Origin of the sequence: Parabacteroides sp. AF48-14 (genome assembly GCF_003477465.1) — a bacterium.
GTDB classification, from domain to species: Bacteria; Bacteroidota; Bacteroidia; order Bacteroidales; family Tannerellaceae; genus Parabacteroides; species Parabacteroides acidifaciens.
Map to the genome: position 1 here is coordinate 1 of NZ_QUDI01000021.1, position 93,580 is coordinate 93,580.

70 protein-coding genes, 2 tRNA genes and 6 pseudogenes are annotated in these 93,580 nt (G+C 44.8%); 20 read left to right on the top strand and 58 right to left on the bottom strand.

The annotated features are described in order from the left end of the window. The coding region (locus tag DW083_RS22800; RefSeq protein WP_233552164.1) for a hypothetical protein at window positions 1–331 on the top strand (331 nt) is incomplete at its 5' end. A gap of 368 nt (window positions 332–699) precedes the next feature. Here DW083_RS22800 and DW083_RS11185 read toward each other — a convergent pair. Together DW083_RS11185 and DW083_RS11190 are read right to left on the bottom strand one after the other, a co-directional pair. Further along, window positions 700–1,263, bottom strand: coding sequence for a Crp/Fnr family transcriptional regulator (locus tag DW083_RS11185; RefSeq protein WP_122332413.1), 564 nt, complete (start codon window positions 1,261–1,263; stop codon window positions 700–702). Window positions 1,264–1,293: 30 nt separating this feature from the next. Then, the gene (locus DW083_RS11190) at window positions 1,294–1,857 is read right to left on the bottom strand and encodes an RNA polymerase sigma-70 factor (RefSeq protein ID WP_122332456.1); all 564 of its coding nucleotides are present in this window, start codon (window positions 1,855–1,857) and stop codon (window positions 1,294–1,296) included. 153 nt (window positions 1,858–2,010) lie between these two features. On the opposite strand from DW083_RS11190, the gene DW083_RS11195 reads away from it, so the two are divergent. The 6 genes and pseudogenes from DW083_RS11195 (at window position 2,011) to DW083_RS11220 (ending at window position 7,740) form a co-directional block, all read left to right on the top strand. Beyond that, complete coding sequence (locus DW083_RS11195) at window positions 2,011–3,279, top strand: carboxypeptidase-like regulatory domain-containing protein (protein ID WP_115499115.1); 1,269 nt, start codon at window positions 2,011–2,013, stop codon at window positions 3,277–3,279. Window positions 3,280–3,403: 124 nt separating this feature from the next. Beyond that, complete coding sequence (locus tag DW083_RS11200; protein WP_167451650.1) at window positions 3,404–3,958, top strand: RNA polymerase sigma-70 factor; 555 nt, start codon at window positions 3,404–3,406, stop codon at window positions 3,956–3,958. Then, the gene (locus DW083_RS11205; RefSeq protein WP_122332414.1) at window positions 3,951–4,796 is read left to right on the top strand and encodes a FecR family protein; all 846 of its coding nucleotides are present in this window, start codon (window positions 3,951–3,953) and stop codon (window positions 4,794–4,796) included. The genes DW083_RS11200 and DW083_RS11205 overlap by 8 nt, the downstream gene beginning before the upstream one ends. A gap of 28 nt (window positions 4,797–4,824) precedes the next feature. Further along, complete coding sequence (locus tag DW083_RS11210) at window positions 4,825–6,390, top strand: STN and carboxypeptidase regulatory-like domain-containing protein (RefSeq protein ID WP_122332415.1); 1,566 nt, start codon at window positions 4,825–4,827, stop codon at window positions 6,388–6,390. A 489-nt stretch (window positions 6,391–6,879) separates the two neighbouring features. Further along, window positions 6,880–7,211, top strand: a pseudogene (gene queD, locus DW083_RS11215) (6-carboxytetrahydropterin synthase QueD). Continuing rightward, window positions 7,198–7,740, top strand: a complete 543-nt coding sequence (locus DW083_RS11220) for a radical SAM protein (protein WP_122332416.1) — start codon at window positions 7,198–7,200, stop codon at window positions 7,738–7,740. Before queD ends, DW083_RS11220 begins: the two are co-directional and overlap by 14 nt. On the opposite strand, the pseudogene DW083_RS11225 reads toward DW083_RS11220, so the two are convergent. From DW083_RS11225 to DW083_RS11295, 16 genes and pseudogenes are all read right to left on the bottom strand, one after another. Further along, a pseudogene (locus DW083_RS11225) lies at window positions 7,733–9,075 on the bottom strand (dihydroorotase). The gene DW083_RS11220 and the pseudogene DW083_RS11225 sit on opposite strands and share 8 nt — an antisense overlap. Before the next feature lie 40 nt (window positions 9,076–9,115). Next, on the bottom strand, window positions 9,116–9,415 hold the full coding sequence (locus DW083_RS23610; protein ID WP_370039030.1) for a hypothetical protein: 300 nt from the start codon (window positions 9,413–9,415) through the stop codon (window positions 9,116–9,118). A 440-nt stretch (window positions 9,416–9,855) separates the two neighbouring features. Further along, a pseudogene (locus DW083_RS11230) lies at window positions 9,856–11,885 on the bottom strand (polysaccharide lyase 8 family protein); the annotation flags it as partial. A gap of 9 nt (window positions 11,886–11,894) precedes the next feature. Further along, window positions 11,895–12,632: an MIP/aquaporin family protein gene (locus DW083_RS11235; RefSeq protein ID WP_115499122.1), complete on the bottom strand. Its 738-nt coding sequence runs from the start codon at window positions 12,630–12,632 to the stop codon at window positions 11,895–11,897. Window positions 12,633–12,650: 18 nt separating this feature from the next. After that, window positions 12,651–14,150, bottom strand: coding sequence for a glycerol kinase GlpK (gene glpK / locus DW083_RS11240; protein ID WP_115499123.1), 1,500 nt, complete (start codon window positions 14,148–14,150; stop codon window positions 12,651–12,653). 21 nt (window positions 14,151–14,171) lie between these two features. Continuing rightward, window positions 14,172–15,737: a glycerol-3-phosphate dehydrogenase/oxidase gene (locus DW083_RS11245; protein ID WP_122332457.1), complete on the bottom strand. Its 1,566-nt coding sequence runs from the start codon at window positions 15,735–15,737 to the stop codon at window positions 14,172–14,174. A gap of 182 nt (window positions 15,738–15,919) precedes the next feature. Then, a complete protein-coding gene (locus tag DW083_RS11250) occupies window positions 15,920–18,265 on the bottom strand; it encodes a transglycosylase domain-containing protein (RefSeq protein ID WP_122332417.1) in 2,346 nt (781 codons plus the stop codon). Between the two features lie 152 nt (window positions 18,266–18,417). Next, window positions 18,418–19,458 (bottom strand): YeiH family protein, encoded by a 1,041-nt coding sequence (locus tag DW083_RS11255; protein ID WP_122332418.1) that lies wholly within the window; start codon window positions 19,456–19,458, stop codon window positions 18,418–18,420. A 106-nt stretch (window positions 19,459–19,564) separates the two neighbouring features. Next, window positions 19,565–20,449: a LysR family transcriptional regulator gene (locus DW083_RS11260; protein ID WP_115499126.1), complete on the bottom strand. Its 885-nt coding sequence runs from the start codon at window positions 20,447–20,449 to the stop codon at window positions 19,565–19,567. 95 nt (window positions 20,450–20,544) lie between these two features. Then, on the bottom strand, window positions 20,545–22,032 hold the full coding sequence (locus DW083_RS11265; protein ID WP_147382130.1) for a hypothetical protein: 1,488 nt from the start codon (window positions 22,030–22,032) through the stop codon (window positions 20,545–20,547). A gap of 6 nt (window positions 22,033–22,038) precedes the next feature. Next, complete coding sequence (locus tag DW083_RS11270; RefSeq protein ID WP_147382131.1) at window positions 22,039–22,446, bottom strand: hypothetical protein; 408 nt, start codon at window positions 22,444–22,446, stop codon at window positions 22,039–22,041. A gap of 68 nt (window positions 22,447–22,514) precedes the next feature. Continuing rightward, window positions 22,515–23,789 (bottom strand): PEGA domain-containing protein, encoded by a 1,275-nt coding sequence (locus DW083_RS11275; RefSeq protein WP_122332421.1) that lies wholly within the window; start codon window positions 23,787–23,789, stop codon window positions 22,515–22,517. A gap of 10 nt (window positions 23,790–23,799) precedes the next feature. Next, complete coding sequence (locus tag DW083_RS11280; RefSeq protein WP_158582109.1) at window positions 23,800–25,641, bottom strand: LPP20 family lipoprotein; 1,842 nt, start codon at window positions 25,639–25,641, stop codon at window positions 23,800–23,802. A 62-nt stretch (window positions 25,642–25,703) separates the two neighbouring features. Next, window positions 25,704–26,318 (bottom strand): hypothetical protein, encoded by a 615-nt coding sequence (locus DW083_RS11285; protein WP_122332423.1) that lies wholly within the window; start codon window positions 26,316–26,318, stop codon window positions 25,704–25,706. Between the two features lie 294 nt (window positions 26,319–26,612). Beyond that, a complete protein-coding gene (locus DW083_RS11290; RefSeq protein ID WP_122332424.1) occupies window positions 26,613–28,163 on the bottom strand; it encodes an ATP-binding protein in 1,551 nt (516 codons plus the stop codon). Between the two features lie 51 nt (window positions 28,164–28,214). Next, window positions 28,215–29,760: pseudogene (locus tag DW083_RS11295) on the bottom strand (ATP-binding protein). 795 nt (window positions 29,761–30,555) lie between these two features. Here DW083_RS11295 and DW083_RS11300 point away from each other — a divergent pair. Continuing rightward, the gene (locus tag DW083_RS11300) at window positions 30,556–33,882 is read left to right on the top strand and encodes an AsmA-like C-terminal region-containing protein (RefSeq protein WP_122332425.1); all 3,327 of its coding nucleotides are present in this window, start codon (window positions 30,556–30,558) and stop codon (window positions 33,880–33,882) included. A 4-nt stretch (window positions 33,883–33,886) separates the two neighbouring features. Here the strand turns inward: DW083_RS11300 and rfbB are convergent, their stop codons facing one another. Both rfbB and rfbC read right to left on the bottom strand, forming a co-directional pair. Next, window positions 33,887–35,026 carry a dTDP-glucose 4,6-dehydratase gene (gene rfbB, locus DW083_RS11305; protein ID WP_122332458.1) on the bottom strand — a complete coding sequence of 380 codons (1,140 nt, stop codon included), beginning with the start codon at window positions 35,024–35,026 and terminating at the stop codon, window positions 33,887–33,889. A 22-nt stretch (window positions 35,027–35,048) separates the two neighbouring features. Next, on the bottom strand, window positions 35,049–35,606 hold the full coding sequence (rfbC, locus tag DW083_RS11310) for a dTDP-4-dehydrorhamnose 3,5-epimerase (RefSeq protein ID WP_122332459.1): 558 nt from the start codon (window positions 35,604–35,606) through the stop codon (window positions 35,049–35,051). A 159-nt stretch (window positions 35,607–35,765) separates the two neighbouring features. Here rfbC and DW083_RS11315 point away from each other — a divergent pair. After that, a tRNA-Cys gene (locus DW083_RS11315) sits at window positions 35,766–35,837 on the top strand. A gap of 25 nt (window positions 35,838–35,862) precedes the next feature. After that, a tRNA-Cys gene (locus DW083_RS11320) sits at window positions 35,863–35,934 on the top strand. 120 nt (window positions 35,935–36,054) lie between these two features. On the opposite strand, the gene DW083_RS11325 is transcribed toward DW083_RS11320, so the two are convergent. Genes DW083_RS11325 through DW083_RS11335 form a run of 3 tightly spaced genes read right to left on the bottom strand, consistent with a single transcriptional unit; the run spans window position 36,055 to window position 38,700 of the window. After that, on the bottom strand, window positions 36,055–36,357 hold the full coding sequence (locus DW083_RS11325; protein ID WP_122332426.1) for a helix-turn-helix domain-containing protein: 303 nt from the start codon (window positions 36,355–36,357) through the stop codon (window positions 36,055–36,057). Next, window positions 36,329–36,670: a type II toxin-antitoxin system RelE/ParE family toxin gene (locus DW083_RS11330; RefSeq protein ID WP_122332427.1), complete on the bottom strand. Its 342-nt coding sequence runs from the start codon at window positions 36,668–36,670 to the stop codon at window positions 36,329–36,331. Before DW083_RS11330 ends, DW083_RS11325 begins: the two co-directional genes overlap by 29 nt. A 41-nt stretch (window positions 36,671–36,711) precedes the next feature. Beyond that, window positions 36,712–38,700 (bottom strand): glycoside hydrolase family 97 protein, encoded by a 1,989-nt coding sequence (locus DW083_RS11335; RefSeq protein WP_122332428.1) that lies wholly within the window; start codon window positions 38,698–38,700, stop codon window positions 36,712–36,714. Between the two features lie 120 nt (window positions 38,701–38,820). On the opposite strand from DW083_RS11335, the gene DW083_RS11340 reads away from it, so the two are divergent. After that, window positions 38,821–40,557, top strand: a complete 1,737-nt coding sequence (locus DW083_RS11340) for an SGNH/GDSL hydrolase family protein (protein ID WP_122332460.1) — start codon at window positions 38,821–38,823, stop codon at window positions 40,555–40,557. Between the two features lie 158 nt (window positions 40,558–40,715). Here DW083_RS11340 and DW083_RS11345 read toward each other — a convergent pair whose 3' ends face one another. Next, on the bottom strand, window positions 40,716–41,471 hold the full coding sequence (locus DW083_RS11345; protein WP_122332429.1) for an MBL fold metallo-hydrolase: 756 nt from the start codon (window positions 41,469–41,471) through the stop codon (window positions 40,716–40,718). Further along, window positions 41,472–42,509: a UDP-N-acetylmuramate dehydrogenase gene (gene murB, locus DW083_RS11350; RefSeq protein WP_255419815.1), complete on the bottom strand. Its 1,038-nt coding sequence runs from the start codon at window positions 42,507–42,509 to the stop codon at window positions 41,472–41,474. 229 nt (window positions 42,510–42,738) lie between these two features. Between murB and DW083_RS11355 the strand changes: the two genes are divergently transcribed. Further along, window positions 42,739–43,029 (top strand): HU family DNA-binding protein, encoded by a 291-nt coding sequence (locus DW083_RS11355; protein WP_115499143.1) that lies wholly within the window; start codon window positions 42,739–42,741, stop codon window positions 43,027–43,029. 109 nt (window positions 43,030–43,138) lie between these two features. Further along, window positions 43,139–43,792: a uracil phosphoribosyltransferase gene (gene upp, locus DW083_RS11360; protein ID WP_115499144.1), complete on the top strand. Its 654-nt coding sequence runs from the start codon at window positions 43,139–43,141 to the stop codon at window positions 43,790–43,792. A gap of 9 nt (window positions 43,793–43,801) precedes the next feature. Here upp and DW083_RS11365 read toward each other — a convergent pair whose 3' ends face one another. From DW083_RS11365 to DW083_RS11470, 22 genes and pseudogenes are all read right to left on the bottom strand, one after another. Continuing rightward, window positions 43,802–46,198 carry an ATP-binding protein gene (locus DW083_RS11365; protein WP_233552165.1) on the bottom strand — a complete coding sequence of 799 codons (2,397 nt, stop codon included), beginning with the start codon at window positions 46,196–46,198 and terminating at the stop codon, window positions 43,802–43,804. Between the two features lie 141 nt (window positions 46,199–46,339). Beyond that, complete coding sequence (locus tag DW083_RS11370) at window positions 46,340–49,840, bottom strand: DUF1080 domain-containing protein (protein ID WP_122332430.1); 3,501 nt, start codon at window positions 49,838–49,840, stop codon at window positions 46,340–46,342. A gap of 22 nt (window positions 49,841–49,862) precedes the next feature. Further along, window positions 49,863–51,119, bottom strand: a complete 1,257-nt coding sequence (locus DW083_RS11375) for a Gfo/Idh/MocA family oxidoreductase (protein ID WP_115499146.1) — start codon at window positions 51,117–51,119, stop codon at window positions 49,863–49,865. Window positions 51,120–51,187: 68 nt separating this feature from the next. Then, the gene (locus DW083_RS11380) at window positions 51,188–52,078 is read right to left on the bottom strand and encodes a sugar phosphate isomerase/epimerase (RefSeq protein ID WP_122332463.1); all 891 of its coding nucleotides are present in this window, start codon (window positions 52,076–52,078) and stop codon (window positions 51,188–51,190) included. 107 nt (window positions 52,079–52,185) lie between these two features. Further along, on the bottom strand, window positions 52,186–53,979 hold the full coding sequence (locus DW083_RS11385; protein ID WP_122332431.1) for a RagB/SusD family nutrient uptake outer membrane protein: 1,794 nt from the start codon (window positions 53,977–53,979) through the stop codon (window positions 52,186–52,188). 18 nt (window positions 53,980–53,997) lie between these two features. Then, on the bottom strand, window positions 53,998–57,525 hold the full coding sequence (locus DW083_RS11390) for a TonB-dependent receptor (protein ID WP_199659169.1): 3,528 nt from the start codon (window positions 57,523–57,525) through the stop codon (window positions 53,998–54,000). A 110-nt stretch (window positions 57,526–57,635) separates the two neighbouring features. Continuing rightward, window positions 57,636–58,601, bottom strand: a complete 966-nt coding sequence (locus tag DW083_RS11395; RefSeq protein WP_122332432.1) for a FecR family protein — start codon at window positions 58,599–58,601, stop codon at window positions 57,636–57,638. A gap of 67 nt (window positions 58,602–58,668) precedes the next feature. Beyond that, on the bottom strand, window positions 58,669–59,829 hold the full coding sequence (locus DW083_RS11400) for a 6-bladed beta-propeller (protein WP_158582110.1): 1,161 nt from the start codon (window positions 59,827–59,829) through the stop codon (window positions 58,669–58,671). 13 nt (window positions 59,830–59,842) lie between these two features. After that, a complete protein-coding gene (locus DW083_RS22110) occupies window positions 59,843–60,157 on the bottom strand; it encodes a hypothetical protein (RefSeq protein WP_147382393.1) in 315 nt (104 codons plus the stop codon). A gap of 88 nt (window positions 60,158–60,245) precedes the next feature. Further along, window positions 60,246–60,947: a glycosyltransferase gene (locus tag DW083_RS11405; protein WP_122332434.1), complete on the bottom strand. Its 702-nt coding sequence runs from the start codon at window positions 60,945–60,947 to the stop codon at window positions 60,246–60,248. Next, entirely contained in the window at window positions 60,947–61,468 is a 522-nt protein-coding gene (gene lepB / locus DW083_RS11410) for a signal peptidase I (protein ID WP_122332435.1), read from the bottom strand. Before lepB ends, DW083_RS11405 begins: the two co-directional genes overlap by 1 nt. Continuing rightward, window positions 61,452–62,078: a hypothetical protein gene (locus DW083_RS11415; RefSeq protein ID WP_122332436.1), complete on the bottom strand. Its 627-nt coding sequence runs from the start codon at window positions 62,076–62,078 to the stop codon at window positions 61,452–61,454. Before DW083_RS11415 ends, lepB begins: the two co-directional genes overlap by 17 nt. Before the next feature lie 52 nt (window positions 62,079–62,130). Further along, the gene (locus tag DW083_RS11420; RefSeq protein ID WP_122332437.1) at window positions 62,131–63,267 is read right to left on the bottom strand and encodes a 6-bladed beta-propeller; all 1,137 of its coding nucleotides are present in this window, start codon (window positions 63,265–63,267) and stop codon (window positions 62,131–62,133) included. Between the two features lie 81 nt (window positions 63,268–63,348). Next, on the bottom strand, window positions 63,349–63,705 hold the full coding sequence (locus DW083_RS11425) for a hypothetical protein (RefSeq protein ID WP_122332438.1): 357 nt from the start codon (window positions 63,703–63,705) through the stop codon (window positions 63,349–63,351). 688 nt (window positions 63,706–64,393) lie between these two features. Next, window positions 64,394–65,041 carry a hypothetical protein gene (locus tag DW083_RS11435; RefSeq protein WP_147382132.1) on the bottom strand — a complete coding sequence of 216 codons (648 nt, stop codon included), beginning with the start codon at window positions 65,039–65,041 and terminating at the stop codon, window positions 64,394–64,396. A gap of 690 nt (window positions 65,042–65,731) precedes the next feature. Further along, window positions 65,732–66,907 (bottom strand): FN3 domain-containing metallophosphoesterase family protein, encoded by a 1,176-nt coding sequence (locus tag DW083_RS11440; RefSeq protein WP_122332441.1) that lies wholly within the window; start codon window positions 66,905–66,907, stop codon window positions 65,732–65,734. Window positions 66,908–66,930: 23 nt separating this feature from the next. Next, window positions 66,931–68,625: a RagB/SusD family nutrient uptake outer membrane protein gene (locus DW083_RS11445; RefSeq protein ID WP_122332442.1), complete on the bottom strand. Its 1,695-nt coding sequence runs from the start codon at window positions 68,623–68,625 to the stop codon at window positions 66,931–66,933. An 11-nt stretch (window positions 68,626–68,636) separates the two neighbouring features. Then, window positions 68,637–71,981 (bottom strand): TonB-dependent receptor, encoded by a 3,345-nt coding sequence (locus DW083_RS11450; protein ID WP_122332443.1) that lies wholly within the window; start codon window positions 71,979–71,981, stop codon window positions 68,637–68,639. A gap of 141 nt (window positions 71,982–72,122) precedes the next feature. Further along, window positions 72,123–73,103, bottom strand: coding sequence for a FecR family protein (locus DW083_RS11455; protein WP_122332444.1), 981 nt, complete (start codon window positions 73,101–73,103; stop codon window positions 72,123–72,125). A 75-nt stretch (window positions 73,104–73,178) separates the two neighbouring features. Further along, the gene (locus DW083_RS11460) at window positions 73,179–73,778 is read right to left on the bottom strand and encodes an RNA polymerase sigma-70 factor (protein ID WP_122332445.1); all 600 of its coding nucleotides are present in this window, start codon (window positions 73,776–73,778) and stop codon (window positions 73,179–73,181) included. A 137-nt stretch (window positions 73,779–73,915) separates the two neighbouring features. Further along, window positions 73,916–75,165 (bottom strand): annotated as a pseudogene (locus DW083_RS11465) (hypothetical protein). Window positions 75,166–75,273: 108 nt separating this feature from the next. Continuing rightward, window positions 75,274–75,519 carry an RNA-binding protein gene (locus tag DW083_RS11470; RefSeq protein WP_115499160.1) on the bottom strand — a complete coding sequence of 82 codons (246 nt, stop codon included), beginning with the start codon at window positions 75,517–75,519 and terminating at the stop codon, window positions 75,274–75,276. Window positions 75,520–75,892: 373 nt separating this feature from the next. On the opposite strand from DW083_RS11470, the gene DW083_RS11475 reads away from it, so the two are divergent. From DW083_RS11475 to DW083_RS11505, 7 genes and pseudogenes are all read left to right on the top strand, one after another. Next, complete coding sequence (locus DW083_RS11475; RefSeq protein ID WP_115499161.1) at window positions 75,893–77,185, top strand: inositol-3-phosphate synthase; 1,293 nt, start codon at window positions 75,893–75,895, stop codon at window positions 77,183–77,185. A gap of 180 nt (window positions 77,186–77,365) precedes the next feature. Beyond that, window positions 77,366–77,839 (top strand): phosphatidylglycerophosphatase A, encoded by a 474-nt coding sequence (locus tag DW083_RS11480; protein ID WP_122332446.1) that lies wholly within the window; start codon window positions 77,366–77,368, stop codon window positions 77,837–77,839. Continuing rightward, entirely contained in the window at window positions 77,824–78,330 is a 507-nt protein-coding gene (locus tag DW083_RS11485) for a GtrA family protein (RefSeq protein ID WP_122332447.1), read from the top strand. Before DW083_RS11480 ends, DW083_RS11485 begins: the two co-directional genes overlap by 16 nt. A gap of 18 nt (window positions 78,331–78,348) precedes the next feature. After that, window positions 78,349–79,030 (top strand): annotated as a pseudogene (locus DW083_RS11490) (CDP-alcohol phosphatidyltransferase family protein). Beyond that, window positions 79,027–79,962: a phosphatase PAP2 family protein gene (locus tag DW083_RS11495; RefSeq protein ID WP_122332448.1), complete on the top strand. Its 936-nt coding sequence runs from the start codon at window positions 79,027–79,029 to the stop codon at window positions 79,960–79,962. The pseudogene DW083_RS11490 and the gene DW083_RS11495 overlap by 4 nt, the downstream one beginning before the upstream one ends. 131 nt (window positions 79,963–80,093) lie before the next feature. Next, window positions 80,094–80,900, top strand: a complete 807-nt coding sequence (locus DW083_RS11500; protein WP_115499189.1) for a metallophosphoesterase — start codon at window positions 80,094–80,096, stop codon at window positions 80,898–80,900. Continuing rightward, complete coding sequence (locus DW083_RS11505) at window positions 80,881–81,522, top strand: hypothetical protein (RefSeq protein ID WP_199659170.1); 642 nt, start codon at window positions 80,881–80,883, stop codon at window positions 81,520–81,522. The genes DW083_RS11500 and DW083_RS11505 overlap by 20 nt, the downstream gene beginning before the upstream one ends. An 84-nt stretch (window positions 81,523–81,606) precedes the next feature. Here DW083_RS11505 and DW083_RS11510 read toward each other — a convergent pair whose 3' ends face one another. The 11 genes from DW083_RS11510 to clpB form a co-directional block, all read right to left on the bottom strand. Further along, the gene (locus DW083_RS11510) at window positions 81,607–82,236 is read right to left on the bottom strand and encodes an outer membrane beta-barrel protein (protein WP_115499166.1); all 630 of its coding nucleotides are present in this window, start codon (window positions 82,234–82,236) and stop codon (window positions 81,607–81,609) included. A 32-nt stretch (window positions 82,237–82,268) separates the two neighbouring features. Beyond that, a complete protein-coding gene (locus DW083_RS11515) occupies window positions 82,269–82,922 on the bottom strand; it encodes a DUF4136 domain-containing protein (protein ID WP_115499167.1) in 654 nt (217 codons plus the stop codon). 240 nt (window positions 82,923–83,162) lie between these two features. After that, entirely contained in the window at window positions 83,163–83,846 is a 684-nt protein-coding gene (locus tag DW083_RS11520; RefSeq protein WP_115499175.1) for an OmpA family protein, read from the bottom strand. A 45-nt stretch (window positions 83,847–83,891) separates the two neighbouring features. Next, window positions 83,892–84,218, bottom strand: coding sequence for a hypothetical protein (locus DW083_RS11525; protein ID WP_122332449.1), 327 nt, complete (start codon window positions 84,216–84,218; stop codon window positions 83,892–83,894). A gap of 96 nt (window positions 84,219–84,314) precedes the next feature. Continuing rightward, a complete protein-coding gene (locus tag DW083_RS11530) occupies window positions 84,315–86,021 on the bottom strand; it encodes an ATP-dependent DNA helicase RecQ (protein ID WP_122332450.1) in 1,707 nt (568 codons plus the stop codon). A gap of 46 nt (window positions 86,022–86,067) precedes the next feature. Beyond that, window positions 86,068–88,164: a retropepsin-like aspartic protease gene (locus tag DW083_RS11535; protein WP_122332451.1), complete on the bottom strand. Its 2,097-nt coding sequence runs from the start codon at window positions 88,162–88,164 to the stop codon at window positions 86,068–86,070. An 86-nt stretch (window positions 88,165–88,250) separates the two neighbouring features. Next, the gene (locus DW083_RS23615; protein ID WP_122332466.1) at window positions 88,251–88,415 is read right to left on the bottom strand and encodes a hypothetical protein; all 165 of its coding nucleotides are present in this window, start codon (window positions 88,413–88,415) and stop codon (window positions 88,251–88,253) included. Then, complete coding sequence (locus DW083_RS11545) at window positions 88,357–88,836, bottom strand: hypothetical protein (protein ID WP_122332452.1); 480 nt, start codon at window positions 88,834–88,836, stop codon at window positions 88,357–88,359. The genes DW083_RS23615 and DW083_RS11545 overlap by 59 nt, the downstream gene beginning before the upstream one ends. Before the next feature lie 11 nt (window positions 88,837–88,847). Beyond that, a complete protein-coding gene (locus tag DW083_RS11550) occupies window positions 88,848–89,399 on the bottom strand; it encodes a hypothetical protein (RefSeq protein WP_122332453.1) in 552 nt (183 codons plus the stop codon). 19 nt (window positions 89,400–89,418) lie between these two features. Continuing rightward, complete coding sequence (locus DW083_RS11555; protein ID WP_122332454.1) at window positions 89,419–90,468, bottom strand: hypothetical protein; 1,050 nt, start codon at window positions 90,466–90,468, stop codon at window positions 89,419–89,421. 157 nt (window positions 90,469–90,625) lie between these two features. Beyond that, window positions 90,626–93,214 carry an ATP-dependent chaperone ClpB gene (gene clpB, locus DW083_RS11560; RefSeq protein WP_122332455.1) on the bottom strand — a complete coding sequence of 863 codons (2,589 nt, stop codon included), beginning with the start codon at window positions 93,212–93,214 and terminating at the stop codon, window positions 90,626–90,628. Window positions 93,215–93,580: the final 366 nt, after the last annotated feature.

Genomic DNA, 93,580 nt, shown 5'->3' on the forward strand with positions numbered 1-93,580 from the left:
CCCCTTTCAAATATCTACAAGTAATCCTATTAAAGGGACTCAAGTCCACAGAGGAAGAGGCTCTGCCTCTAAGCTCCAAAACCGTTCGTTGAAACGAAACGGCAAAAGAAAGCCTACGGCAGGGGGCTTATTGTATAAAACGTGTTTTTCAGTCTCAAAAGACACCTCGAATAAAATAAATGTCAACCCACTTTTCAGCCGTCAAAAAGGAGCTTTTTTCTATGATCTGGCACCTTATCGCCATGAAGAGGGACTTTATCGCTCTGATCCGGAACTTTGTTGCTCTGAAGTCGGACTTCATATAGCACGAAGTCAACCTTCAGAGCGATGAAGCGTTACTTCACGGCTATTTTCTGCGCACCTCACGGCAACAAGCCTTTAAAATTTCCTTGGGATATTTGGAACGCCGTCCGCCTTCGTCCGCAAATATTCGATTCTCCGGGAGTTAAGGTTTATCACTTTGCTGTTGTTTCCGGTTTTCAGCAATCAAATTGTATGCTTTTCGATATGGGCTCGGCACCTCATTTTCTCTGTTGTCATCCGAATGGGCTAAAATCGTGAAAAGAGTCAATCCAAAACCGATCAAGATTTCGGACGAAATAGAAAAATAGCCGAAACAGGGGGTTATTGTCTATTTTGTTATTTTCAGGAGGCTTAAAACTTAAGAAATAGTGAACCTGTAAATGATGATTTATAAGTTCATTTTACCGATGACCGTATCCGGCTAAGCGATTGGGGAGTGATCTGCAGAAAAGAGGCGATATGTTTGAGGGGCACCCGCTGAAAAAGGTCCGGACGTGTCCGGAGGAGGTTTTCGTATTGCTCGCGGGCATCGCTCCAACTGTCGTTTATAAAATAGTTTTCATATTCCCGAAGATAATAATCGAGCAATTTACGCATCCAGTTGGCCAGTTCGAGCGTCTGCTCGCAAAGCTCCTCCAGCCGCCGCGCCGGAATACGCAACAGGACGGTGTCTTCCACCATCTCCAGATTGTAGGCGGCAATTTCACGGTAAGACATATTCACGATTTCACCGGACGAAGCAAACCACAAAGTTACGTCGCGCATATCCCGTTCCACGAACGAGCGCGTCAGCCCGTCCTTCACAAACCAGACATACGGGTCGCGGTCTCCTTCGTAAACCGAAAAACCGCCTTTCGGGATAAAGACTTCCTCCATCTCGTCCGTCAGTTTCCGTATCGCCTCATCCGACAGCGGATAGATCAAACGTTGTTGCGCGATAAAATGATCCAGATCTTTCATACCATACTATTATATCCGGTACAAAGATATTCAAATTTCTGTCCCGTCGATATAACGGCCCAACATCTCCCGCAGGCGGCCGACGGCTTTCTGAAGTTGTACATCGACGGTATTGACGCTTATACCCAAATCTGCCGCCACCTGTGCATACGGTTGCTTTTCTTCACGTACGCGGATAAAGATCTCCCGGCAACGCTCCGGCAGGCGGTCAAGCGCCCTGACATAATGGGCGAAAAGTTCCTCGCTGACTAATATATCTTCCGGTGATTCACCCGTATCGGCAGTGCCGGCACAAGCTTCCGCCGCCTGGTCTTTCCGGCGCTGTTCTTTTTCGAGATAATTCAAAGAGGCATTTTTTACGGTGACAAAGAAATAATCTTCCAGGTCGGCAATCCGGTGCAAAGAATCCCGGCGTTCCCATATTTTCAGAAAGACATCCAGGACGACTTCCTGCGCCCACTCTTCCGTATGCAGATAGTAGTAGGCGATGCGGAAGAAACGGTCGAAACACAGGTCGTAAAAATCGCGCAGAGCCGCTTGGGAACTCTCTTCTTCGATCTGTCTCAAATATCTTCTTACCGCCTGCTCCGTCATCTTCTTATCTTCTATAACCGGGGCAAAAATAGTCAAATTTTCATATTATGTCCACCATCCGAAAAAAATACAGCGTAAAAGTGTAGGGTATTTTCCGGCTGAACCATCTTAGTTATACAAACAAGAGTATTAACTTATTAAACAATATGGAGTATGAAAGCGATGCATAAACAATTATGGGGATATTTGCTTATTACACTGTTGCTGGCGGGATTCACACCTTTACAGGCACAGACCGATTCGGCAGACGAAAGTGATTACATCACGGTCAGCGGCGTAGTGAAAGACAAGAAAAGCAAAAAGAGCCTGGAATATGTGAACATCTCGATTCCGGGTACGACAACCGGTACCGTTACGAATGCCGACGGTGAATTTTCCTTCAAGGTCAAGGACTCGATACAGGCCAAGGAAGTGGAGATATCTTACCTCGGATACTACAATGCGAAAATTCCTCTGAACGGAGAAAATATAGAAAAAGAGACTGTATGGCTGACACCTTACACGAATATGCTCGAAGAGGTAATCATCCATGCCCGCGACCCGCGCTACCTGGTGGAAGAGGCCATCAAAAAGATTCCGGCCAACTATAATCCCAAACACAGCCTCCTGACCGGATTCTACAGGGAAACGGCCCAGAAGGGACGCCGGTATATCAACATCTCGGAAGCGGTGATCGACATCTATAAGACACCCTACAACGAGACGGCAGACCGCGACCGCGTACAGATTTTCAAAGGCCGCAAGCTGCTCAGCCAGAAGGCGAGCGACACGTTGGCAGTCAAGCTGCTGGGCGGACCGAATATGTCTATCTATGTGGATGTGGTGAAAAACCCGGATGTCATACTCGAGCTGGAAAGCCTGCCTTACTACAAGTTCCGTATGGAAGAATCGACGACGATCAACGACCGTCCGCAGTATGTAATCAATTTCGAACCGCAGGCCATCCTGCCGTATGCGCTCTATTACGGTAAACTATATATAGATAAGGAACGGCTATCCTTTACCCGTGCCGAGTTCTTCCTCGACATGAACGACCGCAACAAGGCGACACAGGCAATCCTCCGGAAGAAACCGTTCGGACTGCGTTTCAAGCCGGTCGAAGTGTCGTTCCTCGTCAACTATCAGGATCGCGACGGTGTGACCTATCTGAGCTACATCCGCAACGGCGTCCGCTTCAAATGTGACTGGAAACGCAAATTGTTCTCCACCAACTACACCATTCTTTCGGAAATGGTCGTGACAGACGGGAAAGAAAGTACGACGAACGCGATCCCATACAAAATGGCATTCAAGCAGAACCAGTCCTTATCGGACAAGGTCGCCGACTTTGCCGACGCGAATTTCTGGGGTTCCTATAACATCATCGAACCGACAGAATCGTTGGAACATGCAGTCGACAGACTGAAGAAACAACATAAATAATATGCCGATTAATCAATGTGCCGATTTGCCAATGAATAGATTAATGTATAAATTAGCATTCTCTTAAATTGGCACATTGGCAAATTATCACATTGGCACATTATTATATTGAAACATTATTCCTATGCTGAACGACCTGCTTATACTGACAAAGATCAAAGATGGAGACGTCAAAGCTTTTGAACAAGTTTTCCGTCAATACTATATGCCTCTTTGTCTGTATGCTGCGAGCATCACAGGAAGAATGGATATAGCAGAAGAGATTGTACAGGAATTATTTTTAGTGTTCTGGAGAGAAAGAGAGAGGTTGCAACTGTTCCATACGATTAAAAGTTATCTGTATGGAGCCGTTCGCAACCAATCCCTTCAGTATTGGGAACATCAGGACGTACGCAACCGCTACCGGGATGCCGTCCTCTCCCGCCCGGAAAAAGACGATATGCCGGACGACCCGCAGGAACAGATAGAATACAAGGAACTGGAAGCCCTGATAGAGCGTACGCTCCGGAAGCTGCCCGAACGCCGCCTCCGCATATTCCGGATGCATCGCTTCGAAGGAAAGAAATATGCAGAGATCGCTTCCACTCTCTCCCTATCGGTTAAAACAGTGGAGGCCGAAATGACAAAAGCACTTCGCACATTACGCAATGAATTAGAGATTTATTTGAAATATGATTGAAACAGAAAGAAATAAGAAAAAAACAGACCAGGCATGGAATGCACTCTATCAACGCCTGGATGAAGAAGGCTTGCTTTCGGGCCGGCCGGCTTCGCCATTCAGAAGCATTCTATGGAAAGGGGGCATGGCTGCCGCCGTCGCCCTGCTTTGCCTGCTCGTATCCGTCGTTTATCTGAACAGAACGGAACGGGAGGCCGACCGGAACCTGCTCACCCGCCAGAACAGCGAGACAACGACTACGTTGGTGACGACACTCGAAGACGGCTCCGTCGTTTATCTGGCGGAAAACACCTCGTTGCAATATCCCCAACATTTCTCTTCCGACCGGCGGGAAGTGAGCTTACAGGGAAATGCCTTGTTCGACGTGGCGGGCAACCGCGCACGCCCCTTCGTAATCGAAACGGAAGATACCCGCATCGAGGTCTTAGGCACGGCTTTCAATGTGAAAAGCAGCGGCAGTTCTCCTTTCGAACTGTCCGTACAGCGGGGAGAAGTGAAAGTGACACTGAAGAAAAGCGGCCAGGATATACACGTGAAAGCAGGAGAAACCGTAACCCTTCTTTCCCGGAAACTGCAACTGAGCGCGACACCCGACCCCGGACAGTTTGCCCGCTACACCGAACGGATCCGGTTCAAAGACGAGATGCTCGGTAATATCCTCCGGGTTATCAATTCACAAAATCCGGGTATCCGGTTGGAGACAACGCCTGAGTTGCAAAACCGGACGCTTACCGTTACGTTCTCCAACGACACGCCCGAAGATATGGCTGAACTGATCTGCTTGGCGCTCAATCTGAAAAAGACGGAAAAGAATAATACGATAACACTGTCCGAATAAAACCGGATAATTGTTATACCTTTATATCATGACACATACGACCACTACATACCGCCTGCTCCTGCTGTTCTGGATGCTTTTGCTTCCGGCAGGTTTCCTGCGAAGCCAGGACGGCGATGATGTGCTGGGCCGTATGATCCATTTATCCAAAGAAAAAAACACGGTTTACCGGCTGCTCGACAAAGTATCCGATCAAACCGGCCTGCTCTTTATCTACGACAGTAAACTGATCGATAACGAGAAAACGGTACGCATTCCGGACGGCGACTATACCATACGACAGGCCATCTACCGGATCACGGGGGACGAGCAATTGAACCTGCGTGTCATCGGCAACCATATCCTGATTTCACCACCGCAGAACAAAATACCGGTAGCCGCACCGGACACTATTCCCGGGGAAGAAACAAACGTTCATTTTGTCGTGAAAGGCATCCTGCTCGACAGGCAGACGAACGATCCGATCGAGGCCGGTACAGTCGGTGTACTGAATACTTCCATCGGCAGCATCACCAACGCCAACGGAGAGTTCCGGCTCACACTCCCCGACTCGCTCCGGACATCCACGCTCTATTTCTCCCACCTGGGCTACGAACCGCGTGAGGTAGCGGCATCCCTTCTTACGGAACAAAACAGCACGATCGCCCTCGAAGCCAAGGTGATCCCGATACAGGAAGTCGTCGTACGCATCGTCAACCCGCTCCGCCTGCTTCGGGATATGCAGGAAAACATCCGGAAGAACTACCCGCAGTCGCCGGCCTACCTGACCACGTTCTACCGGGAAGGAATCGAGCGTAAAAGTCAATTCGTAGGTCTTACGGAAGCAGTCTTCAAAGTGTACAAGTCCGGATACAAGCAAAACCCGTCACCGGACCAGATCAAGCTTCTCAAGATGCGCCGCATCATCAGCCAACGGGAAAAAGATACGCTCATCGCCCGGATGAAATCGGGCATCGGGGCCAGCCTGCATCTTGACTTGATAAAAGAGATGCCTGACTTCCTGTTGGCGAATGAAAACATAGAAGAATATACGTATGCCTCGACCGACATCACGGTGATCGACAACCGGCTGGCCAACGTGGTCTATTTCGAGCAGAAAGAAAACGTCCGTTCGCCCCTGTACCGGGGAGAGCTGTATATCGATTCCGAAAACAATGCCTTACTCCGCGCCCGTTTCGAGATCAATCCGAAATATATCAAACAAACAGTCGGGATGCTGGTGGAGAAGAAAAGCCGCAACTTGAAAATCACTCCGCAAAGGGTGACCTACACCGTTACCTATAAGCCGTATAACGGCCAGTACTATATCAACCATGTCCGGGGCGACCTGTATTTTAAGATAAAGAGAAGAAAGCAACTGTTCGGGACATTCCCGCTCCACACCTGGTTCGAGATGGTAACCTGCAAGGTTGATACCGACCAGGTAAGCCGCTTCACCCGCAACGAAGCGCTACCGACACGAACGGTGTTTGCCGAAACCGAATTTACGTACGATGAAAAATTTTGGGGGAACTTCAATGTCATCCCACCGGAAGAACGGCTGAACGATGCGATCGGAAAAATATCGTCAAAGATAGAAGAGACGGAAGAGTAACCCTCTAAAAACATAAAGAGGACCTTTTCTCAAAGGTCCTCTTTAAGGTTTTAATAGGTATTAGTCTTTAAGGCAAAAAGATTGTTTAGGTTATCTGCATGCAAAGATGAGGCATTTTAAATTACTGAACAAATAAAAAAAGATATTATAAAACACATTTTTAAGATTATCGAAACTTATTTGCAGCTTCTTCTATTTTTTAACAATATGGTCTTGCTGCCGGAAAACCGGTTCAGAGCGTTCAAAACCACCTCATATCTTTGATTCTGAATCAAATTAACGCATATATTTTTTATTTTGCAACAAAAAGGCTTGTTTTTCGAAAAAATTTCTTTGACATACAGTTTTAATGACATACAAACGGAACATATATATTTTAAGATTTCAATACACTAAGTACAGCTCTCCAACAGGATTTTTTGAGTAAATTTGCAGCCTGCGCCGAGGTGACATTAGGGGCTGACATAAATTCTAAAACAGTTTTATCGTATGTATACCGTTATCAAACGAATGGAGATTTCGGCAGCACATAGTCTGTCGCTTTCCTATCCGAGCAAATGTGAGAATCTGCATGGTCACAACTGGATTATCACTGTATATTGCCGTTCCGAAGAATTGAACCCGAACGGCATGGTGGTCGACTTCAGCCATATCAAACGCATCGTAAAAGACCAGCTGGACCACCGGAACCTCAACGAGGTACTCCCTTTCAACCCGACAGCGAGAATATCGCCAGGTGGATATGCGACCAGCTCCCCACCTGTTATAAAGTAGAAGTTCAGGAATCAGAAGGAAACACGGCTATCTATGAGAAAGATTAACGAGATATTCTACAGCCTCCAGGGTGAAGGCTTCCATACGGGGACACCTGCCGTATTCATCCGTTTCTCCGGATGTAACCTGAAATGCAGTTTCTGTGATACCCGCCATGAAGACGGGACGCTGATGTCTGACGAAGAAATCCTGCAAGCCGTCTCGGCCTATCCTTCCAACGTTGTCATACTGACAGGCGGCGAGCCTTCCTTATGGATCGACCAGGCCTTTATCGACCTGTTGCACCAGGCGGGGAAATATATATGTATCGAAACAAACGGTACGAATCCGCTACCCGAAGGCATCGACTGGGTGACCTGCTCCCCGAAAGGCGCACCGTTGCGGCTGACGTATATCGACGAAATAAAAGTGGTCTATACGGGACAAGACCTGACAGCCTATGCCAACCTGGAAGCCTCCTGGCATTTCCTTCAACCCTGTTCCTGCCAAAACACAAAAGAGGTGGTAGAGTACATCCTCCACCACCCCCTTTGGCGTCTCAGCTTGCAAACACACAAACTGATTGATATCAACTGATATACTTCACTTCCATCCCGCGGACCGCGTCATCCACCCGGCCATCGGTATAAGCCAGTTGTCCGTTGACGAATGTCTTCCAAACGGCATGATGGAAGGTATAGCCTTCAAAAGGAGACCAGCCGCATTTGTATAAGATATTGTCTTTGGCAACCGTCCAGGTTTCTTTCGGGTCGACCAGGACAAGGTCGGCATAGTAGCCGGGGCGGATATATCCTCGACGATCGACGTGGAACAGTTCGGCAGGCATATGCGCCATCTTTTCCACCACCTTCTCGTAGGTGAAACGTCCTTCCATCGCCAATTCCAGCATCACGATCAGCGAGTGTTGGATAAGCGGTCCGCCGGAAGCGGCTTTCAGGCAACTCCCCTCCTTCTCCGAAAGCAGATGGGGAGCATGGTCGGTCGCCACAATATCGATCGTGTTATTATTGACGGCTTCGCGCAATGCGGTACGGTCTGCCAGTGTTTTGATAGACGGATTCCATTTGATACGGTTACCGAACAATTCATAATCGCCGTCATGGAACCAAAGGTGATGCACACAGACTTCCCCTGTAATCTTCTTTTCGCTCAGCGGAAGCTTATTGCTTAACAAAGTAAGCTCTTTTGCCGTCGAGAGATGCAGGATATGCAGGCGGGAATTCAATCGGGTCGCCAGCTCCACCGCTTCGGACGAAGAGGCATAGCAGGCTTCTTCGCTGCGGATTTTACTGTGGAAAGATATATCCAGATCCTCCCCGTACAGGCCGGTATAATGGGCTATGTTCCGTTTGATCACCTCCTCCTTTTCGGCATGGATGGCGATCAACATACCGGCTTCACCGAAGATACGTTCGAGGCTTTCCTTCTTATCGACCAGCATATTGCCGGTTGAAGAGCCCAGGAAAAGCTTCAGCCCAGGAACACGGCTCCGGTCCAGCTTGCGGATCTCGTCCATATTATCGTTGGTCCCGCCAAAGAAGAAAGAATAGTTGGCTGCCGAAGCCTCCGCTCCCCGCCGGAATTTCCATTCCAAGTCGGCAAGGGTGGTTGTCTGCGGCTTCGTGTTCGGCATATCCATGAAGGTAGTCACTCCACCGGCTACGGCGGCACGGCTTTCGCTGGCGATATCGCCTTTATGTGTCAGTCCGGGATCACGGAAATGCACCTGGTCGTCGATGGCACCCGGAAGCAGAAGCTTACCCGTCGCATCGATCACCTGACCATCTTCGGCTGAAGCCGGAACAGTTCCTCGTAAACAGCGGCAATCTTATCATCCTCGATCAGCACCGAACCGGTAAAGGTGCGGCCTTCATTGATGATAGTGGCGTTTTTTATCAGTGTCTTATTCATATCTTTTTTATTTTAGTCACGACAAAGGTACGGAAATCTTCTATTCTAACCTCAATATGCCCAAGGAAGACGGGATATGGAAATCCGGTTCGGTCGCTTCGGGCACAATCCAGGAAGACCAGATTACCTGGTCATCCTTATTTCCGAAATAATCCGCCCGGTAAACGCCCATGCGAATCTCGCCTTCCGGAGAAACCAGCCCTAAATCTTTTAATGATTTCAATGAAAGGGAACCTTCCACACGGTAAGAATCCTTACCGATATAAGTAGCCACTTTCAAATCTTTAAAGTTCGAACTGCCATCAAACTTCCGGTAGTGATGCGCTTCATAGTCCATCACCTTGCCTGCGGGTCGATTTCTGCACAATAGTAGGTTTTCATTTCCGGATCTTTGCTAAAGAAAAATTCAACGCGGTCGCTGCTTCCGACGGAAGCCTCCGTCTTTTCGTTATTATATACCAAAGTCGTATCGGATACTTCATACAGGAAATACAGGTTCTTTTTATCATGGCAGACATAAAAAGCCGTGCTGTCTTTCACCGCTCCGTCCCAGGGAGCGATAAGCCCGCGTACGGCAGATGGGATATTCCAGTCGTCGCTCTTTCCATCGACTTTTATGCCTTTGACAAACGGAGCACGGATAAACGGATGAACGGAAATGCTCTTTCCCAGCGGATGACTGGAAGGGAATACGATTTTCACATCCCGGCCGTTGATGTTAAGTGATAAGCTAATTTGTTTATGCGTCGGATCGGCAGCCTCAATCTGCCAGTCGCCACGATCCCGGCGGAACATATAAATGCCCGGTGTCAGGATATCCACTTGCAGGTCATGCCGCAAGTCCAGCTTTTGCGGTTCATACGCCGTCACATAGAAACAACCGCCGAGGCCGACAGCCTGAACCGACCGGTCGTTGCGGATCACCTCTATATCCTGTGTGGAGAAAGCCGCCGTCTTTTCAGCAGAAGAGGCAGGAAGGATCAGATATTGGTAGCCGGCATTATCCGCCCTTCCATGCTCGATATGCAAACCGACGATCTCACCCTCCACGGTAGCAGGTGCATACGAGCCCATAAAATCGCACCAACGACCGGAGCGCTTTTCCGAAACAGCCACACAGGTGGCCGGCTGCAACACGATATAGCCTGTATTGTCATGGAAGAACCGCTGCTTTTCCTGGGAAGAGGTGTAAGTCCCGTTTACCGGAACCCAGCCTTTATGCTCATAACGAAGCAAATCGCCATGCTTGACACGTTGGTCAATGGAGGTTGTAACAGCCAATGTACTGTCCGAGTGGATACCGGCACCGAGACAAAGAACATAATCATCGGTAAAGATCCACGACTTGCGGGCTTGCAATCCGTCACGGTCCAGGACCATGGCCGTCATCCCCGTATGCCCGTCCGTCACGCCTCCGACAAAAGCCGTCTTATTCCGCACATGCTCCCCATAACGGAAAAAGGCGGGAACGGGAGCATCGCTCTCATAGGAGGTGATACCCGGTATCTTGCGCCAATCCCAGAACGGGAAAATATTCAGATACTCATCACCCCGGCAATAGGTATAGAGCGCACCGTCCGCCATATAGAAACCTTTCAGGTTATCTTCATTAATAAGTTCCGTCCCGATCACCCGCCAGGAGGCCATCTTGACGGAAGCCATCCAGGCCGGGGAGCGATGGATGGTCTGGTCCGAATCCCAGAAATGCTTATGTCCGGTGAAGCGGCTCCCCTCCTTTTCGGGAGCATAGTTGTCTTGAAGGAAATCGTTCATCCGGCTGATATCTTCCGCTCCACTTCCCCGCATCAGGCATTTGTCGCAAACGCCAGGCTGAATGCCTTATGAATCTGTCCGCTATGGAAAAGTTGGCGGTCAAGCGCATTGATATCCATGTAGCCTCGCCAGACAATCCAGCGATAGCCGTTCAGCAGGAAAGAATTCAGGATATCCTGCTGTTCCTTGTTCAAGGCAAAAACCGTTCCGGCAAACAGACCGGAGAAGGAACTCATCTCGGTCAGGAAGGCCAAGCCGTAATTGCCGAACTGCTGCTGTGGCCCGTGCTGATGGAAACTCCAGTCACTTCTGATCCCTTCCTGCGTCCCGATCGTAATCTCGGAAACAATCGTATCGCGGGCAGCCTTCACCAATTCAAAATCGTCCTGCAGCAGACCGCGTATCAGTACGTTTCCGGCCAACCACACTTTGTTTTGCCCCGTCATTCCGAACTTGGCATTCTCCATCACTTCGATAGCTGCCGCCTTTTCCTTCGCATCCAATTCGTTTTTCATCAAGAGGAAAGCCGGACCCAATGTTTTGGGAATCCCGATTTCGTTGTACCACCAGTTCTTGCAAACCGGCTTCTCACGAAACCAATAACCGAAGGCCTGATGAATGACTGCTTGGAGTTTAGGCCCCCAATGGCAATCGCCATCTTCCGCCTTGTAGAGTTTGGCAAGTTCCAATACCCTGTCGGCATGTGCCTTGACTGACCAGCCCGACCGCTTCTGATCGTTATAATCGATATCCGGCCAGGAACCGTCCTCCCGGATCGTTTCCATATAGGCTGTTATCTTTTCTATGTTAAATGGATAACGCTGGTGGAGCTCGACTACTACCTGGTCCGCGATCTCTGTTTCCGGTTGGATGCCGGACAGGAGCTCAACCAAAGAGGCCGTCCCGTCATCGTTCGAGACCAAAGACTGGATATAGTTTTGTTGAAGCCGCTCCAACTCCTGTTGCGGTGTTTGTGCGAACAAAGGGATCGCTACAAGAGAGAACAAAAAGACGGAAACTTTATTTCGTACATTCATGGTATATAATTATAGAATATAGTATAACATAGCTGCTACGGCCGCCCCGGCAATCGGTCCCAACACCGGAATCCAGGCATACCCCCATTGGCTGCCGCCTTTCCCTTTTATCGGCAGAAGGGCATGCATGCAACGGGGAGCCAAATCGCGGGCCGGATTAATCGCATAACCTGTCGGGCCACCCAGCGACAACCCGATCACCCAGACCGTAAACGCCACCGGCAACGCCCCTACGGACCCCAAACCGATCGGCAACGTACTGTTGCTATCCTTCAACGCTAATTCGCCGCCCGTGATATAGAACACGACAAACATCAGGGCAAAAGTCCCGACCGCTTCCGTCAGGAAATTAATCGCCGGATGGCGAATGGCCGGACTGGTACAGAACACGCCCAATATGGCATCCGGATCGTCCGTCGCCTCAAAATGGTCTTTATAAACAAGCCAGACTAAAAGCGCACCTAAAGCCGCCCCCAACATCTGGGCAATCACATACTGGCAAACGTCGCACCAGGGAAACGTCCCACCGATAGCCAACCCGATGGAAACCGCCGGATTGAGATGCGCCCCGCTATACGGCCCGGCCACCACTACTCCGATAAACACACCCAAAGCCCAGGCTGTCGTTATCGCCATCCAGCCGGCGCCATGCCCTTTGGTCTTACCGAGGCATACATTCGCTACAACGCCTCCTCCCATCAGGATCAGAAGCATGGTTCCTAATAATTCTGCTATAAATGGAGTCACAGTTATTTGAATTATGAATTATGTTGCCCAGTTTAAGGATCTTCCCACCGCCTTATGCCATTCGGAAAGCAAGGCTTCGGCCGTCTCTTCATGCATTTCGGCACTGAAGATATTGTCCAACGACCATTGATCTTTCAACTCGTCGACATCTTTCCAGTAATCGATAGCAAGCCCCGCCAGATAAGCGGCACCCAAAGCTGTCGTCTCCAACACCCGCGGACGCACCACCGGGCAACGGCAAATATCCGCCTGGAACTGCATCAGGAAATTATTGGCAATCGCACCGCCGTCCACGCGTATCTCTTTCGGCTTGGCATGTATATCGTTTTCCATGGCCATCAGGACATCGTAGACCTGGTAGCAAATACCTTCGAGAGCGGCACGGGTCAGATGGGCGACACTCGTCCCACGCGTAATGCCAATGATCGCACCGCGGGCATACTGATCCCAATAAGGAGCCCCCAAGCCGGTCAATGCCGGGACAAAATAAACCCCTCCGTTATCTGGTACGGAATTGGCCAATTGCTCTGTTATGGCAGCACTCTGTATCACACCCAACTCATCACGCAACCATTGTACGACAGCTCCACCGACAAAGACACTGCCTTCCAGGGCATACGTCACCTTGCCGTCCAGCTTCCAGGCAATCGTCGTCAATAGGTTGTTCTGCGACAGAACCGGGCGGCTTCCCGTATTCAGAATCATGAAACAGCCCGTCCCGTAAGTTGTCTTGATCATGCCGATATCCGTACAAAGCTGTCCGAACAAGGCGGCCTGCTGGTCACCCGCCATACCGGACACCGGAATACCGGTCTTGAAAATAGGCGTAGAAGTCTCGCAATAGACTTCGCTGCTGCTTTTCACTTCGGGCATCATCGAGGCCGGAATATGGAAAAGCTCGAGCAGTTCATTGTCCCACTCCTGCGTATGAATATTGAACAGCATTGTGCGGGAAGCATTCGTGATGTCCGTAATAAATTCCGTCCCGCGCGTCAGCTTCCAGACCAGCCAGGAATCGACCGTTCCGAAACAGAGCTCTCCACGTTCAGCCCGCTCGCGGACACCTTTCACATGATCCAGAATCCAGCGTATCTTGGTTGCGGAAAAATAGGCATCGATCACCAAGCCTGTCTTTTGCTGGATCATCGAGGCATACCCCTGTGCCTTCAACTGCTCGCAATAATCGGCCGTACGCCGGTCTTGCCAGACGATGGCGTTATAGACCGGGAAACCGGTTTCGCGATCCCATATGATCGTCGTTTCACGTTGATTGGCAATACCGATACAAGCGATATGGGTATCCGTCACATCCGCTTTTGCCATCGCTTCCTTGATGGCGGACGACTGCGTGTACCAGATCTCGTTCGGATCATGCTCCACCCAGCCGGGTTTAGGGAAATACTGCTGAAACGTTTTCTGCGCCAGTGTGATGATAGCCCCCTGGTGGTTGAAAAGGATCGCCCTTGAAGAGGTTGTTCCCTGGTCGATAGCCAGCACATATTTATTTCTGAAATTCATATCATCCGTTTCTTTTGATTATCAATTCAATATATTATAATGGGAAGCCACCCGGTTGAAGTCGTCCAACTGGGCTGCCTGCCAAACTTCATCTTTTCCCCGTTCTTTTGCCAGGATAGCCACAACGGCAGGGGCCATCTTCATCGCGGCACGCGCATCCATAAAGAGGATACGCAGGCGACGGGCCAGCACATCTTCCAGCGTCCGCACCATTTCATTGCGGACAATCCAGACCACTTCCCCTCTGGTAAAGGCATATGCGGGATGGAGCTTCTCCCCCATTTCCGGCGAAGAGGCGACCAACGTCCGGATTTCATCGGCATCCGTTCCGTAGACATACAGAGGATCGGAGAAATCGGGGTTCGGACGCGAGCCGTGCACAGGGTAACGTTCCGTCACACAGTCCTTTGTCGGCACATGCATATAACGGATCGCATAATCCAACGTGTCTTGTGCCATCTTTCTGTAGGTAGTCCATTTCCCTCCGATAATGGTGATTAAACCGGATTTCTCCCGGATAAGTTTATGGCTCCGGGAAATCTCTTTCGTTTTCTTACCTTCGTTGCGGGGAGCGGCAAGGGGACGGAGTCCGGCAAACACCGACAAGACATCACTCCGCTGTGGAGCTCGTGTCAAGTATTTTCCGGCGGTATCGAGTATAAACTGTATTTCCTGTTCGAGCGCAACCGGCTCTGTTTCGGCATGGTCCATCAGCGTATCGGTCGTTCCGACCACCACCTTATTATGCCAGGGGACAGCAAAGAGCACGCGTCCGTCGGATGTCTTGGGGATCATCACCGCACAATCGCTATCCAGGAAAGAAGCGTCGAGTATCAGGTGTACTCCCTGGCTGGGGCGGACGGTCGGACGCTTGCCCGGTTTATCCATTTGCAGGATCTCATCGGCAAACACACCTGTCGCATTGATAACGGAACGGGCCTGTACGGAATAAACCGTTCCGGTTTCCTCATCGCGCACCTGCACACCCGATATCTTCCCTTCTTCTTTCAGCAAGGAAAACACGTTCATATAATTCAAAACACAGGCTCCGGCGTCGACAGCCGTACGAACCAGATTGATCGCTAACCGCGAATCATCGAACTGCCCGTCATGATAGAGCACCCCGGCTGTCATCCCCTTACGGCGAAGCATCGGTATCGTACGGATAGCCCGCTTAGGCCCGATGCAGACAGAGCGTCCTAAGCTCAGGCCACGCGCCATCAAATCATAAAGTACCAGTCCGATTGTATAAAAAGGCCCTTCCCACCAACGGTAGCAAGGGATCAGGAAGAGCTGGTCTTTCACCAGGTGGGGGGCATTCCGGCGGAGCAAACCCCGCTCGCGCAACGCTTCACGAACCAAAGCGACATCGCCTTGTGCCAGATAACGGACACCTCCATGCACCAGTTTCGTACTCCGGCTGGAAGTTCCCTTCGTGAAGTCCGAGCGTTCAAACAAAGCGACACTGTATCCGCGGGTGGCAGCATCCAGTGCCACACCCAGACCGGTAGCACCGCCGCCAATCACGACAAAATCAAAGATCTTGTCCTTGTCATTTAATTGAGAAATAATAGTCTCACGTTTCATATCCCGCGTCATTAGAAGTTAACACTCACAAATCTAACAAATATTTTCCAGAAACGGACAGGATAAGAAACTAAATTAACACAGTAAGGGATTATAAAAAATGGCTCCTGTCTGAAAAAAAACGGCTCCTGTCCGATATTTTTTCAGATAGGAGCCGTTTTTTCTCAGACAAGTATAAAAATTTACTCGAACATCTTATCTATGCCCCCGACATCCGTTGGCGTTTGTTTGCGCTCTTCTTCGGTGGTCATCTTGCAGGGGTTCTGATATTGTTCGGGGATTTCAAAGTCTTCTTCCTGCGAGTAGCCCAATGTCTTGTCGGCATAGACTTTCTGCATATAAAGTCCGTAAATCGGCAACGCCATGCTGGCGCCCTGGCCTTCGGACATACGGTCGAAGTGGATGGAACGGTCCTCACCGCCTACCCAGACTCCGGACACAAGGCTCGGTGTGAAACCCATAAACCAGCCGTCGGAGTTATTCTGCGTCGTACCGGTCTTTCCTCCCATCGGCGCCTTGATGCCATAACGGAAGCGGACACGGCTACCGGTACCGCCGTCTATTACGTTTTTCAGCATATGGAGCATCTTATAGGAAGCATCTTCCGTCAACACTTCGCTCATCTGCGGGTTGAAGTTCGCAATCGTATTTCCATAGGAATCTTCTATACGGGTGATATACAGCGGTTCGACGCGGATACCTTTATTGGCAAATGTCGTATAAGCGCTCACCATCTCGCCGACCGACACATCCGGCGTACCCAGACAGATCGAGATCACAGGGTCCATCTCGTTCTTCAAGCCGAACGAATGCAACAAGCGGACAAACGTATAAGGAGACAACTGCCCCATTAACCAGGCCGTCACCCAGTTGTCGGAGTTCTGCAACCCCCACTGTACGGAAACCATCTCGCCGACACGTTTCTTATTCGCATTACGCGGTTCCCAAAGCCGTCCGTTCTCGTCCGTCAGACGTTGCTGTACGTGCAGCATCTCGTCGCAGGGGCTGATCCCTTCGATCATCGCCAACGAATAGAGGAAAGGTTTGATAGTCGAACCGATCTGGCGGCGTCCGCCGTTGACCATATCATACTGGAAATCGTTATAATCGATTCCCCCGACATAGGCTTTCACATAGCCGGTACGCGGGTCCATCGACATAAACCCGGTACGCAGGAAACTTTTATAATAGCGGATCGAATCCAACGGCGACATAACCGTATCGATCTCGCCACCCCAACTGAACACACGCATTTCGGCAGGTTCATTGAAAGCGGCCTTTATCTCTTTCTCGCTCGCTCCCGCACTTTTCATCGACCGGTAACGGTCGGTCTGGTGCATGGCGCGCATAAAAATCGTATCGACCTCGCCCTGACGCAAATCGCGGGAGAACGGAGCGTAATTCTTTCCTTTTTTCTCTTTGAAGAAAGCATCTTGCAAATAGCCTCCGATATGTTCACGGACAGCCTCCTCGGCATACTGCTGCATGCGTGAATCGATAGTCGTATATATCTTCAGACCGTCGGTGTACAGGTTATAGAACTCTCCGTCCGGTCTCTTGTTTTTGTTACACCAGCCATATGCAGGATTCGTTTCCCAGGCAAGCGAATCTTCTCTGAACTGCTGCATCTGCCAGCCCCGGTAGTTCTTGCGCTCGGGCTTTTTTGCCGTCAATGTCAGGCGCAGGTATTCGCGGAAATAGGGAGCCAGGCCATCTTTATGGTCCATACGGCTGAAATGAAGTGTCAACGGCAAGGCTTTCAACGAATCGCACTCGGCCTGCGAGAGATAGCCGGCTTTCAACATCTGGTCCAACACCGTGTTCCGGCGTCCGCGCGTCCGCTCGCTGTGGCGCTTCGGATTAAAATAGGACGGGTTCTTACACATCCCGACAAGCGTTGCCGCCTCTTCCGTCTTTAAATCTTTGGGAGTCTTGCCGAAATAGACACGGGCGGCCGACTGGATACCGACGGCATTATAGAGGAAGTCGAACTTATTCAGATACATATTGATAATCTCTTCCTTCGTATAGAAACGTTCCAGCTGGACAGCGATCACCCACTCGATCGGCTTCTGGAACAAGCGTTCCATCACGTTGTCGGCACTCGGCGAGAACAACTGTTTCGCCAACTGCTGTGTGATAGTACTACCGCCACCGCCGCTCTTCTGCATCAGAAGACCACGTTTGACAACTGCACGAAACAATCCCTGCGCGTCGATACCGCTGTGTTCGGCAAAGCGAACATCTTCGGTGGCAATCAATGCCTTCACCAGATCAGGCGATAGATCGTTATAGTTGACGAAAATACGGTTATCCTGACTGTGGGCATAAGTGCTGAGTGTCTTTCCATCGGCAGAGATTACCTGTGAAGCATATTTATCAATCGGATTCTCAAGCTGTTCGACCGGAGGCATATAGCCTATCGAACCATTGGCGATTGCCGAGAACAGCAAAACTACGACACCTACTGCTGCAGCAAACAGCACCCAAAATGAAATTATGATACCTTTTGTTACCTTTGAAGCCATTTCTTGTTAATTGAAAAATTGAGAATTGAATAACAATATCCGACTCTCAATAAATTGCATTGAGCCACAAAGGTAATAATTTATAGAACACAAACGGATAATTTTCAATTCCCAATTAACAAACCTTTCAAAGTGCCCTTTTCGAGTGTATATTAAACCAAATATTTAGCCAACAAATAACCGCCTCCAAGCAACCAGATATACAACACCGTAGCCAGGATGAAAGGTTTCGCGCCGGCCTTTTTAAACTTCTCGATACTGGTTTCCGCGCCTAACGCCGTCATAGCCATCGTTAACATAAATGTATCCACATTATTAATCCCGTCTACAACCGCATGGGGAAGCAAATCAAAAGAGTTAAAGCCGATCACGGCCAGGAACCCGAATGCAAACCAGGGAATCGTAATCTTGCCACGTTTCGCAACGTCAGCTCCTTTCACTCCATTGGAAACAGCTTTCACAGCGGTACGTGCCAAAGCCAAACTCATGATCACCAATACGGGAGCTAACATCATGACACGGATCATCTTCACGATAATGGCTGTATCCGAAATCTCTTTTCCCATCGCATTGCCGGCACCTACCACATGCGCCACCTCATGCAGGGTCGACCCGGTATAAAGTCCCATCTGTTCAGGCGTCAGGTCCAGAATACCGGAACGGTACATCGCCGGATAGATAAACATGGACAAAGTCCCGAAGATAACGACAGTCGAAACGGCAACAGCAGTTTTATGCGGTTCGCTTTTTACCACCGGTTCAGCTCCCAATACGGCTGCCGCACCGCAAATGGCACTCCCCGTAGAGGTCAGCAAAGCCAAATCCCGGTCCATCTTCATCAGCCGTCCGACAAACAGACCGATAAAAATCGTAGCCGTCACGATTATCGTATCGATCAGGATAGCAGGAAGCCCGATTGCGACCACACTCTGGAATGTCAACCGGAAACCATACAACACGATACCGGCACGCAACACCTGTTTCGTACAGAACAGGATTCCCGGCACCCATGTCTCCGGCAAATGGTTACGCAAGCTGTTCGCATATATCATACCCAATATGATACCGACAATCAGCGGACTGAAAGAGAGATTCTTGACAAAGGGAAATTCTGCTATATAGAATGCAGAACAAGAGAAGAGAGCTATCAACAGAATACCATGAAGTACGTTACTCCTTTTTTCGCTAAACATAATCAATTAAGTTTAAAATCCATTACTTTTATAACCGGCGGCAAAAGTAAGGCTTTTTCCCGGTATCCTTTCCTAATATGTTTTTATAGGGTATAACGCAAGGTTATCACCAACATTGACAGGCATAGCGGATAAAGCTTTCTTCCACTCCCCCGTTCTGTCCTTGCGGCTCGGCAAAGGCAAACATCCGCTCGGCCCGGAAACCGTCCACTTCGATCACCTTCAGCCGTCCGGACATCAGTTCACGGGTCACGGCACGAATAGAAACAATTCCCAACGCGTCAGAGTTCTCCAGAAACAACTTAATACTTTCCGTACTTCCCATCTGTAACAATACGTTCAACTGCGACAACTTAACTTGGTGCTCTGCCAGAGCCGCCTCCACCACATCGAGCGTACCCGAACCGTTCTCGCGCAAAACAAGCGGCAAGGTGCAAAGCTGCTCAATCGTAATCTCGTCGTAAACAGCCAACGAACTGCCGGTATGTGCTACGACGACCAGCTCGTCTTTCATAAAAGGCGTATAATGAAGCGTACTCTGATGTGCCGTCCCTTCCACCAGCCCGAGTGTGATCCTTCCTTCCCGCAAGGCTTGTTCAATGTCACGGCTGTTCCCGTTCTGCAAAGAAATTTTAATCTCCGGAAATTTCTGGATAAAAGAGGAAAGGACAGGCGGGAGCACATACTGCGAGATAGTCGTACTGGCCCCTAACCGTAGCTCACCGCTAAAATTATCCGTCAGCAGATTCATCTCGAAATCCATCTGCCGGTAAGCAGAAAGCAACAGCTTCGTATGCGACAGCAACAGTTCGCCGGCATGAGTGAGTGCGATACGGCTGCCCACCCGGTCGAACAATGGCGTTTTATATTGCACCTCCAATTCGTGGATATGTTTACTGATAGCCGGTTGACTGATAAACAGCTCTTTTGAAGCCTTCGTAAAGCTTAGATTCGTGGCTACGCTATGAAATACTTTCAGACGGAAATCCATAGATGGTATAATTTTCAGGCAAAGATACGGTTTAGGCGGGGGATATACAAGGAATAAAAAAAGCCGCAGTTTTTTTAACCTGCGGCTATTATCCATTATTCCAACAAGATCACCTTTGCTGTCGCATTATCCATATCCGGCATAGTCCTACCAACAGGGGCCCCTATAAATGTAGGATCACAAATAACATAACGTGTGCCATTTATCGCAACGTAATCACCGGTCACATTTTCCGAAAAATGAACGGCTGTTGCCAGATGTCCCGGATAATAAATCAACACGACCTTTAATCCCAACAAATCCCGCACCAACCGGGAAAAGAGGATGGACCGGTCTTCACAGTCACAATAAGGATAAAAAAGAGTTTCATCCGCAAAAAACGCTCTATCATACCCCCAGACCTTATCATCATACTCATAAACAAAAGCAGTCTGGACAAAATTCAACAACCGATTGACGGCATCAATCTGGGACTTGCCTGTCACAACACTCTTCAAGGCCGGATACAAAGAGCTTTTAGCCTCCTGGCTTAACGGAGTGTTGGCATACATAGCCCACCTCGTACCGAAATCTTCATTTATCATTGACGTAGGATAGGTATCGAAAAAACGGATCAGATTCCGGTTTGTATGTACTGTCGCCTTCACTTCCGGAAAACGTTTAGATTGTAAATCCCGTTCGGGGGATGTGTTTGTGGCTAATTTCTGTTCTGTATTCACCTGTAAAGAAAGAGGCCTTTCTTTCGGATATGAAGCCTGGCAAATATATAACTGTTTCAGGTCGCAATCCAACGGATAAAATTTTTCATCATCCACTATCCAAAAACTTTTCTTATATATAATATGTTCACTGGCATACAATAAATAGAGCTTGTTATCCGCATTAGCCAACCTCATCTTATATCCGGACTGGCAATAAAGAAAAGCTGTAAATAAGGTAGCCTCATTATCACATCCCCTAAAAAAAGCTCTTGACAGATCACGCAGCATCAACAAATAGGCCCAATCGCACAATCTATTTTGGTTCCTTATCGAGAGACAATCATTAATAACATTATTATAACGCTCGCCAGACAAAATCGTCCATGTTTTAGCAATATCGTTTTTGCTGCAACTTCGAAGGCTAAAACGATGTTTCTCCTCCAGACGCACTTTCAGATCTGTTCCAAAGAAATTAAATGAAAAGTAAACATCAACCGGCTTTGGAGTATCTTCTATCGGTGCAATCGGTTCAGGCTGCGGAACAGGCTTAACAATCGGAATAATCTCTTCAAAAGGTTTGGGATTATCCTTAATCGGCTTATTTTTATCTTCCTCCGGATAAATAACAGGAGGAACCGGTTTGTCATCCTTAGGCATGGGAACACCTTTGATTGCATCAAACTCTTTCCACGCTTTTTTCATAAAAGCCGCATACTCTTCATTTATCTTATTCCGGAAGTCTTCAAACTCCTTTTCTTTCGCTTTTTTAAATGAAGAATATTCACTTTCAGTTTTTTTCTTGAATTCCTCAAAATTGCTTTGTGCCTTAACCTCACAAGAGATCAAGGCACAAATAGACAATATGTACACTGTTTTTTGCATAACTCATTAATTAGCACCAAACACCCATGAAACGCTAAGTCCCAATTTGTTTTGGACTGTTTTGAAACTTCCCTGATCTGCATAAAACTTATGGTCAGTCAGCCCTTTGGAATATGAAGCATTTACCTGCACCGGGCCAACACGCATCCCCAATCCGACCTCTGCTGAAAGATTAAAACGGTTAGGCCAAGCCTCTTGTCCGTAATAATCAGTTACAGGCTCCGTATTGTCTCCATCTTCCGACGAACTGAACGCTGCATGGATACCATAATCCAAACCAATACCACCATGTACGGACAATGCGACTTTTTCAGCAAAAGGGATACGATAATAAGCATGGACAGGCATATAAGCGCAGTGTTCCACAAACTTATCCAAGTAACCGTTATCCTTCATCTCGTCGTCCCATGACATATAGCACTCGTAAAACAATCCGGTGTACAGCCCCAACCCCCAACTGAAGCAAGGCTGAAAATGCAACCCTACCTGAGACCATGCAGCCTTTTATTTTCACGCCCCCATACATCTTCTTTCACTCTTGATCCTTCACCCGAAGTAACCCATTGTTTCGTTACATATCCCATAGAAAATCCCATCGGAGCAGAGTCATACTCGCGTTGCCAAGGCCAGACAATAGAGTTTTTAGGTTTTATCAAGAATTCATACTTGGATTGACTATTGGCCTTTACCCGTGCTGTTTTTTCTTTATAGTTCCCGGCATATGACATCCTGAATTTATATCGTCCATACGGTAAATTCAAATGATAAGAAGGTTTCGCTTCTTTTAATTCATCAGGATCAACTGTATATGAACCATCCAAGTTAGAAACATCTAATCGGGCATTTACACGTCCACCTTGATAGGATGCATATAATTCAACAGACTTTTTCTTAACGGGGCGTAACATTACTTTTGATGTATTATCACCTACTGTGAGGGCCAGCGTATCACGTTTATCGGCACTAACGACAGCGACAATACTATGTAGACCGTAAGGTAATTCCAGATCCATCGGAGTACGACCTTTCAGTGCATTTTCACCATCTACGTATATATCCGCTCCACTCGGATCACTTTCCAAATGGACGACTTTACGCTCCCGGAAATCATAACTGTCGAATCTGATATTACCATCCGCCACCTCAATCGTCTCCTTTTTCAGCATCTTTCCATCTTTAGTAAAGACCAAAGAATGTTTACCATAAGATACACCGGAGGGCTGCACCGGAGTCCGGCCGATCTCCCGATCATCCATCAAAACAGTCACTCCTGTAGGATTTGAAGAAATAAAAATTGTGGCAGTCTTATTGTTTTTCAGCACAACATCATACACGCCTTTCGGCTTCAGGCTCAAGCTATACAAACGATTACTCTTAGCAATCGTACCATGATCAAGCTGCGCCTCCATTATAGCGGCATCTGTAGGCGTTACAAAAATCCATATTTCTTTTTCATCATAATTCAAACGATTCCGGGTTTCTTTAATCGGGGCACTATTTCCAAAATTAAACTTGACATTTGCAGCATCGTCTATCGGCATATTCTCAAATGTCACACGTACCCACGCACAATCTTTATCGCCATTTACATCCTTAGGCCACTCTCCATCAAAGAAACGTGTTCCTATATTTTCCAATCCCCCCAGAGATCTCGACTCTTTAAAAGAATGCAATTGAAGTTGATCTTCTTGTTTTTCCTGGCTATAACCGGGAAGTACCACTATTGCAAATAAAAAGAACAATACTATTTTTTTCATAATCGTTCAATTAAAATTCTAATTCGTTTATAAATTCACTTAAACTCAACATATCAGATTTTTCAGGTTGCCACATTCTTATATGTATTAAAGGTAATTTCTTCGATGCATCCAATACTAATGTCAGAAAACCCTTATCCGAATAGACAGGAGAGTTATATATTTGATTGATCTGTATGGCGAAAGCCGTACCGACAGGCAATCTTGGAGCGTTAATCATCTGTGTCACATTATGTTCAAATATGAGATGAATATATTCCCTCTCATTGAAGTGCCTACGCAATTTAGCAAGATATTGTTGCTTACTTTGTTTGGTATAACGGATGTTATCACGCTTCAAATTGATCTGCGTACCTTCAATCTCCGGACTTGAAACAGAAGTCAAGACCGTCCCTGTTATGATTAAAGCATCATCGGAAAATATCTTCTCAATATAATCGAGCCGCTTCAATGCATAAGCTGTCTGATAATCTTCCATAAACTGCAAGATTGTATAACGCGAGATTTCAGTCCACGAAGATGCTGCATTAAAAATATCATCTTCCGCCTTTTTTGTAAGAGCAAAAGCAATCGACTGTATCTTTCCACTTTCCTTATTGAAACGAAAGACAATATTATCCATAAAAGTCTGGCCATTTTTGAAGCGTATCTTTACTTTACAGAATCGCCCCAATATCTGCCCATTCGCTTCGATAAACTCATAATTCTGCTTACCGACTACAGACACTTTTCCGGTTTTATTGATCAGTGTTTCAAACATTTTATAGCCTTCCGTCGTAAAAGAAGAATATACATCTTGTGGAGAGCCTGTCTTTATTGCATTTTCAACATTTTGCAATACACTTAGATAGTCCTCATTGTTCTGTACCGTTGTCACAGGTATCCGCTTGCGCATCCCTACTTTTTCCGGCTGTATGTCGGCATATTCGGCAGAGACAGATGCCGTCACCCCCTCCTCGAATTTCTTATCCGGCTTTATGGACTTCTGTTTCTGGTTCACCTTTACAGGGACCTCTACCAATGCGTTTTCAATCGGCAAAACTGTTGACTTATCAAATATAGCCCGCAGCTCCGCATCCAAATTTTCAGCTTCCTTACGGAAACTATACTCATAACGTATCCCGATCTTATTATCTACCGGCAAGGAAACAAGGTCCAGTTCTCCCTCTCCATCTCTCACGATCAACGGTCCGATAAAAGATTGTCCGTCGAAATAACGTAATTGCAAGCTGGCGACATCCCTATCGTTATAGGTAAAACGCATCCGCGCAAGATAACGAAACCCGTCTCCCGCACAATCTACCAAAGAGACTTTAATCCGGGAAAGTACGGATTTGATCTTCAGAGGCAAAAACGTAAGACAGTTCGATGGTTTGCCATTGAAGTCTGCATAAACGGCATCGCGATTCACTTTTGCAAGCATAAACGCCCAATAATAATTACGAAGGGCATCATCTATCTGCAAATTTTCTTCCGCCACTTTACCTGTAGCCACAAAATCAAGTATTTTCTTTTTGCGCTCTTCAAACATTTTATCCACTTCCGTCTTCGCTACCCATCGAAACACTTTTGCGTTCGGTTCCCCTTTCAGCACAGTCATCCTCACATTCTGTAAAGAGGCAAATGAATAAGATGCAACAGATCCTTCCTGAATGTAGCTCGAGGACACAGAACCATCGCTATTCCGCTCTCCTCTGTCTGTTTCCTGAGACTGAGTAGATATGCTTACGGCAATCTGGCGGCTGATTTGTGCCAAAGCGTTACTCTCAGCCTCTTCCAATGTTGTCCCTGAACCTTCGGCGCAATAATATCTTGAATCATTCTTTATATCTTCTATATTTTGTGCATGCACATAAAACCCAAAAAAAGTACAGATATAAATAAATATCAATCGTTGTAGCCTAAATGCTAACATCACTCATTTCTTTTTTTCAGTTCTTCTTCAACCCGGTCTCTAAATTTCTGGAACTCATATTGCATTTTGATCCTTTCCTCATCAGGAATCCGTTGCTTAACATTATCAACAATATCATCGGCCAATTTTGAAACACCATCTTTATATTCAAGGCATACAAAAACCTGATACGAACCGTCAGCCTGCAAATATTGCGAGGTTTTTATAATCACGGTATTCTTTATGGTTTCTTCCGCCACCTGCAAAGTCATCTCATTACTATTAGAACCTTCATCTCTCACTCCTGCCCCTTCTTTCATGTTCGATGAATATTTCCCATAAGTGAAACCACTTTCTTCTTGAGCTGTTTTTATTTTAGCAGCTATTGCACGAGCAAACTTTCCACGAGCCTGCATTTCCGCATAGTTTGAAGCCGTTGACAATCTGAAATTAATCCCCTCTCCCCAAGACCGAACCTCAGGTTTCTGCTGTGCTAATTCCTGACATTCATCCAGCTCTATCTTCATTTTTGACGGTCCGCTCCACTGGGTTGTCGCTTTTTTCGAACCACCACATCCGCACAACACTGTACTTGCAATAATACCAATTGCAATAAATCCTTTTAAATTTTTCATTATTAATACCTTTTAGTTTGACAATTGACAGTAATATGATCCCCCACCCCCACAAATACAATTGGTACAGGAAACGCTGCAAATTTATAAAGAACAGATTCTCCGAAAATGAAGGAATTTTCCAAAACCAGATAAGTTGCAAGATTTACAGTCAAGCGGTAAAAAATAATCGACAAAATGAAAATAAAATAAATTTAAGTAAAGAATTAAAGACACATTTTAGGCTGGTCATATACAAGGAATAAAAAGCCGCCGGTTAAAAAACAATGAAACCAGGGCTGGACAGAAGCAGTTTTATATCACAATCCACTGTTCGATATTACGGGTTTTAGCGCTGAAGTTCACTCCTATCTTAAACAGCTTGCGGGTGTCTGAGAGGAAAGGTTGTGCATAATGTTTTTCGTCTATCTGCTGCAAAGCCTCTTCCGCCGTACCATCCAGTTTGAACTCCATCACATAAATAAACTTATCCGTTTGCAGAACCAGGTCTACGCGACCTTCACTCGTATGATATTCCGCTTTTACATAGAAACCCACCAGCTTAAAGACGATAAAGAGCACATTCTGATAATGCAACTCAAGGTCTTTTACCAACTCGTAAGGCGTATCGGCAAAAAAGTTTTGCAGGCGACGGAAAAAGGCATCGACCTCTCCGGCACGTATCTCATAGACAAACTTCTGTATCTCAAAGGGAGATTCAACCTTATCCGTATTGGCATAATAAGGCAGAAGGAACTGGATAAAGCCCTCTTCCACTTCCCGGTTTGGGAATCCCAGACGATAAATACCAAATTCTTTATTATAGTCTTTAATAGTAAGATATCCACTCTGGTAAATAACAGGAATCGGATTGGTGGAAGATGCATCTATGCTATTCAGCACCGCTGCATTCGTTTCCTCATAAGCGATCCGTTCGAGATTGTAATGATGTTTTTTCAGCAATTCCACCAGATACGTAGGGGTACCCGTTTCGAACCAATAATTATCGATCTCCCGGTATTTAAAAGCATTAAGCAAACTGAACGGGTTATACATGCCGATGGTATTATGAGTAAAATGATAACCATCATAATACTTTTTCAGTTCTGCACAGAGTTCCTCATACGTCAAACTCTGGGCTTCTGCAAATTCGTGAAGCTCAATCTCCAGATTGTCATGGATTTCTTTATCGCTAATGCCACAGATTTCAACATATTCTTTCCGCATCGAAATATCGTCCAAGTTATTCAGGTCACTGAATACGCTTACCTTGCCAAACTTCGTGACACCAGTCAACATACCGAACTTGATACTGCCATCCATCGTCTTGAGCACACCGTAAAAAGGTTTCAACGTGTTACGGTATTCGGTCTGCAAAGCCTCATTGCCGATAGCTTGCAGCAACGGCTTGTCGTATTCGTCTACAAGGATGACGACACGCTGGCCAGTCAACTTGCAGGCACGGTCTACAACCCCTTTGAAACGCAGGGCAAGAGTTGATTCTCCTTCTCGGGAACCATAAAGAGCTTCCCAACCCAGCAGCGCTTCGTTCAGTATTTTGTCGAGGCTGTCGGGAGCATCATACTTGCCGATATTCAGGTCCAGATGCAAGATAGGATGTTTTATCCAATCTTTTTCCAACTTCTCCATTGCCAGTCCTTCGAACAGTTCCTTCTTTCCCTGAAAATAGGCTTCAAGAGTAGAAAGCATCAAGCTTTTACCGAAACGACGCGGACGGCTCAGAAAATAGTAACTCCCGGTTTTCACGAGCTGATAGATCAACGCTGTTTTATCTATATAAAAATAGCCGTCTTTGCGAATCTTCTCAAAGTTCTGTATGCCGATGGGGTAAATCTTGTTGCTCATAATGCTTTTGTTTTTGCCGAATGATGATCTATACAAAAGTACAAATTATTTTTATTGCACAATCCACCGTTCGATATTACGGGTTTTGGCGCTGAAGTTCACTCCTATCTTAAACAGTTTACGGGTGTCTGAGAGGAAAGGCCGTGCATAATGTCTTTCGTCTATCTGCTGTAAGGCCTCTTCCGCCGTACCACCCAGTTTGAACTCCATCACATAAATAAACTTATCCATTTGCAGAACCAGGTCTACACGACCTCGCTCGTATGATATTCCGTTTTCACATAGAAACCCACCAACTTAAAGACGATAAAGAGCACATTCTGATAATGCAACTCAAGGTCTTTCACCAACTCGTAAGGCGTATCGGCAAAAAAGCTTTGCAGGCGCCGGAAAAAGGCGTCGACCTCTCCGATTTCTATTTCACGGACAAACTTCTGTATCTCAAAAGCTGATTCTTGCTTATTGAAACGGGTATAAAATGGCATCAGAAACTTAATAAAACCTTCCTCCACTTCACGGTTAGGATAGCCTAAGCGATAAAGGCCGAAACGTTCATCATACCCTTTTATCGTCAGATAACCGCTCTGGAAAATAACAGGAATAGCTGATCATCTCCATAAATGCTGTTCAAGACATCGGCATCCGTTTCTTCATGCGCCATACGTTCCAAATCGTAATGATTGCGTTTCAAAAGTTCGACCAGGTAAGTAGGGGTACCTGTTTCGAACCAGTAACTACCGAATTTATTGTATTTGAAAGTATTCAACAGGCTGAAAGGATTGTAAATACCTTCCGTGTTTTCTACGAAGTGATAACCATCATAATATTCTTTCAATTTTGCACATACCTCTTCATAGGTTATCTTCCGGGCTGCAGCGAGTTCGTGCAATTCAAGATCAAGATTATCATGTATTTCCTTTTCAGTCATACCACAGATACCGACATAAGGTTCACGCATTGAGATATCGTCCAGATTGTTCAAATCGCTGAACACGCTCACCTTGCCAAACTTCGTGACGCCTGTCAACATACCGAACTTGATACTGCCATCCATCGTCTTTAGCACACCGTAAAAAGGTTTCAGAGTGTTACGGTATTCGGTCTGCAAAGCCTCATTGCCGATAGCTTGCAGCAACGGCTTGTCGTATTCGTCTACAAGGATAACGACACGCTGGCCCGTCAGCTTGCAGGCACGGTCTACAACCCCTTTAAAACGCAGGGCAAGAGTTGATTCTCCTTCTCGGGAGCCGTAAAGAGCTTCCCAACCCAGCAGCGCTTCGTTCAGTATTTTGTCGAGACTGTCGGGAGCATCATACTTGCCGATATTCAGGTCCAGATGCAAGATAGGATACTTTATCCAATCTTTTTCCAGCTTCTCCATTGCCAATCCTTCGAACAGTTCCTTCTTTCCCTGGAAGTAAGCCTCAAGAGTAGAAAGCAAGAGGCTTTTGCCGAAACGGCGCGGACGGCTTAGGAAATAGTAACGTCCGGTTTTCACGAGCTGATAGATCAACGCTGTTTTATCTATATAGAAATAACCGTCTTTGCGAAGGCTCTCAAAGTTCTGTATGCCGATGGGGTAAATCTTGTTGCTCATAATGCTTTTGTTTTTGCCGAATGATGATCTACACAAAAGTACAAATTGTTTTTACAGCAGCACACTCACAAGGATGTTTTTTACACCTCAACAGTTTAAATGTTTTATTCTCGAAAATATTACAATAACCCCCTTTTCCCGGCATTTTTCTATTTCACCTGAAATCTTGATCGATTTTGAACTGACTTTTTTCACTGTTTTAGCCTGTTCTACTGACAATAGATAAAATGAGGTGCGCAGCCCATTTCAAAAAACGTGCAAATTGATTACCGGAAACCGGAAACACCGACAAAGTGATAAACCTTAACTCCCGGAGAATCGCCTGTAGCAAAATAAAACGGGCGGCGTCCCAAATATCCCAGGGAAATTTAGGGCCTTTTTTGCCCTTTAGACGGTCCTCTTTCCAATTATGACCGTCCTAATCGCCATTACGACCGTCCTAATCTTCGCGAGGTGCCGAGTGCACTACACATTAGCACGGTCGCGGTGGCAAAGAGGACGATCGTAATGGCGGAAAACGCTCAAAAAAGAGAAAAAAGTGCCTTTTTGAGGTCAAAAAAGCGGATTAACATTTATTCGCTTTCAAGTCTCTTCTAAACCTGAAAAATACGTTTTATACAATAAGGTCCCCAGGGAAGTTGAAAGTTGAGAGTTAAAAGTTGAAAGTTAGAAGAGTGCTCTTAAGCACAGACCTTCAGATTAGAATGGTTTATCGCATAAAAAAACAGATGAAGAATCTACTTTTTTCCTACTTTTGTACAAGGATTTATTTTTTTACTTACACGAGAGACAACAATGAAAAGAAAAAAGAAAATACTGACAATTATCGCCATAATTGCAGTTACACTGATATTCATACTTCCGGCTATCGGATTCAGCATATTGAACTGGGGCGTGCTGCCGCCAGAGAAGCTGACACCGCTGGTTGTCGAGCAAACCAACAAGTTTCTCGATGCGCATCTGGATTGCGAACGGGTGGAACTGACTTTTTTCGAGACATATCCCTATCTGGGGGTAAAGCTGACTAACGGGCACCTGATTTCGCATGCCGCCGAAGACTCGACCGCCCATGAGGAAGAGTTGGCGGTCTCTTCCGACTCGTTGCTGTCGTTCAACCGTGCGACTGTCTCCCTGCAACCGCTCGACTATCTGTTCGGGGGCAAGATCACCATCAAGAATTTCTCGCTCGACCACCCGCGTTTCTACGGTTTTGTCAATAAGGATGGACGGGCAAACTGGGATATCTACCAGAGTGAAGCCGATTCGGCGGAAACGGATGCAGATAAAAAGCCACTCCCTCCCATCGACCTACAGCGGGTACGCATACGTGGAGGTCATTTCACGTACGACGATCGCCAGGCAGACCTCTTCGCCGAGGTAAACGGTTTCTTCATGCGTCTCGACGGTTCGCTTGCCGGAGGGGCCAATACGTTGGATTTTGAAACGGGCTGCTCTTCCATATTGTTCAGTAATCCGGCTTATACATTAAAGAATGACCTGGCACTCCGGCTCAAAAGCCGCCTGGTGCTTGCCGACCATTACAATTCGATTATGCTGAAAGACGCCGAGCTGATGGTGAACAACCTGCCTTTTACGGCGGACGGGGCTATCCGCAACTTCCCGGAAGACCGGCGTACACGCATCGACATGGATATGGGACTGAAGATATCTGACATGAACGACCTGCTGAAATTCATTCCTGATGCTTATTTCCAGGACCGCGACAAGATATTGGCGGAAGGCTCGGTTATTCTGGAAGGGAACATTCACGGTTTCTTAGCTGACAGTATCATACCGAACATAAACCTTTGTTGCAAGATAGAAAACGGTTCTTATCATGTTAAAGGCGTGAAACAGGGTATAGACACGTTGGCGATGGATCTGGATATCCACTTGAACGGGCCTTATCCGGACTCTTCTTTCATCTCGCTCGAACAACTTAACATGAAAGGGCTTAATACCGCGCTGGACATACAGGCAAATGTGACCAACCTGTTCCGCAATCCGGCCGTCAATGCCAAGATGAAAGGACAGGTGGATTTCACCAAGATGGGACAGGAATTCCTGAACCCGGACACTTTGCTGGTGGAAGGGATTATGGATGCCGACTTCTCGGCCACATTCACCGTAGACGACCTCCTGGAGAGCCGTTTCGGGAAAATACACGGTTCCGGCAAACTGAGTATCGACAGACTGAAAGCATTCAGCCAGCCGCTCGGCATGGATATTTTCATCTCTGACGCTTATCTGACAATCGATACGACACACCAGAAAAGCCGCTACCTTGAAGCACAGGAGCTGATGCGAATGACGATGGGCATCGACAGCCTGAACATCAAATACAAGGATGAAATCAGTACGAATATCAGCAAACTGGAAATGCTGGCACAGACATCGCCTGTGATCGACACGACCGCAGTCATACCGATGACGGGACGCTTGGCGTTCGAGCACCTCCGGACACGTATGCCCGATTCCGTCTGGATGGTGGCAGGGCGTACCGAACTGAAGGGCGGCATCAAATCGTCGGCTTCCGACAAACAAATACCGACGGCAGCAGCTGTTATCTCGGTCGACACACTGAAATATATCAGTGTCCCGCTTCGTACAGGCCTTGCGCTGACAGAGAGCAGGTTTACAATCGAAGCGCTCCCCTACCGGGACGCACGGCGCCAGCAAATGGCAAACCGGCAACAGCGTGTTCCAATCGGCAGGCAGCGCGGACAACAGACAGTAAGAAGGAGAGACTCAACCGATAGAAAAACGGCAAACGACAGCACGAATATCAGCGACCAGCTTCTCCGCAAATGGGAGGCACGGGGCAGTATCTCGTTTAAACAAATGCGCGGTTTCAGCCGCCTGTTCCCTCTTCCCATGTGGATGGAGCAGACGACGATGAAGTTTAACACCAACGACATCACATTGACGGATGCCCGCTTGCACTTAGGAAAGAGCGATCTTACCCTCAACGGAGAGGTCAGCCAGATCCGGCGGGCAATGCTCCGGGGCGGCAAACTAAAAGGAAACTTTAAACTGAGTTCGGATTATATCGACTGCAACCAGTTAATGCAGGCGATCAACAGCGGTATGCAATATGCCTCAGGTAATTCAGACCTGGCGCTCCTCAGTGACGAAAGCATAGCGGGACTCGACGCAACAACAATGCAGGACAGCATCTCGCAAGCAGAGATCGACACTACCGGACAACTGTTCGTCCTTCCTGCTTTCCTCGACATGGCGCTCCATACCGATGCGAAACGAATCGATTTCAAAGATCTGGAACTGGAAAACGTGACAGGAGAAATTGTCCTGCGCGACCAGAGTATAAATTTGAGCAAGCTCAATATGGAATCCAATATGGGACACGGAAACCTGACGATGGTCTACACGGCAAGGAACGAAGAGGAAGCGACTGCCGGATTCGACCTCGATATGGAAAACGTACAGGTAGAAAAGCTGATCGCACTCTTCCCGTCCATCGACACACTGGTCCCGATGCTCCGTTCGTTTGAAGGCGTGCTGGGCTGCGAGGTCACGGCTACCTGCAAGATTGACTCGACTATGTCGCTCGTCATGCCGTCGATCAATTCATCCTGCTATCTGCACGGGAATAATATGGTATTGCTGGATGGCGAGACTTTTGCCGAAATATCCAAAACGCTGATGTTTAAGAACAAGAAACGGAATGTGATCGACAGCATTGCGGTTGACCTTGCGATCAAAGATAATAAGATCGAAGTCTTTCCTTTCCTGGTAGAGATGGACCGTTACCGGGTAGCTGTCGGGGGGACGCATAATCTGGACATGACGTTCAATTACCATGTGTCCGTACTGAAATCACCTGTTCCCTTCAAGTTAGGAATCGATATTACCGGCAATCTGGACGACTTCAAATACAAGATCACGAAATGTAAATACAAAGACATCTTCAAACCGGCCAAACAGGCGGAACTCGACAGCACACGCAAGAATATCCGGAAAGATATCCGCGACGCCATCCGCAAACAGATCGAAGAAGCGGCACCGGAGTTAGGGAAGAATCTGGCAATGGCAAGAACGGAAACAAAAAAGGAGGCAGGGGAAATTCAAGAATCCCCGGCCTCCTTCCAAGAAGGGAATTAGGTGATTACCTGTTCCCGTACATTTCTTCGTAATACTTCATATAGTCACCGCCGGTAATATCTTCCACCCATTTCTGGTTATCCAGATACCAGCGAATGGTCTTGACGATTCCGACCTCAAAAGAAGTTTCAGGCGTCCAGCCTAATTCGTTTGTGATCTTCGTCGGATCGATCGCGTACCGCTGGTCATGCCCGAGGCGGTCTTTGACAAAGGTTATCAGGCTTTCGTTAATCCAGTCGATGGAAATCTGTCCGTCGGCGCCAATTTCCTTTTTCTTCAGTATTTGGCGGTATTCCGGTTGTTCGGTCATCAGGTTGCGAATCGTGCTGATTGTCAATTTCACGATTTCGATATTCTGCTTTTCGTTATGACCGCCAACATTGTAGACCTCTCCTGCCCGTCCCTTATGGATCACCATGTCGATAGCCTTGCAATGGTCTTCGACATACAGCCAGTCGCGCACATTCGTACCGTCACCGTAAACCGGGAGTGACTTGCCTTCAAGGATATTTTTGATAATCAGCGGAATCAGCTTTTCCGGAAAATGATACGGACCGTAGTTATTGGAACAACGGGTGATGCTGACCGGCATTTTATACGTTTCGGAATACGCCTGCACAAACAGATCGGCACTCGTTTTGGATGCACTGTACGGGCTGCGCGGGTCCAGCGGGGTCGTTTCATGGAAATAGCCCTCGGCACCCAGGCTGCCATACACTTCATCCGTCGATACCTGATGGAAACGGACTCCTTCGCGCCACTGGGGATAGCCGGTCTCCGCCTTGCCCGTCACCCAAGCCTTGCGGGCGGAATCGAGCAGGTTCTGCGTACCCAATATATTCGTAACCAGGAAAAGCTGCGGATTCTCGATGCTGCGGTCAACATGGCTTTCGGCTGCAAAGTTAACGACATAATCGAACTGATATTTCGCAAACAACTCGTCCGTCAGGGCACGATCGCAGATATCCCCTTTCACAAACTCGCAACGATCTCCGTCGATATCTCCGGCAATCGTTCCGAGATTGCCGGCATAGGTCAGCAGGTCCAGGACTACGATCTTTATTTCAGGATACTTTGCCAACATATACTTAACGAAATTGGCGCCGATAAAACCGGCCGCTCCGGTAACCAGGTAAGTCTTCATATCTGTATGTGTAATTATAAATTCATAATTCAAAATTAATCTCCGCTTCCCCCAATAAAGGAGCGTTCCGGTCCTTATCCGATAAATTAAGGATGGAAGGGTCCGTAATCCTCCATTCCACCGCAACCGCAGGATCGTCAAAACGCAAACCGCGTTCATGCGTCGGCATATAAGGATTATCGACTTTATAAGTAAAGACCGCTTCCTCGCTCAACACATGGAAACCATGGGCGAACCCCTGCGGGACAAAGAACTGGCGTTTGTTTTCGCCGGACAATTCGACAGCCACATATTTCCCGAACGTAGGAGAACCTTTGCGCAAATCGACAGCCACATCCAGCACGCATCCTTTAATCACACGCACCAGCTTGGCCTGTGAATAGGGCGCCAGCTGGTAATGCAAGCCTCTCAATACGCCTTTCGAGGAACAGGATTCGTTATCCTGCACAAATTCCACTTTACCGATATGTTCTTCAAACTCCGCCTTTTTCCAGGCTTCCATAAAATAACCACGCGCATCCTTAAACACTTTCGGTTCAATGATCCACACGCCGGGGATTTCTGTTTCAATATATGTCATTATCTTATTGTTTATGCTAACAGAAGGCAAAGTAACTTCTTTTTCCTTAGTTCTCCAAGCCTCCAGGAAAACAAAAAGGGAAGAAAAGATTTGCATATTCCAAATATATTCTATTTCTTTGCACTCGCAAAACCGGAATGGTTCTTTTGAAAACATATTGGTTCCTTGGATGAGTGGCTTAGTCAGCGGTCTGCAAAACCGTCCACGGCGGTTCGAATCCGCCAGGAACCTCTTGGTAACTTTACCGTTTTATTTTGGTTCCTTGGATGAGTGGCTTAGTCAGCGGTCTGCAAAACCGTGTACGGCGGTTCGAATCCGCCAGGAACCTCAAAAAAAAAGCTTGTAATCATTAGACTACAAGCTTTTTTTATTACTCCTATCTGTAAATCTTCGCAGCCCAACCGCCACCCGGGGCCATCTTGACTTTCACTTTGCGGTACACTCTATCCTATATGGCTGGAGTTAACTCAACTGTCAACCCCAAAGCATTAACGATCCTGTAAAAGGTGGCTACACTCGGAACAGTAAGTCCTTTTTCAATCCGGGAGATATAGGATTTGTTGGCCCCGATCCTCTTAGCGAGTTCTTCTTGTGTTAAACGGGCATTCTTACGTGCATCAAGTAATATTTGACTTGTATAGAAAGCGTAAGCCTCCTCATCAAACTTTGCTCTTTCCGGTGTGCCCGGTGCGCCGTATTGTACATTCAGAACTGCGCTATAATCAACTATTTTGTGATTGTTTGTCTCCATAATATGCCTCCTTTATTTTTAGTGCCTTCTCTACTTCACCTGATGGTGTTTTCTGTGTTTTCTTCTGAAACCCATTAAATAGAACCACAATCTGGCCATCATCGAAAATAAAGAAGACACGGTAAATATTGCCGTTATATTCCATACGAAGCTCATACAGACCGTCACGGATGAATTTTATGAACTTGACCGGCATTCGTTCTTCTGTTTCAAGTAACGAGATGATATAGTTCAACTTGATCACCTCTTTACTTGAGAGGGTCGCTAAAAACCTTTCAAAGTATCCTCCGTAGGTGGTAATCTTGCGTTTCATACGGCAAATATATGAAAAGTTACACAATTATGCAACAATTCCTATCTGTAAATCTTCGCAGCCCAACCGCCACCCGGGGCCATCTGGACTTTCACTTTGCGGTCGGCGGGAACCGGGATGATTTCCTTCTTGTAGTCACGGGCGGCACGATCGGCATTGATTCCGTCGCGGAACAATTCCATCTTATAGCTACCGTCGCCTAAGAAAGAGAGGTCGATCTCCACTTCGCGGGCATCCCAATTTGTCAATGCACCGACGTACCAGTTATCGCCATGATGGCGGGCAATGGCAACATACTCCCCTATCTTACCGTCCAATGCAACCGTTTTGTCCCATACGGTCGGGATATCGGCTATAAATTCCGTACATTCGGCCTCGCGTCTGTAGTTGGAAGGATTATCGCACAGCATGTTCAGCGGAGATTCAAAGATCACATAAGTGGCCAATTGATGGCAACGCGTACCCTGGCTCATCGGCTCGGTATTGATCGGGGCGTAGTTTTTACGAATCGCATTGCGCATGGCACCCTGTGTATAATCCATCGGGCCGGCCACCATACGGACAAACGGGATCGTCACGTCGTACAACGGCATATCATACGTGTTAGCCGCCCATTTCATATTTTCCAGACCATGCACGCCTTCATAATTGATTACGTTCGGATACGTGCGTTGCAGGCCTGTCGGTTTGCATATGCCATGATAATCCACCATCATCTTATATCGGGCACAGGTTTCAGCGCCCCGGTAAAGGAAGTCGATGATCTCCTGGTCGTCACGGTCCATAAAGTCGACTTTGAAACCTTTCACACCCATATCCGAATAATGTTTCACCACTTTCTCCATATCGCGGTCGAAAGCATGATAACCGGCCCAAAGGATAATGCCGACATTCTTGGATTTGCCATAGTTGACCAGCTCCGGGATATTGATTTCCGGAATCACCTGTATCAGGTCGGCAGCCAGGTTGACAGACCAGCCTTCATCCAGGATTACATATTCGATGCCATGTTCAGAGGCAAAATCAATATAATATTTATAAGTCTCGTTATTGATGCCTGCACGGAAATCCACCCCATAGATATTCCAGTCATTCCACCAATCCCAGGCAACCTTACCCGGCTTGATCCAGGAAAAATCCTGCACGCGACAGGGAGAAGCCAAACGATAGACCATATCGCAATCGGCCAATTGCTTATCATCTTCCGACACGACGAACACACGCCACGGGAAAGCACGCGTCCCCTTCGTCTTGGCGATGTAGCCTTCACGTTCTTCGACCAACATCTGGAGGTTGTTATGGCCACCCTGTTTCTTCACCTTAGGATAAGGGGCAAAAACAGGCTTCAAGGCCGGTTTATCGGTCGAGTTATTCAGGAACATACCCGGATAGTCTTCCAAGTCGGCTTCCGTGATACAGAGTTTCTTACCGCCGTCCAGTTCGACCAGAAGCGGAAGAATCATCAACCGTTTGCTATCCAGTTTCGTGATCGGCTCATGTACATAAGGCTGCTCGAAAGAGTTCATGAACTGTTCCTCAAAAGTCGCCTTTTGGCTGTTCACATAAGGAGCGAACGTCTTATGGTCGGAAGAGAAATTATAGCCGGCTTCTTCGTTCACCACGATGATATCATTTTTCATCTTTGTGGTAAAGCGGTAAGCCATTCCATCATTATACAGACGGAAAACAAGGCCGTAATTACCGCGGAACGCAAATGTCATCTCGTTATATGTATCCTCTATTTCCGTCTTTTTATAGAAAGGAGAAGGAATGGTTTTATCCACTGCCGCCTTCAAGACCTTCGATACTTTCGAATTGACACCCAAGACGGAGCCATCCTGCAGTGTCATGGAAATTGGCGAAGCCGCCAGAACCTCTGTCCCGTCATGTGTCAGGGAAAAACGGATATCATCACCCACAGTAACGACTACTTGCAGTTTTTTGTCCGGCGATTGCAACTGATAGCTTTTCTGAGCCATCAACGATACGCTCCCCATCAGGAAGAGCATTATAAGAGCTTTTAGTTTCATGGTTTTCAAATTTAATTAACTGACGGCAAATATACGGGAATAAACAGGAAAAGCTTTTGCAAAATTGTCTTATCTTTGTTGATATTGTATCATAATACAGCTATAAAAGGGACTATCGGTATGAAAAAGCTTATTTGTTTACTGTTTTGCAGCCTTCTTTTCCTTCCGGCTGCCGCCCAATGGAAATGGCATAATCCGATGGAAGCCGGTTTTCCGGTTATCCAAAACCAGGGATTCACAAAGGAAATCGGAAACACTTACACCCGCTTGCCGGAACGTGCCAATGGTGTGGTGAGCGAACCGGTCTGGAACCTGTCGCGCCATTCGGCCGGACTTGCCATCCATTTCTACAGCGATGCGCCACAGATTAAAGTCCGCTATACCGTAACCGGCAGCCTGAACATGCCGCATATGCCCTCAACCGGCGTTTCCGGCGTCGACCTCTACAGTATCGACAGTGACGGAAAATGGCACTTCTGTTTCGGCGGCTATTCGTTTCAAGACACGATTACCTATACATATAATAATATAGGTAAAGACCGCTATCATAAACAAGGGTTTGAATACCGGCTCTATCTCCCGCTGTACAACGGAGTGAAATGGCTGGAGATCGGTACGCCCGAAGACAGCCATCTGGAATTTATCCCGCTTTCTCCCGAAAAACCGATTGTCCTCTACGGGACTTCCATTGCGCAGGGAGCTTGCGCCTCCCGTCCGGCGATGGCGTGGAGCACGATCCTGCAACGCTCGCTCGACTACCCGTTGATAAACCTGGGATTCTCCGGCAACGGCAGGCTGGCAAAAGAGGTGTTGCAATTTATCAATGAGACGGACGCGCGTCTGTACATTCTGGACTGCATGCCCAACCTACCCAACCAGGAGGAAGAAGAGGTGACAGCCCTTGCCATCGCCGCCGTCAAGCAAATCCGGGAGAAGCATTCGGCTCCCATCCTGCTGATCGAACATGCCGGATACAGCAATATGCAGACTGACTCCGCCGAATACAAACGGCTTATGAAAGTGAACCGGGCTTCCCGTAAAGCCTACGAACAGATACAGACCGAAGGGATTCCGGGCGTCTTCTATCTCACCCGCGAAGAGCTGAACATCCCTGCCGACGGCTGGGTAGACAGCGTGCATCCGTCCGACTTGGGCGCACAGCAGCAGGCTACGGTTGTAGAAAAGAAGATACGCGAAATCCTGCATATCCCTCTCGGTTCTTTCGCAACGACCATCCCCGTCACCCAACGCCGCGAACCGCATATGTACGAATGGCACGCCCGTCACCGCGCTATCCTGGAGCAAGTACGCAACCATCCGCCCAAAGCTGTCATCATAGGTAACTCGATCACCCATTATTGGGGAGGCGAACCGGAACACCGGAACAAGAACGGCCGGGAGACATGGGAGAAGGTGATGCGCCCCGCCGGCTTCCAAAACCTGGGCTACGGCTGGGACCGGATAGAGAATGTGCTTTGGCGCGTGTACCACGGCGAATTGGACGGCTATGACGCCGGCAAAGTAGTCCTGATGATCGGCACGAACAACTGCGGACTGAACAGCGACAATGAGATCGTCGAAGGCCTCCGCTTCCTACTCTCCGCCATCCGCCAGCGTCAGCCGAACGCCTCCATCAAAGTCATCGGAATCCTTCCCCGCCGCAACCAGGAGCAGTGGGTGAAAAACATCAACATCGATATCAAAGAAATGGTGGAAACGGAAGGCTTCGAATTTGCCAACCCGGGAACAGCCCTGCTGCAACAAGACGGCAAAATAAACGAAAGCTTGTTTATCGGCGACGGGTTGCACCCGAACGAGGAGGGATACAGGAGAATTGCCGGAAGGATTGCTGACTGAAACCAGACGCAGCAGAAGTAAGAGAAAAAGTTTCTCCCGAAGAAACTTTTGTTCCGTCTCGATGAAACTAAAGTTTCATGAAGGCGAAACTTTAGTTTCAACATCACAAAACTTCTGAAACTTTAGTTTCAACTACACAAGCAGCGTGAAACTTTTTTTCATACAGTCACATGCAACCCATCATAAGCCAAATGGACATGCGGCGGCAGTTCCTTCTCGACCTCGGCATGGAGGCCGATGCGGTGGCTCATGTGGATCAGATAGGATTCTTTCGGACGGATGCGCTCGATATTGGCGAGTGCTTCTTCCAGGGATTCATGCGTCGGGTGAGCGCCTTTCCGAAGAGCGGTCAGGATCAGCAGGTCCAAACCTTCCAGTTTGGCATATTCTTCTTCCGGCAGAAACTTCACGTCCGTGATATAAGCCATATTGCCGATGCGATAGCCGAAGATAGGCAGTTTGCCGTGCATCACCCGGATAGGCGTAACCGGCAAGCCGGCTGCCATAAAGGGCTGGTCTGTTATCCGGTGCAGCTCCAGGTTCGGAACACCGGGATAGCGGTGGGCACGAAAGGCATAAGGCATACGCGTTTCGATCGCTTCCGCCACATAGTCTTCGGCAAAGATGTCGACCCCTTTTTCCCGGCAAAAAGGACGAAGATCGTCCAGTCCGCCGACATGGTCATAATGTTCGTGCGAAATCAGGACCGCATCCAGCTGATAGGTCCGGTTCTTAATCACCTGCCAACGGAAGTCCGGACCGCAGTCCAGCAAAATCCGTTTCCCGTCGGTTTCAACCAATACCGACGTACGCAAACGCCAGTCGCGCTTATCCGTGCTTGTACACACCTCGCACTGGCAACCAATCTCGGGGACACCCGTAGAAGTCCCCGTCCCTAAAAACGTAATTTCCATTTAACCGACATATTTAACTTCTGGCATGATCTCGATACCGAACCGGTCATTGACTGCCGTACGGATGCTTTCGGCGACCAGTGCGATTTCATGCCCTCTTGCATCTCCTAAATTAACCAATATCAACGCCTGCTTCTCATAGACTCCGACCGGGCCGTGCGATTTGCCTTTGAAGCCACATTGCTCGATCAGCCAGCCGGCCGGGACTTTCACCTTCCCCTCGCCTGCCGGATAAGACGGCATCTCCGGATACTGTTCTTTCAGCTTCTCATACTGCGCAGCCGGGACGACTGGATTAATGAAGAAACTGCCTGCATTTCCCAACTCATCCGGATCGGGCAATTTCTGACGGCGGATCGAGATCACGGCGTCGCGCACTGCCTGCAATGTCACCTCCGGATATTTGGCCAGTTCTTCCTTCAGATTGCCATAACCGACAGAGAACTGAGGCCTTTTGCTGAGACGTATATATATATATGTAACAATATACGGATCATTATGCTCATTTTTAAAGTAACTGCTCCGGTAACCATAGAGACATTCTTCGTTTGTAAACGTACGCTTCTCGAACGAAAGCTGGTTATAAGCCTCCACCGCCTCGATCACATCCTTGATCTCCGCCCCGTATGCCCCGATGTTCTGGATAGCGGCAGCACCGGCTTCTCCGGGGATAAGGGAGAGGTTTTCAATGCCGCCCCAACCTTTGGATACGGCATAAGCCACCACATCATCCCATTTTTCAGCGGCACCGATACGAAGCAGAACGGAATCGTCTATCTCCTCCGCCACGGAAATGCCTTTTATCTGCGAATGCAGGATGATCCCGTTGAAATCGTTTATGAACAGCAAATTGCTCCCGCCACCGATATGAAGCGACAGGCATTCCTGGAAATATTCATCCCGGAGGATACGTCCCAACTCTTCTTCACTTGCATATTCCATGAACCAGCGGGTCTTTACCGGGAGATGGAAAGTATTATGTTTTTCCAACGAATAATTCTCTTCTATTCTCATTTTACGTTCTGTATTATTTTTCATGACAAAAATAACTATAAATATCAAATTCATCAGTACATCCACTAAAAAGCCTTTCAAATATCGAAACCGAGAGACCATTAACATTTTTTGTTTCGCAAAACGTAACAAACGCACGCAAGCGTTGTTAAATAAGAAATGAACGACGTTTTCTTTATATGCAAAAAGCAACACAACATATAGACAAAAAGCGTACATTTGCCTTGAAAATCATAATTAAATAGAAACATTCATGAACAAAGCAGAATTGATCGAGGCCCTGGCCCAGAGATCGGGATTACAGAAGCAGAAAGCAAAAAAAATGTTGGACGCTTACATTGAGATTGTTACAGAAGCGATGTCTCACGACGAAGAGATTGTATTAATTGGTTTCGGTACATTGATACCGCGTCCGCAGACCAGCCGTCTGGCCCGTAACCCTAAAACTGGTACTCCAGTTATGATTCCGGCCAGAACAACCGTGAAATTTAAACCGGGAAAATATTTGTTGGATGCAATCAACAAACCCGGAGAAAAGAAGTAAAAAAGACTTTTTGCACTATCAAAGAAGGCAGCCTAAAAAAGGTTGCCTTCTTTTTTGCGATCTGTGCAAATTATAACTAAATTTGGCACCGGAAAATAACAATTTAATAATGAAAATAGTTAATCTTGGAGAATCGAACTCGGTTTTAAACCGGTTTGTCGCCGAACTGCGCGATGTGAATATACAGAAAGACAGTATGCGTTTCCGCCGGAACGTCGAACGGATCGGCGAAATTATGGCTTATGAGATCAGTAAAGATTTTACTTACAGCTTAAAAGGCATTCAGTCACCTTTAGGAATAGCCCCGATGAACACACCGGACGACCGGGTCGTTATCAGTACCATCCTGCGTGCCGGACTCCCCTATCACCAGGGATTCCTCAGCTATCTGGACAACGCGGAAAATGCTTTTGTTTCCGCCTACCGCAAATACAAAGACCGCTTGAATTTCGACATCCACATCGAATATATCGCCTCTCCCCGGTTAACAGACAAAACCCTGATCATAACAGACCCGATGCTGGCAACCGGCAGTTCGATGGAATTGGCTTACGAAGCCTTGCGCACAAAGGGACATCCGGCCCATATCCATGTCGCTTCCATCATCGCCAGTAAGCAGGCCATCGAATACATCCAACGCAAAATGCCGGACGATATCACAACCATATGGGTCGCAGCCGTCGACGACAAGTTGGACGACCATTCCTATATCGTTCCCGGATTAGGCGACGCCGGAGACCTCGCCTATGGTGAAAAAGAATAAGAGATTGTCTTAGCGGGGTAAAGTAAACCAGAAGCAAGAGCCCTTGCCTTCTTCGGACTTTACTCCGATATGTCCTCCCATCTGCTCTACGAAACTTTTGCAGATGGAAAGTCCCAGACCGGTGCCCTGCTTAAAGCTGTTTCCTTTATAAAAACGGTCAAACACGTGTTGCTGTATCTCGAGCGGCATCCCTTCTCCTGTATCCGTCACAGAAAATTCCACGCAATTCTGGCGTAAACGGTAATCAAGTGCAATCACTCCCGCATCGGTATGTTTGATCGCATTATTAACAAAATTGGACAAGACCTGTGTCAACCGCACTTTGTCGCAATGGTAGACATAAGGAGGCAGATCCGGAGCCGCGCAAAGCGTAACACCTACCGGCACCTTAATCTTCATCGACACAACCAATTCGTTATACAGTTCCTGCAAATCAATATCGGTTGCCTTCAATTCGATTGTTCCGGATTCGATCTTGGCCAGGTCCAGCACATCAGAAATAAGTTGCAGCAACAGTTCGTTATTTTTTTGGATGATATCCACGAACTGTTTCTTTTCTTCCGCATCATCCGTATCCACCAGCAAAGTAGAAAAACCGACAATGGCGTTAAGAGGCGTCCGGATCTCATGGCTCATATTAGCAAGAAAAGCGGATTTCAGGCGATCCAGTTCCTCTGCCTTTTCGCGTTGTTTTTGTGTTTCCTTCAGTTCGGTGATATCGTAGTTCACACAAATCATTTCTAACTTATTCGCATCGGCGGACTGCATATTACGCATAACATTCACACGGGTCCATTTCCATCCATCGCCATTTTTGATTCTCAATTCCTTCCGGAGGCTGTTTACCTTTCCCTGTTTTACACGCTCAAAGAAATTAAGCATCACTTTCCGGTCTTCCGGATGAACATGATTATAAACGCCGATTATCTTCGACAAAGGCGTTCCCTCTTTTTCTCCCAGATTCTGATACCATTGATTAATAGCATAACCGTCACGCGAAAGCAAATCGAACTTCGCATATCCGACTTTTGCAAAACGGCTGACTAAGCTGAAAAAGTGCTCGAACTCTTCGATACGGCTATAAGCTACCGCCTTATCGGTGTTATCGAGATTGATGAACAGGTAATTTATAAGACTGCCATGCGCATCATAAAGCATGCTGACCTTTGTAAAAAGGTCGATTGTTCCACTTTTCTCTGTCGGGTAATAATCGTCTTTCCGGATTTCATTAAAAGAATAAGATTGGCGGAAAGAAACAGGTTCACGGGAATGCAGCTTTTCCCGTATCTCAACAGGGATCATCGGATTGTCAAAAATATTAACCCCAAAAGCCACCTCTTTGGCAGGAATACCGAATATCTCGGCATTCAGATTATTCATATCCACCAGATAGCCGTCTTTATCATACAATTCGATACCGACAGGGATATTTGTATAGATATTACGGAGCAGTTTTTCACTATGATCCAACGCTTCGTTGATTCGTGCCATCTTTGTGATGATACTGATTATATTGGAAAGGGACGAGAGCCATTGATAATCTTCCAGACTCCACAATCGGTGTTTATCTACAATATCGACTCCCATATACCCCCAAGGTTCTCCCTTGATTATCAAGGGTATCAAAATCGATGAACGAACACATCGCTTCTCCAGATAGCGCTTTTCCTCCGATGCTTCGGCCGGCAGTTCATCTAAATTATTAATCAGAACCGGATATAAGCTCTGTATTTTCCGTGTGGACCAGGGCAATGTGGAAATCGGAATCTTTTGCAGGGAAAGACGGACAGGCGTAACCCCTTCGCTACAAACCTCGTATGTGCAACTAATACTCTGTTCGTCGTCATATTCCATAATATAAACACGCCCTCTCGTATCTATCGAAAACAGAATCTCCGTCAAAGCCAGATGAATCGATTTATGCAAATCATTTGTCTGTATGAAGGAATGCAAGGCGCGCGAAAGACTTCCCAAATGCCGGAGGATACCATCGATCTGGCTGTTTACAATCGGTTTGTTTTCTTCGACTTCGCTAAACGGAATCAATTGCAAAATCCCCAATACCGTTATTTTTCCGTTTGCATCTTTTTCACGCTTACAGATCTTAGTACGGACAAACTTGACTCCAAAACAGGTCTTAAGCGGAAATATTTGTTCATATATACCTATTTCTTTAAAGAAAGCAAATTCATTGGCAATACGGTCTCGGTAATCTTCACGGATTAAAGCAAGGAAATCACGAATAGGCAGTTGTGGACCATCCAATTCTAACAGACTAATCAAAAAGTCCGAGCAGATATAACATCCGCGTTCAAAATCAGCTTCCCACCAACCAACCTGGGCATTATCTAATAATAATCGATACTGGTCTGTCTCCATGAGCACTTCATTAGTTAAATATGACACAAAATTCGTCATTATAAACCAGATCTACAAATTTATTCATGTTAATATTCAAGGCTTTTCAGACAAACAGCCCGCAAAAAAAAATTGCAGTATAAACAAATAAATGCTTATACTGCAATTTAACAATGTGATACAGAACTCTTACTTCAGTTCTTTAATACGGATGTTACGGAATTTAACCGGAGAGCCATGTCCTAAGAAGCCGATATGTCCCTTCTTATTGAAAAGTCCCGGATGCTCCTTATGGTCGGGTGTTCCGTTCTTGGTCGCCTCACGGATATTACCATCCAGGATCACAACACCGTTTACCGTCACACGGATATTATCGCCATTGGCAACAATCTCCTCATAATTCCATTCGCCCACAGGTTTGAAGGCGCTATGATGATCCGCTTTAGCCGGGATAATACCATATACGGAGCCATGATGCTGCAAAGGAGTTATATCCTTGTAGATCGGATGTTCGCAATCCAGAATCTGGATTTCCATTCCGACATAAGCGGCATCTCCTTCCATCGGAGTACGGATTCCGACACCGTTATTGGCACCCGGAGTCAACTGGAATTCGAAACGGTAAATAAAGTTGCCGTATTCATTCTTCGTATATAAGTTGCCACCGTAGCTCTTGCTCGGAATCATGGAGATGGTACCGTCTTCCAATGTATAGTCGACCGTATTGCCTGTCCATTCATGCATATTCGTTCCGTCAAACAAAATCTTGAAACCTTCTTTCTCCTCTTCGGCGGAAAGTTTGAACGGTTCCTTGCGTTCCAATTCCTTTACGTAAATATTACGGTAATAGACTTTACTGCCGTGAGCCTGCAACTCGATCTGTTCAACGGGGAAGATCGGAAGCTTACGATCCCAGTAGTTTTCAAGGATCACATCGTCTACCACTTTTTCTCCGTTCAGGACAACCGTTACACGGTCACCCACCATTTTAATATAGAAACTGTTCCATTCGCCTAATTTATTGTCGGCCACTTTCGACGGTTTGCTTTCGTTCACCTGGTTGTTATACAAACCACCGGAACCGACCTGTGCGCCTACATTCACACGGGAAGTATCCCAGATCTGAACCTGTGGAGTGCCACGCAAGTAAATACCGGCATCCGCTTCGGGACCAGCCGGATCAAGCATCCAGTCTACATACATTTCGAAATCGCCATATTGTTTCTCCGTACACAAGTTATCATAACCGGAGCCTTCGAATACCAACAAACCATCTTCGACTTTCCAGTCCCTGCGCATGTTCTCATCCGCCTTTTCCTGTGCTTTCGCCAATTGGGCCGGTTTCATCTTCGCACGGGCGATCGGGTTCTCGACAAGCCCTTTCCAACCAGTCAGGTCCTTGCCATTGAAGAGAGAGACAAAGCCTTCTCCCTGCGGCATTTCAGCCAGATGCTTCTTGATGGCTTCCTTCTGATAGCCGGCGTCCGGGTTATCGAGCACTTCCATTACCTTATTCAACAAAGCACGGACATTGGCGCCCATATACTCCTTGTTGCCCAAAGCAATGTTCATGACGGCATTGGCAGCAGCTTGCTGTACAGGCTTCTGATCCAGAAATTCACCGGCGTATAACAGGCCGAGGAATGTGCCGGTCTTTTCAACCTGCCGCAAGATTGCGATCTTCTGTGCATCTGTCTGTGCAATTTCCATTGCCTTACGCAGGCTCAACAAGCGGTTTTCACCGGTCCGTTCCGGAGAAGATACCAATTCGACAAAACGATTCAATGCAGCCGTTCTAATTTGTGAATCGCCCGATTTGGCAATTTCATACAGATAGTCGGCAGCACGCAAGTCTTTCCATATTAACAAGGCACCTACTGCAGCATCTTTTACTGCGCCATTTCCCTTTTCACATCCTTCGATGATTAAGTCAAGCGCACTCTGCTCACCAGTCGAAGCCAAGACAAAATAATACAAATATCCTTTATCACCGGCCTGCAACATACGACGTGTTACCGTTTCCACCTGCCCAGCGGGTGACAATGATGATAAGGCAGAAATCACCGCACGCTGCATAGGAGGAACAGCCAAGGCATCAGCCGTTTCCAGCATACCGCACATATTTGTGATATCACGTTCGCCCACCACATCTTTCAGCGCCACATATGCCGCTGCTTTTACCTCCGGAGAACCGGACTGTATCTGTTCCAAGACTGTGTTGATATTAGCTGTCGCCTTACGCATAGCTAACAACTCCAACCCGGCAATCTTACCGGCATTGGCGGCAGAAGAGACCGCTTTTGCCACAGCTCCGTCGATATCACCCGGGAAGGCAGCCAAAGCATCCTGGCCCAGCAATACGATCTGCTTGTCGTCATTCTTCAGCAATTCGGCCAGCGAAGGGATATAGGCCTTATCGCCAATCTTAACCAATGTCCAGGTAGCAGCCTGCTTCACATTAAAGTCGGCATCGCGAAGTTGTTCCAGCAGCACTTGTCTGGCAGGAAGATCAAAACGGATTTCCAGATTCCGGATAATATCATGCTTAGCGGGCTTTTTAGCCTCACGTCCGATCCAGTTCAGGATATCGACTTTCAGTTCCGGTTTAGCCTTCGGCAGCATCTTCACCAGTTCGATATACAAATCCTTATCTGCAAAACAAGAAGCATAATCCAATGCGGCATTCCGGTAGTTCTTGCTCGGGTCCTTCATAGCCGCCACTACAATTTTAGAAGCTCCCGTTTTATCGGCATCTTTCCCTTTTGCTTGTTCTTTTTGCTGTCCGATTGCCAACTCTGCCGAAATCATAGCTTGCAAAGCTGCTTCACGTGTCTGCTCCTGCCCGGCTTTAGCGGCATCTTTCTGCAATTTCTTTGCAGCCTTTAGAGCATCCGTATAATTTCCCTGTGCAATCACTCGCTTGATCAAGGCTATATAAGCTTCGTTCGCACCGGTTTTTTCCATCGTGTACCCGGCATTTGCAGCAGCATCCGCCAATGCATCCAGCGATTCGCGGCTTCCGGCACGGCTCAGTGCATAGAGTACAGCCTTCTGCATATTCGGATCGGAAGCACCCAGCAAAGCTTTCAAGACCGGCTCGGCTTCTTTCACCTGTGCATCTGCAATCGCACGGATCACGTCTTTCTGCGTTTTCGGAGAACCGGAACGGCTCTTCAATGCAGCTACCAAAGCCTGTCCGGACTTTTCACTACCGATAGCAGCCAAAGCACGTGCAGCAGGTCCGCTTAACGATTCATCATTCAGACAGGATGCCAGTGCGTCCACACATTCATCTTGTCCTAAAATCTGTAGTTGACGGATGATAAACGCTTTTGTTTCGCGCTCATTCACCATTTCCAATGCTTTCAGATAAGCATTAGCCGTTGTCAGGCGGGCACTTTCCTCCCCTTTCGCCATGACATAATGCGTCAGGCCGCTCAAGGCGTAATCCACATTCGCATTGCTGCCTTTGCCCGGTGCGTTGATCATGTTAACCAGCATCAAGACACCTTCTTCGCCGGTAGAACTCAGATCGCTTATCAGTTTATTATACTCCGCTTGCTGTGCCGCAGGCATTTGAGCCAACACATCGGCAGCGGTCGTTTTGGCCGTACGGTTGGCCGGTGTCTGCGCCATCAGCATGCTTCCGCATAGCAGTAAGGCAGCTATTGATATATATGCTTTTCTCATATGTTTTTGAATTTTGAATGAATTAAATATTCCAGGGAGCTCTCATCGGCTGATCCAACAAACGATTCGCAGCCTCATCATCAATAAATTCAAGTTTCACAGGATCGAAATTCAATGTCCGGTTCAAGCGGAGCGCCGTTGCACCCATATTGACAATTGTTGCCGAACGGAATCCGTTGCGTTCGTTCAGAGCAAACGGCTGACGGGTTTTCACACATTCGATAAAATCCGTAACCTGTGGTTCCGGTTCGGGATAATCGGCAAGTTTCTTCTCCCAATCAGGAATATCGCATACAAAATTCTTATAAACATTACCTTTCGGACCGGCAATATACGGCGTATTCGGATCTCCGAAATCACCTCCCCAAAGCACGATCTGGCAACCATCGTCATAGGTATATGTGATCGAGCGCCATGTACCGACAGCATCCGGGTGCTGTTGCGGGGCATCTACTTCCACCTTTACCGGGCTGGTTTCGTCTTTGCCCAATATATATTGCACAGGGTCGATATAGTGTTGTCCCATATCGCCCAGTCCACCGCCATCATAATCCCAGTAGCCACGGAAAGTCTGGTGTACACGGTGCGGATTATAAGGCTTGTAAGGAGCCGGGCCGAGCCACATGTCATAATCCAGTTCCGACGGAACGGATTGCGGTTCGAGATACTCTTTGCCTACCCAATAGAATTTCCAGTCGAAACCGGTATGTTTACTGATTGTCACCTTCAACGGCCAGCCCAGCATACCGCTCTGCACCAATTTCTTCAACGGCTTGACCGGCGTACCCAACCCATAGAACTGGTCGGTAAAGCGGAACCAGGTGTTCAAACGGAACATACGCCCGTATTGCTTCATAGCTTCCATCACCCGCTTGCCCTCTCCGATCGTACGTGTCATCGGTTTTTCGCACCAGATATCCTTACCGGCTTTAGCAGCCTCGACCGACATAATTCCATGCCAGTGGGGAGGCGTCGCGATATGGACGATATCGACATTCGGATCCAGAATCAAATCGCGGAAATCATGATAAGCGGCTATTTTATCCTTCACCAGGTTTTTCCCTAACTCCAGGTGTTTCTTGTCTACATCACAAACGGCAACCAAACGCGTACCGCCGTAATTCACATGGCCTCTTCCCATACCTCCGGTACCAATGATACCTTTAGTCAATTGATCACTCGGAGCTATATACCCGTTTCCCAATACGTTACGCGGCACAATTGAGAAAAGAGCTACACCTCCAAGGGTTTTCAGAAAACCTCTTCTGCTTGTTCTCATAGTAGAAAATAATTTATATAGATTAGCAACTATTTCTTTAAAAATATAAACAATATCAGACAAAGATACTAATTATCCAATAGTCCCTGCAGATATTCACGAGTTTTAATAACATAATCATGCCGTGCACCGTTCAATTCGCATTCAATGGTCAGTGCTCCCTGGAAACCTTGTTTCTTCAGTTCTGCTATAACAGCGGGAAAATCGACTTTTCCTGTTGGGATCGGCACTTCTGCGCCTAATTCATACGGATTATTAGGATCCGGATATTTACCGTCTTTTGCATGAAATTCCTTAATCAGATTTCCGAACTGTTTCACGGCATCCAGAGAATTGGCCTTTCCATACATCAGCAAATTAGCCAAATCGCAATTAATAAACACATTACCCGTACCGATATCTTTAATTGCACGGATCAAAGTTGTCGGGGTTTCCTGCCCTGTTTCAAAATAGATCATGACATTCCGCTCTTTCGCATAATTGGCCAAATCCTGCATAACCCGGATAAAATCCTTATACTGTTCGGAAGAGGGATCTTCCGGAATAAAACCGAAATGGGAATGCATGGCCGGCACTTCAGCCATTGCGCAGAAATCGATCATTTCATGATACACCTTGATTTTTTCAGCCCGCTCTTCTTTCGGCACCAAGCCTATCGTTGCCGGTCCCTGACGGAAATTCCAGACACTACGGCTTCCCGGCACACCGACAACTGTAGTGACCTTAATATTATGTTTCTTCGACGCCGCCTTCACTTTTTCAGCAAACTCTTTGGTCAGTGTATTGTTCCGGTAACTCAGTTCGCAAGATCCGAATCCCTGGTCATGCAAATCCTTAAAGCTTTTATCTATATTGCTCAAATCATACTGAATAACACCGATCGTGATATTATTCTGAGCCTTTGTTCCGGAGAACACAAATAACAAAGCAAAAATCAATAAAGAAAGTTTAGTTTTCATCGCCTGATACAGATTAAGTTTATAAATAAAATGAAAAAGAGGGACAACCAAAGGGTTGTAAGTCTTTTGGTCTCCCTCCTTTGAGTATGAAAAACAAAAGTAATAATTTATTCCATTGTCGGATTGAAAGTTCCGCCCCAATTATTATTTTGTTCGAGATTCGGATTCTGATCGATATTACTCTTTTGAATCGGGAAGAAATAGAAAGATTCTTCAATCACAAATTCCCTTTCTGCAGCTTCCGTATAAGGAACCTGATGAATCACATAGCGAAAATCACCTGTGGTCAATTCGTTGTTGTTTATCTTTGTTCTTGCCGTATTCAAACTCATATCAGTTCCATCCGGATTGATAGCAATCGCCTCAAGACCGTGTTTAATCCAACCGGCCAGCTTCATCATGTTACGCGTACGGCGCAAATCCCAAAAACGATGACCTTCAAAACACAACTCGATATTACGTTCATCCAGAATAGCCTGGCGGATTTCTTCGCGGTTGCCGACATTCAGACCATAAAGGCCATCGCTTCCTGCTTCAATTCCGGCACGTTTACGAATTTGTTTCAACATTTCGACTGCCACATCCGAATGTCCGGTTTCATTGGCTGCCTCAGCATAAATAAACATTACTTCTGCAAAGCGCATCAAGATGTAATCGATATCATATGTCATTACCTTATCTTGAGTCAATGTCAAATCCGCAGCTTTGTAAATATAGAAACCTGAAAAAATATCGTTATTCACAGCATTGGTATGCGCAGCAGGATTCACGCCATACTGGTCATCCGGGCTACTCACACCCAGTGCGTTATATTGCCGGTAATCAGAAGGTTTCCCTGCCACCGGATATTCACGACCATTATATAAGCACACATTATTAAAACGGGGATCCCTATTCATCCAGAAAGATTTCAGCAAAGCCTGTTCATCACCCACATAATATTTACTTGTCGGATCATCATAGCGCTTGCCATCCATCATCGGGAAACTTTTCACAAATTCCCAAGTCGGATTACTATAAGACTTATCACGACTGACCGATGCCGGACGAGTCGTATATTCCCAAGATGAAATTTTGTTCGGATTAGAATTTACTACGGGGAACACCACTTCCGGTCCCTGCTCCTGTATCCAAATATTTGCGTATTCAGGAGTTAACGAAATACCTTTAGCCACGCAAAAATCATAAGCCTCTTTTGCTGCCGTATAAGCCTCTTCCCAATAAGGATTACCATAGGAGTTACTCGGATTGAACTGAGGAGATGCCTTCAACAGCAAAGTCTTTGCTTTCCAGGCTTTCGCAAAACATTGGTCGATACGACCATAATCTGCAGAACTGCTTGCAATCTTTTCAGGCAGTAATGATATGGCATGATCCAAATCTTCCACCATGAACTGGAAACATTCCGGTGTGGAATTACGTTTCACATACAGATCATCCTTATCTTTATCCTGAGGAATTTTAATATAAGGGACACCACCATGATGTATAACCATCCAATAATAGGTATAAGCACGCATAAAATAAGCCTGGCCTAACAACCCATTAGCCGTTTTGCTATCCAATAATCCCTCTTCCAAGCGCTTGATGGCTTCATTGATATGACGGATCGTCGTGTAATCCCATTTTTTATAGGCACCGCCTGTTTCCGTAATAGTGCCTAAATACCAGGGCATACCGGTCACTTGTTCCGAATTATTATCTGCTCCGGCATTCCAGTTGCCAAAACACTCCGAATACAGATTATTCACATAAGCGGTTGCCAAGCTGGCATCGTCCCAGACCATAGATTCATCATAACTATTCAAGTTATCGATATCCAGCGTATCACAACCGGTTGTCATTCCGCCTAAAACGAGAACGGCACTTATTATTGCATATTTAATTTTTTTCATTTTCATATTCTTTCTGATTTAAAATTAGAACGAGAAATTAAGGCCAAAGGAAAAAGTTTTCATCAATGGATATGAATCATAATATTTCTGTTCAGGATCCAAGAACTCTGTTACTGCTGAAATACAGAACAAATTGGTCGCATTGGCAAACACCTGAGCACGCGAAATACCTAACGGACGAAGAATGCCCATTGGCAAATCATAGCCGATGTTCAAGTTCTTCAAACGAAGATAAGCGCCGTTACGCATCCAGTAACTGGTGTTTCCGGCTCCGGACTCATACCAACCAGAACCTACGATACGCGGATAAACACCATTCGGGTTACGCTCCGGATCATATACTTTGTCGCTTGTCCAAATCGGGAAATAAGGACGGACAGCACCACCATGCTGGTAGAAACCACCATCGACACCACCGACAAAACGATCATACTTGCCGACACCTTGGAAGTGGACATCCAGAGTAATACCTTTCCACTTAATATTACCACCAAAACCGTAGTTAATACGTGGCGTTCCGTTTTCACTCAACAAGTTATATGCGTCATTGCCATCGATACGGCCATCAGGTCCTTCCGTATATCCGTCACCGCGTGTATCTTTATACAAGATACCGCCCAAATACGGATCACGGCCATATTGTTTGAAACCTTTCGCTTTCAAAGCGTCGACTTCAGCCTGGTCTGTCAGCAAGTGATCGGCAATCAAACCGATCAAGATACCATCGGCTTTCCCTACAGGTGATAGGGCATGAAGATTTCCACCTTCCTGATAAGTGGCAGAAACATCCAATACGTCCCATTTATCACGGGCAAACCCCAAATTCACATAGGCAGAATAATCTATTGCCCCGTTAGCAGCCTTATCCATCCAGGTTAAAGACAGTTCACCACCTCTCCATGAACGTTCAGCATAGTTTTCCGGAGCCAAGCTTTGGCCATACGTATTCGGGAGCGTCACTGTACGTGGGCCCAAAATATCGACCTCCTTACGATAGAAAGCATCGAACGTACCGGACAAACGATTATTAAAGAAACCAAAGTCCAAACCACCATTATAAGTCGTGGAAGTGGCCCAAGTCAATGTCGGATTAGGAGTCGCACCGGCTGTAATTGTATTGGCTAAATTACTGCCGAATATATATGTGCCACCTGTATTATATTTCTGCAAATAAGAAAATGCTGTAATCTTATCGATCGGGTCCTTACTCAAATCCAAGTCATTACCGGTCGTTCCATAAGATGCACGCAATTTCAAATTGCTCAACCAATCTGATGTCTTTTCCATAAACGGCTCCTGACTGATACGCCATGCAGCAGATACAGACGGGAAGAATCCCCAACGGTGTCCGTCCGGGAACAAGGTATTGCCATCATAACGGAAGGAGAACTCGGCAATATACTTCTGATCGAACGTATAATTGAAACGGCCTATCCAGGAAAGACGTCCACCGGTATATTCTTCCGCATCTCCCCAACGGCGTTCCGCATCTTTTGAATAATTAAACATCTGATCGATATTGGCAAGCGGTTGTTCGCCCTTAGCCTGTACCCATTCACCACCGTTGGCAGCCTGTTCAAAAACGATCATACCGCCGACGTCATGTTTGCCGAACGTATTTGCATAGTTTACGAACCAGTTGAACTGCTCTGTCCATAACTGCTTGGCACGATAATCCAGGTTTTCATAATTCTGGGAAAAGTTGAATGTATTATATTCATTCAAATTCAACGGAGCCGGCAAAAAACGGTTTCCTTCCGGATCAGCCTGTTGGAATTTGTAATTTTTTTGAAAAGTCATGAATCTCTTACGGGAATAGTCATGGCCAATATAACTTCCCATAATCTTCGTACTCAAACCTTTCGTGATAAAGTCAAGATTGAAATCAAATGAAACAATACCATTCATATTACGACGGCGAGTCTTCAAATAACGGTCACCCACAACTTGGTCAACCGGGTTCCATCCCTGCCATGAACCATAGTCCTGATAGATCGGGTAATCCGTAATAGTGGCAGATGGAGTTCCATCCAGGTTAGAATAAAAAGGCGTTGTCTTCATCGCATTGAACGTACAACGATACAAGTCGTAAACAGCCTGGTCATCATCGTCCGAGAACGGCCAATAGAAACGTTTGTCATTCGATTGGTTTGCATCCAGGTTTACATTCATCTTGATATATTTGCTCAATTCCATCGTCAGGTTCGAACGCAAAGAAAATTTTTTATTTTCCAAAGAGACATAAGAACCCTCTTCCGCCAGGAAAGATCCCATTACATAATATTGAACCTTTTCACTACCGCCTGTCACACTCAGAGAATGTTTTGTATTCCAAGGATTCTGCCAAATGTAATCGTTTACATTATAGTTAATATTGTTATCGCGGAAATAAGCATATTCGGCTTCACCGTTAGGTTCTTTCGTCCCTTGGAAACGTGCAACCGCATTTTGATAATCCAAATCATCGATAGCCGTCCATCTGTCTGCGAACAATTCCTGGGTAGACTTGCTGAAAGCATAGGAACCCTGGTAGTTAAACACAGGTTTTTGGTTCTTGACACCCCCTTTGGTCGTCACCAACACGACACCATTACCGGCAGCTGATCCATAGATAGAGGCCGATGCGGCATCTTTCAGGAAACTCATCTGGTCGATTTCGTACGGTTCCAGATTATCAAACGCTTCTTTATCGCGGATAACACCGTCTATAACGAACAACGGATCGCCAAAACCACCACGCATACGGATTTCGGAAGAAGCTCCCATCAAACCGGAATTACCTGTAATAGTTGCACCGGGAGCACGTCCGGCCAAAGAGTTCGACAAGTTTGTATTCGGAATAACCGAAAGTTCTTCTGCTTTTACATTCGAAATAGAACCTGTCATATTGACCTTCTTTTGCACACCGTATCCGACAACGACAACTTCGTCCAGTTTCTGGGTATCTTCATGCAAGGTAATCTGAAACGAGCTTTTATCACTTGTCACCTGTATCGTTTGATCCAAATATCCGATATAAGAAACAAGTAAAGTCGCTCCGTCAGGAATTCCATCCAATGTAAATTTACCGTCGGCATCCGTCACCGTTCCGACACCGGCACCGCCTTTAAGGATAATATTCGCCCCGATAACCGGCAATCCCGTATCGTCGATAACGACACCGGATATCGCTTTTTTCTGTTGCTGGGCCATAGCCACAACCGGCTCGGGTTGGACATATTGTTTTACACTATTATCTTTCAGAAATACGCGGTTATGAACAATCTTGTAAGAGATACCGGTATTCTTAAAGACCTCTTTCAGAACTTTTTCAATACGTTCATTTTTAAGGCTAACGGAAACTCTGGATATTTTCTTATTCAACAAGGCTTCGTCGTAAGAAAATTCGTATCCGGTTTGTTCACTAATACTTTGTATCACTGCACCGACAGTTGTACTATTCAACGCCAGTTCCAGATTCACATACAAAGAATGTGCATCCCCTTCCGCCATTGCGGGCGATGCAGCTGTCAAAAACATTGCTAATGTCGCAATTGATGCTTTTTTAATCATACATGTGATTCAATAATGTTAGTACTAAGTTTTTTTAAGTTACAGTTTTCTTTTGTTGTGTGTGTTTTCTTTTTCCTGTCTGTTATTTCTTCATAGGCATTCCATTTTTATTATTCATATATAAATATTTCTTTCCCCTCTATCCTATACCGGATCGGGGCCAAATACTTCAAGAGGTTCAGAATGTCAGGCAAGCTCTCATCCTCATTGATCACACACCGGAACTTACGCTGGGCAAGCTTCGATGATTCCAGATTTATGTTCACATTAAATTTTACGGAGAGTTGATTGACGATTTCCCTAAGCGTGACATTTTCAAAGACAAACTGGTTCAGCCGCCACGCTGTACTTATATTTACATCCACAATCTCTGTGGAATATTCGTTCTTATAGCTATTATATGTCACCTTTTCTCCCGGCGACATGTCTAAAACGGCATTTCCCTGCTTATCGAGCAGAGCTACTTTACCCCTTGCTAAAACGGTTTCTACATTTTTATGCTTCTCGTCTGTTTTTACATTGAAAGCCGTTCCGAGAACTTTGATATTTACATAATTCGTTGAAACATATAGTGGAAATTGCGCATTCTTTGCAACGTCAAAGAATGCTTCTCCTTGCAAGGAGAGTTGACGATTGTTTTTGGCAAAAGTTTCGGGCATCTTCAAGGAAGCCCATTCCTTCAACCAGACAGTCGACCCATCTGCAAGCATAATTTTTTTCACATCTTCCCCTTGCTTAACCGTAATCGTCACATAATTTTCAGGTTTCAGATATTCCCATCCCACATAAGAAAAAGAAACAAGCAACAAGATCACAGCCGCATATTTCATTACAGAGCGGACAATGTCAAACCGCCTTCTACGATTTATCTTGCCATTCACTTCATTCAAAGCGCTTTCAATATGCCCTGGTGTATTATATCGCATAAACTTCCATGAAACACGAAGGTTTATCAATTTGGAATAAATATCTTCATTCTCAATCGACCGTGCGCGCCACTCCTTCACCGCCTCCATTTCTTCCGGAGAAAGTGTGCCGACCAAATATTTTACTAAAAGTCTATAATCAAAATCCATCTTATTTCCTTTCATCTATAGCAAAACGAACAACTCGGGAAAAATACGGAGCAAAAAAAGTATTTTTTCACCTTTTTACTTTATAAAAAGCGATAACCGGATTACTTTCTTCCGTCAAACTCTTTAAATCCTCCGGAAAAATATCCGGGTTTTCATCAATTTTGTATTTGATTATAAAAGAAGGGACCACCGAAAAGAATGTATTCTTATACACTCCATTGATTTGTGAAATAAATAATAAATCCTTAACCGGAATGTTATTAACCTGTTTGCCGGCATATATGATTTTATCATTCGATAAATCATAGTATACAGCATAATAATAACCTTGTTTTTGAAACCATAAGTTTAAAATACCATCCGTTTCATAGGAATTACTCAACAGCCAAGAGTAGCGGGTTTGCATCAATTTCAACGATGGCGTCACTTCCATCAATATATCCGATGGTAAAGAATCAGGCAACTCTACTTTGTACAATGGCCGAATGGATTCCGACGTCAACTGATAGACAACAGTCCCATAATTATTTATAAAATAAAGCTTATCATCATTATAATAGAACGGATGTTCCCAACCATAAGAAAACAGGAACTCAGACATTTGGTCATGAGGGAAAAAAGACTTGTCTATTTTGGCACCGGATATGGAATAAAATAAAGAATAATGCATATTCGAATTATCCGGATAGTTATAATGGTTCCCCATAAAAAAGAAAAAGGATCCGTTCCAAATTGCCATACGTTCAGGTGCCATATATGCCGCAGAGATGGATTGACAACGTTTACCAGTAAACATATCATAACACAACAACTGCCTTCTTGAAGAATCGTACATCCATAAAACCTTCAATGGAGGATTTAGCGCAAAATCCAATATACGCCCATATTCACCCGGTCCCGAACCATAGTCGTCTATCACATATTCGACTCCACCCTCCATATTATAACAGAAAATTTTATTTTGGTTGTCCAATATAAAAATACGGTCATCAACAACAAGGGTACGGACTATTTCTCCTATCAAAACATCATCTGACAAAATCACATAAGAGACTTGCTCGAATGTTTGATCAACATGCCGGTAAGTAGTATCCGAAATAGAAATGGGAATAACCCGAGGGCTCACAGTATCAACAACAGACATATCATCCGAAATTGCAACCTGTTGTTTTGGATGACAAGCAAACAAACTAAAAATTATCAGCAAACTAAAAAAATATCGAACCATAATCTTCCATTTACTAAAATTCACCACCACACGGTACAGGAGTACAATTACATGTCGGACAAACATATTGCTTTTCACATACACGTTGTACGCTTCCCGTGAAGGAACCATCGGGATAAATATACATACAACTTTTTGTCACCGCAATAGTTCCCGGTTCCACCGGTTTATTTGGATCCGGCCACGAAGTATTGATGTCACCAGTCGTAGCCAATATCTGTATAACCAAATTATCAGCCCAACCATAATCGTCCAATGCATACTGAAGATTTAATCCCATGCCCAAAAGTAACATCGTCAAACCCGATATTAATACAAGCTTTTTCATTCCATTCTATTTTTATTGTAACAACATATTATAAGCTAAACGAACAACTTTGGGAAAATACGGAGCAAAAGTAAGAATAAGAACAAAACTAAAACAAAACTCTTTTACAACATCGCAGTTCTTTCAAATAAGCAACCATATCAAACCGTGAAAACCGGACATTTTTTCTTAATTCTACACAAACATCTTTGACGATTACAGAAGGATCTTTACCGGCCTTATAAACAAATTCCCAATCAAAAAGATAGGTTTTAATCCGAGTGGAAAGAAAGACAGTACGTCCTTTTTGATTAAACCCTTTCAATCCGGCCTGGGTATCCGGAAATTTCATTTGCAACAAATGGCGATTACACCAACGAACAAATAGTGAAACCCATCGGCGTGAAAACGGCAAACAAGAATAATATTTTTTATTACGCGTCGCAATAACCACATCTACACCTATCAATAAAGAGGCTAAAACTTTAGACATAGATTCAATTGTATAAGGAAAATCATAGTCCGTATAAAGAATGTAATCAGAAGAAGACATAGCGACCGCCTTTCGTAAAGCAAAGCCTTTTCCCTGATTTACCGGATATGCAAGGATATGGACATCCGGTATAGTTTGTATGATATAGTCAATAGCATTATGATCAAAACCTTTAATGGAACCGTCATTTACCACGTACAGATGAAATTCCAATTCATTCCATTTGGATTGCAATTCTTTATATTTAGATACAACTAACTGCTCCCAATCGGAATCCGGATTATAGCAAGGTAATATAAGATCAATTTCTGTATTCATCACTCAATAGTCTTAAATGTTCTGCGCTTATTTTTTAAGGAAAATAAGATTCGATTCACACGACCGATTACAAAAGTGTCCGGAATCTCTCCAAAAAAACGACTATCCAACGAATTATTCCGATTATCACCCATCACATAATAAAATGTCATTCCATTATGGACAGATTTACTCAAAACACGTTTCACTAATAACATATTCCGATTTTGAGGATTTCGAAAAACAATGACATCCCTTATTTCCGGCTTTTGGAAACCAATAAAACGCCTGTTCTTCCAATTATTCTTTTCATCTGCAATTCGCAAAGGCTTTATCCAAGTAAACACGTTAAATAAAGGTATATCGGAAAAACGGCTTGGAAATAAAGCCCCATAAGATACCTTGTCCACCCAAACCCAATCACCAATATACAAAGTCGGTTCCATACTTTCAGACGGGATATAGCAGGGTTCACCGATGAAAATGCGAATACAGACACAAAAAAGTATCATTATCAAGGCTATTTTAAAAGCTTTTATCATCCAAAATAAGATATTTGCGTTCTATTGATTCTATGTAAACATCTAAAAGGTCATCTAGATTATCCACCGGAATAAAACAATCTTGAATCATCAAGAAATTTGAAAGTGTAAATAGATAAAATGGAATAATGTGATTTTTATTTTCCAGTTCAAGAGAAAGATTTCCTACCGGAATACCATAAACTTCGCAATTCATTTTTTCAGTTACAATCTGCAAATCTGTAATATTTTCAGAATCTAACAATATTATGACTAAATCTGCTCCTAAATCTGAAATTATTTTTTTCAACCTTTCAGTATACTGATTAAATACATTTACACAACTCCGACATTGAGTTCCTCTAAACCGAATAACAAATTTCATCTTGCCTACTATATCTCGTAGATATATTGTATTCCCTGATATATCTACTAAACTCGTCTCATTTTTTATAAAACTATTATTACTCTTAAACTGCTTATTCAGATTTTCATATAGGCAATTTAACAAGAAAGAATCATTTTTTATACGTTCTACAGACGCATTTGCATTCTCTTTTATTTTTATTGTAACCAAGCAAAACAATATAAACAGAGAAAATACTGATAATAACAAAAATTTATATTTCATACTTATAATTTCTTCAAATGACAAACAACCAACAAAAATTTATATTTCATACTTATAATTTCTTCAAATGACAAACAACCAATATTGGATTACTATCTTCTGTCAATCGTACATTTACCTGCTTTGACAATATTTCTAAACTCTCTTTTTCCAATATATATGGAAAAAGTAAATATATACCAACTTCGTCATTCAAAAATTTCAAACTCCGATGAAAAGGGTATATACCAAAATTGATAAAAGGAGTTGTATCTACATAAACCTTTTCATCTTTGAGATTACACATACAGTAATAAGTTTTAACAGGCTTATCAAAATCAGTTTCTGAGAATTGAAAAGAAATCCAGTTTTCATTTGACAAACAAGATCTGATATCACCAATATATTCATGTCCAGAAACTATTTTTTTGTATGTTTCTACAGAATTCAAACGGACAATCTCTTCATAAGGCATAGTTCGATTTCCAAAATCAAATTTACAATATGGTTCTATCTCTTCACCTAACTTATATACAATATTACTAGATGGGTAATAAAAATAATCATAGCTTCCAAATGTAAAAAAAGCAGGATATACAATTGCATTAACAAATTCTTTCTGAGGAAAATACCCTTTTTTTGATTCTTGAAGTTCTTCATCTAATAAAATCAAATTATAGCCATTCATATTATATGGCTTTTTAAAACAGCTATACACAAAAAATCCTAATGATGTCTTAACAAACGAATTAAATTGATATCTTGATTCTTTTGTTTTCAACACCAAGTTTCCATATGTATCATAGACATATATACGATTTTGAAATCTCTCATGTGCATAAACACGTCGTTCATCTTGTGAATAATAAATATCATTCCAATAAATATACTCATCCTTACCAGCTCCTTTTTCCCCTATAACACAACGAAAACTACCATCCAAATTAAAAACAAATATATTCATTTGCTTTGAATCAAATATGATATAGCACGAATCCGATTTATACAATTTATCCACACTGCTTAGCAATGAATTATCTGTAAGTTCTAATGGGATATAACTAACAGAATCATAGATTTCATTCATATTTAAGCCATGAACATTTTGAATATCTACATTCATTATCTTATCAATAGAATCTATTTTTCCATTTTTACCATTACAAGAGAATATTAAAAATATAATAAAAAGCGATATATTTAATTTCATTTCACATTAAATTATCAATATATGCCAGCTACTTTTCTTTTCAAAAAAGCAACTGACACATAAAACGGTTATACTTCAAGTTCAACAACCTTCATAAGGACAATCTATCACATCCCCTTTAGGACGACAACATTTATACTTTACAGTATAAGAACTGGATGGACCTGTTTTTTGAACCTTTCCATTCAAAAACCAGAGTTGTAACCCTGCATCAAAAGTCCATCCCCCACTAGCTTCTGTCCTTGTTGCTTCCGCTATTTGAAAAGTATGGCTATCCGAGTCATTAAAATCACCCGTTCGTTGGGCATAAACAGAAATTACAATATCATTACTGTATAGCCCATAATCATCCAGCGCATACTGGAGATTTAGTCCCATACCAAGGAGCAACGCGACAGCTCCCGATACTAAAACGATCTTGTTTACGATCTTTTTCATCTTAATTAGATTTTAATTTTAAACATTTTCAATCGTGACTATCACGACTTTTTATATCATTCTCATTTAGTTCTCCTTTATAGAACTTCGCAAATACTCTTTTACGGTATCAGTATTCTCCCACCTCATACTATATTGATATGTATAGAGTCCTAAATAAGTACTATACAAAAGCAACGACAGTACACACAAAATCTTTGCAAACCTTCTCCTCTGCTTTTTTACGAATACGACAAAGGCATAACTAACTGTCAACAACAAACCGATCAGAGACAAATAAAGATATCGGTCTGCAACAATTCCAAGACGAGGCATCGCTACAATATGAAGCGATAATAATAAATGAAGGATAAAGAACAAACTACCGAACAATAAAATACGATTCTTACGGTAATATAACAACGTAACAACCAATCCTGCCACTAATACCGGATATACATAAAAACGTACCGGAATGTTCACACAACCTTCGGGTATCGGGAACGGATACAAATAATTCAAATTGACAGGTATTAGCGACTTCGTTATATACTCAAACAAAGAATAACAGCCAAATAAAAAACGTTGGACAGTCGTATAGGATACAGCATCGCTCCTATTTCCCTGCAAATCAAACGTCAGAAAAGCAAAACCTATCGACACGATAAGGTATGGAAGTTTTTCAAGCCAAATGTCCATTGTCTTCCAATCACGCAAAATGAACCAATCGACCAACAACAATGATAGTGGAAAGACAAACGCCTGCTCCTTGCTTAATCCCGAACAAACAAAACAGAACAAGCTTATAACATAAAAACTTATTTTTTGTGTTACCGTATAATGCAAATAAAAAAACAATGCGAGCAAATAAAAAAAATGTGTACATCGGAACTTTTACGGCACTGATCCATGCAACCGATTCTACATTAACAGGATGGATCGCAAACAAAAACGAAACCAGGCAAGCGACATGGAATGATATGGAACGATTTATATCTCCAGAAAGTTCCAATAAACGACGGACAAGAAAAAAACACAACACAACACATCCGCAATGCCAAACAACACTCATTAAATGAAACCAAAACGGATTATAGCCGAATAAACCATATAAAAACAGATAATTCAATTCAACTAACGGACTATACTGCCCTTTATGAGATTGTGTAAATATCGCCAACAAATTCTCCCAAGTCCAACCGCTTCCTGTATAGACATTCATCACCATCCACTGGTCATCCCACGAGTCTAAGAAACCATTCGAGAATATCGGCATATAACATATAAACACCACCAGGCAAAGCAACAATGATATTGCCGAAATCCTCCAAATTCTTATGTTTTTCCAATCTTTCATATTAAATTAAAAGCTATCTATATAAGCAAAACGAATAGATTGAAAAAAATACGGAGCTAATATCATAGTTTTTTTAGTTTGTTCTGCTTGATTTTAAAGTGTCCAATACCAATCCACCACACCAGAGGATATATGTTCAAATAATACAATAACCCCCTTTTCGACTATTTTTCTATTTCGACCGAAAAGTTGATTCATTTTGGATTGACTCTTTTCACGGTTTAAGCCTTCTTTTCTGACAACAGACGAAATGAGGAGCCGAGACCGTCCCGAAAAGTATGCAATTTGATTGCCGAAAGCCGGAAACGCCGGCAAAGTGATAAACCTTAACTCCTGGAGAATCGAATATTTGAAAATAAAACGGACGGCGTTCCAAATATCCCAAGGAAATTTAGGGGCTTTTTTGCCATGAAAACGGTCCTCTTTCCAATTACGACCGTTCTAATTGCCATTACGACCGTCCTAATCTTCGCGAGCTGCCGAGTGCACTACGCATTAGCACGGTCATAATGGAAAAGAGGACGGTCGTAATGGCCGGAAACGCTCAAAAAAGGCGGAAACCCCCCTTTTTGACGTCAGAAAAGTGGATTAACATTTGTTTACCCTCGGATGTCTTCCATGCCTAAAAAAAGCGTTTTATACAATAAGCCCCCTTTGAAAATCGAGAATAAAAAAATAAACCATTCGATATTATTTAGCCATATATGATTTTTTGGTAACGACTTTACCATCCAAATCAAGTACGACCAGATTCATCTGATTGCCATCAGTAGACACCGAAACCACACTGTTATTGGAATTTACCAACACTGGGAATTTGATCCCAGTACTCGGCTCTTCATATTTATTTCTATGGAGATGTCCGCATAACATCAAGTCAACTCCGAGATCATTCAGAATAGGGACAAATTTCTTCAACACATCTTTCTGACCATGCCAGATATTGAGATCAGCAGAAGGAGGCATATGCGCAATCACCACTTTAAATTTAGCTTGTTTGAAATCCTCATTTTTATAAAGTCCCTTCATCCATTCCATCTGGTCCGTCCGATAGCCGTCATAGTCGGTAATACCACTATACTCGATATCGGAATCCGGCTTATCTTCTCCTGTATCCAACATGATAAAACAAACAGGCCCCTGTCTGAAAATATAATACAGGAAAGGTTCTTCCGGTGAAAAATATTTCTGGAAAGACGTAGCAAATTCGCCGCGAGTTTCATGGTTTCCACGTGCATAATACATCGGTTTTTCAGATGCAAACAAGTCGATACTTTCCTTCATAAACCCGTTGAAGATTGTTTCCCGATCCTGAAATACGGAAACCATATCACCATTGAAAATAATCAAGTCCTTATCTTTGTAGCCGGCAGCATTCAGTAGTTTTGTAATAATACCTTCACGCCCATGAATATCGTTGATCATCGCAAAACTTGTCTCTTTCTTCTGCGAATCACAAGTCGTAAATGTCAATGCTTTCTTTTTGTAGACATCTGAAGCAGCTACGCGTCCGTATATAACAGAAATACCTTCGTGCGACAATACTTCCTGTACATAGATGCGATACCGGTATGTCGTACCGGGAGCCAATCCTTTGACTTTTACAGTATGAAGTAAAGAGGTGTTCTTTACCCCGTTAGTCGTATCGAAATATTTGGGTCTTTCCTCACCGTAATAATGAGTCCCATCATCAGGAGCCAACTCTACCCAACCGACAGAAGGCTTATCTGCCTCCCAGACAATGGTTGCTTCATTCTCTTTTACATTCTGCAAATAAGGTCCGTAAAGGATTTTTATCTGCGCAGTTGCCACCTGAGTGGCAACTGTGAGTAAAAGTGCATATACTAAATTTCTAATGTACTTCATTGTAAATAAAATTGATTGATCTATTAATAGCCATCATTCTGAACTAATTGAGGGTTCGCATCCATCTCGGCTTGTAATATCGGCAAATGAAATTGCTTCTTGTCGAAATAACGGACTTCAATCAAACGGTCTTCAGGAGTAGCGTTCACATCGATCACGGCACGACGATCCGGATCCGGTTCGTCATAGTTGACAGTACCGCACAAACGATACAAGTCACCCGGCATAACAGCTTCCGCCACTTTTCTTCCGGTCTTGGCCCCGCTTTTGTCATATTCGTCCCAGCGAACAATATCTTCATAGCGGAACCCTTCGCCTGCCAGCTCTATTGTACGTTCCCTTCTTACCAGTTCCCGCACTTTTGCTTGCGTGTTGTATTTGGAACGATCGACAGCAATATGCCCTCCGCGTACACGCAACCGGTCAATAATATTCATTGCTTCTTGCAAATCCTGATTCAACTCGACCAAACATTCGGCTTTTGTCAACAGTATTTCCGCATACCGGAAGATAATCGGGCACAAGGCATCGTCATTCATGGAAGTGGAATATTGCCCCTGGTTTGGATACAAATATTTAGCCCACAACATACCGGTATGGGAGGCATTGTCAGCCGCAGTATAATAATCTTTATTCGAAGAACCGTTCGGCAAAGTCTTATCAAGAGTATTGAATATGCGCGGCACATTATTACGTCCCACCCAATCCAATCCGGAATAGATAACCGTATTTTTCAATCGAGGATCACGATTATAAAACGGATGGACAGGATCATAGCCGGAGCCTGCTTCGTCAATCATCTTGCCGTCCGCCATTTCAAACATATCGACCATGTTTTGAGTCGGGACAAATGAGGCCCAACCACCATCCGAATTATTATAGAAACGGATTACATCACTATAGGCATAAGTAGTTTGGACATGCTCATACGTACAAATAATTTCCTTAGAGTTTTGCCCGGCCATGGAAAACATATTCAGGAAATCAGGATCCAGTTCATATTGGTTCAGCGCAATCACTTGATTAGCCGCATCCAATGCCTCCGAATAATTGCCCCACAGCAAATTGAAACGGGCAATCATCGAAAGAACCGTACCTTTGGCAATACGTCCTTTCTCTGCCGGTTTCTCCGCGATATGTTCGGCACTCCACACCAGATCATTCATAGCATGTTCTTTCACTTTCGCTTCCGGCTCACGCGGCAGTTTGGCATCATCTGCCGTCGCGGGAACAAAATCCATAATAACAGCATCCCCATACCAAGTTGCCAGATAAGCATGGCTATAACCTCGAATTGCACGTACTTGTGCCAGGAAATCATTCTTTTGCGTTTCCGTCATTGCCGAAGCCGGCACCAAATCTATATTTTCGATGACAAAATTACAACGGCGTATCGTCTCATACTGTCTCCAATAATTCGGAGCTGACGTAGGAGAAACGCTGCCTCTCCCCATATTCCTCATATTAGAGGCATTCGTATAATTGAAGCCGATATCCGAATAGCTGTCTTCATAAAAAATAAACTTCGATCCGACATAATTATTAACCCACCAATTGTATGCTGCAGTTACAGCCGCATCGACATCATTGGAAGTATTCCAAAATGTGTTTGTTGTCAACTGATCTTTCGGATTCAGATCAAAGAAATCATCACACGAAGTAAGGGCTCCTGCTCCGGTAAGACAAAGAACAAGACTTAATATTTGTTTCAGTTTCATATTTCAATCATTTAAAATGTTACGTTAATACCGAAAGAATGGCTTTTATTGATCGGATAAATATCCAAGTTTCCGGAAGCAGACTCCGGATCTGCGTTAAAGGGCAGACTGTCAAACGTGAAGAGATTCTCGCCGGTGTAGTAAACCTTCACATTGGCTATACCCAATTTATTCGTAATCGACTTCGGTAGTGTATATCCGAAATTGATATTCTTAATACGCAGATAGTTGGTATTCATACACCAGAAAGAAGAACGACATTTGTTAGGGGCACTGACTGAGCTTTCTTCGAGGAAAAGACGCGGCCATTCAGCATTCGGATTCTCGGGAGTCCAGGCATCCAGCCAGTTGCTACTGGGGTGAGATGTATCACCAATGAACGAACCGACCACATCACGTGCGAAATAACGGCTTGTACCTGTCACACCCTGGAAAAAGACAGAAAGATCAAAATTTTTCCATCCTCCACTCAGTGTGACGCCATAAGTCGTTTTCGGCTGTTGCGAACCTTTCACCACGCGGTCTTTCGACGTCAGTTTCCCATCCCCGTCCACATCTTTAATACGGAAATCACCTCCCTTGAAAGGAGCAGACCAAGGATTACCGTATTGCTTTTCATAAGCGGCAGCTTCTTCGTCACTCTTGAACAAACCATCGACCTCATAAACATAGAACGATTGGTAAGCCTCGCCCACACGGTTGATGCTGTAATCATCGATGATCTCATTGACACCTGCCAAATCAATCAGTTTATTCTTGTTATAGGAGAAGTTTGCATTTACTCCCATTCGCCAATCTTTATTAAAGGAATGATTCCAGGCAAGACTCGCTTCCACACCGCTGTTACGCAATGAACCCTTGTTGTCCTGATAGGTTCCTGATATACCAAATGTATCGGAAACTGGTATATCCATAATAATATCGGATGTCTTGCGGTTATAATATTCGGCACTCAGCATAAACTCATTCAAGAAATTAGCATCAAACCCAAAGCCCCAGTTCGTCGAGTTTTCCCACGAAATAGTTGTAACCTTATGGCTCACAACTGTGATACCTTGATGAACCGTTCCCGCAAACGGGAAGTTTTTACCGATATACAAAGTCGGCAAATAAGGATAATACTCGTCCTTCACCGCATCCTGGTTTCCAAGCAACCCCCAAGATCCCCTGAACTTCAGAGACTGTAACCAACCTCTTGTGTTTTCCATAAAATCTTCTTCCGAAATACGCCATCCGGCGGAGAAAGAGGGGAAATATCCCCAACGATACCCTTTTGCAAAACGGGAAGAAGCATCGGCACGGAAATTAGCTTCCAGTAAATATTTGCCTTTGTAGTCGTAATTGATACGTCCGAAATAGGACAACAATGCCAGTTCACGGGAATAGCCACTGTTTGTCTGTGTGGATGAATCGCCACCGTTCAAATCAGTTACTTCGCTGTTCGGAAAACTTTTCCGGAAAGCAACCAGTTCCCGATAATCATACTTCTCAATCTTATAACCGGCCAGCGCTTTGATATGATGGTCCTGATTAAAAGTCTTGTCATAATTCAACAACGCATCCAATGTATAACGGCTCCATCTCGAAATCGTTTCCGTCAACTGGTCCGGCCCGTGGTAATTAACGTCGTCATACCAGCATTCTTTACGGTAATCCTTTGTTTCTTTTATATTCGTCACATAAGCGCCCTGCAGCGTGAATGTCAACCCATCCATTATATGATAATCAAACGCTAACAATCCGGAGAAATTCTGCTGCAAATGATTCTTCCGGCTGTTGATGTCTATCCAAGCTGCCGGATTACCATCCGATATCGAACCGTAAGAACCGTCTTCTTTTTTATAGGGAACCCAAGGAGCGATACGATTAGCCTGCCATATAAGTTGGTTCGAACCACCTCCATAGGAAGCATTCGGCTCGGAATATTGATTATGGATAAAAGCCATATTAGTCCGCATCGTAAACTTATCGGACAACTTAATATCCAGGTTCGTACGTAGATTAAACTGCTGACGATCGGAGTTTTTCATTGTTCCCTCCTGACCTAAAAATCCGGCAGATGCCATATACTTCACATCATCGGATCCCCCGCTGACATTGAGATTGTGTTTATGCATAAAGCCTGTCCGGAAAATATAATCTGTCCAAACTGTATTCGGGTGAGCGTAAGGATCCGTTCCATCCTTGAATAGACGAAGATCGTCATCTGTAAAACGAGGAGAGGCTCCATCTTGCGTCAACAACTGGTTATATAAACGGGCATAATCGTAAGAACTCAGACGGTCAATCAAAGTCGACACATTCGAAAAACTGACATTACCATTATAAGAGACTGTTGCTTTACCGGTTTTCCCCCGCTTGGTCGTAACCAAGATTACACCATTGGCAGCTTTAGAACCGTAAATGGCAGCCGAAGCCGCATCTTTCAGAACCGAAATAGACTCGATATCATTAGGGTCAATCGAATCAAAAGTCCCGGTTTCGATCCCATCCACCAGAATGTAAGGATTAGCATTATTCAGCGTACCAACCCCACGAACACGGATAGTCGAGCCATCATCCCCCGGCCTTCCCGTGCCGGACGTTACCGTAACACCCGGAGTCAATCCCTGAAGAGCGGAAGAGACATTCGTCACCGGACGGTCGATCAATTCGTCTTTGCCAATCGTACTCACCGCCCCTGTCAGATTTACTTTAGTTTGCGTACCATAGCCGACAACTACGACTTCATCCAGATTCTGCGTATCTTCATGAATTGTAATTTTGTAATCGTTATTTCCTTTCGTTACAGCCACCTCCTGGTCTACATAGCCGATATAAGAAATCAATAATATGGCGCCGTCTTCAACACCATCCAGTGTAAAATCGCCATCGACATTTGTCACCGTACCGACTCCGGCACTTCCTTTAATAACAACATTCGCCCCGATAACGGGAAAACCGGTATTATCTATAACCGTACCTTTGATTGTCTTCTTTTCTTGTTGGACAACCGCTAAAGAGATGTTTCCAAAAAGGTTGTTCTTTGTCTCTACATTATCTTGCAGAAATATCCGATTATCAACAATCCGGAAAGAAATCCCCGTGTTTTTAAAAACTTTCTTTAAAACCGATTCAATACGTTCATTTTTTACACGAACAGAGACATTGGATATTTCCTTACTCAAGATCGACTCATCATAAGAAAATTCATAACCTGTTTGTTGACTGATACTTTGTATGACCGTGCCTACTGTTGTCTTGTTTAAAGACAATTCCAAATTCACATACAAAGTATTTGCGTCATTCACCGCCATGATCGGCGATGCTGCGACTAAAAGCATTGATAATGTAGCAATAGATACTTTTTTATTCATATCATGTGATTCATTTTTGTTAGTACTATAAAAATTAGTTAACTTGTTTACCAACAGCATTTTTATTAACCGCTGCAAAGGAATATTCCTTATATTAAAGGAGTATTTACATTCGATTACATTTTAATTTCCCATAGACATTCATTTTTTTGTTTGTTTTTCAAATATATAGATCTCAGAATTTTCTATTCGGTAGGTAATCGGCGCCAAATAGCATAGTTGTTCCAGAACATCCGACAAATGTTCATCTTCATTTATCACACAACGAAATTTGCGTTGGGCCAGTTTTAAAGACTCAATGTTCACACTTACGTTATATTTGGCTGATAATTGATTGGCAATTTCACGAAGAGTTATATTTTCAAAAATCAATTGGTTAAAACGCCACGCAGCACAAACATTCACATCTACGCGGTCCGTAATATAGGTATTGTCGTTCCAGGCATAAGTCACTTTCTCCCCTGGATTCATTTCCAAAATTCTCTTACCCTTCAGGTTTTGTAAATCGATACTGCCTCTTACTAAAACCGTTTCAACAGATTTATTTTGGGCGTTAACATTGACACTGAAAGAAGTCCCATGTACTTCTATCTTTACATAATCCGTAGAAACTATAAATAGTGATGAAGCATTCTTTGCGATGTCAAAGAATGCTTCTCCTTGCAAGGAGACCGTTCGGTTTGCCGCACTGAACGACTCCGGTATTTTTAAAGCAGAATTTCCTCTTAACCAAACTGTAGAACCATCTTCCAATGCAATTTTCTTCACCTCTTCCTTGTTTCTTAATGCGATAGTCACATAAGTTTCCGGTTTAAAATACTCCCATCCGGAATATGATAGCGAAACAAGCAACAAAAGAACAGCCGCATACTTTAGCAACGGACCAAAAACATGAAAACGCTTTGTCTGATTAATCCGCGCATTTATCTTTTTCAAAGCGATATCGATCCGTTCATTATCTGCATATTTTGCAGCATTCCATGAAAGACGCAACCGGAACACTTCAGAAAAAACAGTTTCATTCTCTTCAGACAAATTACGCCATTTCATGACCTCTTCCAGTTCTTCCTGAGAAAGTTCATTAATCAAGTATTTTGCTAAAAGTGCGTAATCAAACTCCATTTTCTCTCTTTATATATAAGCTAAACGATCAACAACTAAAAACTACTGAGCTAAGACTAAACTTTTTTATTTGCGTCAAGCATATATCCCGCGTGAAAGAAGAAAAAAACAAAGTAGGTAGTAGTCATTCTTAGACATGTGTTTCTTCAGGAATTTGAGAGCTAAATAAAGATGGCTTTCCACCGTACGCTGCGGCATCTGAATCTGTTCGGAAACCTCTTTGGCTGTCAAGCCTTTTATATAAGCAAGAACAAAGACCTCACGACGCTGTTCGGGCAGCAATTCCAGCAATTCATACAAACGCCGGTAAAAATCTTTCATGCTAAGTTCTTCGATGACGGGATTGTCTCCTTCCAACAGGTTTTGATAATCTTCCAGATATTTCTCATATGTGTGGGAGTGGTATTTTTCTACGGAGAGATTTTTCTTGAAATAATCCAGGCAACGAGTGTAAGCGGATTGGAAAAGATACGAATGGAAACCATCGCTGACATACAGCTTCGCGCGATTCTCCCATACATATAAAAAGATATCCTGGACAATATCTTCCGCCACTTTCTCTTCAACCATAGAAGCCACGTAAGCCATCACCCGGGGATAATAATATCGAAAGACGCCGTTAAAGGCTTCCCGATTCCCTTTTTTCAATTCATATAGTAAAGAAACGTCGAACATACTATAGCGATTTTAAGATCTCCCAACCGTCATCTCGCCTACAAAAATAATAAAACATTTACAATTACTAACCATTTAGCTCTATATATTCGCTTTGTATCTAATAGTTGTTAACGTTCCGGAGAAGAAAACTATAATCAGAATTTCTTTATCAGGAAGATGGATTCACCCGTAAGTAGATGCCGGCAGAGAAACTTGTTTTTGTAAATGTCTTATATCCATCTTGTTCCGTACCTCTCAACGTTGCAGGCAAATGGGCATAAATATCCAAATCTATACCGAGCGAAAAGCCTTTTGCCAAGACGCGCGAATACTCCGCCCCAAAGTAGAGCATGGAAGGATTATCAAAGGTCAAACCCTCATCAGAAGTCGAAACCGCACCATAGAACGGACTGCCGAACATGGATATGAATTTGTGGCATTTCCAATAGGAAGTCTTTACACGGAAGTCATATATATCAGCCGAGGCACGCGCATAGACGCCATAGCCGTTATCGAAAGGCCACAACTTGCCGGCCTGCTGATAATAACCGGTCGCGTCCAATTCTAAATTTACATTTTTGAATATCTTATGTCCCGTGTTCCAAACACCTCCTACACCGATAGCCCCGTTCATCAGAGTTTGGACGGAGTTGGTGAAAATCGTGTCGATCTCTCCTCCCCGATGTTGTACCATTCCCTGCAAAGGCGCATAGAAATGGAAACGGGATTCCGGATCGTTAAATTTGAAACGGGTGGATAAACCGACTGTGAAAGCCTCCTGGTGAAAATCTTCCCTGAAAATGAAACTTTCCCAGTTCACCCACATATCCAGATCGAACCGGCGGGAGTTATAAAGCAACTGCAAACCCATCTCCGGATCTGCCATCATATTCAGCTCGGGGCTGTATAACGGTTCTATCAGATTATGGTTAGCCGCTCCATACAAGTCACCTAAAATAATATCCACATGATCGGACAGAGCGACTTGCGCCCGGAACCAGGGAAGGACATGGAAACCTTTCTGATATTGGTCTCCTTTCCAGCGGGCAATATCCTGATAGGCCATATTCGGATAACGGTTTGCGCCCCAAAAGCGCAGGAAATGCACACCTGCTTCCAGTTTCAACATCTCCAACGGATAATAGACCGCCTTCGCCTGCAACCAAAGCCCGGGCAAGGTATAGCCTTTCATAAATGCCCCTGAATATTCATCATCTTTGAAAAAGCTTAGGTTATCTATTTCGACAGAAAGTTCCCTGTTCTTTTCCGGATCAATCCGGTAATCCGTTTTAAAAACACGCTCAGGTATCTGGGCTTCGAGGGGATGGACTGCTGAAATCCCTGCTGCAAACAGCAAGAAGAAAAAGACTGAACGAAAATATCCGTTATTCAAATAACTTTTCATTAATCGCAAATTTTGAATGCAAACGTAACAATTAAATAGGAATAAACGAAGAACGGGGATATAGAATCTTGTCTATATCCCCGTTACTTTATGCTTTAATCGGCTTACTTAGCGTCTCGGTGTAGCTTCTTTTACTACCATCTGACGGCCTTCATATTCTGCGCCGTTTAATTCTTCGATAGCATTTTTTGCTTCGTTTTCGTTAGGAAGTTCTGCGAAAGCAAAACCTTTAGAACGACGAGTGTCACGGTCAATGATCAACTTAACTGAGTCTACTGTACCGTACTCTTCCAAAATCTGTTGCAAGTCTGATTCTCTAACCCGATAGTTCAGGTTACCAATGTAAATATTCATACAAAAACTAATATAAAATAATTAATAAAAAAAATTGAAACAATAAAACGTAAGGAAAGATCCATGTCTACAAAATTCTATTCTGAATGAATATCACGTCGGAGATAAAGAACTATACAAACAGTTTTGCTTGTCGGTACAAAGGAAAGCATTAAAATCGAAATAACATCATAAAAATGAAAAATAAATTCATGAGCGTTCAAAAAAATGTTTTTTCATTCACATCATAGCTTATTTTTCAACTTCTCAAATCCGTCAATATGCGAAACAGGCCTATTTTATAGTATTTTTGACCAATTAACCCTATATCTGGCCTTTCCGGTCTCAAACAGAAAGGCTAATTTTGCCCAATCATTTTTGAACTTAATTTGACATGGAAAAAATCGAAGTTAAAGAAGCCAATGGAAAACTTGGCATTCTTGTTGTTGGTGTAGGTGGTGCAGTAGCCACTACAATGATCACAGGTACGTTGGCTGCACGTAAAGGATTAGCAAAGCCTATCGGCTCTATTTCGCAATTAGCCACAATGCGTTTGGAAAACGGAGAAGAAAAGGCGATTAAAGATATTGTACCTTTAACCGACCTGAATGATATCGTTTTCGGCGGATGGGATATTTTCCCCGATAACGCATATGAAGCAGCCATGTACGCAGAAGTTTTGAAAGAAAAAGACCTGAATGGCGTGAAAGACGAACTGGAGGCTATCAAGCCGATGCCTGCCGCATTCGATCATAACTGGGCAAAACGTCTGAACGGTACACATATTAAAAAAGCGGCTACCCGCTGGGACATGGTTGAACAGCTTCGCCAGGATATCCGCGATTTCAAAGCGGCTAATAATTGCGAACGCATCTCTGTCTTGTGGGCTGCAAGTACGGAAATCTACATTCCACTGTCAGACGAACACATGTCGCTCGCCGCATTGGAAAAAGCCATGAAGGAAAACAATACGGAAGCTGTCTCTCCAAGTATGTGCTACGCTTACGCAGCCATCGCAGAAGGTGCTCCGTTTATCATGGGTGCTCCGAACCTGTGCGTAGACACTCCCGCCATGTGGGAATTCTCCAAAAAGATGAATGTGCCTATCTCCGGTAAGGACTTCAAGAGCGGTCAGACATTGATGAAGACAGTTTTGGCACCGATGTTCAAAACCCGTATGTTGGGTGTCAGCGGTTGGTTCTCCACCAATATCTTAGGAAACCGCGACGGCGAAGTGCTGGACGATCCTGCAAACTTCAAGACAAAAGAAGTCAGCAAGCTGTCTGTTATCGACAATATCTTCGAACCGGAAAAATACCCGGACCTGTATGGCGATGTATATCATAAGGTACGCATCAACTACTATCCTCCCCGCAAGGACAATAAAGAAGCCTGGGACAACATCGACATCTTCGGATGGATGGGCTATCCGATGGAAATCAAGGTAAACTTCCTTTGCCGCGACTCCATCCTGGCTGCTCCTATCGCTCTCGACCTGGTGTTGTTCAGCGACTTGGCCCTGCGTGCAGGCATGTGTGGCATCCAGACTTGGTTATCATTCTTCTGCAAGAGCCCGATGCACGACTTCGAGCACCAGCCTGTACACGACCTCTTCCAGCAGTGGAGAATGGTTAAACAGACATTGCGCGACATGATCGGCGAAAAGGCTCCTAACTATCTGGATTAAAAATTCAAGGTATATAAATTTAGTTTCATAGGGATGAAACTTTTGTTCCATGCCTATGAAACTTTTGTTCCATGCCTATGAAACTAAAATTCCATCACATGGAATTCACGATACAACTTTCTCCCGGATAAGGAGAAAGTTGTATTATTTTTATAACTTTGCACATATTTTACAGACAGGATGAAGAAAGTCCCTCTTATTCATATTATCATAGCAACAGGCTTTGGTTCCGGTTTTTCTCCGTTTGCCCCTGGTACGGCGGGTGCGCTGTTGGCCACTTTAATCTGGCTGGCATTGTCCTGCACCGTCTCTCCTATTTGGTTGCTTATCATAACCGCTTTACTGATTATTGTCTTTACGATTGCCGGGATTTGTTCGGCAAACGCAGTCGAACCGATCTGGGGAAAAGATCCCTCGCGAGTGGTGGTAGACGAGATGGTAGGCGTGTGGATTCCGCTGTTGGCGGCTCCGGCAGGAGATCGTGGCTATGCATTTGCGGCTTTTGTGCTTTTCCGCCTGTTCGACATTTTCAAACCGTTGGGCATACGCAAAATGGAGAGCCTCAAGGGAGGAGTTGGAGTAATGATGGATGATATTCTGGCCGGTATATACAGCCTCATCCTGCTAATCGGTGCAAGATGGTTGATTGGATAAAAAAAAGTGCAAAGGCTTTTTCGGAGAAAGGCGGGATATTCATGTTCATACGGGCCCAATTTTCTTCGCAGATTGCCAGTGCAACGGACTTTTTAGTCACCATTTTATTAGTAAAATTATTTGGTATCTATTACGTATATGCAACTTTCATCGGCTCTGTTTGCGGCGGAATCGTGAATTGCATAATCAATTACAGATGGACATTCAAATCCAAAGAATGCAAGAAATGGCACATCATGATAAAATATCTGCTGGTCTGGATCGGCAGTATTTTACTGAATACCTGGGGCATCTATTTAATGACAGAGACAATCAGTCAGAATCCTTGGGTCAGGGAGACTCTGAAACACTATATCGACGATTTGTTCGTCTTCTCAAAAGCGGTTGTTTCCCTGCTTGTCGGATTTCTTTGGAATTACAATATGCAACGCGTTTTTGTCTATAAGAATTGTAGAATAAAAGGCCGGTTTCAAAGAGCGGACACAAAATAAAAACAAAAATAATAAGATATGAAATTCAAAGTTTTAAGAGATTGGCTACAGCAGATGATCTATAAGATCATCAATCCGCTTGTGCACGGAATGATCAAAATTGGGATCACTCCCAATTTTATTACGACGACAGGATTAATCCTGAATATTGTAGCGGCTTGTATATTCCTTTATGCCGGCATGAAGGGAGAACGGGAAGATTTCTATTATATCGGCTGGGGTGGCGGCATCATCCTGTTTGCCGGACTGTTCGACATGATGGACGGCCAGGTGGCACGAATCGGGAAAATGAGTTCACTTTCGGGGCGTTATACGATTCGGTCTCGACCGGTACAGCGAACTGACTGTTTTCTTCGGTATCTGCTTTTACCTGATCAACCAGGGATATGTGATCAGCTCGATCGTTGCCTTTATCGCCCTCATCGGTTCGCTGATGGTAAGCTATGTACGTGCCCGTGCGGAAGGGTTGGGACTTGATTGCAAGGTGGGATTCATGCAGCGGCCTGAACGCGTAGTATTGACCGGACTGGGTGCGCTCTGCTGCGGTATCTTCGCTCCCATGATGGAAAACAGCGAGACATTCGAACCGATCATGATATTCGTAATACCTTTGCTGATTGTTGCAATATTCTCTAACCTGACAGCATTCGCTCGTCTGAACCATTGCCGTAAACTACTGATAAATAAAGACAACGAATGAAAAAAGCCTTTATACTCCCGTCTAAGAAAGAGACTGTAACAGTTATTGGCCTGATGATCCTGTTCCTTCTGCTGACAGCCGTATGTATCGGACTGCGTTCGGAGCATATACTTATAGCCGGTTTGTACCTGTTCCTCTTTTTTGCCGGCAAGACGACCCGCAAATTGGCTGTTGCCTTGTTGCCGTTTGCCCTTTTCGGCATTTCGTACGACTGGATGCGCGTTTTTCCGAATTACGAAGCGAATCCGATCGATGTGGAAGGTTTGTACAACCTGGAAAAAAGCCTTTTCGGGATAAATGACAACGGAAATAGATTAATACCTTGTGAATATTTTGCGATTCATAATTGCCAGATAGCCGACTTCTTCGCCGGTATTTTCTATCTCTGTTGGGTTCCGGTCCCGATCGCATTCGGTCTGTGGCTTTATCTGAAAGGCGACCGAAGCTTGTATCTGCGCTACTCGATGGTATTTCTATTCGTTAACCTGATCGGTTTTGCCGGGTATTATATCCATCCGGCCGCTCCGCCCTGGTATGCTATAAACTATGGTTTCGAACCGATTCTGAATACTCCCGGTAACGTTGCCGGGCTCGGCAGGTTCGACGCGTTGACAGGGCTTTCCATTTTTGACTCCATCTATGGCCGCAATGCGAATGTATTTGCAGCCGTTCCGTCGTTGCATGCCGCCTATATGGTAGTGGCACTTTGTTATGCGATCATTAACAAATGCAATAAATTCGTGATCACCCTTTTCGCAATTATCATGTTGGGAATCTGGGGAACAGCCGTCTATTCATCACATCATTATATTATTGATGTAACATTAGGCATCTGTTGCGCTCTCCTGGGCATCCTGATCTTCGAAAAAGGCTTGATGAAAACCGGCTGGTTCAAAAACTTCTTCAACCGGTATTATACTTATATCAAATAGCATCGGAATGCTATGATATAAGTTATTATTTCTTCGAATTGGCACATTATAAACCATCATCCATTACATCTTGACCTTTTTTCTCGCGGCGGAACAGCCTAACTTTGCTTGGAGATAAAAGCAATGATGTCATGTTTAAACAAGCTTTACCATTATGCCTTTGCATACTACTGTCTGCGTGTGACCTGATCGACTATCACCCATATGACGGGCGACTTACGATATCCGAGCGTAATATCAACGAACAAAATATCCCGCTTATTGAAGCTGCCACAAAAGACAAGGACACGATCCGGTTCGTCCTGATGGGCGACACGCAGCGCAGTTATGACGAAACAAATGATTTCGTAAAACACATCAACAGGAAAAAAGACAGCATAGACTTCATCATTCACGGAGGAGACTACACCGAATTCGGAATGAAAAAAGAATACGAATGGGCTGTCGATATCCTTTCCAAACTCGATATCCCGTATGTAGGGTTGATCGGGAATCATGATATAATCGGGAATGGCGACCAGGTTTATGAAAAGCTCTTCGGAAATGAGAACTTCTCTTTTATTGCCCGGGACGTCAAGTTTGTCTGCCTCAACACTAATGCAATCGAATATGACTACTCGCATCCTGTACCCGATTTCGGTTTCCTGAAAGAGGAGTTGGAAGACAGTACCCGGCAATACAGCCGTACGGTCGTAGCCATGCATGCCCGTCCCGGAAGCGACCAGTTCGACAACAATATAAAAGACGTATTCCAGCTTTACATCCGGCAATTTCCATCCTTGATGTTCTGCTTGAATGCCCACAACCATCAATTGCAGATGGATGATCTGTTCGATGACGGGATCATCTACTATGGTTGCAGCAATATAGCCAAACGCAATTACATATTATTCACCTTGACACCAGACAGCTACACGTATGAAGTTATCGATTTTTAAATGGATGACGCTATTCCTTCTCCTTATTGGCACATTACAGGCACAGGAAAGCAGCGAAGATGAAGCACGTTACACAAAGCGTGTAGAAAAATATATATCCAGATGGGAAAAACTTATCCCCCGTTACAGTAAGATCCAATATGCCGGTTCAATGGGATTGATCTCACTCGGCACTGGTTGGAATTATTATCGTAACCATTGGGAAACGGATGTTCTTCTGGGATTCGTCCCCCGTTATTCGGACCGCCACGCAATGGTAACAATGACACTCAAACAGAACTATTACCCTTGGAATATTCCTCTCTCCGACAAGCTCTCTTTCGAGCCTCTCGCTTGTGGTTTTTATATCAATACATTGTTCGACCGCGACTTCTGGGGAAGGCAACCGGATAAATACCCTAAAGGCTATTACTGGTTTTCAACCCGCATCCGTACGCATATCTTCGCCGGCGAGCGGTTCACGTTGAAACTGAATGAAAACAAAAGCTGGCACAAATCCATCTCTTTCTTTTATGAACTCAGTACCTGCGATTTGTACCTGATAAACAAGATCGGCAACAAAAGCCTGAAACCCAAAGACTACATGAGTCTCTCGTTCGGCCTTAAACTGCAGATTCTATAATACAAAAAAACGGAAGGTGCCACAAATGGCAACCTCCCGTTCCCCATAAACTACATAAAACACTTAAAAGAACAACTCTTCTTATTAAAATGCAAGACCTAACCGGATACCCCAGTTATTCAATCCATCGATCGAATAACTCAAGACGTCTCCTTTATTGGTTGCATAATTATAGTAGGCAGCAATATGTAAACCGATCTGTTTCTGAGGAGTAAAATACATATTCATACCGATTTCGGGAGATACATAGAAACCCCAGTTACGGTCGTATACTTTCATTACATTCATATAAGTCGACATTTCACTGTAGCTTGCCCCTAACTGTAAGCCTGCATAAGGCTGGAACTGGCTTTCGGGAGCAACGTTATAACGGAAAGCTGCACCAAAAGGCAACTGGAAGATAGAGTGCTGCTGATCGGAAGTGATGGCAGAAGTCGAACTTACCGGCAATGTCTGACGATCGATATATTTATTGTTAGTGTGATAAGAGATAAACGCACCTACCGAGAAATTAGGGACGAGATAATAACCGGCTTCTGCATGTGCACCCCAACCACTTGTCTTATCAGAGAATGTCTGGCTGAACGGAGAATTGAGCTGCCAGTCGACATTAAAATACATGTTCTTTACAACCTGGGCGCCAGCCAGAGATGGAATCGCTAAACAGGCGACAAGTAAAGCGATTAATTTTATTGATTTAGTTATCTTTTTCATAAGACTCAAATTTTCTTTTAATTCGCGTTTAATTATTTCTTTAAGTACGGTGACTGTACAAAAGCCTGCTCGATAGCACGAGTTGAAAGTGCGATATTTACTTTGTCGGAACCAGACAGCAGACCAGTCATGTAAGCAGTCCAAAGAACCGGAAGTTTTGCATCGGTAGCTTTTGGAGTCGGCGCTTTCAGGTCGACCAGTTCAACCAACAGGGAACCTACGCTATAGCTGTAGACAACAGGATACGGATAATACCATCCATTCCATGCACCGGTCCAGTTACCCCAGTAACCATACCACCAGTTATATCCGGGATATCCCCACCACCAGTAAGGATTGTCATGATAGTTAGTAAAATAATTGACATTTTTCACGAAAGAAACCTGCAAACCCAGGTCTGCTGATTCTTTATCTGCGGCACGTGTAAAACCACGGCCTTCCATGCCATTGACTAAAGTAGTGACGATATCGTCCGCTTCAGTAGCACTCCAGAATTCCGGTTTTTCACTGCTACCGATTACCATTACACTATCCGGGATGTAGAAAGATGTAAACGATCCGAAATTAGCATCCTTACTGTGATCAGTAAATACTACGAAATCATCGCTTAGTTTAGACATGTCCGGGTCTTTCTGGCAAGACGCCAGCAAAAGAACCAATAAGAAAAAAGGAAGAATCTTTTTCATCTCATTCAACGTTTAAAACAGTTTATACTATTATTTGTGCACTTATATATAAGTTACTATTTAAACAACATCAACTAAAAAAGGTTTGCTTTCCCCCCGGTCCCGGAGTGTTAATTAACTTGTCTGAAGATTTAGGAACGGTTATAAACGACCGTTAAAACAGATGTAAGCATAAAAAAAAGATGGTGCAAATCCAACTAATGTGGATATGCACCATCTCTCTTATAAAGGTAGTTAGCCTTATCTCAATGTTCCCTGTTGGGCCTCCTCTACCATTTTCTGGTTCGGAAGTATGATAATTTCTACACGGCGGTTCAGGGCACGTCCTTCCGGAGTATTATTGTCTGCAACCGGCTCGTGGATACCTTTACCTTCGTATGTCATACGCTTGCTGCTTACACCCTGGTCTTCCATAAGATAATCGAATACGCTCTTTGCACGTTTTTCCGACAGGGTCTGGTTATAATCGACCTTTCCCGTATTGTCCGTATGACCGATAATCTTAATATCCGTGTCCGGATTTGCGTTCAGGCTGGTAGCTAAATTACGCAAGGCGCTTTTAGAAGCAGCGCTGACCGTACTCGAGTTGGTAGCAAACAGGATTCCGGAATCGAACGTCACCCGCAGGGCTTCACCGTCATTGATGGTTTCGACAGTTGCTTCTTCCGGCAGCGTAGCTTCCAGTTCCTTCTTCTGTTTATCCATCTTCTTACCGATCAAAGCACCGGCTGTACCACCAACCGCAGCACCGATAATCGATCCCAATGCTGTATTGCCAGCCAGAGCACCGACACCGGCACCCACAGCAGCACCTCCACCTACTCCGATGGCTGTTCCTTTAGCCGTATTGTTCCAGGTTCCACAACTCGTAAAAACAACTGCCATACAAAGCAGCAAAACTGATAACAATTTAAAATTTCTCATCTTCTTATTCTTTTATAAACTATCTTGTATTTATACAACAGTCTATTAATCGAACATGTTGATGGAATCGCAATATTCAAGTTCTCCTTGTACAATAAAAGTTATATCTTCTTCTTCAAACTTGCCGACACCGTCTTTTTGCGCATTCTTTACAACAAACCCGATCAATTCGTCTTCATCAATATCAATTTCCGCATTATCATCGGTATTCTCATCCAGAAAACCCTTTGACTCATAAAATTCATAAATCAGGTCTACAATGTAGTTAATATCGTCATTGCTGAATTTACCTTTCAAATCCTGTGGAAGATAGTTCTGGATAAATGCTACAGAATCATCTTCATCGTAAATCAAATCGTCCTTGTCACTCATAACTATTTTTATTTATTGGTTAATAGATACTGCAAAGATATTGGAATAATTGAGACGACAGCCTTACCGGATGTATTTTTTATCACCTCCACAGGTTTACTCTTTCCGTAAACAATTATCGCAACACCCGCACCGCGTCCCTTCCATGCCGAAGTATTCGGATATAAACTCTTGGCGGCAACCGGTCGTTTGCAGGTATTCTGCGACTTTTTCAATTCGCATTTTAAATGCGGAAAGGCGGTTTTCGTAGGATGCGGTTGTGATTACCAAACGCTCCAGAGGGACACGGATCATCTTGAAGGTAATCCGGGGCTCCTTTTTGGATGGAAGATAATAGAAACCGATATTCCGCAGATAGCCTAAGATTTTGGCTACCTCCCGGGGCTGGAATCCGGTCTTTCTTGCCAACATATCCACACTGACAGATACACCGGCCGAGAAAAGTCCCTCGTAATTGCGTAAAACCTCAATGGTGATCTTGGCGGCCGGAGAGTCTTCATTCAGAAAACGGTCCATCGTCCAGCGCGGCTGGTCATACCTGAGATAAGGATGCGTATTCGGATATGGCTCAAAATCGAGATAACCGGACAGAGATAATATTTCGAGTGAAGAACGCAGGCGGCCTTTGTCAAAATGCCAGTCACGCAGAAACTCCGGTTCGTTCAGGTAGACAGACACGCCTTCCCCGTCACCTTCCGCAATCTGGAAACGGTTGCACAAGGCCTCATAAACCCGTTTGATATATTCGATTGTAGGAAAAGCATTGGAGGGACGTCTTTTTATATCCGTAATATCCTGCGGGCCCAACAAGGCCACCGCATACGCCCGGTTCCCGTCACGTCCGGCTCGTCCGGCTTCCTGATAATAGGCTTCCATCGAATCCGGGAACTCCGTATGGATCACCAAGCGCACATCTCCCTTATCGATACCCATCCCGAAAGCATTGGTGGCCACCAGCACGCGGGTATTCCCTTTCAGCCAGTCGGTCTGCCGTTCCGTCTTGATAACCGGGTCCAACCCGGCATGGAAGTATTCGGCCGAGATGCCTGCCGCCCTCAATTTACCGGCATATTCTTCCACACCCCTGCGGGTCCGGCTATAGACAACAGCCGAACCTTGCACAGACGACAGGATATGGCAAAGTTCATTCAGCTTATTATCCGTCTTGCGGACAACGAAAGAAAGGTTCTTCCGTTCAAAAGAGGTCTTGAACACCCGGTAGCCTTTACGGAAATGGAGTTGCTCACAGATATCGGCAACCACCGCAGCCGTAGCGGATGCCGTCACGGCAATCACCGGAACACGAGGGATAGCATCACGGATATCGGCAATCAAACGGTAATCCCGGCGAAAATCATTTCCCCATTGCGAGATACAATGCGCTTCATCCACAACCAGCAGATTCACCTTTTCTGATAACGGTTTCAGCTTTTCCTGAAACAGATCGGAAGAGATACGTTCAGGGGAAATATACAGAAACTTATAATCACCCAAGATGCAATTGTCCAGCTGCTGCAAAATCTCCCAGCGCGGCATTTCGGAACTGATAAAAGCCGACAGTATCCCGCGCTTCTGAAGGTTCTTTACTTGATCCTTCATCAAGGCGACAAGCGGACTGATCACGAGGCAAATGCCCGGCTTAGACAGAGCCGGGACCTGGAAAGTAATTGATTTACCCCCACCGGTCGGCATCAAGGCAAGCGTGTCGTGTCCCGACAGAATACTGTCGATGACCTCCGCCTGCCCCGGCCGGAAACTGTCATAGCCCCAAAACTGCTTTAGTACCTGTATCGATTTGTACATTGTTTCTCTCGTATCTTGTACAAAGATATATCTTTTCCGGCACCTTTTAATCTGATGTCAATATCAATTTCATCCGTTCGAGATCGAACACCGCCTTTACATCCGGCTTACAGACATCCTGCAGCGTGATTTGTTCGGCATAAGGGACTGCTGCCCCGATGGAATAGCCTTTCTCGCTCTTTTCCGATTCGCGGAAACAAAGCACATAGTTAGAAAGCAAAAGCGGCAATTCTTCAGCCCCCTCATACTGTTGCGGATGCTGATAAAGCATGATCCGATTATTCAGAATCGCAAACTGGGGGATGAGACGGAGCACACTATTTCCCAAGACAAGCCCCTCTTCGTCACTGATTTCAAACTGTGCATTCCGGATAACCAAATCTCCCAATATGAGTTCCGGAGCTATCGCCATGCGTGTCTTGCCTCCTCTCGACAACGGATCTTCAAACTCGATCACATTCATATTCAACTTCACCGCTTCGGCTTTCGATATCGTTGAAACAGCCTTATCCGGTGCAAAGCATATACGATAAGAACCACCGGCAACCCGGGCCGGAATCACAAATCCTTTTTCGCCTTTGGCGGCTTCCAGCACGACATCCTCATTCTTCCAATCAAGCTGTTGGGCCCCAAAAGGCTCCAAGGCTATACACTTATTATAGCTGCCAGCCATATCCGGCATCGCCTGAAGACATATTTTCATCAATTCGCCAGCCTCCTTATAAAATCCCATATAAGCCAATGCCGCCGCCCGCAAGTTGAGCACAAAAAACACACTTCCGCCAAGTTCCTGCTGATATTTATTCAACAGGCTGTCCGTATAAAGGATTGTCGCATTATAATCATTTTTCAATAATCCCCGGTAGCTATGTGTCAGCCACCGTCCCATTTCGTCCGTAGTCTTATCCAGCCATTCAATCCAGGTGTCCAGACCCAACATATTATTACTGTTGATATAATCCGAATAACTGCCGCGTAAACGATAATTCTCACCGGAAAAGCGCATCCGTTCGAAATCGAGTACACACGTTTCAAAGCCCTGGAAAAAGGGTAATCCCAATAGTGCAGATCTGAGTGAATCGGGATTTTCAGTATATGTATTTTGGAAGTGCACAGGATAGCCGTACACCTCCATTACTTTTGTGGGAGCCGGATCCGTTGTGTTCGAGAAACTGCTTTGCCCGCCGGTATCCAGCAGATAGTTCCTTTCCGGCGAAAGCAGGAACAGCTGTCCGCTCTCCGAAAAGCTGAAATTCGGGTTCAGCATCTCCTTCCGTTCACCTTTCTTTATCCTCAACGCTCCCAATTCAAATCCGACAGTCGACACATTCCGCAATTCTTTCACCCCCAGAATAGCATCATGCCCTGAAAATATCGGATCGTTTTCAAGCAAAGAGACATGAACCACCGTATTATAGAATGTGATATCCCCTACCCGGAGAGTTTTCACCAATCCCGTTGTCGCCTGCGATATGCCAAACATACTCTGCACGGCAACCGTATCGCCCAATAAGCGGACTCCACACTTGCGGGCAGCTTCAATCGTAAGGAATGTATTTGGCGCTCCGGTATCAAAAATAGTCTCTGACAGTTCCGTTCCATCGACATTCACCGATAAAACCAGCGGATACGTGCAACTCACCGGCACCGTACACTCCGAACCCGGAAATTCCATCCGGAAATCCGGTACATCAGCCAAGCCCTCAATCACTTCCGTCCGGTAAGGGAAACCGATCGTTTCGCCCATCTTCCGGCAAAGGTTTTCATCCCGGGAAAACTGTTTCCACCAGGCATTCAATGCCTTATAAGAACCTTTTTCCAAGAGTTTCTCCATCTTCACATAATTGCAGGACAATATCTCATTTTCCGTACACGTCTCGGGATACAACGTCAAAAGCGAATCCACACACCGGAGCATTTCATCCGGACGGTTCAGATAATAATATAATGATATTCCTGCCCGCAGCCGGGTAGCCTCATCCATCACAGCCGCCGAATCCTTATACAACTCCCACAACTCGACCGCATTTCCATATCCATCCAACCGCTGCACCTCTGCAGGCAACGATGAATCAGTTTGTGAAAAAGCACTCGCAAAAAGGCTGGCGAATACTATCAAAAGAATAGATTTAAGTCTTATCATAATCTCTATTTGTTATTTTAAGAGCAAAAATAAAGATTAACGACGAACCGGTAAGCGTATAGCACTCCATTTAGGGTTAACCAATGTTATCTACTGTTATCTGCGTGGGATATAAAAAAAGCCCCGCCCCAATTAAGGAGCTTCTGGATCACACGCTTCACTGGACGGGCGCCAAACTGCGGGTCGAGGCCTTTATCGGAAATGTAAATCCTGCACAGTATTGTCTTTCCAAAAAACAGTAAAATTATAATTTACACCACTATTCCTGTAAAATACGATCTCCCAACTACCGCTGTATAATACAGCCGGTACTATCGTATAGGGATAAAATTCATCCTGCCAGGAAGCGTATATTTTTTCTTTATGTTTCTGCCGGCTTTTACTGGACAGTATGCTATCTGATTGCTCAAGCATAGGTGCCCAGTTCTGCAATAACCCCTGTAATTCCAATAATTGTTTAGGGAACGGAGCAGAAATGTCTCCTTCTATCAAAACAAGGGTTTCCACCGAGTAGAAGGGCAATTGCACTGTACCACTCCAAAGATAGCATTTATCCTGCCACCAATCACAAACCTTACAGGTAAAAAGGCCCAAACCTTCCGCTTTATACTCCCTCTTAGTTCCAAACAACTCGTTTATCAGTGTCTTGAATGCTTTCAGTACTTTTCCCATTACTTTCTTTTTTAGTCTACACGAACAATGTTATTATGCAATGCGTTATGTCGTATCTTATAATCTAACTCGTTCAATACTCCATCCAATCTTTTTCTATAGACCAAAGTGGTATATCCTTTCTTAAATGAATCACGCAATACAGCAGAACCGTTTACACGTATATATTCGACATTCGTGAACCAGTCAATGTCTCCTATGATAATGATACAGTTTTTTAATTTATCTTTATCAGAATATGGTTTGATATCTGTTTCATGCCCATTTTTATAATACCAGATTCCCCGTATGGCATCTATCGGTAACTCTTCCTGCTCAAAATGAGTTTTACTTATAATGCCTTCATCCGAAAATATAACATCGGTAAACGCCGGTTTATAATACTTGTAAGTAAACCATATCACACTTACGACCGATACCAGCAAAATAAGCACGGAGATAACATTAAGTGCATTGGCAAATAGAAGTACCAAAAAGATAATCAATAAGACTATAGTCAAAATAGCTATAATGATTTCGAGAACTTTACCTCCTGCCATGTGGCTGAATTTTTGTGTACGCATATTGTTTTATTTTAAGTTTTTATTCTTCGTAATAAGTAAAGACACGCTCAACATAAGGTTTCAATATACGACCGAGTCCTGTGCCGAAATCAACATAATCGTTGAAGTTCTTTGTTTCAATCCAGTTGCCATGCGTATCATAGCCATAGTCCTGAAAGTCTTTGTAGAGTATTTCAAATCCAGGCCGCTCATCAATCGGCCGCCCCTGTTCGTCATATTTTTCCTCCAAGAAACCATTGCGGACAACAGCTTTCAGTTTACCATTTGGATAGTATTCACGTTTACACCAAGATTCCAACTCTTTATTGCCTTCACCGTCAATCCTATATTCTTCCACAACATGGTTATTGTCGCTATATTCATAGATGAAATGCGTTTCCGGCATATCACGACTCAACAAATCATATACTCGAGTCTGAGCCAACAAATCATTTGCATCGTACTCATAGACAGTCTTGCCCGATAACTCTCCTATATTATAAAACTCTCTCTTCTCGACCAATAAATCGTGTTCGTTGTAATCATATTCGATCATCGCCGGTTTGTGAACCGTTCCGTCGATCTGTTTCGTCCGGATAAGATTTCCTCTGTCGTCATAAGTATTTATCTCCCCATAAAGATTATCGTACACAACTTCCAGCAGCTTCCCGTCAATATTATATTTGCGGACAATCGTACCGTTAGTTCCCGGAGAGCTGAGTGTATGTGTATATCCCCAAGCCTCATAGGTATAATCGGTCTTTCGAACAACACTTTCTTGCTTATCGTATTCGTTATATTGAACAAGATTGCCGTCAATATTGAAGCATAAATGATAGTGATATATTCCGTCCTCTTCCCATTTCCCACCTTTTTTGAATTTCACGGAGAAGATAGATGATACTTTTTCCGGACGATAATAATAAATATCCAGCGTTTTGACTTTCCCATTCAACCCCATCCGATCTTTATCGTTATTGACCGAATCTACTACCTGGGGAATATATTGGGGAGGAGACTGCTGACATCCTATAAACATCGACACGATTAAACTCCCCAAAATAACAAGTACAACTATTTTATTCTTCACGTTTTCTTTGTATTCGTTTTGCTATGAACTTCAAGGTGCAAAAGTATAAAAAGGTCATTACCTGCCAAAAAAGAGACAACTTTTTATTTTCAAAAAAGCCCCGCCCCAATTAAGGAGCAGAGCCTCTTGCTTATATATCAATCAAACCAATACCTGATCAGTTTTTAAATACCAGGCCGTTGCCGTCGCTGTCTATCGTGATCGGGTGGTCTTTGTTGATTTTACCGCCCAACAGTTCTTTAGACAGTTCGTTCAACACATACTTCTGGATCACACGCTTCACTGGACGGGCGCCAAACTGCGGATCGAAGCCTTTATCGGAGATGAAAGCCAGGGCAGCATCCGTAAAGTCCAGAGCGATACCGTTCTGGGCCAGCATCTTCTTCACGCCATTCAACTGCAAAGTAACGATCCGGCGGATCTCTTCTTCGTTAAGCGGCGTAAACATGATGATGTCGTCGATACGGTTCAGAAATTCGGGACGGATTGTCTTTTTCAACAATTCCAACACCTGGATCTTTGTTTCGTCCACCACCCGGTCGTGTGTTTCCGGCGTCATCTTCTCGAAGTTTTCACGGATCAGGGATGACCCCATATTGCTGGTCATAATGATGATCGTGTTCTTGAAGTTGACGACACGCCCTTTGTTGTCGGTCAGACGCCCGTCGTCCAATACCTGCAAAAGGATATTGAAGACATCCGGGTGAGCCTTTTCGATCTCATCGAACAGGACAACGGAATACGGTTTACGACGGATCGCTTCCGTCAGCTGGCCGCCCTCATCGTAACCGACATATCCCGGAGGCGCACCGATCAGACGGGTTGCGCTGAATTTCTCCTGATACTCGCTCATATCGATACGGGTCATCATATTCTCATCATCGAACAGATATTCCGCCAACGCCTTGGCAAGCTCCGTCTTCCCCACACCGGTCGTACCGAGGAAGATAAACGAACCGATCGGCCGCTTCGGGTCCTGCAATCCGGCACGGCTACGGCGCACAGCATCGGCAATGGCACTGATCGCCTCTTCCTGTCCGATCACACGCGTATGCAGTTCGGATTCCAGATGAAGCAGTTTTTCCTTTTCGCTCTGCATCATCTTACTGACAGGGATTCCGGTCCAACGGGACACCACATCGGCAATATCCTCGCTGTCGACCTCTTCCTTGATCATGGCGGCAGTTCCCTGCATCGTCTTCAGCTTTTCCTGAACTTCGCTGATCTCTTCTTCCTTCTGTTTGATCTTTCCGTAACGGATTTCGGCCACTTTACCGTAGTCGCCTTCGCGTTCGGCCTTATCGGCTTCAAACTTCAGGTTCTCGATGTCTATCTTGTTCTGCTGAATCTTGTTGATCTGCTCTTTTTCGCTTTGCCATTGGGCCTTCTGTTTCGTTTCTTCGTCCTTCAGGTCGGCAATCTCTTTGTTGAGCTGTTCCAGCTTTCCTTTATCGTTTTCACGCTTGATCGCTTCACGTTCGATTTCCAACTGTTTGATACGGCGGGAAACTTCATCTAAGGATTCCGGCACCGAGTCGATCTGCAAACGCAGACGGGCGGCGGCTTCATCCATCAGGTCGATCGCCTTGTCCGGCAGGAAACGGTCGGTGATGTAGCGCGTCGACAACTGGACGGCTGCGATGATCGCATCATCTTTGATACGCACCTTATGGTGGTTCTCATATTTCTCTTTCAAACCACGCAGGATGGAAATGGCATCCAGCTCGTTCGGTTCGTCCACCAGGACAATCTGGAAACGACGTTCGAGCGCCTTATCCTTTTCAAAATACTTCTGATATTCGTCGAGTGTCGTCGCACCGATCGAACGCAGTTCACCACGAGCCAAAGCCGGTTTGAGGATATTGGCGGCGTCCATCGCCCCCTCGCCCTTTCCGGCACCTACCAGCGTATGGATCTCGTCTATGAACAGAATGATCTCACCATCCGACTGGGTCACCTCGTTGACTACGGCTTTCAAACGTTCCTCAAACTCGCCTTTATATTTGGCACCGGCAATCAGCGCACCCATATCCAACGAGAATATCTGTTTTGATTTCAAGTTCTCCGGTACGTCGCCACGCACGATACGGTGTGCAAGCCCTTCGGCAATAGCCGTTTTACCGACACCCGGTTCACCGATCAGAATCGGGTTGTTTTTGGTACGGCGGCTCAGGATCTGGAGCACACGGCGGATTTCATCGTCGCGTCCGATCACCGGGTCTAACTTGCCGCTACGGGCACGTTCGTTCAGATTGATTGCATATTTGCCCAACGCATCGTACGTATCTTCGGCCGACTGGCTGGTCACTTTATTGCCTTTCCGCAGTTCCTCGATAGCCTGGCGCAACTCGTTTTCCGTTACACCGGCATCTTTCAGTATCTGCGAAGCGGTACTCTTTTCCGTAAACAAGGCCAAAATGATCGGTTCCAGCGAAACATACTGGTCTCCCATCTTGGATGAATAGTCGATTGCTTTCTGCAAAACGGCATTTGCTTCACTCGACAGGTAAGGTTCCCCACCGGAAACTTTCGGTAGCGAACTGATCTGTGCATCCAACACGCGGTTCAGATTCTGGATGTTCACACCCAGTTTCTGAAAGATGAAATTGGTCACACTCTCGCCCGTCATAATGACACCTTTCAGCAAATGAACGGCTTCGATAGCTTGCTGCCCATTTTGGGTAGTCAGCTGTACAGCCTGCTGAACGGCCTCCTGTGCTTTAATTGTAAAATTGTTTAAATTCATATAGTTATACTCCTTTCTTTCTTCTTTTTATTTTTAACCTTCACCTATATTCCTACAAAATAGATACCAGAAGCAAATCATGCCATTTTGGCATAAACCATAAAAAACATACACGACGTTTTTTACACGGTTTCGGGAAAAGAACAAAGCGGTATGGGAAAAGGTTTACAAATCAGAGCTATGACTTGACAATGGCTCACCCGATAATCATTTGGGATAAATAAATTCATTATTTGTCATATTTGAAACAATAAATAATGATTTATCGGTGCGTTTGCTCGTATTTACCGGACGCAGACGGGCGCAGATTACGCAGAGGAACGCAGACTTATTTTCTTTTAAAACAATAAATGATCTGCGTTCGTC

Bases quoted from the DNA above. Each gene is read 5' to 3' on its own strand.
- DW083_RS11405 (WP_122332434.1), bottom strand. From the start codon at position 60,947: ATGAATACAGAAATTGATCTTATATTACCTTGCTATAATCCGGATTCC.
- DW083_RS11200 (WP_167451650.1), top strand. From the start codon at position 3,404: ATGCTGAACGACCTGCTTATACTGACAAAGATCAAAGATGGAGACGTC.
- DW083_RS11505 (WP_199659170.1), top strand. From the start codon at position 80,881: ATGAAGTTATCGATTTTTAAATGGATGACGCTATTCCTTCTCCTTATT.
- DW083_RS11400 (WP_158582110.1), bottom strand. From the start codon at position 59,829: ATGGTTCGATATTTTTTTAGTTTGCTGATAATTTTTAGTTTGTTTGCT.
- DW083_RS11275 (WP_122332421.1), bottom strand. From the start codon at position 23,789: ATGAAAAAAATAGTATTGTTCTTTTTATTTGCAATAGTGGTACTTCCC.
- DW083_RS11300 (WP_122332425.1), top strand. From the start codon at position 30,556: ATGAAAAGAAAAAAGAAAATACTGACAATTATCGCCATAATTGCAGTT.
- DW083_RS11325 (WP_122332426.1), bottom strand. From the start codon at position 36,357: ATGGAGACAAACAATCACAAAATAGTTGATTATAGCGCAGTTCTGAAT.
- DW083_RS11210 (WP_122332415.1), top strand. From the start codon at position 4,825: ATGACACATACGACCACTACATACCGCCTGCTCCTGCTGTTCTGGATG.
- DW083_RS11335 (WP_122332428.1), bottom strand. From the start codon at position 38,700: ATGAAACTAAAAGCTCTTATAATGCTCTTCCTGATGGGGAGCGTATCG.
- murB (WP_255419815.1), bottom strand. From the start codon at position 42,509: ATGAAAAATAATACAGAACGTAAAATGAGAATAGAAGAGAATTATTCG.
- DW083_RS11270 (WP_147382131.1), bottom strand. From the start codon at position 22,446: ATGTCATGGGACGACGAGATGAAGGATAACGGTTACTTGGATAAGTTT.
- lepB (WP_122332435.1), bottom strand. From the start codon at position 61,468: ATGATAAAAGCTTTTAAAATAGCCTTGATAATGATACTTTTTTGTGTC.
- DW083_RS11440 (WP_122332441.1), bottom strand. From the start codon at position 66,907: ATGAAGTACATTAGAAATTTAGTATATGCACTTTTACTCACAGTTGCC.
- DW083_RS11445 (WP_122332442.1), bottom strand. From the start codon at position 68,625: ATGAAACTGAAACAAATATTAAGTCTTGTTCTTTGTCTTACCGGAGCA.
- DW083_RS11460 (WP_122332445.1), bottom strand. From the start codon at position 73,778: ATGTTCGACGTTTCTTTACTATATGAATTGAAAAAAGGGAATCGGGAA.
- rfbC (WP_122332459.1), bottom strand. From the start codon at position 35,606: ATGACATATATTGAAACAGAAATCCCCGGCGTGTGGATCATTGAACCG.
- DW083_RS11380 (WP_122332463.1), bottom strand. From the start codon at position 52,078: ATGAAAACTAAACTTTCTTTATTGATTTTTGCTTTGTTATTTGTGTTC.
- DW083_RS11345 (WP_122332429.1), bottom strand. From the start codon at position 41,471: ATGGAAATTACGTTTTTAGGGACGGGGACTTCTACGGGTGTCCCCGAG.
- DW083_RS11375 (WP_115499146.1), bottom strand. From the start codon at position 51,119: ATGAGAACAAGCAGAAGAGGTTTTCTGAAAACCCTTGGAGGTGTAGCT.
- DW083_RS11290 (WP_122332424.1), bottom strand. From the start codon at position 28,163: ATGAGCAACAAGATTTACCCCATCGGCATACAGAACTTTGAGAAGATT.
- DW083_RS11450 (WP_122332443.1), bottom strand. From the start codon at position 71,981: ATGAATAAAAAAGTATCTATTGCTACATTATCAATGCTTTTAGTCGCA.
- DW083_RS11480 (WP_122332446.1), top strand. From the start codon at position 77,366: ATGAAGAAAGTCCCTCTTATTCATATTATCATAGCAACAGGCTTTGGT.
- DW083_RS11265 (WP_147382130.1), bottom strand. From the start codon at position 22,032: ATGCAAAAAACAGTGTACATATTGTCTATTTGTGCCTTGATCTCTTGT.
- DW083_RS11485 (WP_122332447.1), top strand. From the start codon at position 77,824: ATGGTTGATTGGATAAAAAAAAGTGCAAAGGCTTTTTCGGAGAAAGGC.
- DW083_RS11515 (WP_115499167.1), bottom strand. From the start codon at position 82,922: ATGAAAAAGATTCTTCCTTTTTTCTTATTGGTTCTTTTGCTGGCGTCT.
- DW083_RS11195 (WP_115499115.1), top strand. From the start codon at position 2,011: ATGAAAGCGATGCATAAACAATTATGGGGATATTTGCTTATTACACTG.
- DW083_RS11545 (WP_122332452.1), bottom strand. From the start codon at position 88,836: ATGGGAAAAGTACTGAAAGCATTCAAGACACTGATAAACGAGTTGTTT.
- DW083_RS11260 (WP_115499126.1), bottom strand. From the start codon at position 20,449: ATGGATTTCCGTCTGAAAGTATTTCATAGCGTAGCCACGAATCTAAGC.
- DW083_RS11535 (WP_122332451.1), bottom strand. From the start codon at position 88,164: ATGATAAGACTTAAATCTATTCTTTTGATAGTATTCGCCAGCCTTTTT.
- DW083_RS11245 (WP_122332457.1), bottom strand. From the start codon at position 15,737: ATGAAACGTGAGACTATTATTTCTCAATTAAATGACAAGGACAAGATC.
- DW083_RS11525 (WP_122332449.1), bottom strand. From the start codon at position 84,218: ATGAGTGACAAGGACGATTTGATTTACGATGAAGATGATTCTGTAGCA.
- DW083_RS11255 (WP_122332418.1), bottom strand. From the start codon at position 19,458: ATGTTTAGCGAAAAAAGGAGTAACGTACTTCATGGTATTCTGTTGATA.
- DW083_RS11500 (WP_115499189.1), top strand. From the start codon at position 80,094: ATGTTTAAACAAGCTTTACCATTATGCCTTTGCATACTACTGTCTGCG.
- DW083_RS11395 (WP_122332432.1), bottom strand. From the start codon at position 58,601: ATGGATTTTGATTATAGACTTTTAGTAAAATATTTGGTCGGCACACTT.
- upp (WP_115499144.1), top strand. From the start codon at position 43,139: ATGAAAATAGTTAATCTTGGAGAATCGAACTCGGTTTTAAACCGGTTT.
- rfbB (WP_122332458.1), bottom strand. From the start codon at position 35,026: ATGAAGACTTACCTGGTTACCGGAGCGGCCGGTTTTATCGGCGCCAAT.
- DW083_RS11420 (WP_122332437.1), bottom strand. From the start codon at position 63,267: ATGAAATTAAATATATCGCTTTTTATTATATTTTTAATATTCTCTTGT.
- DW083_RS11220 (WP_122332416.1), top strand. From the start codon at position 7,198: ATGAGAAAGATTAACGAGATATTCTACAGCCTCCAGGGTGAAGGCTTC.
- DW083_RS11340 (WP_122332460.1), top strand. From the start codon at position 38,821: ATGAAAAAGCTTATTTGTTTACTGTTTTGCAGCCTTCTTTTCCTTCCG.
- DW083_RS11435 (WP_147382132.1), bottom strand. From the start codon at position 65,041: ATGAAAGATTGGAAAAACATAAGAATTTGGAGGATTTCGGCAATATCA.
- DW083_RS11530 (WP_122332450.1), bottom strand. From the start codon at position 86,021: ATGTACAAATCGATACAGGTACTAAAGCAGTTTTGGGGCTATGACAGT.
- DW083_RS11415 (WP_122332436.1), bottom strand. From the start codon at position 62,078: ATGAAATATAAATTTTTGTTATTATCAGTATTTTCTCTGTTTATATTG.
- DW083_RS11470 (WP_115499160.1), bottom strand. From the start codon at position 75,519: ATGAATATTTACATTGGTAACCTGAACTATCGGGTTAGAGAATCAGAC.
- DW083_RS11495 (WP_122332448.1), top strand. From the start codon at position 79,027: ATGAAAAAAGCCTTTATACTCCCGTCTAAGAAAGAGACTGTAACAGTT.
- DW083_RS11475 (WP_115499161.1), top strand. From the start codon at position 75,893: ATGGAAAAAATCGAAGTTAAAGAAGCCAATGGAAAACTTGGCATTCTT.
- DW083_RS11370 (WP_122332430.1), bottom strand. From the start codon at position 49,840: ATGAGAAAAGCATATATATCAATAGCTGCCTTACTGCTATGCGGAAGC.
- DW083_RS22110 (WP_147382393.1), bottom strand. From the start codon at position 60,157: ATGAAAAAGCTTGTATTAATATCGGGTTTGACGATGTTACTTTTGGGC.
- DW083_RS11510 (WP_115499166.1), bottom strand. From the start codon at position 82,236: ATGAAAAAGATAACTAAATCAATAAAATTAATCGCTTTACTTGTCGCC.
- DW083_RS11385 (WP_122332431.1), bottom strand. From the start codon at position 53,979: ATGAAAATGAAAAAAATTAAATATGCAATAATAAGTGCCGTTCTCGTT.
- DW083_RS11550 (WP_122332453.1), bottom strand. From the start codon at position 89,399: ATGCGTACACAAAAATTCAGCCACATGGCAGGAGGTAAAGTTCTCGAA.
- DW083_RS11520 (WP_115499175.1), bottom strand. From the start codon at position 83,846: ATGAGAAATTTTAAATTGTTATCAGTTTTGCTGCTTTGTATGGCAGTT.
- DW083_RS11250 (WP_122332417.1), bottom strand. From the start codon at position 18,265: ATGGCTTCAAAGGTAACAAAAGGTATCATAATTTCATTTTGGGTGCTG.
- DW083_RS11205 (WP_122332414.1), top strand. From the start codon at position 3,951: ATGATTGAAACAGAAAGAAATAAGAAAAAAACAGACCAGGCATGGAAT.
- DW083_RS11330 (WP_122332427.1), bottom strand. From the start codon at position 36,670: ATGAAACGCAAGATTACCACCTACGGAGGATACTTTGAAAGGTTTTTA.
- DW083_RS11355 (WP_115499143.1), top strand. From the start codon at position 42,739: ATGAACAAAGCAGAATTGATCGAGGCCCTGGCCCAGAGATCGGGATTA.
- DW083_RS11425 (WP_122332438.1), bottom strand. From the start codon at position 63,705: ATGAAAAAGATCGTAAACAAGATCGTTTTAGTATCGGGAGCTGTCGCG.
- DW083_RS11185 (WP_122332413.1), bottom strand. From the start codon at position 1,263: ATGAAAGATCTGGATCATTTTATCGCGCAACAACGTTTGATCTATCCG.
- DW083_RS11285 (WP_122332423.1), bottom strand. From the start codon at position 26,318: ATGAAAAATTTAAAAGGATTTATTGCAATTGGTATTATTGCAAGTACA.
- DW083_RS11190 (WP_122332456.1), bottom strand. From the start codon at position 1,857: ATGACGGAGCAGGCGGTAAGAAGATATTTGAGACAGATCGAAGAAGAG.
- DW083_RS11455 (WP_122332444.1), bottom strand. From the start codon at position 73,103: ATGGAGTTTGATTACGCACTTTTAGCAAAATACTTGATTAATGAACTT.
- clpB (WP_122332455.1), bottom strand. From the start codon at position 93,214: ATGAATTTAAACAATTTTACAATTAAAGCACAGGAGGCCGTTCAGCAG.
- glpK (WP_115499123.1), bottom strand. From the start codon at position 14,150: ATGAATTTCAGAAATAAATATGTGCTGGCTATCGACCAGGGAACAACC.
- DW083_RS11390 (WP_199659169.1), bottom strand. From the start codon at position 57,525: ATGATTAAAAAAGCATCAATTGCGACATTAGCAATGTTTTTGACAGCT.